The 115,343-nt window shown below is 72.0% G+C and carries 95 protein-coding genes and 1 pseudogene (1 of these 96 only partly in view); 59 read left to right on the top strand and 37 right to left on the bottom strand.

Going from position 1 to position 115,343, the window contains the following annotated elements:
* On the top strand, window positions 1-841 hold the 3' portion of the coding sequence (dacB, locus tag QSK21_RS17460) for a D-alanyl-D-alanine carboxypeptidase/D-alanyl-D-alanine endopeptidase (RefSeq protein ID WP_285697019.1). 734 nt of this gene lie to the left of the window's left edge; 841 of the gene's 1,575 nt are visible here — the last part of the coding sequence; the start codon falls outside the window, past its left edge; the stop codon is at window positions 839-841.
* A 33-nt stretch (window positions 842-874) separates the two neighbouring features.
* Here dacB and QSK21_RS17455 read toward each other — a convergent pair whose 3' ends face one another.
* The gene (locus tag QSK21_RS17455) at window positions 875-1,264 is read right to left on the bottom strand and encodes a hypothetical protein (RefSeq protein WP_285697018.1); all 390 of its coding nucleotides are present in this window, start codon (window positions 1,262-1,264) and stop codon (window positions 875-877) included.
* Window positions 1,261-1,488, bottom strand: a complete 228-nt coding sequence (locus tag QSK21_RS17450; protein ID WP_285697017.1) for a ribbon-helix-helix domain-containing protein — start codon at window positions 1,486-1,488, stop codon at window positions 1,261-1,263. Before QSK21_RS17450 ends, QSK21_RS17455 begins: the two co-directional genes overlap by 4 nt.
* 155 nt (window positions 1,489-1,643) lie before the next feature.
* Between QSK21_RS17450 and QSK21_RS17445 the strand changes: the two genes are divergently transcribed.
* From QSK21_RS17445 to QSK21_RS17435, 3 genes are all read left to right on the top strand, one after another.
* Window positions 1,644-2,591, top strand: a complete 948-nt coding sequence (locus QSK21_RS17445) for a serine hydrolase (RefSeq protein WP_285697016.1) — start codon at window positions 1,644-1,646, stop codon at window positions 2,589-2,591.
* 120 nt (window positions 2,592-2,711) lie between these two features.
* The gene (locus QSK21_RS17440; RefSeq protein ID WP_285697013.1) at window positions 2,712-3,614 is read left to right on the top strand and encodes a PaaX family transcriptional regulator; all 903 of its coding nucleotides are present in this window, start codon (window positions 2,712-2,714) and stop codon (window positions 3,612-3,614) included.
* Between the two features lie 87 nt (window positions 3,615-3,701).
* Window positions 3,702-3,932, top strand: coding sequence for a hypothetical protein (locus QSK21_RS17435; RefSeq protein ID WP_285697012.1), 231 nt, complete (start codon window positions 3,702-3,704; stop codon window positions 3,930-3,932).
* On the opposite strand, the gene QSK21_RS17430 is transcribed toward QSK21_RS17435, so the two are convergent.
* Window positions 3,914-5,227, bottom strand: a complete 1,314-nt coding sequence (locus QSK21_RS17430; RefSeq protein ID WP_285697010.1) for an MFS transporter — start codon at window positions 5,225-5,227, stop codon at window positions 3,914-3,916. The genes QSK21_RS17435 and QSK21_RS17430 overlap by 19 nt on opposite strands.
* Window positions 5,228-5,683: 456 nt before the next feature.
* Here QSK21_RS17430 and QSK21_RS17425 point away from each other — a divergent pair, with 456 nt between their 5' ends.
* The 9 genes from QSK21_RS17425 (at window position 5,684) to QSK21_RS17385 (ending at window position 16,195) form a co-directional block, all read left to right on the top strand.
* A complete protein-coding gene (locus QSK21_RS17425) occupies window positions 5,684-7,648 on the top strand; it encodes a CYTH domain-containing protein (protein WP_285697008.1) in 1,965 nt (654 codons plus the stop codon).
* A gap of 300 nt (window positions 7,649-7,948) precedes the next feature.
* Window positions 7,949-9,397, top strand: a complete 1,449-nt coding sequence (locus tag QSK21_RS17420; RefSeq protein WP_285697005.1) for a sugar transferase — start codon at window positions 7,949-7,951, stop codon at window positions 9,395-9,397.
* The gene (locus QSK21_RS17415; RefSeq protein ID WP_285697003.1) at window positions 9,394-10,677 is read left to right on the top strand and encodes an O-antigen ligase family protein; all 1,284 of its coding nucleotides are present in this window, start codon (window positions 9,394-9,396) and stop codon (window positions 10,675-10,677) included. The genes QSK21_RS17420 and QSK21_RS17415 overlap by 4 nt, the downstream gene beginning before the upstream one ends.
* Window positions 10,674-12,197 carry a lipid II flippase MurJ gene (locus QSK21_RS17410; RefSeq protein WP_285696999.1) on the top strand — a complete coding sequence of 508 codons (1,524 nt, stop codon included), beginning with the start codon at window positions 10,674-10,676 and terminating at the stop codon, window positions 12,195-12,197. The genes QSK21_RS17415 and QSK21_RS17410 overlap by 4 nt, the downstream gene beginning before the upstream one ends.
* Window positions 12,194-12,925 (top strand): polysaccharide deacetylase family protein, encoded by a 732-nt coding sequence (locus QSK21_RS17405; RefSeq protein ID WP_285696997.1) that lies wholly within the window; start codon window positions 12,194-12,196, stop codon window positions 12,923-12,925. The genes QSK21_RS17410 and QSK21_RS17405 overlap by 4 nt, the downstream gene beginning before the upstream one ends.
* Window positions 12,922-14,064: a glycosyltransferase gene (locus tag QSK21_RS17400; protein ID WP_285696996.1), complete on the top strand. Its 1,143-nt coding sequence runs from the start codon at window positions 12,922-12,924 to the stop codon at window positions 14,062-14,064. The genes QSK21_RS17405 and QSK21_RS17400 overlap by 4 nt, the downstream gene beginning before the upstream one ends.
* Window positions 14,065-14,116: 52 nt before the next feature.
* Entirely contained in the window at window positions 14,117-14,800 is a 684-nt protein-coding gene (locus QSK21_RS17395; RefSeq protein ID WP_285696995.1) for a Wzz/FepE/Etk N-terminal domain-containing protein, read from the top strand.
* Window positions 14,797-15,024, top strand: a complete 228-nt coding sequence (locus tag QSK21_RS17390; RefSeq protein ID WP_285696994.1) for a hypothetical protein — start codon at window positions 14,797-14,799, stop codon at window positions 15,022-15,024. Before QSK21_RS17395 ends, QSK21_RS17390 begins: the two co-directional genes overlap by 4 nt.
* A gap of 13 nt (window positions 15,025-15,037) precedes the next feature.
* On the top strand, window positions 15,038-16,195 hold the full coding sequence (locus QSK21_RS17385) for a glycosyltransferase (protein WP_285696992.1): 1,158 nt from the start codon (window positions 15,038-15,040) through the stop codon (window positions 16,193-16,195).
* Here QSK21_RS17385 and QSK21_RS17380 read toward each other — a convergent pair.
* Window positions 16,147-17,223 carry a glycoside hydrolase family 26 protein gene (locus QSK21_RS17380; protein WP_285696991.1) on the bottom strand — a complete coding sequence of 359 codons (1,077 nt, stop codon included), beginning with the start codon at window positions 17,221-17,223 and terminating at the stop codon, window positions 16,147-16,149. The genes QSK21_RS17385 and QSK21_RS17380 overlap by 49 nt on opposite strands.
* A gap of 141 nt (window positions 17,224-17,364) precedes the next feature.
* On the opposite strand from QSK21_RS17380, the gene QSK21_RS17375 reads away from it, so the two are divergent.
* The 5 genes from QSK21_RS17375 to QSK21_RS17355 all read left to right on the top strand — a co-directional run bounded on the left by QSK21_RS17375 (window position 17,365) and on the right by QSK21_RS17355 (window position 22,051).
* The gene (locus tag QSK21_RS17375; protein WP_285697090.1) at window positions 17,365-18,627 is read left to right on the top strand and encodes a carboxylate--amine ligase; all 1,263 of its coding nucleotides are present in this window, start codon (window positions 17,365-17,367) and stop codon (window positions 18,625-18,627) included.
* A 48-nt stretch (window positions 18,628-18,675) separates the two neighbouring features.
* The gene (locus QSK21_RS17370) at window positions 18,676-19,944 is read left to right on the top strand and encodes an FAD-dependent oxidoreductase (RefSeq protein ID WP_285696990.1); all 1,269 of its coding nucleotides are present in this window, start codon (window positions 18,676-18,678) and stop codon (window positions 19,942-19,944) included.
* 85 nt (window positions 19,945-20,029) lie between these two features.
* The gene (locus QSK21_RS17365; protein ID WP_285696989.1) at window positions 20,030-20,863 is read left to right on the top strand and encodes a hypothetical protein; all 834 of its coding nucleotides are present in this window, start codon (window positions 20,030-20,032) and stop codon (window positions 20,861-20,863) included.
* Window positions 20,864-21,053: 190 nt separating this feature from the next.
* Window positions 21,054-21,680 carry a hypothetical protein gene (locus tag QSK21_RS17360; protein WP_285696987.1) on the top strand — a complete coding sequence of 209 codons (627 nt, stop codon included), beginning with the start codon at window positions 21,054-21,056 and terminating at the stop codon, window positions 21,678-21,680.
* A 122-nt stretch (window positions 21,681-21,802) separates the two neighbouring features.
* Window positions 21,803-22,051, top strand: coding sequence for a hypothetical protein (locus QSK21_RS17355; protein WP_285696986.1), 249 nt, complete (start codon window positions 21,803-21,805; stop codon window positions 22,049-22,051).
* 47 nt (window positions 22,052-22,098) lie between these two features.
* Here QSK21_RS17355 and QSK21_RS17350 read toward each other — a convergent pair whose 3' ends face one another.
* The 3 genes from QSK21_RS17350 to QSK21_RS17340 form a co-directional block, all read right to left on the bottom strand.
* On the bottom strand, window positions 22,099-22,677 hold the full coding sequence (locus tag QSK21_RS17350) for a GTP-binding protein (protein ID WP_285697088.1): 579 nt from the start codon (window positions 22,675-22,677) through the stop codon (window positions 22,099-22,101).
* 64 nt (window positions 22,678-22,741) lie between these two features.
* Window positions 22,742-23,122: a DUF742 domain-containing protein gene (locus QSK21_RS17345; RefSeq protein WP_285696985.1), complete on the bottom strand. Its 381-nt coding sequence runs from the start codon at window positions 23,120-23,122 to the stop codon at window positions 22,742-22,744.
* Window positions 23,123-23,129: 7 nt separating this feature from the next.
* Complete coding sequence (locus QSK21_RS17340; protein WP_285696984.1) at window positions 23,130-25,826, bottom strand: sensor histidine kinase; 2,697 nt, start codon at window positions 25,824-25,826, stop codon at window positions 23,130-23,132.
* Between the two features lie 166 nt (window positions 25,827-25,992).
* Between QSK21_RS17340 and QSK21_RS17335 the strand changes: the two genes are divergently transcribed.
* A complete protein-coding gene (locus QSK21_RS17335) occupies window positions 25,993-27,216 on the top strand; it encodes an ABC transporter substrate-binding protein (protein ID WP_285696983.1) in 1,224 nt (407 codons plus the stop codon).
* Between the two features lie 97 nt (window positions 27,217-27,313).
* A complete protein-coding gene (locus QSK21_RS17330; protein WP_285696981.1) occupies window positions 27,314-28,363 on the top strand; it encodes an LLM class flavin-dependent oxidoreductase in 1,050 nt (349 codons plus the stop codon).
* A 94-nt stretch (window positions 28,364-28,457) separates the two neighbouring features.
* Here QSK21_RS17330 and qcrB read toward each other — a convergent pair whose 3' ends face one another.
* Together qcrB and QSK21_RS17320 are read right to left on the bottom strand one after the other, a co-directional pair.
* Entirely contained in the window at window positions 28,458-29,777 is a 1,320-nt protein-coding gene (gene qcrB, locus QSK21_RS17325) for a cytochrome bc1 complex cytochrome b subunit (RefSeq protein WP_285696980.1), read from the bottom strand.
* 185 nt (window positions 29,778-29,962) lie between these two features.
* The gene (locus QSK21_RS17320; RefSeq protein WP_285696979.1) at window positions 29,963-30,472 is read right to left on the bottom strand and encodes a GNAT family N-acetyltransferase; all 510 of its coding nucleotides are present in this window, start codon (window positions 30,470-30,472) and stop codon (window positions 29,963-29,965) included.
* A gap of 59 nt (window positions 30,473-30,531) precedes the next feature.
* Here QSK21_RS17320 and QSK21_RS17315 point away from each other — a divergent pair, with 59 nt between their 5' ends.
* Window positions 30,532-31,134: a TetR/AcrR family transcriptional regulator gene (locus tag QSK21_RS17315; RefSeq protein WP_285696977.1), complete on the top strand. Its 603-nt coding sequence runs from the start codon at window positions 30,532-30,534 to the stop codon at window positions 31,132-31,134.
* 317 nt (window positions 31,135-31,451) lie between these two features.
* Here QSK21_RS17315 and QSK21_RS17310 read toward each other — a convergent pair whose 3' ends face one another.
* Window positions 31,452-34,571: an AfsR/SARP family transcriptional regulator gene (locus QSK21_RS17310; protein WP_285696975.1), complete on the bottom strand. Its 3,120-nt coding sequence runs from the start codon at window positions 34,569-34,571 to the stop codon at window positions 31,452-31,454.
* 251 nt (window positions 34,572-34,822) lie between these two features.
* Between QSK21_RS17310 and QSK21_RS17305 the strand changes: the two genes are divergently transcribed.
* From QSK21_RS17305 to QSK21_RS17295, 3 genes are read left to right on the top strand one after another with little or no spacing between them, the layout of a single operon-like run.
* Window positions 34,823-36,046: a hypothetical protein gene (locus tag QSK21_RS17305; protein ID WP_285696973.1), complete on the top strand. Its 1,224-nt coding sequence runs from the start codon at window positions 34,823-34,825 to the stop codon at window positions 36,044-36,046.
* The gene (locus tag QSK21_RS17300) at window positions 36,043-36,663 is read left to right on the top strand and encodes a hypothetical protein (RefSeq protein WP_285696972.1); all 621 of its coding nucleotides are present in this window, start codon (window positions 36,043-36,045) and stop codon (window positions 36,661-36,663) included. The genes QSK21_RS17305 and QSK21_RS17300 overlap by 4 nt, the downstream gene beginning before the upstream one ends.
* The gene (locus QSK21_RS17295) at window positions 36,660-37,589 is read left to right on the top strand and encodes a carbohydrate kinase family protein (protein ID WP_285696970.1); all 930 of its coding nucleotides are present in this window, start codon (window positions 36,660-36,662) and stop codon (window positions 37,587-37,589) included. Before QSK21_RS17300 ends, QSK21_RS17295 begins: the two co-directional genes overlap by 4 nt.
* Before the next feature lie 17 nt (window positions 37,590-37,606).
* Here QSK21_RS17295 and QSK21_RS17290 read toward each other — a convergent pair whose 3' ends face one another.
* Together QSK21_RS17290 and QSK21_RS17285 are read right to left on the bottom strand one after the other, a co-directional pair.
* Window positions 37,607-39,724: an ATP-binding protein gene (locus tag QSK21_RS17290; RefSeq protein WP_285696968.1), complete on the bottom strand. Its 2,118-nt coding sequence runs from the start codon at window positions 39,722-39,724 to the stop codon at window positions 37,607-37,609.
* A 164-nt stretch (window positions 39,725-39,888) separates the two neighbouring features.
* Window positions 39,889-43,104: an AfsR/SARP family transcriptional regulator gene (locus QSK21_RS17285; RefSeq protein WP_285696967.1), complete on the bottom strand. Its 3,216-nt coding sequence runs from the start codon at window positions 43,102-43,104 to the stop codon at window positions 39,889-39,891.
* A gap of 333 nt (window positions 43,105-43,437) precedes the next feature.
* Here QSK21_RS17285 and QSK21_RS17280 point away from each other — a divergent pair, with 333 nt between their 5' ends.
* Genes QSK21_RS17280 through QSK21_RS17270 form a run of 3 tightly spaced genes read left to right on the top strand, consistent with a single transcriptional unit; the run spans window position 43,438 to window position 46,085 of the window.
* The gene (locus QSK21_RS17280; protein ID WP_285696965.1) at window positions 43,438-43,782 is read left to right on the top strand and encodes a YciI family protein; all 345 of its coding nucleotides are present in this window, start codon (window positions 43,438-43,440) and stop codon (window positions 43,780-43,782) included.
* A gap of 60 nt (window positions 43,783-43,842) precedes the next feature.
* The gene (locus QSK21_RS17275) at window positions 43,843-45,138 is read left to right on the top strand and encodes an RNA polymerase sigma factor (RefSeq protein ID WP_285697086.1); all 1,296 of its coding nucleotides are present in this window, start codon (window positions 43,843-43,845) and stop codon (window positions 45,136-45,138) included.
* Complete coding sequence (locus QSK21_RS17270; protein WP_285696963.1) at window positions 45,135-46,085, top strand: threonine/serine dehydratase; 951 nt, start codon at window positions 45,135-45,137, stop codon at window positions 46,083-46,085. The genes QSK21_RS17275 and QSK21_RS17270 overlap by 4 nt, the downstream gene beginning before the upstream one ends.
* Here QSK21_RS17270 and QSK21_RS17265 read toward each other — a convergent pair.
* On the bottom strand, window positions 46,082-47,422 hold the full coding sequence (locus QSK21_RS17265; RefSeq protein ID WP_285696961.1) for a serine hydrolase domain-containing protein: 1,341 nt from the start codon (window positions 47,420-47,422) through the stop codon (window positions 46,082-46,084). The genes QSK21_RS17270 and QSK21_RS17265 overlap by 4 nt on opposite strands.
* Window positions 47,423-47,600: 178 nt before the next feature.
* A complete protein-coding gene (locus QSK21_RS17260) occupies window positions 47,601-50,972 on the bottom strand; it encodes a pyruvate carboxylase (RefSeq protein ID WP_285696959.1) in 3,372 nt (1,123 codons plus the stop codon).
* A 240-nt stretch (window positions 50,973-51,212) separates the two neighbouring features.
* On the opposite strand from QSK21_RS17260, the gene QSK21_RS17255 reads away from it, so the two are divergent.
* Window positions 51,213-51,395: a hypothetical protein gene (locus QSK21_RS17255; protein WP_285696957.1), complete on the top strand. Its 183-nt coding sequence runs from the start codon at window positions 51,213-51,215 to the stop codon at window positions 51,393-51,395.
* Between the two features lie 190 nt (window positions 51,396-51,585).
* Window positions 51,586-53,253, top strand: coding sequence for a serine/threonine protein kinase (locus QSK21_RS17250; RefSeq protein WP_285696956.1), 1,668 nt, complete (start codon window positions 51,586-51,588; stop codon window positions 53,251-53,253).
* A gap of 138 nt (window positions 53,254-53,391) precedes the next feature.
* Here the strand turns inward: QSK21_RS17250 and QSK21_RS17245 are convergent, their stop codons facing one another.
* Both QSK21_RS17245 and QSK21_RS17240 read right to left on the bottom strand, forming a co-directional pair.
* On the bottom strand, window positions 53,392-53,685 hold the full coding sequence (locus QSK21_RS17245) for a DUF397 domain-containing protein (RefSeq protein ID WP_285697085.1): 294 nt from the start codon (window positions 53,683-53,685) through the stop codon (window positions 53,392-53,394).
* Window positions 53,685-54,551, bottom strand: a complete 867-nt coding sequence (locus tag QSK21_RS17240) for a Sco1979 family transcriptional regulator (protein WP_285696955.1) — start codon at window positions 54,549-54,551, stop codon at window positions 53,685-53,687. Before QSK21_RS17240 ends, QSK21_RS17245 begins: the two co-directional genes overlap by 1 nt.
* A gap of 224 nt (window positions 54,552-54,775) precedes the next feature.
* Between QSK21_RS17240 and QSK21_RS17235 the strand changes: the two genes are divergently transcribed.
* The 6 genes from QSK21_RS17235 (at window position 54,776) to QSK21_RS17210 (ending at window position 61,358) form a co-directional block, all read left to right on the top strand.
* The gene (locus QSK21_RS17235) at window positions 54,776-55,477 is read left to right on the top strand and encodes an ATP-binding protein (RefSeq protein WP_285696953.1); all 702 of its coding nucleotides are present in this window, start codon (window positions 54,776-54,778) and stop codon (window positions 55,475-55,477) included.
* 57 nt (window positions 55,478-55,534) lie between these two features.
* A complete protein-coding gene (locus tag QSK21_RS17230; protein ID WP_285696952.1) occupies window positions 55,535-55,891 on the top strand; it encodes an anti-sigma factor antagonist in 357 nt (118 codons plus the stop codon).
* A 296-nt stretch (window positions 55,892-56,187) separates the two neighbouring features.
* Complete coding sequence (locus QSK21_RS17225; protein ID WP_285696951.1) at window positions 56,188-57,447, top strand: M16 family metallopeptidase; 1,260 nt, start codon at window positions 56,188-56,190, stop codon at window positions 57,445-57,447.
* Window positions 57,444-58,835, top strand: coding sequence for a M16 family metallopeptidase (locus QSK21_RS17220; protein ID WP_285696950.1), 1,392 nt, complete (start codon window positions 57,444-57,446; stop codon window positions 58,833-58,835). Before QSK21_RS17225 ends, QSK21_RS17220 begins: the two co-directional genes overlap by 4 nt.
* 83 nt (window positions 58,836-58,918) lie before the next feature.
* Window positions 58,919-60,361, top strand: coding sequence for a sporulation protein (locus QSK21_RS17215; protein WP_285696948.1), 1,443 nt, complete (start codon window positions 58,919-58,921; stop codon window positions 60,359-60,361).
* A gap of 70 nt (window positions 60,362-60,431) precedes the next feature.
* Window positions 60,432-61,358, top strand: a complete 927-nt coding sequence (locus QSK21_RS17210; RefSeq protein WP_285696947.1) for a hypothetical protein — start codon at window positions 60,432-60,434, stop codon at window positions 61,356-61,358.
* A 6-nt stretch (window positions 61,359-61,364) separates the two neighbouring features.
* Here the strand turns inward: QSK21_RS17210 and QSK21_RS17205 are convergent, their stop codons facing one another.
* Together QSK21_RS17205 and QSK21_RS17200 are read right to left on the bottom strand one after the other, a co-directional pair.
* Entirely contained in the window at window positions 61,365-62,615 is a 1,251-nt protein-coding gene (locus QSK21_RS17205; protein ID WP_285696946.1) for a hypothetical protein, read from the bottom strand.
* A 64-nt stretch (window positions 62,616-62,679) separates the two neighbouring features.
* Entirely contained in the window at window positions 62,680-63,576 is an 897-nt protein-coding gene (locus QSK21_RS17200) for a serine/threonine-protein kinase (protein ID WP_285696945.1), read from the bottom strand.
* A gap of 306 nt (window positions 63,577-63,882) precedes the next feature.
* Between QSK21_RS17200 and QSK21_RS17195 the strand changes: the two genes are divergently transcribed.
* The 6 genes from QSK21_RS17195 to QSK21_RS17170 all read left to right on the top strand — a co-directional run bounded on the left by QSK21_RS17195 (window position 63,883) and on the right by QSK21_RS17170 (window position 72,005).
* Entirely contained in the window at window positions 63,883-67,044 is a 3,162-nt protein-coding gene (locus QSK21_RS17195) for a M14 family metallopeptidase (RefSeq protein WP_285696944.1), read from the top strand.
* 422 nt (window positions 67,045-67,466) lie between these two features.
* On the top strand, window positions 67,467-68,051 hold the full coding sequence (locus QSK21_RS17190; RefSeq protein ID WP_285696943.1) for a sigma-70 family RNA polymerase sigma factor: 585 nt from the start codon (window positions 67,467-67,469) through the stop codon (window positions 68,049-68,051).
* 86 nt (window positions 68,052-68,137) lie between these two features.
* Window positions 68,138-68,563 carry an SSI family serine proteinase inhibitor gene (locus QSK21_RS17185; protein ID WP_285696942.1) on the top strand — a complete coding sequence of 142 codons (426 nt, stop codon included), beginning with the start codon at window positions 68,138-68,140 and terminating at the stop codon, window positions 68,561-68,563.
* A gap of 140 nt (window positions 68,564-68,703) precedes the next feature.
* Complete coding sequence (locus tag QSK21_RS17180) at window positions 68,704-69,138, top strand: CBS domain-containing protein (protein WP_285696941.1); 435 nt, start codon at window positions 68,704-68,706, stop codon at window positions 69,136-69,138.
* A 50-nt stretch (window positions 69,139-69,188) separates the two neighbouring features.
* Window positions 69,189-69,932: an ANTAR domain-containing protein gene (locus QSK21_RS17175; protein WP_285696939.1), complete on the top strand. Its 744-nt coding sequence runs from the start codon at window positions 69,189-69,191 to the stop codon at window positions 69,930-69,932.
* Between the two features lie 87 nt (window positions 69,933-70,019).
* Complete coding sequence (locus QSK21_RS17170) at window positions 70,020-72,005, top strand: SpoIIE family protein phosphatase (RefSeq protein ID WP_285696938.1); 1,986 nt, start codon at window positions 70,020-70,022, stop codon at window positions 72,003-72,005.
* A gap of 550 nt (window positions 72,006-72,555) precedes the next feature.
* Here QSK21_RS17170 and QSK21_RS17165 read toward each other — a convergent pair.
* Both QSK21_RS17165 and proS read right to left on the bottom strand, forming a co-directional pair.
* Window positions 72,556-73,086 carry a DUF6328 family protein gene (locus QSK21_RS17165; RefSeq protein ID WP_285696937.1) on the bottom strand — a complete coding sequence of 177 codons (531 nt, stop codon included), beginning with the start codon at window positions 73,084-73,086 and terminating at the stop codon, window positions 72,556-72,558.
* 382 nt (window positions 73,087-73,468) lie between these two features.
* Window positions 73,469-74,917, bottom strand: a complete 1,449-nt coding sequence (gene proS / locus QSK21_RS17160) for a proline--tRNA ligase (RefSeq protein ID WP_285696936.1) — start codon at window positions 74,915-74,917, stop codon at window positions 73,469-73,471.
* 69 nt (window positions 74,918-74,986) lie between these two features.
* Between proS and QSK21_RS17155 the strand changes: the two genes are divergently transcribed.
* Window positions 74,987-76,684: a proline--tRNA ligase gene (locus QSK21_RS17155; RefSeq protein WP_285696935.1), complete on the top strand. Its 1,698-nt coding sequence runs from the start codon at window positions 74,987-74,989 to the stop codon at window positions 76,682-76,684.
* Complete coding sequence (locus QSK21_RS17150; protein ID WP_285696933.1) at window positions 76,656-77,843, top strand: glycosyltransferase; 1,188 nt, start codon at window positions 76,656-76,658, stop codon at window positions 77,841-77,843. Before QSK21_RS17155 ends, QSK21_RS17150 begins: the two co-directional genes overlap by 29 nt.
* Window positions 77,844-77,986: 143 nt before the next feature.
* Here the strand turns inward: QSK21_RS17150 and QSK21_RS17145 are convergent, their stop codons facing one another.
* The 4 genes from QSK21_RS17145 to QSK21_RS17130 all read right to left on the bottom strand — a co-directional run bounded on the left by QSK21_RS17145 (window position 77,987) and on the right by QSK21_RS17130 (window position 81,160).
* Window positions 77,987-78,223 (bottom strand): hypothetical protein, encoded by a 237-nt coding sequence (locus tag QSK21_RS17145; protein ID WP_285696932.1) that lies wholly within the window; start codon window positions 78,221-78,223, stop codon window positions 77,987-77,989.
* 450 nt (window positions 78,224-78,673) lie between these two features.
* Window positions 78,674-79,222 (bottom strand): YceI family protein, encoded by a 549-nt coding sequence (locus QSK21_RS17140; protein WP_285696931.1) that lies wholly within the window; start codon window positions 79,220-79,222, stop codon window positions 78,674-78,676.
* Window positions 79,223-79,256: 34 nt separating this feature from the next.
* A complete protein-coding gene (locus tag QSK21_RS17135) occupies window positions 79,257-79,490 on the bottom strand; it encodes a DUF6158 family protein (RefSeq protein WP_285696930.1) in 234 nt (77 codons plus the stop codon).
* 56 nt (window positions 79,491-79,546) lie between these two features.
* A complete protein-coding gene (locus tag QSK21_RS17130) occupies window positions 79,547-81,160 on the bottom strand; it encodes a bifunctional phosphatase PAP2/diacylglycerol kinase family protein (protein WP_285696929.1) in 1,614 nt (537 codons plus the stop codon).
* A 239-nt stretch (window positions 81,161-81,399) separates the two neighbouring features.
* Here QSK21_RS17130 and QSK21_RS17125 point away from each other — a divergent pair, with 239 nt between their 5' ends.
* The 7 genes from QSK21_RS17125 (at window position 81,400) to QSK21_RS17095 (ending at window position 88,349) form a co-directional block, all read left to right on the top strand.
* Window positions 81,400-82,371 (top strand): ABC transporter permease, encoded by a 972-nt coding sequence (locus QSK21_RS17125; RefSeq protein ID WP_285696928.1) that lies wholly within the window; start codon window positions 81,400-81,402, stop codon window positions 82,369-82,371.
* Window positions 82,364-83,194 (top strand): ABC transporter ATP-binding protein, encoded by an 831-nt coding sequence (locus QSK21_RS17120; RefSeq protein ID WP_502871570.1) that lies wholly within the window; start codon window positions 82,364-82,366, stop codon window positions 83,192-83,194. The genes QSK21_RS17125 and QSK21_RS17120 overlap by 8 nt, the downstream gene beginning before the upstream one ends.
* Before the next feature lie 181 nt (window positions 83,195-83,375).
* The gene (locus QSK21_RS17115) at window positions 83,376-84,776 is read left to right on the top strand and encodes an ABC transporter substrate-binding protein (RefSeq protein WP_285696926.1); all 1,401 of its coding nucleotides are present in this window, start codon (window positions 83,376-83,378) and stop codon (window positions 84,774-84,776) included.
* A gap of 64 nt (window positions 84,777-84,840) precedes the next feature.
* Window positions 84,841-85,923: an ABC transporter ATP-binding protein gene (locus QSK21_RS17110; RefSeq protein ID WP_285696924.1), complete on the top strand. Its 1,083-nt coding sequence runs from the start codon at window positions 84,841-84,843 to the stop codon at window positions 85,921-85,923.
* Complete coding sequence (locus QSK21_RS17105) at window positions 85,920-86,870, top strand: carbohydrate ABC transporter permease (RefSeq protein WP_285696922.1); 951 nt, start codon at window positions 85,920-85,922, stop codon at window positions 86,868-86,870. Before QSK21_RS17110 ends, QSK21_RS17105 begins: the two co-directional genes overlap by 4 nt.
* The gene (locus QSK21_RS17100; RefSeq protein WP_285696919.1) at window positions 86,867-87,772 is read left to right on the top strand and encodes a carbohydrate ABC transporter permease; all 906 of its coding nucleotides are present in this window, start codon (window positions 86,867-86,869) and stop codon (window positions 87,770-87,772) included. The genes QSK21_RS17105 and QSK21_RS17100 overlap by 4 nt, the downstream gene beginning before the upstream one ends.
* A 55-nt stretch (window positions 87,773-87,827) precedes the next feature.
* A complete protein-coding gene (locus QSK21_RS17095) occupies window positions 87,828-88,349 on the top strand; it encodes a YbhB/YbcL family Raf kinase inhibitor-like protein (RefSeq protein ID WP_285696917.1) in 522 nt (173 codons plus the stop codon).
* A 91-nt stretch (window positions 88,350-88,440) separates the two neighbouring features.
* Here the strand turns inward: QSK21_RS17095 and QSK21_RS17090 are convergent, their stop codons facing one another.
* Window positions 88,441-89,271, bottom strand: coding sequence for a phosphoribosylaminoimidazolesuccinocarboxamide synthase (locus QSK21_RS17090; RefSeq protein WP_285696915.1), 831 nt, complete (start codon window positions 89,269-89,271; stop codon window positions 88,441-88,443).
* Window positions 89,272-89,429: 158 nt separating this feature from the next.
* Here QSK21_RS17090 and QSK21_RS17085 point away from each other — a divergent pair, with 158 nt between their 5' ends.
* Window positions 89,430-90,545, top strand: coding sequence for a hypothetical protein (locus QSK21_RS17085; RefSeq protein WP_285696913.1), 1,116 nt, complete (start codon window positions 89,430-89,432; stop codon window positions 90,543-90,545).
* 132 nt (window positions 90,546-90,677) lie between these two features.
* On the opposite strand, the gene QSK21_RS17080 is transcribed toward QSK21_RS17085, so the two are convergent.
* The gene (locus tag QSK21_RS17080; protein ID WP_285696912.1) at window positions 90,678-91,022 is read right to left on the bottom strand and encodes a winged helix-turn-helix transcriptional regulator; all 345 of its coding nucleotides are present in this window, start codon (window positions 91,020-91,022) and stop codon (window positions 90,678-90,680) included.
* A gap of 40 nt (window positions 91,023-91,062) precedes the next feature.
* Between QSK21_RS17080 and QSK21_RS17075 the strand changes: the two genes are divergently transcribed.
* Window positions 91,063-91,938, top strand: coding sequence for an NAD(P)-dependent oxidoreductase (locus QSK21_RS17075; RefSeq protein ID WP_285696909.1), 876 nt, complete (start codon window positions 91,063-91,065; stop codon window positions 91,936-91,938).
* Here QSK21_RS17075 and QSK21_RS17070 read toward each other — a convergent pair.
* The 3 genes from QSK21_RS17070 to QSK21_RS17060 all read right to left on the bottom strand — a co-directional run bounded on the left by QSK21_RS17070 (window position 91,927) and on the right by QSK21_RS17060 (window position 96,984).
* Window positions 91,927-94,929: an AfsR/SARP family transcriptional regulator gene (locus tag QSK21_RS17070; RefSeq protein WP_285696907.1), complete on the bottom strand. Its 3,003-nt coding sequence runs from the start codon at window positions 94,927-94,929 to the stop codon at window positions 91,927-91,929. The genes QSK21_RS17075 and QSK21_RS17070 overlap by 12 nt on opposite strands.
* 20 nt (window positions 94,930-94,949) lie before the next feature.
* Complete coding sequence (locus tag QSK21_RS17065; protein WP_285696905.1) at window positions 94,950-95,543, bottom strand: YHS domain protein; 594 nt, start codon at window positions 95,541-95,543, stop codon at window positions 94,950-94,952.
* A gap of 127 nt (window positions 95,544-95,670) precedes the next feature.
* A complete protein-coding gene (locus QSK21_RS17060; protein WP_285696903.1) occupies window positions 95,671-96,984 on the bottom strand; it encodes a KamA family radical SAM protein in 1,314 nt (437 codons plus the stop codon).
* 355 nt (window positions 96,985-97,339) lie between these two features.
* On the opposite strand from QSK21_RS17060, the gene QSK21_RS17055 reads away from it, so the two are divergent.
* The 4 genes from QSK21_RS17055 to argS all read left to right on the top strand — a co-directional run bounded on the left by QSK21_RS17055 (window position 97,340) and on the right by argS (window position 101,834).
* Complete coding sequence (locus tag QSK21_RS17055) at window positions 97,340-98,206, top strand: alpha/beta fold hydrolase (RefSeq protein WP_285696902.1); 867 nt, start codon at window positions 97,340-97,342, stop codon at window positions 98,204-98,206.
* A gap of 114 nt (window positions 98,207-98,320) precedes the next feature.
* A complete protein-coding gene (locus tag QSK21_RS17050) occupies window positions 98,321-98,719 on the top strand; it encodes a hypothetical protein (protein ID WP_285696900.1) in 399 nt (132 codons plus the stop codon).
* Between the two features lie 131 nt (window positions 98,720-98,850).
* Window positions 98,851-100,032: a phosphate acyltransferase PlsX gene (gene plsX, locus QSK21_RS17045; RefSeq protein ID WP_285696898.1), complete on the top strand. Its 1,182-nt coding sequence runs from the start codon at window positions 98,851-98,853 to the stop codon at window positions 100,030-100,032.
* Window positions 100,033-100,088: 56 nt separating this feature from the next.
* Window positions 100,089-101,834 carry an arginine--tRNA ligase gene (argS, locus tag QSK21_RS17040; protein WP_285696897.1) on the top strand — a complete coding sequence of 582 codons (1,746 nt, stop codon included), beginning with the start codon at window positions 100,089-100,091 and terminating at the stop codon, window positions 101,832-101,834.
* 7 nt (window positions 101,835-101,841) lie between these two features.
* Here argS and QSK21_RS17035 read toward each other — a convergent pair whose 3' ends face one another.
* Together QSK21_RS17035 and QSK21_RS36130 are read right to left on the bottom strand one after the other, a co-directional pair.
* Window positions 101,842-101,985 (bottom strand): hypothetical protein, encoded by a 144-nt coding sequence (locus QSK21_RS17035; RefSeq protein WP_285696895.1) that lies wholly within the window; start codon window positions 101,983-101,985, stop codon window positions 101,842-101,844.
* Window positions 101,986-102,110: 125 nt separating this feature from the next.
* Window positions 102,111-102,740 (bottom strand): annotated as a pseudogene (locus tag QSK21_RS36130) (LLM class flavin-dependent oxidoreductase); the annotation flags it as partial.
* 254 nt (window positions 102,741-102,994) lie between these two features.
* Here QSK21_RS36130 and QSK21_RS17025 point away from each other — a divergent pair.
* Window positions 102,995-103,954, top strand: a complete 960-nt coding sequence (locus tag QSK21_RS17025) for a hypothetical protein (RefSeq protein WP_285696891.1) — start codon at window positions 102,995-102,997, stop codon at window positions 103,952-103,954.
* On the opposite strand, the gene QSK21_RS17020 is transcribed toward QSK21_RS17025, so the two are convergent.
* The 5 genes from QSK21_RS17020 to QSK21_RS17000 form a co-directional block, all read right to left on the bottom strand.
* A complete protein-coding gene (locus QSK21_RS17020) occupies window positions 103,923-104,825 on the bottom strand; it encodes an aldehyde dehydrogenase family protein (protein ID WP_285696890.1) in 903 nt (300 codons plus the stop codon). The genes QSK21_RS17025 and QSK21_RS17020 overlap by 32 nt on opposite strands.
* Window positions 104,818-106,248, bottom strand: coding sequence for an aldehyde dehydrogenase family protein (locus QSK21_RS17015; protein WP_285696889.1), 1,431 nt, complete (start codon window positions 106,246-106,248; stop codon window positions 104,818-104,820). Before QSK21_RS17015 ends, QSK21_RS17020 begins: the two co-directional genes overlap by 8 nt.
* 11 nt (window positions 106,249-106,259) lie before the next feature.
* Complete coding sequence (gene deoC / locus QSK21_RS17010) at window positions 106,260-107,198, bottom strand: deoxyribose-phosphate aldolase (protein WP_285696887.1); 939 nt, start codon at window positions 107,196-107,198, stop codon at window positions 106,260-106,262.
* A gap of 81 nt (window positions 107,199-107,279) precedes the next feature.
* Window positions 107,280-108,149, bottom strand: coding sequence for a haloalkane dehalogenase (locus QSK21_RS17005; RefSeq protein ID WP_285696886.1), 870 nt, complete (start codon window positions 108,147-108,149; stop codon window positions 107,280-107,282).
* A 74-nt stretch (window positions 108,150-108,223) separates the two neighbouring features.
* Window positions 108,224-109,966, bottom strand: a complete 1,743-nt coding sequence (locus QSK21_RS17000; RefSeq protein ID WP_285696884.1) for an LLM class flavin-dependent oxidoreductase — start codon at window positions 109,964-109,966, stop codon at window positions 108,224-108,226.
* A gap of 178 nt (window positions 109,967-110,144) precedes the next feature.
* Here QSK21_RS17000 and QSK21_RS16995 point away from each other — a divergent pair, with 178 nt between their 5' ends.
* Complete coding sequence (locus QSK21_RS16995) at window positions 110,145-111,197, top strand: CaiB/BaiF CoA transferase family protein (RefSeq protein WP_285696882.1); 1,053 nt, start codon at window positions 110,145-110,147, stop codon at window positions 111,195-111,197.
* A gap of 72 nt (window positions 111,198-111,269) precedes the next feature.
* A complete protein-coding gene (locus QSK21_RS16990) occupies window positions 111,270-114,167 on the top strand; it encodes a helix-turn-helix transcriptional regulator (protein WP_285696880.1) in 2,898 nt (965 codons plus the stop codon).
* A 3-nt stretch (window positions 114,168-114,170) separates the two neighbouring features.
* Here the strand turns inward: QSK21_RS16990 and QSK21_RS16985 are convergent, their stop codons facing one another.
* Entirely contained in the window at window positions 114,171-114,989 is an 819-nt protein-coding gene (locus tag QSK21_RS16985; protein WP_285696879.1) for a class I SAM-dependent methyltransferase, read from the bottom strand.
* Between the last annotated feature and the right edge of the window lie 354 nt (window positions 114,990-115,343).

The following is a 115,343-nucleotide window of genomic DNA, read 5'->3' as shown; positions in this document are numbered from 1 at the left end:
GTCCACCCTGCGGATCGACCGGCCCGCCGGGGCGAACACCCTCGTGATCACCGGCTCCCACCCGTCCGGCGGCGCGGCCGTCGAGGCGCTGCGCACGGTCGAGGAGCCCGCCCTGTACGCGGCGGACGTGTTCCGCAAGGCGCTGGAGGCGCGCGGCGTCCGGGTCGACGGGACGACCTCGCCCGGCCGCACGCCCCGCGGCGCGCAGCGGCTCGCGTCCCGCTCATCCATGCCGCTGTCCCGGCTCATGACGCCGTTCCTCAAGCTCAGCAACAACATGATGGCCGAGATCCTGGTGAAGGCGATCGGCCGCGAGAAGCGCGGCGAGGGAAGCTGGGACGCGGGGCTACCCGTGATCGAGAAGTACCTGGCGGCCCAGGGCGTGCCCGCCTCGCGGCTGGACATGACCGACGGCTCGGGCCTGGCCCGCTCCAACCGGACCACCCCGCTCGACCTGGCCACGGTGCTGAGGAAGGCGCAGTCCAAGAGCTGGTTCCCCGCCTGGTACCACGCGCTGCCGGTGGCGGGCGACCCCGACCCGATGGTCGGCGGGACGCTGGCGAGCCGGATGGCCGGGACGCCGGCGGCCGGTAACGTGCACGCCAAGACCGGCACGCTGACCGGCGCGACGGCGCTGTCCGGCTACGTGCGGGACCCCTCAGGACGGCGGTTGGTCTTCTCGGTGGTCTTCAACGGCTACCAGGGCGGGGCGCCCAAGGACATCGAGGACCGGATCGCGATCCGGCTGGCCGGCGGGCCCGCGTCCGACCGGACCGTCATCGCCCGGCGGGTGCCCGCCGGCGCGCAGAACCTCGAATGCTCCTGGACGATGAGCTGCTGACGACGATGAGCTGCTGACCCGTCCGTCCCCGGCCTACGGGATGGGCTCCACCTGGACGCCGGGGATGGACGAGTACGCCTCGGGTGTGGCGGTGAGCAGCGGCCAGCGGCGCCACCGCGCGGACCAGGCGGCCTGTGCCGCGTCCGCGGGCAGGTCGCTCGCGATGGCCGCGAGCAGCCCCGTCTGCTGGGCAATGACCTCGTCGAGGTCGTCCACATGGACGACCTGGAGGCGGGGAAGCCGTTCCAGGACCGAGCGGCCGTGGTCGGGGACGAGCTGCCACGCACGGGCCAGGGCGGCGGCGGGCAGCACGATCGTCGCGTGCTGGGCGATGGAGGCACGCAGCCGGGCACGCAGGTAGATGGTCTTGCCGGTGGCCAGATCGAGCAGGGCCGTCGCGTCGAAGACGTGCCCGGTGATCACGCCACGTCGCGGCCGCGGTCGACCAGCCGGTCGACCAGGGCCTGCTCGTCGGGACCCGGCGGGCCGAAGAGGTCGTCGACGGCGACCGCGTCCTCCAGGTAGGCCAGCTTCAGCCGGGCGCTCTCGGCCAGGAACCCCGACACCGAGGCGATCTTCTTCTCCTCGGCCAGGCCCTGGAGGCGGGCGGCGAGCTCGTCGGGCAACGTGATGTTCAGACGTGCCATGGGCGCAAGGATACACACTGAACCCGCTCCGAGTGTGTATGGTCCGGGGAACGGGCCCTTGACGCAGCGGTTCGGCAGGTCCTCGGCGCAGCGGTGTCCCCGACGGGCTCGGGTGTTAACACCGGGGTAACGGCGGCATGGCAAGGATGCCCGCCATGACCGGATCGCACAGATCGTCGCGGGTGACCGCCGCGCTCACGCTGCTGGGCTGCCTCCTGGTGGTGGTGGCGTCCTCGGTGGCCCCGCTGCCGGATAATCGTCTCGTCCTCGCTCCCGCCGATCCTCCGCTCGATCCGGTGCCGATGATGCCCTCGCACTCCCCCACGCCGTCCACGCCACCGCGGGCGTCCGTGCTGACGAAGGCGGACCGCGCGGAGCTGTCCCGAGCGCTGGAGCGCTACCTGAACGGGCGCCCCGGGCGGCTCTCGGTCGCGATCAAGGATCTGACCACCGGCCGGTCCTTCTCCTACGGCGGGCGGCACCGGCCCGCCACGGCCAGCGTCGTCAAGGTCGATGTCGTGGCCGCGCTGATGCTCCGGGCGCAGCGGGACGACCGCGCGCTCACGTCCACCGAGAAGGCGCTCGCCGCGCAGGCGATCAAGGTGAGCGACAACGACGCGACGGACGCGCTGTGGTCCCTGATCGGCGGGGCCGAGGGGCTGCGCGCGGCGAACAGGAGGCTCGGCCTGCGCGACACCGAACCCGGACCGGGCGGCGCCTGGGGCGTGACCACGACCAGCGCCGCCGACCAGGTCAGGCTGCTGGCGGCGCTCGCGAGCCCGCGCGGACCGCTCGGCGCGGCGTACCGCCGCCACCTTCTGGGCCTGATGGCGGACGTGGCGCCGGAGCAGGCGTGGGGGGTGAGCGCGTGCGCGGGGAAGGGCGCCGAGGTCGCGCTGAAGAACGGCTGGCTGCCCCGCAAGGCGGATGGCGGCGCCTGGACGGTCAACAGCGTCGGCCGGGTACGGGACGCCCGCCACGACTACCTGATCGCCGTCCTGTCCGACCGGCATCCGTCGATGGGCGCCGGGGTCGAGACCGTGGAGCGGGTCACCCGGATGGTCACCGGCGCCCTCGGCGGAGCGCCGGAGAGCGCCCCCTGACGGGCGAGGCGGCGCTCCCGATCGTCCCGCCGTTCCGCCGCACCGGCCGCGCCGGGATGGGCGGCAACGTGGTGACGAGTGTCAGGGGATTCGTTCCCCTTCGCTGATACGCTCCGCAGCGTGACGACGGGCATGGCCGCCAGGGCGCGCGGCCCGCAGCGGCTCCTGATGATGCTGCTCGGGGACTACTGGTTCGAGCGCGCCGAGGCGCTGCCGTCCGCCGCGCTGGTCGCGCTGCTCGGCGAGTTCGGCGTGACCGAGGTCGGCGCCCGCGCCGCGCTCAACCGGCAGGCACGGCGTGGCCTTCTGCGGGTGGAGAAGCGCGGTCGCCGCACGTACTACGCGCTGACCCCGCTGTCGGGCGCGCGCTTCGCCGAGGGCGGCCGGCGCCTCGCCGCGTTCGGCGCCGACCCGTCCGGCGAGGCCGGGTCCTGGGACGGACGCTGGGCGCTGGTGGCCTTCTCCGTCCCCGAGAACCGCCGCGCGGCACGGCACGCGCTGCGCGAGCAGTTGCGATGGCTGGGGTACGCGCCGCTGTACGACGGCCTGTGGGTGTCCCCGTACGCCCGCGACGAGGAGGTCAGGGAGGTCCTGGCCGAGCTGGGCGTCGAGTCGGCGACCCTGTTCTCCGGGACGCTCGGCGAGGCGAGCCCGGCGGGCGGCGACCCGATCCGCGCCTGGGATCTGGTCGCGCTGCGCAGTGCGTATGAGCGGTTCATCGCCGACTGGGAGGTGTGGCGGGAGCGCGCGGCCGGGGGCGCGGTGAGCCCGATCGACGCGCTGCGCGCCCGTACCGAGCTCATCCTGGACTGGCGCGAGCTGATGAACGGCGACCCCGGGCTGCCCGCCGAACTGCTGCCGGGCCGGTGGCCGCGGGCGTCCGCGCGGCGCGTGTTCGGCGCGGTGTACGACGCGCTCGGCCCGCTGGCGGAGTTCCGCGTACGGCAGATCATCGCGGCCGAGGACCCGGAGCCCGCGCGGCTGGCCATGCACCACACCCTCGCCGACCTGGCCCGGATCTGAGGGCAAAAATAACGGCAGAGCATCTTGCGGTCGTCAGGCTCGATGTTGCATGTTTGGAGGGACGACCGAGCGCTCTGGAGGCCACCGGTGCCCATCGAACTCGACGAAAGCCTGCGCGCCATCCGCACGACCCTGGAGGCGGACGGCTTCCACCTGCGGGCCGAGGAGTCCGGCGACCGGCTGCGGGTCGTCATCACCTCCGACCCGGGGAGCTGCGCCGACTGCATCGTCCCCGAGCCGGTGCTCCAGCGGATCCTGCGGGACGCCACCGGCGTCCCGGCCGAGAGGATCGACGTGACCTACCCGGCGGACGCGTAGGGCACCTTCCGCGGCGGCGCGTCCACGGGCGGCTCAGCAGGCTCCGCCGTGCCGGGGCCGCGGATGCCCATCGACATCCCGGCGGCGAACAGGCACAGCACCGCCGCGCCCCACCACGCCATCGTGTACGAGCCGAGCTCGGTGCGGAGGATCCCGGCGACCGCCGCCGCGATCGCGGCGCCGAGCTGGTGCGAGGCGAAGATCCAGCCGAAGACGACCGTGCCGCGCACGGGACCGAACACCTCGCGGGCCAGCGCGATGGTGGGCGGGACGGTGGCCACCCAGTCCAGCCCGTAGAAGATCACGAACACCAGCATGCTGGGCCGCACCGAGGCGCCGAACAGCGCGGGCAGCGCCAGCAGCGACAGCCCCCGCAGCCCGTAGTACCAGGCCAGCAGCTTGCGGGAGTCCACCCGGTCGGTCAGCCAGCCGGAGCCGACGGTGCCCACGATGTCGAAGATCCCGATCAGCGCGAGCAGGCCGGCCGCGGTGGTCTCCGGCATGTGGTGGTCGTGCGCCGCCGGGATGAAGTGGGCGTTGACCAGCCCGTTGGTGGACATGCCGCAGATGAGGAACCCGCCCGCCAGCAGCCAGAACGCCTTGCTGCGCAGGCTCTGGCGCAGCGCCGACAGCGCCAGCCGCGCCGCGTTGCCCGTCGGCTCCTGCCTCGTTTCGATCTCCGTGGCCCCGTACGGGGCCAGTCCCACGTCGGCGGGGCGGTCCCGCAGCACCAGCACGACCAGCGGCACCACGGCGAGCGCGGCCACCGTCATCGTCAGCGAGGCCGGGCGCCAGCCGTACCGGTCCGCCAGCCAGGCCATCAGCGGCAGGAAGACGAGCTGGCCCGTCGCGCCGGCCGCGGTGAGCACGCCCAGCACCAGGCCGCGGTGCCTGACGAACCAGCGGCCGGCCACCGTCGCGGCGAACACCATCGCCATCGACCCCGTGCCCACCCCGATGAGCACGCCCCAGCACAACACGAGCTGCCAGCTCGCGGTCATGAACACCGTGAGCCCGCTGCCCGCCGCCACCAGCACGAGCGCGCACGCGGTCACCCGGCGCAGCCCGAAACGCTCCATCAGCGCGGCGGCGAACGGCGCGATCAGCCCGTACAGGAGCAGGTTCACCGACACCGCGAACGACGTCGTGGCCGGCGACCAGCCGAACTCGTCCTGGAGCGGCACCATCATGACGCCGGGCGCGGCACGGAACCCGGCCGCGCCGATCAGCGCGACGAACGCGACGGCCGCGACGATCCAGGCACGGTGGATCCAGGCACGGCGACGATGGAACACCTGACCTCCAGGACGGGACGGGGGAGTGTCTCGGGGCGACGACCACTCTCCACCGGCCCGCCCGGCGGCAACAGTGGACAAAATGTCATTCTTCCGGAGGATCCGGCCAGTCCCGAACTCCGACCAGGGAAAGCCGTCACGCCGCCAAAGGCCCTTTACTGTCGCATTCCACCGCCGTAAACGGCCTTTACAGGACGGGTTACCAGGCGGCCGGAACCGGCCGACGGGCTCCCGGAACGGCGACCCGGCGGCCGTCCTGGGCAAGACTGGAAGCGCGGAACGAATCGGCGCCCGCGAGGGCGGCGTGAGTACCGGGCCCGGAGAACCCCGGCCCCTTTCCGCAGGTTTTCTGAAGGTCACCGTGGAGCGTCAGGGACGGGCCGCTCCCCGGCAAGGTCCTTCGCGCGGCGGCCACATCGGCCGCGCGGAGGCTCCTCGATCGATCGGGAGGAAACCATGTCGACACCCGCACCCGTGCCGGTGGACGGGACCAACCCGCCGCTCCCCGAAGGCACCGAGGTGTGGACCCCCGCGGCGGGCGACACCGTGATCACGGGATCGGAGGTCAAGCCGAACGGCTACGTCTACTACCGCTGCGCGGGCGTTCCCGACCCCATCAGCGGGATGACGGTGTACCGGCGGCGCGCGGTCGTCCCGGAACCGCCCACCGACCCGGCGCCGCCGTCGATGACCGCCGGCCCCGTCGCCCCGGGACGCGAGCCCGGCCACGCCGTCCACCCGGACGCCGCCGCGCCCGACCCCGTCCAGCAGGAGGCCAAGCGCACGCCCGCCTACCTGCGCCGGATGCGCGAGCGCGCGCGGGAGCGGGTCTTCGGGACCGACCTGTCCAACCGTCCCACCGTGACCCCGCCGCTGTACTCGCGGGACCACCGCTTCACGGACCTGGCCCGGCTGATCGTCAACGGCTACAGCGTCAACGAGGACGGGCTGAGCTTCCAGGTCACGGTGCTGTCGAACCTGAAGCACGTCGCGGTGCCGCACGACCTGATCCCGGTGACGCTGGAGGCGCCGGACGGCCGCGACCTGGACACCGTGATCGTGCTGACCCCGCCGCCCGACCAGAACGTGTGCACCTTCTCCGCGTCCTACACCTGGAACCAACTGGCCAGGCTGCTCGACCTGCGGCGCCCCACGGGGTCGCCGGTGCGGGACGCCGTCCTGCGGGCCCTGCCGCAGGCGGGCATCCGCGCCGAATGGTGGGACAACAAGAACGGGCCCAACGCGCCCGCGTACTACAGCGGCGGGACCGAGCAAAAGAACGGCTCGGGCCGCATCGACCTGCGGCCGATCACCATCGACGACCTCAAGGAGTCGGAGTCGGTCCGCAAGTCCGCGTGGAGCACGGGCGAGCCCCTCCGCGAGTCCCGTCCGGTCTACCGCGCCTTCAAGGACCTGCTCCAGCCGGGCATGGAGATGACCACCTCGCTGGAGGCCGAGTCGGAGTTCCTCATCACCGGCGAGCACCACGTCTCCGTCGTCGCCAAGCTGCGCGCGCTCTACGCCCGGCCCGACGACCTCAAGGCGCTGGGCATCCGCCTGATGTCGGCCGAGGACGTCCGCAGGTGCACCGACATCTACTACGACGTTCCCGGGCTCACCCTGCTGCGGAACGCGATCGTGCTGCGGCGCCGCCGACTGGGCAACGACGAGCCCGGCGCGTTCCTGTTCACCGTGAAGGGCCGCAGCGTGAGCAAGCCCGGGGCGCCCGGGGAGCGGATCAGGCTGGCCGCGCATGTGCACCTGATCGAGCACGCCCACCCCTCCCGGCTGCGCGCCTTCCTCGCCGACGACACCATCGACAACGCGTTCGCCCGCATCCTGGCCGACGGCCTCGGCCGTAGGCCCGGCGCCGACCCGAAGGACTGGGAGGACGTGGCGCCGCGGCTGTTCATCACCGCGCAGCGGGTGCGCTACTCCTTCGAGCTGGACCACTCCACGACGATCGACCTCAGCGTCGACAGCGCCACGGGCACGGACCCGGTGACGGGACGCTCCCGCACCATCCACACGGTCGCGTTCGGCATCGCCCACCCGGGGCTGTTCCGCGGCGGCGCCTCGTCGTCCGGCCCGCTCACCGGGGGCGCCGGCCTCGCGGCCCTGGGCGCCACAGCGGCCACGCGGGAGAGAGCCCCTGACCAGAACAACGGGTCCGGCCAGAGCAACGGGGCCGGCCTGAGCAACGGGGCCGGTGCGGCGTCGCGGCGGCGTGTCCTGGTGACCAGGCCGTACCACGTCCCGGCCGACCTGGACGACCCCGCCCTGTTCGAGAAGCCCGACTACACGCAGTTCCAGGAGCTGCGCGACCGGATGATGCACCACCTGTTCGGCTACGCGGCCAAGGATCTGGCGATCGGCGGTTCCAAGGCGCACACCCTGGCCGTCCTGCTGAACATGATCTGACCGCGGCGGGGGCGCGGCCGCGCCCGCGAATTCCCGCGAAGGCGCCTCATTCCACGCGACGGCGGCTCAATTTTCGTCCATTTGATGCCCAAGAGGCCGTCCGCGAACGGGCGCTGTTCATGATCATCGCATTCCGGCGGCATCGCCGGTCATTGGCGTTGCGCCGCCATTTCCAAGCGCGCGTCCTCCTTTCTTAAATCCCCTGCTGATGAGCTGTGGAGTCTCCTGGCGGACGGGTGACCGCGGGTCAGACTTCTTGATCAGAAAGGCGTTGCCGGCCCTCTGAGAAAGGACGACCGGATGGGCTCTCAGGGGCTTAGCACTCCCGTCATCGGCCTGCCGCAGACCGTTCCGGCACCCCGTGCCCGACGGCCTCGCACCGGACGGCTCGCCCGTCCCCGGGTTCTCCCGGCGCTGTTCGCGCCCGTTCTCGCCATGGCCGACGCGTCGGCCATGGCGGTCGCGGTGACGCTCGTGGCGTGGCCCTCCCCCGGGGCGGTCGCGGCGGTCGCGGCCGTGGTGTTCGTGGCGTTCAACGCCGCCGGTGGCCTGTACCGGTTCCGCCGCGCGGCCTCCCTCCTGGACGACCTTCCCGCGCTGCTCCTCCGTTCCGCGCTCGTCGCCGCGCTGGCGCTGGGCGGCATCCCGCACGCGGCGGTGCGCCCGGCCGTCCTGCTGTGGCTGTGGACGACCTTCCTGGGGTGCGCGTTCTCCGGGTCGGGACGGGTGCTCGTCTACGCGGCGCTGCGCACCCATCGGCGCCGCCGCCGGGTGCCGCGTCCCGCCATCGTCGTCGGCACCGGCACCACCGCGGCCGAGGTCGCGGGCCTCCTGCTGCGGCGCCGCGACGTCGGGCTCGCGCCGGCCGGCCAGATCCTCACCGGCGACCCGGACGACCCGCCCGTACCCGAACTCCCGGTGCTCGGCCGCCCGCAGGACCTGCCGGAGGCGGTGCGCTCCCTCAGCCCCCACCCCGGCGGCGTCACCATCGTGGTCTGCGCGGAGGACGTACAGCGCCCGCTCCTGGAGCCCGTGGTCCGCGCGTCCCTGGCACTGCCCGCCGAGACCCTGCTCGTCCTGTCCACGACGGACGTCCTGGTCTCGGGCGGGAGGATCGAGCACCTGGCCGGGCTGCCCCTCCTCCGCCTCGGACCGCGGCGGGGCGAACGCGCGGCCCACGCCGCCAAACGGCTCTTCGACGTGGTCGCCGCCGGCGCCGCGCTGCTGGTCTCCCTGCCGGTCCTGCTGGCCTGCGCGCTCGCGGTACGGATCGAAGGCGGTCCCGGCGTGCTGTTCCGGCAGCGCAGGATCGGACGCGGCGGGCGGCAGTTCGTCCTGCTGAAGTTCCGCTCGCTGCGTCCCGCCGACGACCACGAGGCCGACACCCGCTGGTCGGTGGACGGGGACGCGCGGATCGGCCCGGTGGGCCGGTTCCTGCGCACGACCTCGCTGGACGAGCTGCCGCAGTTGTGGAACGTCATCCGCGGCGACATGAGCCTGGTCGGCCCGCGCCCCGAACGGCCGCACTTCGTCCGGCTGTTCTCCGAGAGCTGCCCGGAGTACGGGCTGCGGCACCGGATGCCCGCGGGCATCACCGGATGGTCCCAGGTGAACGGGCTGCGCGGCGACACCTCCATCGAGCTGCGGGCCAGGTACGACAACCGCTACATCGACACCTGGTCGTTCGGCCGCGACCTGAAGATCCTGCTGCTGACCGTCCGCGCCGTGCTGGCGAAGGACCCCCGGTGACGGGGGCGTCGCCCCTGCGGCCGGGCCTGCTGGTGGCCGCCGCCGTCCTCACGGTGTGCGTCCCGGAAGGACCCCTGGCCGAGACGGGCGCGCGGGTAGGCGTCCAGGTGCATCCCTCCGACGTCGCCGGCCTGCTGCTGGTGTTCGCCGCGACGGTGGCCGTCCTCAGCGGGGTGTCCGCGCCGCCGCGCCGCGCGCTGTGGGCGTTCGGGCCGCTCGTCGTCGCGGCGGGGCTCGCCACGCTCTGCTCGCCCGACATCACGGCGAGCCTGCCGGGCTTCATCCGGGTCGTGCAGTTGTTCGTGCTGGTGCCGCTGGCGGTGCTGATCCTGGTCAGGGACCGGCGGGACGCCCTGATCGCCGCGGGCGGCGTGGTGGCGGCCGGGCTGATCGAGGGGTGCTACGGCATCTGGCAGGCGCGCACCGGCAACGGCGCCTCCTACGCCGGGGAGAACGTGCGGGCGGTCGGCACGTTCGGCGGGACCGACGTGATGGCCCTGTCGGTCGTCGCCGGGCTCGCACTGGTCATCACGCTGTCGTTCCTGCTGGCCGGGCCGTGGCGGCTGCGTCTCCTCGCGCCCGCGGCGCTGCTCGTGCTGGCCGCGGCGCTGGCGCTGGGGCTCAGCCGGGGAGCCTGGATCGCCATCGGCGCGGCGGCGGTGCTGGTCCTGTTCGCCTACAGCGTGCGGCTGGCCCTGTGGACGGCGGTGACCGCCGTGTCGCTGCTGATCGTCCTGGCCGGCGGCCTGGGTGTCGGGCCCGGTTTCGACATGCTGGCCGACAGGACCCGGTCGCTGGCCGACATCACCGACGCGCCCGACCAGTCCGTCGTGGACCGCTACAGCCTGTGGACGGCCGCGTCCGGGATGTGGCAGGACCATCCCATCACCGGCGTCGGCGTGAAGAACTTCCCCGCCTACCGCGACACCTACGCCCCGATCGAGCTGTCGTCGGCGGGCGAGGTCGCCGACGACAGCGGCTACCGCCGCCAGCCGCTGCTGTCGCCGCACAACCAGTACATGCTGTTCCTGTCCGAGCAGGGCGTGCTGGGGCTGGCCGGGCTGCTGACCCTGTTCGGGACGCTGCTGTACGGCGTGTGCGCGCACCGGTCACCGCGCGACCCGCTGTGGCTGGCCTCGGCCGGCCTCCTCACCGCGCTACTGATCGACTTCCTGTACTCGGACCTGGGCGGCGCGGGCAGCGTCCTGGTCTCCATCGTGATCGGGCTGATCGCGGCCGGTCCCACGGTGTGGCGGCGTCCGGGGAGCGCACAGGCATGACGGCCACCGCCGGGACGCGACCCGCGCGCGACGACACCTCGATCCGCCGCGCGACCCTGCTGACCGCGGTGCTCGTCGGCGGCGGCACGGCCCTGGGGTTCCTGCGCGACCTGGTCATGGCGCACCGGTTCGGGGCCGGAAGCGGCACCGACGCCTTCCTGGTCGCCTGGACGATCCCGGAGACGGTGTCACCGCTGCTGATCGAGGACGCCATGGCGCTGGTGATGGTGCCGGTCGTGACCCGGATGCTGCGGGAGCCCGACGGGGTGCGGCCGCTGGTGCTGTCCCTCCTGCCCCGGCTGGCCGCCGCGCTGGCGGCCGTCACGGTGGCGATCGCGCTGGCGGCGCCGCACCTGGTGGGCCTGCTCGCCCCCGGACTCGACGAGCCGGGCCCGGCGGCGCGCTGTGTGCGGCTGACCGCGCTGACCGTGCTCGCCTTCGGTGTCGCGGGGTTCATGAGCGCGACGCTGCGGGCGCACCACCGCTTCGGCCCGCCCGCCGCGATCTACCTGGCCTACAACGCGGGCATCCTGACAATGATCGCCGCGTTCGCGGCGCCGCTGGGGATCACCAGCGCGGCGCTGGGCGTGGCCTGCGGCGGCCTGCTGATGATCGTCGTCCAGGCGCCGGCGTTCCTGCGCTGCCTGCGCGGCTCGCGGCCCGCGGCCCGTCCCTCGGTCGGGGACGGGGTGCTGGGCGCGGCGGTGGCCGTCGTGCTCTACACGCTCACCAGGCAGTCGCAGGTGCTGGTCGAGCGGTTCCTCGGCTCCGGGCTCGCCGCCGGGTCGATCTCGCATCTCAACTACGCGCAGAAGGTCGGCCAGGTGCCGATGGTGGCCTCGCTGCTGCTGGTGACGGTGACCTTCCCCCGGCTGGCGCGCGCGTCCGCCGGGGGCGACCGGGACCAGGTGCGCCGCCGCGTCGAGTCCGACCTGGTCGTCGTCAGCGGCGTCGTGCTGTACGCGACCGCCGCGCTGGTGGCGCTCGCGCCGCAGGTCATCGAGCTGCTGTTCCAGCACGGCCGGTTCACCGCGGACGACGCGGACCGCACGGCGCTGGTGCTGCGCGTCTACATGCTGGGCGTCTGGGGCCAGGCCATGATGGGCCTCTCCGCGAGGGCGTTCTTCGCGGCGAGCCGTCCCGTCTGGCACCCGATGCTGGCGATGGCCGGGGGCCTGGCCGTCACCGCCGTGCTCGGCGCCGCCCTCGCCGGCACGGTGGGCACTCCCGCGCTGGCCGCCGCGAACGCCACGGGGATCACCGTCGCCGCGCTGACGCTGCTGGTGGTGCTGCGCAAGCGGGTGGCGCCGATCTCGTTCCGCGCCGTCGGCCGTGACGTCGGGACGCTGTTCGCCGCCGCGTGCGCCGCCTGCCTGGCCGGTCTGGCGGTCACCCGCGGTCCCGCCATCGCCTCCGCCCCTCCGCTCGTCCAGCTCGTCGCGGGAGGCGCCGCCGTGACGGCCGTCTACGCCGCGGCGCTCGTCCTCGGCAGGCGTCGTCCCAAGAGGGAGACATCGTGAACGATCCTGAAACCTTTGGCCATCCCATCACGACCATGCCGATGGTCCTGATGTACCACTCGGTCGACCACTATGAGCAGGACCCGCATCTGGTGACGGTGACACCGGAGCGTTTCGAGCAGCAGTTGCGCTGGTTGCACACCCGCGGGCTGCGCGGCGTCAGCGTCAGGGAGCTCCTGGACGCGCACGCCAAGGGCGGGACGCGCGGGCTGGTGGGGCTCACCTTCGACGACGGCTACGCGGACTTCGCCACCCGCGCGGTGCCGGCGCTGATGCGGTTCGGCTTCACCGCCACGGTCTTCGTGGTCGCCGGGAACGTGGGGACGTTCAACAGCTGGGACACCGGCCCAGCCAAGTCCCTGATGACCGAGGACCAGCTCAAGGCGGTCGCCGACTACGGCATGGAGGTGGCCTCGCACGGGGTGCGCCACGTGTCGCTTCCCGATGCGTCCACAGAGGCGGTACGGGACGAGTTGCGCAACAGCCGGCTCATCCTTGAGGACATCGTGCAGCGGCCTGTGACGGGCTTCGCCTACCCGTATGGGGACGTCAGTCCGCGCGACGCAGAGGAGGTCAAGCGCGCCAGGTACGACTACGCGTGCGCGATCCGTCCCAGTGAGCCGGGCCGTTACGCGCTCGCCCGTACCTATATCGGTGAACGCGACCGGAGACTTCGGCTGCGCGCCAAGGTCGTACGGCACGAGTTGCAGTGGCTGGTGCGCGTATGACACGGGTTCTGCACATCATCACCGGCCTGGGGCATGGCGGTGCGGAACGGCAACTGGCGCTGCTCCTACGGCACATGCCCCCGCATCGCGTCGAGTCAGAAGTCGCGGTGCTCACCTGCACGGGTCCCATCGGTGAGGACGTGAAGGCTGAGGGCGTTCCCGTCCACGAGGTCGGCATGCGGAGCAACCGTGACCTCGGGGCGCTGCCAAGGCTCGTACAGCTCATCCGGCGCGGACGGTACGACGTCGTGCACACCCACTTGTACCGGGCCTGTGTCTTTGGACGGATCGCGGCTCACCTTGCCGGAGCACCCCTCATCGTCGCCACCGAACACTCCCTTGGGGACGGCCACATCGAAGGACGCCGCACGACACGCGGCGTGCGCATGCTCTACATGGCGACGGAACGCCTCGGCGCCGCCACGGTCGCGGTCTCCCCGACCGTGGCCCGGCGGCTTCTCGCGTGGGGCGTACGGCCCGAACGCCTGGTCTCCATTCCTAACTGCGTGGACGTGTCCGCGTTCGCCTTCGACCGGACGCGCCGCGTGGCGGCGCGCCAGGCGCTCGGCGTCGAACCGGACGAGTTCGTCATCGGCACGGCCGGCCGCCTGGTGCCGACCAAGCGCATCGACCTGCTGCTCCAAGCGTTCGCCGGCATGGACGGATGGGCCCGGACCTGGCTGCTCATCGTCGGGGACGGCCCGGAACGGCCGGCGCTGGAAAACCTGGCCTGGCGGCTCGGCGTCGCGGGGCGCGTGGTGTTCGCGGGCGAGACGACCGGGGTCGCCGGGATGCTCGCCGCCATGGACGCCTACGCGGCCCCGTCCACCCAGGAGACGTTCGGGGTGGGGGTCCTGGAGGCGCTGGTCTCCGGGTTGCCCGTCCTCTACACGACCTGCCCCGCCCTGGACGACCTGCCTTCGCGGCTGTCGCCGGGCGCGCGGAGACTGCCCACCGAGGCCGCGGCATGGAGCTGGGCGCTCGGTGACCTGGAGCGTCACGGGCATTTCCGGCTTCCCCTTCCGCCGGTCGCGCGCCACTACTCCGCCGAGTCGCACGCGGCCAGGCTCGTCGACCTCTACCGGGACGGACCCGCGGCCGTCCGTCCCGCGACCGGCGGAGTGCTCGCCACGACGTGACGCGCCCGCCGCCTCACCGCACCCACCTTCACTCCAACGAAAGGCCCTGACCATGTCGAAGTTCCGCCCTTCCGTTCCCGCCCCGCTCGCCAGATCCGCCCGCCGGTTCGCGGCGATCCTGGCGATCGTCCTCGTCGGCTTCCTCGGCGGGCTCGGTTACGGGCTCTTCAAGCCCCCCTCGTACACGGCCACGGCGTTCGTGCTCGTCATCGGCCAGCCGGACGCGGGCATAGCCGCGGTGCAGTTCGCGCAGGCGTACACGCGGCTGGCTCCCCTGCCGGAGACGCTGGCCTGGTCGTCCAAGGGCCTGCCGCCCTCGGAACGGGAACGCGCCCGCAGGAACCTCCAGGCGTCCTCCTCGCCCGACGCTCCGCTCGTGCGGCTCACCGGTACGGCGGACACGCCGGTGCGTGCGGCCGAGTACGCCAACGCTGCCGCCGACGCGCTCGTCCGATACGGCACCGCACACCAGCAGGAGACAGGGGTACGCGTCGCACTCATGACGCAAGCCGAGGCGCCCATCGCGCCTAGCGCTCCCAACCTGACGATGAGCGTGGCGGTGGGCACCGCCACGGGCCTGCTGCTCGCCGGACTGGTGGCCGCCACGGGCCTGACCTCGCACATCCGCGCGTGGCGCGAGTACATGCAGGCACAGCAGCCGACGCAGGCGCCGAAGACCGCGCAGGTCCCTCCCCCTGCTTCTTCGCAGGAGGACTACGCGGAGGCCAAGAAGTGACGCGTATCGAGCTCAACCCCGGCGACGCCCATGCCGGCGTCCATGTCGATGCCAATACCGGCGTCCATGTCGGCCACTCGGGCTGGCAGGTGGACGTGTACCGCGACGCCGCGCTGGCGGGCGTCCCGGTCTTAACCAGGCCCGCCGCAGCCGACCGCTGCCACGCAAGGCTGAGTGCCACCCGTAAACACCACCTCGGCCACGCGGGACCGAACCATGGCTGAGCCAATCTTGCCTGTGCGTGTGCTTCATGTCAGTCAGCCCGTGGCGGGCGGCGTGGCGGTGTGCGTGGCCAACATAGCCGCCGACCAGATGCGGCGTGGCTGGGAGGTCGCGGTGGCGTGTCCTCCTCAGGGCGACCTTGCTGCGAGTGTGAAAGCCTCCGGTGTATTGCAGTTGCCCTGGCATGCCGGGCGTTCGCCTGGCCTGTCCACGTTACGGGAAGCCCGCGACCTCTGGTCGATCGTGCGGCGACTGGCACCCGATGTGCTGCACCTGCATTCGTCCAAGGCTGGCCTTGCCGGGCGCCTCCCCCACTATGCGGACGGGACGCCGACCATCTTCCAGCCGCACGGGTGGTCCTGGCTCGCCGCCACAGGTCCGCGGGCGAAGGCCGTCCTGCTGTGGGAGCGGTACGCGGCGCGTCGGCGCACGGACGCGCTCATCTGTGTAGGCGCAGGAGAACTGCACCAGGGCCAAGCCGCCGGGGTTCATGGCCCCTACCGGCTCATACGCAACGGAGTGGACCTCAGCAGGTTCACTCCGGCGGATGACGACGACCGCCGTGCGGCCCGTGCCGCACTCGGGGTGCCGCAGGACGTGCCGCTGGCGGTGTGCGTTGGACGTGTCACGCGGCAGAAGGGCCAGGACATCCTCCTTGAGGCTTGGGCGACGGTCAGGGAGCAGTGCCCGCACGCGCTGCTGGCCCTTGTCGGTGACGGCGATGGGATGTTGCGGCTTCAGGTGCGTGATGGGGACGGCGTGTTGCTCGTTCCCGCGGTTCCGGACACGAGGGACTGGCTGGCCGCCGCTCACGTGGTGGTCGTGCCCTCTCGCTGGGAGGGCCTTCCCTTAGTCGCGCTGGAGGCGCTGGCCCGTGGCCGTTCCCTGGTGTGCAGCGACATCCCGGGACTCGCGGAGGTCGTCCAAGACGGAGTGGGGGCGGCCGTACCGCCGTGTGACGCCGGGGCGCTGGCCGCCGCGATCGTTCACAGGCTGTCGCGTCCCGCCGAGACCGACGCGGAGGGGCGGGCGGCGGCGGGGACGGCGGCACGGTACGACCTGTCGCTCACGCTGGCGCGGCTGGCCGCCCTCACCGCCGGGGTCGCCACCGGCGAGAACCAGTTTCAGGAACCCGCCGAACGGGCCGGATTCGCGCCGAACAACTCCCGGTAGGCGGCGGCCGAACGGGGATTCGCGCCGCACCGCCAGATGCCGTGCGGGCAGTAATCCGTGATCGTCTGGTAGAGCACATTGTGCGCGGATATCCATTTATGCATTCCCCGGATATAATCGGGATTGTCGGAGTTGCGAAACAATCCCCATTCCGGGAAGGACATGGGCTTGCCGTGCCGCGTCGCGAATTCCGCGTGCTCCTGGAGGCCGAACGGCTCCCGCACATGCTGCTCGAACGTCGCGCCCTTCGGCTGGTCGTAACTGTCGGACCCGATGATGTCGACGACGTCGTCACCCGGGTAGCAATGGGCCCACGGCACCGCGTCGCGCCCGCGCGTGAAGGTGAAGTCGAACCGGAAGCGCGCCCCCTGCACACCCCGCATCGCGGCCACGATCCGCCGCCAGTACGCCTTCCACGCCTCCGGGTCGGGGCCGCACCGGCCGCTGTAGAAGGCGCCGTTCATCTCCCACCCCAGCACCAGGATCGCGTCTTGGGCGCCCTCCGCGACCAGCCGTTCCGCCAGCACACGGTAGTGCCGGTCGTAGGAGCCGGAGGCGCCGCCGCGCAGGAACGAGGCCACCATCGCGTCCGGCATGCCCGCCTCGTTCGGCGCGGCCATCGGCACGTTGATCACCAGCATCCTGGCCGGGTCGGCGCGCCGCCACCGCGCCCACGGCCGTATCAGCCCCTCCGGCCCCTCGATGCCCGACCAGGTGTCGCCCGGCAGGTAGGTGTGCCCGACGGTGACGGGGCGGCCCAGCCACCGGCCGAAGGAGTCGACTCTTACCAGAGCATCGGGCCCAGAGCCGACGAAGATCCCCAGCGCGGCGCCTTGATGCCATTCCCCGTACCGATGCCATTCCCCGTACGAACGGGACCCGTCGGCCCATGCGCCGACCACCACCGCCACCGCCAGCGCAACGGCAACGGAAAGGGCCGTCATCGGACGGCTGAAAAATCGGATGCGAGATCTGCGGCGCGCATATCCGAATGGCCGCCGGGAACAATGGCCTGCACCGGTTTCCATGCGTACAGTATTCGTGCCGAACACACCCGGTAACGGACGATCACACGCGACCGGCGCCAGAATTTACCTCGTCCTGAGGAGCCTTTCGATCATGCCTGCCCGCACGCCGTTCCACCCGGTCGACAAGGGGCCGTGAGGGCGATGCCGTCCCGTCCCGACCGCGACCCGCCGGCGCTCGACCGGAGCCTGCCGGTCGTGCTGCTGCGCACCGACCGCAACCCGTTCCACCACGGCACGCTGGGCGCGATCCGGTCTCTCGGCCGGGCGGGCGTACCCGTCCACGCCCTGCTCGAAGACCGTCTCGTCCCGGCGGCGCACTCCCGTCACCTGCGCGGGCGCCATCCCTGGGGCCCGTCGCCCCGGCGCGATCCCGGCGCGCTGACCGAGCATCTCCACCGCGTCGCCGCCCGGGCGGCCACGCGTCCGGGGGTCCGCCCGCTGCTGGTGCCGCTGGACGACGCGGGCGCGATCTTCATTGCGGAGCAGGCGCACGACCTGTCCCCCGCCTTCGACTTCCCCGAACAGGAGCCCGGCGCCCCGGCCCGGGTCGCCGACAAGTCCGTGCTGCTCGCGCAGTGCGACAGGTACGGCATCGACTGCCCCGAAAGCGTCCTGCCCGGCTCGCGCGCCGAGCTGGACGAGGCCGTCGCGCACCTGGGCCTGCCGCTGGTCGCCAAGTGGTCACGGCCGTGGCTGCTGCCGCGCGGCCATCGCAGCACCGTGGTGCTCGACCGCGCCGCCGCCGTCCACCGGCTCTTCGACCTGGCCGGGACGGAGCCCTGCGCGGACGCGGGGCCGCTCATCCTGCAGCGCCGCATCCCGCCGGACGGCGGCGACTGGTTCTTCCACGGCCACTTCGACCGCGACCAGAACTGCGTGTTCGGCGGCACGGGACGCAAGCACCTCGCGCATCCGCCGGAGGCGGGCCACACCGTCGCCGGGGAGTGGGTGCTCAACCCCGTGCTGGAGGGCCTGGCCCACAAGATCGTCACGATGCTCGGCGTCCGCGGCATCGTCGACCTGGACTTCCGGTTCGACACCGTCACCGGCACCTACCGCCTGCTCGACTTCAACCCCAGGCTCGGCGCCCAATTCCGGCTGTTCCACGACGCCGGCGGCCTCGACCTGGTCCGCGCCCTCCACCTGGAGCGCTCCGGCCGCGACGTGCCCACGGCGCGGCCCCGGTACGGGCGCACGCTTCTGGTCGAGCACCAGTTCCTGCACCACACCCTCACCCGCCCTGGCCCGCGGGCCGCGTCCTGCCGCAAGGTCTACCGCGCGTTGCGCACGACGGCCGAGCCGGCTTGGTTCGCCGCCGACGACCCCCTGCCGTTCCTGTCCCTGGGGATGCGTGTCATGGCCCTGGGGATGCGGAGCGTCGTCACCGGCCGCGGGAAGGGCTGACCGCCGCCCGTACAGCACGGGCACCACATCGCAACGGGGGTACGCGACATGAACGACTCGATCGCCGACGCGCTCGTCGTCGGGGCAGGGCCCTACGGCCTCTCGACGGCGGCGCACCTTCGGCACCACGGCCTGGACGTCCGCGTCATCGGGACGCCGATGGAGTTCTGGGACGCCTGCGTCCCGCCCGGCATGTTCCTCAAGTCCGAACCGTTCGCCTCCAGCCTCGGCGCCCCCATCGCGGGCGCCCGGTTCACCGATCTGCACCCTGGCTGGCGTACCGGACGCCCCATCCCGGTCTCGACGTTCGTCGAGTACGGGCGCTGGTTCGCCGAGCACCTCGTCCCGTACACGGAGCACGCCGAGGTGCTGCGCATCGAGCGGGCGCGGGGCCGGTACGCGGTCACCCTCTCCACCGGGGAGGTCGCGCAGGCGCGCACCGTCGTCGTTGCCGTCGGCGTGCGGCCGTTCGCCTACACGCCCTCCACGCTGGCGACGCTGCCCGCCGAACTGGGCACCCACACCGTCGCCCACCGCGACCTCGACGACTTCAAGGGCAAGGAGGTCGCCGTGGTGGGCGCGGGCCAGTCCGCGCTGGAGACGGCCGTGCTGCTCGCCGACGCGGGCGCGCATCCGCAGGTCATCGCGCGCACCCCGCGGCTGGCCTGGAACTCGGTGCCCGCCTCGTCGCCGTCGATCGTCAACCGGCTGCTGCGCGGGCCGCACTCGGGGCTGGGCCGCGGCTACCGCACCTGGCTGTGGTCGGAGCATCCGTGGGCGACCCGCCTGCTGCCCGACGCGACCCGCCGCCACCTGGTGCGCACCACCCTCGGCCCGGCCGGGGCATGGTGGCTGAAGGAGCGGCTCGACCATCGGATCGAGGTGTTGACCGGACGGGTCGTCATCTCGGCGGACGAGGAGGGCGGACGGGCCGTCCTCACCACGGCGGGGGACGAGGGGTACCGCTGGGAGCACCGCGTCGACCACGTCATCGCCGCCACCGGGTACGTCCCCGACCTCGACCGCGTCACGATCCTCGCGCCCGAGCTGAGCTCGGGGGTGCGCGTCAAGCTGCGCACCCCGGTGCTGGGCCGGAACTTCCAGAGCTCCGTCCCGGGCCTCTACTTCACCGGGCTCGCGGCGGCGGCGAGCTTCGGCCCCGTCATGCGGTTCGTGCACGGCGCCGACTTCGCCGCCCGCCGCATCGCCGCGCACATCGCGACCCGTCTCGGCGCGCGGGTGAACGGGGGCAGCGACGCGGGGCACACCGCCGCGGGTTCACAAGCGGCGCCGAAGGTTCCGGTAAAGCCTTCGTAGATCCCGCATCGCGACCCGGGTCACCACGCAGGGTGTTGCTAGTGTCGCGGAGCGTTATCGACTTCTGGTCTCGGGGAGATCCGCGATGCAGCCGGCACCGATCCACGACGGGGGTCACCTGCCCCCGGATCGCACGCCGCCTGCCCGCCTGCCCGCCTTCCGCGGGCGGGCGGGTCTCTCGCGGCCGGCCGGGGCGCTGCTGCGAACGGCGCTCAGAACGGTGCTCATCGGCGGGCTCGCCCTGGCGGGATGGCTCGTGCTGTCCGCTCTGGCGGGCCAGCAGGCGTCCGCCGACGCTCACGGAGGGCTCGGTGACACGGTGCGGCGACTCGACGGACCGGTGCGCGACCTCGGCGGCATCGCCGGGCGCGCGCTCGGTCCCGCCGACCCCGCGCCGCGTCCCGCGCTCACCGGCGTCACCGGACGCACCGGGCCGACCGAACGCACCGGGCTGACCGAACGCACGGGGTCGCTCGGAAAGGACACGGCGCCGGTGACGGCTTCGGCGGACCGGCTGCTCTCCGCGCTCACGTCGCAAGAGAAGCGGCTCCTGTCGGCAGCCGGCGTCCCGGCGTCACCCACTGCGGACGTCGCCGGCACCGGTGTCCCGGCGCCCGATGACCGCGACACCGGGCGCGGCACGCCCGATCCCCGCCTTCTCCGTCCCGGGACGGCCACGACCGGCAGGTGCGACATGTGCGCCGGGCACGGCACGCCCGTCCCCCGACCCGACCTTCCGACCAGCCAGGACGACCTCAGCGGCGTGGCACCGCAAGCCGGGCAGGCACCCGGTCCCGTGGCGGGCCCGCCGCCGTCCCTTGTCCACGCCGCACCGGCCGTCATGGGCGTGCGGACCCCGCCGGCCACGGTGCTGAAGGACGGTTCCTCGCCCGAGCGGCCCACGGTCGTCCCCGATTAGAACCGGCCGCGGCCGGCCCCGCGCCCGGCCCGCGCCCCGCCCTCGCCGGGAGGGCACGGACACCGCGGCGCACGGCGCTCCAGCGCCCACAACATCTCGTTCCCGATCCGGCCGCGGGCGGCAGTGCCCGCCGACCGGCGCACAGGACGCCCTCGCGCGTCAACCGCACACCCGAACAAGGAGAAGAAGGATGCGCAACTGGACCAGGCACGTCGGCCGCACCATCGTGGTGGCCGCGGGCGTCGCGGCCATCGGGGCCGGCCTCGGCTCCGCCAACGCCGAGACACGGAGCGTTCCCGCCAATCCCGACCCGGTCGGCGGCCTGCTCGGCTCGCTGGGCTCCGGCGGCTCGGGCCTGCCCGTCCTGGACGGCGCCCAGAACGGCCTCGGCACCCCGAGGGGGCTGAACCAGCAGGGCGGCATGCTCCAGCAGCCGCCGTCCGAGATCAACTACAACGACGACGGCGCCCGTACCGCGCCGGGCAGCCCGGGGCCGATCGGTGGGCTCGACCAGGCCCTGGCCAGCGCCATCACCGGCCAGCTCCTCCAGGCGCTCCAGTACCAGACCCAGGGACAGCAGCAGCAGTACACCGAGGAGCAGTACTCGAACTCGGACTCGGACTCGGACGACCAGTATGCGGCTCCCCAACAGCAGCCGGGGGCGCCCCAGCAGCACACCACGCCCCAGCAGCAGGGGCAGCAGCCCGGCCAGCCCGGCCAGCAGGGCCAGCAGGGGCAGCAGGGTCAGCTCGGCCTGAAGCAGCCGGACACCGGGCTTCCGCTGAACGTCGGCAAGAACACTCCGCTGTTCCCCTGACGGTCGTTCCCGACCGAGGACGGGGGTGGCGCGCCGCTACGGGCGTGCCGCCCCCGTCCCCCATCCAGCGAAGGACCGCACGACATGCGACGAGTGCGAAGAGCGCGACAAGCGGGTGCGCGATGAGGGGGTCGCCGCCGAAGCACGCCCCGTTCCCTCCCGGCTGGATCTCCAAGCCGCTGCGCGCCATGGTCCCGGACGAGCTGGAGGACCTGCGCGCGGCGCTGTGCCGGGAGTCGCCGCCCGATGGCGCCCTGCTGCGCGCCATCGACGGGCAGCTCGCCCGGCACGCCGCATACGCGGCGAGAACGGCCTACGCGGCGGCCTGCCCCGATCCCGACGAGTCCGACGACTGGGCCTGGGCCCACTGAGCCCGGTGACACTGAGCCCGGTGACACTGAGCCCGGCGCCCCCCGGGTCAGCCGTACCGGCCCGCGGTCTGCGCCGCCCGCTCCTCGTCGTTCACCGAGATCAGATACTTGACCAGGGACGTCAGCACGGCCTTCGCGGACTCGCGGCGGCGCGCGTCGCACAGCACCACCGGGGTCGCCGGGTTCAGGTCCAGCGCCTCCCGGATCTCCGTCGCGGTGTACTCGTAGCCGTCCTCGAAGCAGTTCACGCCGATGATGAACGGCAGCCCGCGGTTCTCGAAGTAGTCCACGGCGGGGAAGCAGTCGGCCAGCCTGCGGGTGTCGGCCAGGACGATCGCCCCGAGCGCGCCATGCGACAGCTCGTCCCACATGAACCAGAACCGGTCCTGGCCGGGCGTGCCGAACAGGTAGAGGATCAGCCCCTCCCTGATCGTGATGCGGCCGAAGTCCATGGCGACGGTCGTGGTCGTTTTGCGGTCCACCCCGGAGATGTCGTCCACCCCGACGCTCTGTTCGGTCAGCACCTCCTCGGTCTGCAACGGGCGGATCTCGCTGACCGCGCCGACGAAGGTGGTCTTGCCGACCCCGAAGCCCCCGGCGACCAGGATCTTGACCGCGAGCGGCATGGCCGCCGCGCCGCCACCGGCTGATGGACCGCCCGCCCCCTCGGACGCGTGGTCGGAGGGGGCGTCAGAGCGCCTCGAGTCCATGGAGCACTTCCCTGAGCAGATGTTCGGTCACAGTGGGGCTTTCCTGTTGCGGGCGCCGTACCGCGATCAGCCGGTGGGCGAGCAGGTCGCCCAGCAGCACCCGCACCACCACCAGCGGCAGCCCCAGCCGGGCGGACACCTCCGCCACGGAGTGGGGCCGCATGCACAGATCGATGATCGACAGGTGCTCGGGCCCGATGTCGGGAGAGGCGCCGGCCGGGGTGGCCACCGTGGCGATGATCGCGATCATCTCGAAACCCTCGCCGTCGGTCCTGGGCCTGGCCCGGCCGCGGGTCAGCGCGTACGAGCGGACGAGGGGCCCGGCCTCCTCGTCGAGCCATTCGTTTCCTGGGCCGCTCATCGCCCCGTCACGACCCCTCGTCGAACTCGATCGTCGACTCGGTGCGACCGCGCCGCGTGCCGCGCTGGATGGAGGACATCATCGAGCGCAGCTCCTCCGGAGAGCGCTCGGCGCGCGGCGGCGGCTGCTCGGCGACGGGCTCGCCGGACGGCTCCTCGCGCAACTGCGGGGCGAGGTTGGCCTGCCGCACCCGCCTGGGCAGGTCGGGCCGCCCTCCGCGGCCGCGCCCGGCGCCTCCCGGCGGCCGCCGCAGCGGCCCGGTGCCGCCGCCTCCCGGTCTGCGTTCACGTTCCGGGCGCAGTTCCTGCACGGGACGGGACGGCGCCGCCTCCGGCACGGGTTCCGGCCCGTACGCACCCGGCCTCGGCGTGCCTTGCGTGGGCGTCCCGGTGGGCGGTGTGGAGGAACGCGGGCTCATCGGCAGAGGCGATGACGGCGGCGCGTTGGTGTCGTGCTGGACGGGCGGGAGCGGCCCCGTCGTGTGGGCGGGGAGGGGGCCGGTGCTGTCGGTGGGACTGCCGGGAGCGTACGGATCGGGCATGGGTGGCGGCGCTTCCCCCTGCTTCCTGCGGTGCCGGGCACCGCGAGGAGGTTCCGGTTCGTTGGAGTGCAGGCGCAGCACCGACCCGCCGGAGTCGGCGGGCAGCGCGTTCCTGTCCGCGCCACCGTAGCCACCCTGGCCGCCGCGGACCACCCCGACCGGAACCAACGCGTCCTCGCTGCGCCGGGTGAGCGCCAGCCGCGCCTCGGCCCCGTCCAGCTCGTAGCCCTCGCCGTCGCCGTGCACGACGATGTCGTCGGGGATCAGCACCACGGCGCTCATCCCGCCGAACGGCGAGGTGCGCAGCGTCACCCGGATCCCGTGCCGCCGCGCCAGCCGTCCCACCACGAACAGGCCGAGCTGGGCGCTGTCGGACAGGTCGAACTCCGGCGGGTTGGCCAGCCGCTCGTTCGCCGCGGCCAGGCTCGCCTCGTCCATGCTCAGCCCGCGGTCCTCGATCTCCAGGGTGAAGCCGCGCGCGACGGCCTGCCCGGTCACCTGCACGGTGGTGTGCGGCGGCGAGAACGAGCACGCGTTCTCGATCAGCTCGGCCAGCAGGTGGATGACGTCGGCGACGGCGACGCCCGCGATGGCCGCCTGCGACATGGGCGCGACCGTGACCCTGGTGTAGTCCTCCACCTCGGAGGCGGCGGCGCGGGCCACGTCGATGACCGCGACCGGGTTGCGCCAGCCGCGTCCCGGCGCCTGGCCCGAGAGGATGATGAGGCCCTCCGCGTGGCGGCGCATGCGGGTGGCCAGGTGGTCGATGCGGAACAGGTCCTCCAGGTCGTCCGGCTCGGTGATCCGGCGCTCCATGGCGTCCAGCAGCTTGAGCTGCCGGTGCAGCAGCGTCTGGCTGCGGCGGGCCAGGTTGACGAACACGTCGCTGATGCCGCGGCGCAGCCCCGCCTCGTCGACCGCTCCGGCGATCGCGGTGCGGCGCGCGGCGTTGAACGCCTGGCCGACCTGGTCGATCTCCTCGGTGGCGAACGACAGCGGCGGCGCCTCGGCGGCGACGTCCACATCCTCTCCCCGGCGCAGCCGCTGGATGACGTTCGGCAGCCGGGAGCTGGCCAGGTCGAGCGCCTCCCGCTTCAGCGCGTTCAGGTCGCGGATGACCGAGCGCGCGGCCCAGGTCGCCAGCGTCACCGACAGCACGACCGCGAACAGGCCCAGCACGCCGGCCGCGGCGACCCGCAGGATGATGGCGTCGGAGATGGGGCGGGCGCGCGACTCGGAGGCGGCCGCCAGCGACAGCTCCAGGCCGCGCAGCCGGGTGAGGTTGGACTCCAGCGTCGTCTTCCACAGCACCGGGGTGTCGTCCCCGGCCCTGGGGAGCGCCGGGGCGTTGACGAACTGGTTCTCCAGCGTGCGGAGCCGGTTGTACTCCTCGGTCGTGGTCACCCGGCGGTAGTACGCCTGGTCACCCGGGCGCAGCTCCGGCGCGGCGATGTTGTAGAGCGACCGCTGCGTGCCGACCAGCTTGACGAACTCGGCGTGCTCGGCCCGGGTGAAGCGGCCGGACGCCAGGACGCCCGCGAGCAGCGCGTCCTCCTGCGACAGCGCCTCACGGGCACGGGCCAGCGCGACCAGCGTCCGGGAGTCCTTGGCGACCTCGGCGTTGCTCAGCGTGGACAGCGTCCCCTGGAGGGTTCCGATGTTGCCGATCAGCCCGCTGTAGTCGGTGAACGCCTGTGTGCGGGACGTGCGCCCGCCGTCGATGGCCGTCCGCTTGGCACCCAGCCCGTTCAGCCCGCTGATGATGGTGCCGGCGAGCTGGCGGGTCTGGGCGGGCGCGTCGTCCAGCGCGTCCTTGTCGCTGGCCAGCCGCCGGAACAGATCGGCCTGCCGGTCGGTGACCAGCCGCGCCGCCTCCATCACCGCCAGGTCCCCGGGCGTTCTGCTGCCCAGGTAGACCATGGTCGCGCGGCGTTCGGCCTGAAGGGAGCTGCCGAGGGCGCCCGACGGGTACTCGAAATGGTCCTGGACCGTCTCGACGTTCCGCAGGTTGAGGCCCTCTCCCAAGGTCACGCTGGCCGCGAACGCCCACAGCACCGACAGCGACACCAGGGACACCAGGACCAGCGCCGTGACCTTGAAACGTACCGTCCTGAACCGCCCGGTTCCCGGTCGAGGACGCCGATGACTGATGCGTGAACCCATTCGACGGTCCTTAGATCGCACTGAGGCCGCTCTCCGTTAGCCGACGGTCACTGATCGCAGAGAGGGTACAGCTCCAACTGATCATTTGGGCGGGTTGTGGAGAGAGATCTGAATCATTCGGATTCGCTGGGCATGAGCGGTATCCACGGGCCTACAATCCGCGAGCGTGATCTTCAACAGGCAGAGAGTGACCATGGACGGACCTCCCGGCGGGCGCCGGCGGCTGCCGGTGGTGGCCGCGGCGGCCGCGGTCACCGCGGCCCTGGCCGCCGGATGCAGCGACTCCTCCAACGCCGCCCGCACCTCGCTGCCGCAGATCCCGGCGCAGCAGGTCATCGGCGCCACCGAGGGGCGGCTGAACCTGGTCGCCTGGACGGGGTACGCCGAGGACGGCAGCACCGACCCGAAGGTCGACTGGGTGACCCCGTTCGAGCGGGCCACCGGCTGCAAGGTGACGACCAAGGTGGCCGACACCTCCGACTCGATGGTGGCGCTGATGAAGACGGGCCGCTACGACGGCGTGTCGGCGTCCGGCGACGCCAGCGTCCGCCTCATCTACGGCGGTGACGTGGCGCCGGTGAACACCTCCCTGCTCAGCAACTATCCCGACATCGCCGACTTCCTGAAGGAGCAGCCGTACAACTCCGTCGGCGGTCAGATGTACGGCGTCCCGCACGGTTACGGCGCCAACTACCTGATGTACCGCAAGGACAAGCTGCCGCGCCCGCCGACGTCGTGGGACGTCGTGTTCGAGCGGAACTCCCCCGCGGCGGGGAACATCACGGCCTACGACTCGCCGATCTACATCGCCGACGCCGCGCTGTACCTCAGGACGCACCGCCCCGATCTCAAGATCACCGACCCGTACGAGCTGACCGAGGAGCAGTTCGACGCGGCCGTCGACCTGCTGCGCCAGATGCGCACCAACATCGGGCAGTACTGGCACAGCTACGCCGACTCGGTGCAGTCCTTCAAGATCGGGGACAGCCATGCCGGCACCACCTGGCAGGTGATCGCCTCGCTGGCCAAGGCCGAGGGCGCGCCCGTCGAGACGGTGCTGCCCGCCGAGGGCGCCACCGGCTGGTCCGACACGTGGATGATCTCGTCCCGGGCACGCCATCCGAACTGCATGTACCGGTGGATGAACTGGATCACCACGCCGAGGGTGCAGGCCCAGGTCGCCCAGTGGTTCGGCCAGGCCGCCGCGAACCCCAAGGCGTGCCGGTACACCGAGAAGGGGTTCTGCGCTGAGTACAAGGTGGGCGACGCCGCCTTCTACAAGAAGATCGCCTTCTGGAAGACGCCCGTGACCGCATGTGGCGATTCCCGTGGCGACAACTGCGTGGACTACTCACGCTGGACTCAGGCCTGGGCTGAAATCAAGGGATAAAGCAGGAAGGGGCCGCCCAGCCAGACCGCAGCACATCCGATCTCCCACATCCCCCAACCGTGTGCGAAGGCGCACACACCACAAGGAGACGTTTCTCGTGAAGTTCAGCTATGCCATGCTTCCCGACTACCCCGTCGCGGACTCGCTGGCCTCCATCAAGCTCGCCGACGAGCTCGGGTTCTACGCGGTGTACGCGGCCGACGAGCCGTGGCACAAGGACCTGTGGCTGCTGTTCGCGGCGGCCGCCGCGAACACCTCCCAGATCCGTCTCGGCCCGTCGGTGTCGGCGGTCACCCTGCGCGAGCCCTCACTGATCGCGCAGGCCGCCGCCACGCTGGACGAGCTCACCGGCGGCCGCGCCGAGGTGGTCCTGGGCTCCGGCAACTTCGGGGTGCTGGCCCAGTACAAGATCGACTGGGCGAAGACCAAGCCGCTCACCCGGGTGAAGGAGGCCACCGCGGTCGTCCGCACCCTGCTGGACGAGGGCGCCATCACCCGCGACGGCGAGTTCTACTCCTACGAGGGCCTGTTCACCTTCGCCCGTCCCGTCCAGGAGCACCTGCCCGTCAAGATCGGCGCGATGCGCGGGCCGAAGTCGTTCGAGGCGGCCGGTGAGCTGTCGGACGGCGTCCACCACGCGCTCAGCTACTCGCGCAACGCGTACGAGTACGCGGTCGAGCACTTCAAGGCCGGCGCCGAGCGCGCGGGAAAGGACTGGCGGTCGCTCGACATCGGCGCCTGGGTGGTCTTCGCCGTCGGACCGGACTCGGCCGCGGCCAAGGAGGCGGCCCGGAGCATGGTCGGCCTGTACGCCTCGGCGATGCCGGCCGAGCAGCTTGAGCGCAACGGCGTGAACCCGGCGGACATGACCCCGATCATCGAGGCCATCGGCGCCGGCGACCTGGCCAAGGCCATCGAGCTGACCACCCCGGAGATCACCGAGAAGCTCTCCCTCGCGGGCACCCCCGAGGAGGTCCGCGCCAAGATCGAGAGCGATATCGCGCCCACCGGCGTCAACCACATGATCTGCGCCATCACGGACGCGGGCCTGGTCAAGCAGTTCACCGGCCGCGACCTCAGCGGCGTCCCGGACGTCGACGGCCAGCTCCGCCTGATCCACGACGAGCTGATGCCCGCCTTCAAGTAAGGCGTCCAACCCCGCTGACGGCGTAAGGGCCGGGCACACCCTCGGGTGCCCGGCCCTTCTGCTTCCTCCAATGTTCCTCCGGTGCGCGGCCTCGTCAGTTGCGCGCGAGCTCACGCGGGGCCTCGACCGGGGCGTGAATCTCGCCGTACGCGCCGTCCGCGCTCATCACGATCCGGCCGGTCTCGTAGCCGTGCCGGCTCTCCTCCCACTCGCGGGCGGTGAGCGCGAGGCAGATCCAGCGGGTGAGCACGAACGCCAGCACCGGCCCGGCGAGGACCGCGACACGGAAGAACCAGGTCACGGCGAACAGCGACAGGTGGAAGGTGTGGGCGATCTGGTCGTTGGCCGCGGCGGCCCACAGCAGCCCGTAGAAGGCGATCCCCGCGGCGCCCAGCCCGGTGCGGACGGCGTGGTCGCGCGGCCGGTCCAGCAGGTGGTGCAACCGATGGTCGCCGGTGAACCGCCGTTCGATCCACGGGTAGGCGGCCAGGACGGTGAAGAACGCGCCGGGGACGATGAGAGCGGGCACCAGCACCGCGAAGGTGACGGGATGTCCCGCGACGGTGACCTCCCAGCCCGGCATGATCCGTATCGCCCCGTCGAGGAACCCCATGTACCAGCCGGGGACCGCCCCCGAGGTGATCGCCCCGGGCTCGAAGGGCCCGTACAGCCAGATCGGGTTGATCTGGGCGACGGTGCCCAGCAGCGCCAGCACCCCGCACACGTACAGCAGGATCGCCGCCGAACGAAGACGCCCGAGGCGCCGGCCGGCGGGGCGTGAGTCCTGGAAGCGGGTGTGCCCGAAGCGCCCGACCAGCCTGCGGCGCAGCAGGCACAGCCCCGCGATGGCCACGGGGATCGGCAGGAGGTGCGCCCAGTACATGCGCGGGATGATGTCGTCCCCGGGAATGTCGGAGCCGAACAACAGGTACGCCACGCCCGTGCCGATGACCGGGATGGACTGGGTGACGCCCTGGATGAGGCCGAGGCTGCCGCCCGACAGCATGTCGTCGGGCAGGACGGTCCCGGTCACGCCCGCGGCCAGCGCCAGGATCAGCAGGCCGACCCACACCAGCCAGTTCAGGTGGCGCGGGCGGCGGAACGCCCCGGTGAAGAACATCCGCAGAAGCTGGCAGCAGATGGCCGCCGGGAAGATCAGCGCGGCCCAGTGGTGGATCTGCCGCATGAGCATCCCGCCGCGCACCTCGAAGCCGATCTCCAGGGTGGAGTCGTAGGCCCTGCTGACCTCCACCCCGCGCAGCGAGCCGTACGGGCCGTCATAGGTGGTCCGCGACAGGTCGGGTTCGTAGAAGAACGTCAGGAACGCCCCGGTGACCAGCAGCACGATGAACGAATGGACGGCGATCTGCGCGAACAGAAAGCTCCAATGATCGCTTTCGGTGCGCCGGATCACGCGACCGAGCGGGCCGCCGCTCTCGGTCCCCGGTCTCTTTCCCGTCCTCATGTCACGCCCCCCTTCGGACTGCCCCTCTCACACATCAAGACCGGGCAGAACGGGGCGTTGTGACACTGCGGCCACGTGACAAGCGCCACTGCGGCGCGCGGAGATCGCTAAGGGCTCCCCGTCAGAGCGCCCCGTCAGAGGGGACGGGACCAGTTCTGGCCCACCAGGTCCTTGCCGAAGCTGTGGTGGGGCTCCTCGTCCACGAGCTGGAAGCCGTGCGCCTGGTAGATGCGGCGGGCCGAGACCAGGACGTCATTCGTCCACAGGGTGATGTCCCGGTAGCCGGCCTCCTTGGCGTAGTTCAGGCACTCTTCGACCAGGCGCGAGCCGATGCCGTTGCCGCGGGCGGACGGGTCGACCAGCAGGAGGCGGAGCTTGGCCGTCTTCCCGTCCTCCTCGCCGGCGGGCACGCAGAAGACACACCCCACCCGGCGGCCGTCGAGTTCGGCGATCCAGGCGGCCCGCCGCTCGTCGCCCCCTTCGCCGGCGTAGTCGGCGACGATCCGCCCCACCAGGGCCTCGAAGTCGGTGTTCCATCCGTACTCGGTGGCGTAGAGCTCACCGTGGGCCATGACCACCCAGCCGAGGTCCCCCGGCTCGCCCAGCCGCCGCAGCGTGGCCTGTGTCCTCTCGGTCGTCCGCATCGCGCATCCTCCTCCGCCACTGAAACACTCGTTTCAGTACGGCTGTTAGGGTAACACCCATGTCCAGCGATGAGCCCGTCCCTTCGGCACGCCAGACCGAGCTGCTCGAACGCGCCTACCGCTACGCGTTGGAGCACGGCCTGTCGGAGCTGTCCCTGCGGCCCCTGGCCACGGCGATCGGTTCCAGCCCGCGCGTGCTGCTCTATCTGTTCGGCAGCAAGGACGGCCTCGTCCGTGCCCTCCTGGCACGCGCCCGCAGGGACGAGCTGGCCCTGCTCGACCGCCTCCGCGACCTGACCGGAGAGGAGGCGATCGGGCTGGCGATGGCCGCCGAGGAGGTGTGGTCCTGGCTGGCGGCCCCCGAGCACCGGTCGTTGCTCGCCCTGTGGGTCGAGGGCTACAGCCGCTCGCTCCTGGACGCGCACGGCCCCTGGGGCGGGTTCGCCTCCGAGACGGTGAACGACTGGCTGGCGGTCCTGGCGCGAACCCAGCGGCCCGAGGAGCGCGACACCGACACCGCCCTGCACCACCGCACGCTCGTCCTGGCCGTGCTCCGCGGAGCGATGCTCGACCTCCTGGCCACCGGCGACACGGAACGCACCACCGCCGCCGTCCGCGCCCAGCTCGCCGCCCTCCCCCGCGACCCCAGCCGCCAGGTCTGAACTTCGCGCGCACGAAAAGAGGGCCGGGCGACTCGTCCACCCGGCCCTGAGATCTCTGCCACCGGAGACCCTTATGGCAGGAGGTTCATGCCTGGACAGCTTCCATCACGCTGGCGGCGGCCAGCATGAACATTCCGGTGATCAGAGCGATATGAAGCAATTTATCTTTCACGGGACTCCTTCTCAAGAGAAGTTGAACAAATCGCCCATTACCGAAATGGCGGGGCGAACACCAAAGACGCTATCAGGCGATCATGGTGCCGCGCCGGGATCTTGGCGAAGAGGTGCGAAGTTCGTGAGGCGAATCGGATTCGCGTTCACGATCCCGCCGCGTCCGGCGGGTCGGCGAGGCGTTGACGTAGCGCCTCCGCCTCGGGGACGCCGAGTGATTCGTACAGCTCAAGGGCCTGTCCGAAGGCCGCCTCGGCCTCGGCGGGGCCGTGGAGGCGGGCGATGGCCTCACCCATGCTTTCCAGTACGCGCGCCTCTTGGAACGTGTCACCTATTGACCGTGCAATTACCAGCGCCTCGTCGAAAAGGCTCAGCGCCTGACCGTGCCGTCCGGCCCGATGATGGACCTCACCGATGCCCCGCAGCGCCCAGCTCTGCTCGTACTTCTCGGAGATCTCCCGGGCGAGCCGCAAGGCTTTCTGATGGTGGATGAACGCCTCGCCGTCCCGTCCCATCTGGGCATAGCAGGCGCCGATCCCGTTGAGCGAGTCGGTTTCACCCCGCCTGTCGCCAATTTCGGTATAAATAGCGATCGCTCGGCGATACTGGGTGATGGCCTCGGCCGGGCGTTGCGTCCTGCTGTAGATGGTCGCGATGTTGTTGCACCAGACGGCCTGGTGCTGGCGGCTGAGCTCGCCGATCTCCGCGACCTGCTCGTAGTGCCGGAGCGCCACGTCGTACAGCCCGAGCCTGTACTCGATCTCCGCGGCGTTGTTGAGGGCCATCTGACGGCCGCGGACGTCGCCCGCCTCCTCGGTCAGCGTCAGGGACAGGGCCATGCGCTCCATCGCCTCGGGATAGCGGCCGAGATGGTAGAGCACGATGCCCAGGTGGCTGAGGAGATGGGCCTCGCCCGAACGGTCGCCCGCCTCCCGCCGGAGGACGAGCGCCTGCTCGTAGTACCCGACGGCGACGTCGAACTCCGAGCGGGTGTAGTGAATCCTGCCGTGCAGGTCCAGGGACTCGGCGGCCAGGGCGTCGTCGCCGACCGCGCGGGAGGTGTGCAGGGCCTCCGTCGCCGCCGCCAGGGCGTCCTCGTAACGGCCCGTCCTCCAGCGGACGTGGCCCAGGTCCAGCAGGGCGCGGGCCAGGGATCTCCGATCGCCGACCCGCCGCCATGCCTCCACCGCGGTGGTGTGCAGCCGCACGGCGTCCGACCAGCGCCCGGTGTCCTCCAGGAAGCGCTCCAGTGCCCTGGCCAGCAGGCCCGCACGCCGGGGGCGGCCCTCGTCGGCGGCGAAGCGCGCCACGCCGATCAGGTTCTCCAGTTCGGCCTCGAACCAGGACCGCGCGTCCTCCTCGCTGTCCAGGGAGAATCCGTCCATGCCGGGTGAACGGACCTCGACCGGAGGGCGCGAGGACCACGGGAACAGGATCCGGTCGGCACGGTCGGCGGTGGCCAGGCAGTGGTCGATCAACCGGTCCAAAGCCACGTCCCGGTCGAGGGACGGTTCCCGTCCGGCGAGGTCCCGCGCGTACTCGCGCAGAAGGTCGTGGAACCGGTAGCGGCCGGGGCTCGGCTCGATGATCAGACTGTGGTCGTGCAGGAGCTCCAGGCACGCCTCGGCCCCGGATCGTTCGCCGCCCAACATCACGGCCAGGGCGTCCGCCGTCACCTCGGCGCCGGGATACAGCCCCAGCAGCAGGAACGCCTGCCGCGCGGCGGCGTCCAGTCCCTCGACCGACAGCCGGAACGCCGCCGCGACCTCACGGTTCTCGGCCCGCAGCCGCTCCAGCCTGCGCCCTTCGCCGAGCGACTCCGCCAGGTCCACGGCGGTCCAGCTCTCGCGGTGCCTCAGGCGAAGGCCGACCATCTGCAACGCGAGCGGCAGGTGACCGCACAGCCTGGTGACCGTGTCGACGCCGGGGGCGCCCGGTGTCACCCTCGGCCCGGCGACCCTGGCCAGGAGAAGCGCGGAGTCCTCAGGGGGCAGCGGGTGCAGCGTGAGCGGCCGGACGGCGTCCAGGCCGACCAGCCGGCGTCGGCCGGTGACCACGACCAGGCATCCGGGCGCGCCGGGCAGCAGCGGCCTGACCTGGTCGGTGTCCAGCGCGTCGTCCAGCACCAGCAGCAGCCGGCGCCGCGAGGTCTCGGTGCGCCACAGCGCGGACCTGCCGTCGAGATCGTTCGGTATCAGGTGTTGCGGCACGCGCAGGGAACGCAGCAGCCGGTCGAGCGCGGCGATGGGCTCCATCGGCTCCTGGCCGGGATCGTGCGCGCGCAGATGGAGGAAGATCTGGCCGTCCGGGTGCTCGGGGGCGAGGCGCCGGGCCAGCCGGACGGCCAGCGTCGTCTTCCCCACGCCCGGCATGCCGGAGATGGCCACGACGGTGACGGCGTCCGACCTCTCCGCGGCGAGGCGCATCAGCTCGCCGAACTCGGCCTCGCGTCCGGTGAAGGTGTGGGTGTCGGGCGGCAGGTCGCTGGGCGGTGACCGCCGTTCGGGCGGGCGCGGCGGCGCCATGAGCGCGGGGTCGTCGTTGAGGATCCGCCGGTGCAGCTCCCGTAGCTCCTGTCCCGGCATGGTGCCGATGGACTCGTCCAGCAGCCGGCGGAACCGGTCGTAGGCCCGCAGCGCCTCGGCGGACCGGCCCGTCCGGTGCAGGGCGAGCATCAGCAGCTCGGCGAGCTTCTCGTCGTGCGGGAACTGGACGAGCAGGTCGTTCAGCTCGGTGGTGAGGTCGGGACGGTTCTCCAGCTCCAGTTCGAGCTCCAGGCGTTCCCGGGTGGCGGCGAGCAGCTCGTCCCGGATGCTCTGGCGGCGCTGCTCGGCCCAGGTCCCGTCCACCCCGTCGAGCGGTTCGCCACGCCACAGGGCGGTGGCGTCGCGCAGCAGCCGCAGCGCGTACTCCCGGTCGCCGGTCTCTGCCATGGAGCGGGCCTGGCTCCGCAGGTCGCGGAAGAGGTGGTAGTCGATCCGCGACCGGTCGACCTCCAGGACGTAGCCGCCGGAACGGCTCTCCAGCCGCACGTCGCCCAGGTCGGCCAAGCGGCCCCGGAGGCGGGTCATGTGCGGGTAGAGCCGGTCCCTGGCGCGGTCGGGCGGGTCTCCGTCCCAGACCCGCTGGATCAGCGCCTCCGTCGCGACCGGCTTGCCGGGTGACATCAGGAGGATCGCCAGGAGCCGCCGTTCCCGCGCGTACCCCAGGGGCCGGCGGCGCTCGCCCGCCCACATCTCCAGCGGGCCGAGGATGCGGAACTCCATCCACTCCCCCTGGTGACGGGAGGGGCCCTTGACACGCAGATCATCTCAGCGTCAAAGGGTGATTTCCAGAGCATGCCCGGCGTTATCGCCCCAAATTCGGAGAATTTCCCGGGGCCACGTTCACCACCTGCGCCGACACCGCAAGGAGGACCGCAAGGGATGCCGCAAGGTCGGTCGCCGATGCTCCTGACGGGGTCGCGTTTCGGACAGTCAACTCCTGCAAGGCCAAAGGGGGCACGAAAGGGATGTCCGTGAGCGAATGGCGCCGGGGGCCGATCGGCCCGGAGGCCGATCGATGGGCCACCCGGCGGACATGCAAGAGCGTGCTGGTGGTCGTGCACACCGTGACCTCGGGGCAGCGGCTGCTGGACGCCGTCGGCGTACTGGAGAACGATCTCCGGATCCAGGTGTACTTCACCCAGGCGCCCGACGAGTTCGGTTCGGGGGTGCCGGAGTTCCTCAGCGGGCTCGGGGCGGCGCGGATGCCCTGGGACCAGGCCACAAGCACCACCTTCGACCTCGCGATCGCGGCGAGCCACGGCGGGGTGCACCGGGTGCGCGCGCCCCTGATCGTGATGCCGCACGGCGCGGGGCACGGCAAGCTGGTGAGCCGCCGTGCCGGGCGCGCCGCCGGTGCGCGTCTGGTGTACGGGCTGGACGCGCAGCGCCTCGTCCACGACGGCGCGCTCGTCCCGGCGGCGCTGGTGCTGGCGCACCGGGACGACCGCCGGGAGCTGGCCCGGTCGTGCCCGGAGGCGCTCGCGGTGGCGTCGGTCGTGGGCGACCCGTGCCACGACCGGCTGCGCGCCAGCCTCGACCGGCGCCCCCTCTACAAGATGGCGCTCGGGGTGGGCGACGGGCGCAAGCTCGTGGTGGTCGCCTCGACCTGGGGGCCGCGGTCGCTGCTGGGCAGCCGCCCGGACCTGTGGCCGCGGCTGCTCTCCGAACTCCCCGAAGAGGAGTTCCAGGTGGTGACGCTCCTGCACCCGAACGCCTGGCACGGCCACGGCGAGTTCCAGGTGCGGTCGTGGCTGGCCGACTGCCTGCGGCGGGGCCTGAGCCTGGTGCCGCCCGAGGCGGACTGGCGGGCCGTGCTGGCGGCGGCCGACTGGGTCATCGGAGACCACGGGTCAGTAACTACTTATGCGGCGGTGACCGGGGCGCCCGTGCTGTTAGGCGGGTTCCCGGGCTCGGAGGTCAACCCCGACTCGGCGCAGGCGCTGCTGGGCGCGGTGGCGCCGCGCGTCTCCGGCCGTGGCTCGCTGCGGCGGCAACTGCTCCGGGCCGCGGACGGGTTCACGCCGGAGCGGTACCGGGCCGTGGTGGAGCGGATCACCTCCGAGCCCGGCCGGTTCGACCGCAACCTGCAACGGCTGATCTACCGGCTGCTGCGGCTGCGGCGTCCCGCGGCGGTGCCGGGCCCGCGTCCCGTCCCGCCGCCCTTCCTGGTGAGCCGGGCGGGTGGTGGACGATGACCGGCGCGCTGGTGTCCACGCGGCTGTTCCGGATCGACCGGTCGCTCGCGCTCACCAGGGAGGGGACGCGGCACCCCGACGGACGGCCGGCCGCCGTCCTGGTGATCCCGCGCGGCGGGCCGCTGCGCGAACCGCGGCTGATGGTGCTCGGCGACGGGCCGGTCCGCGGCGGCGCGCCGGGGCCGCTGGACTTCGCGGACGTCCATGTGACCGCCGTCCACAGGACGCACGCGGCGGAGGTCGCGGACGTGCTGGTGGACGGGCTCCCCGGGCCGCCGGGACGGCTCGCCGCGCTGCTGGAGCGCTATCCCGGCTGCCATGTCGCGGCGGGCGCGGCTCCGTGCGGCCACACGGCCGCGGTGCGGGACGCGGGCGCGTCCGGGACCGGGTTCCGCCTGTTCACCCTGTCCTGCGGGGAGGGGGTCCGTGGTCCGTGGGCGGCGATCGCGGGCTCGTTCCTGTACGGCTGGGCGGCGGCGGGCCTCGCGACGGGCGAGCTGTGCCGTTCGGTGCTCATCATCGGCGGGCTGGGCGTGCCGGAACGCGGCGGAACGGGGAAGCTGCTCGTCTCCGGCGGCGTCCAGGTGCGAGCGGCGAACCAGGAGGCCGCGTCATGAGCCCCACGGTGCTGGTCGCGGGCGTGGTCAGCCTCTACATCTCCGTCAACGTGCGCGGCTTCCCCGTCACCTACGAGCCCTCGGCCAAGCCGGGATGGGCGCGCAGCGGGACGGCCGGGGTGGCGTCGCACATCGCCCGCGTCCACCGCGCCCTCGGCAACGACGTGCGCCTGTGCACGCTGGTCGGGCGGGACACCGCGGGCGAGGCGATCCGGGCGGAGCTCAGGCGGGACGGGCTGAGCGGTCCGGGCGTCGTCGAGTCGCCGTCGTCCTCGCTCGGCGTGGTGCTGGTGGATCCGTCCGGGCGGCGGATGGGGATGCCGCATCTCACGGCGCTGGACCGGGTGGAGTATCCCTTCGAGGTGCTGCGCGAGCAGGCCCGTGGAGCGGACCTGCTGGTGCTGACCAACGCCAAGTTCGTCCGGCCGCTGCTGCCCCGGGCGGACACGCTGGGGATCCCGATCGCGGTGGACGTCCACCTGATCGACGATCCCGCCGGCGAGTACAACCGTCCCTGGCTGGAACGGGCGCGGATCGTGTTCTGCAGCCACGAGCGGCTGGGCGATCCACGTGCCTGGGTGGCGGACCTGCTGCGCCGCTACCCGCGGTGCGAGGTGGCGGGCGTCGGCATGGGCGCGCGGGGCGCGCTGGCCGGGCTCCGCGACGGCCGGCTCGTCGAGGTGCCGGCGGTCGCGCCCGCCGGGGTCGTCAACACCTCGGGGGCGGGCGACGCGCTGTTCGCGACGTTCCTGGACGGCTGGTGCCGGCACGGCGACGCGGGCGCGGCGCTGCGGGACGGCGTGCTCCACGCGGGCTGGAAGGTCGGCCACCGGCTGCCGGCCTCGGTGTCGCTGACCCGTGCCGAGCTGGCCGCGCTGCGCGCCGCCGCGGCCCCGCCCGTCACCTGGGGACGCTGGGACGGCTGATCCGGTCGCGTCTCCGGTCACGGGCCGCCGAGGTCGGCGAGCCGCCGGTCGAGGATCCTGGTCGGCGCGCCCGCGCCGGCCAGGATCGACCGGGCCTGCTCGTAACGCTCGCGGGCCTCGGCGACCCGGTCCCGCTGGAGCGCGAGATCGCCGAGGACGTGCAGCGCGTCCGCCTCGCCGATGGCCGATCCGATCGCCCGCATCCCCTCCAGCCCGCGGACGACCAGGTCCTCGGCGGTGGCCGGGTCCGCGCGTGAGGCGTGTGCCTGGCCGAGGAGCACGAGCACGCGGGCCTGGTTGTAGGCGTCGTCCCCGGTTCCCGACAGCAACCGCTCGGCCTCGCCCAGGTCCCGGACGGCCGCGTCCGCACGGCCGTCCCTGATGAGCGCGGCGCCCAGGTCGCACAGGGTGAGGGCCACATGCCGGTCGTCCCCGGCGGCCCGGTACTCCTCCAGGGCGGCGCCGAACTCGGCGACCGCCCCGGCCATGTCACCGCGGTCGAACGCGAGCAGGCCGAGGCGGCGCCGCGTACCGGCGGCACGGGACCGCTCGCCCAGCCGCCGCCATAAGGCGAGCGCCTCCCGGAGATCGTCGGCCGCCGCGTCCGGGCGGCCCAGCGCGCGCAGGGCCAGGCCGGTCCGGTTGAGCATCTTGGCCTCGGCGTACCGATCCCCCAGCGCGCGGGCCGCGGCCAGGCCGACCCGGTCGAAGTCGAGCCTTTCGGCGTGCTGGCCCCGGTGCAGGAACAGCGGCCAGGCCGCGTCCACCAGCAGGTACGCCGCACGGTCGAGGCCGGATTCACGGGCGCGCCTGGCCACCGCCCTGACCGTGGGGAACTCCTGCTCAAGCCAGTCCAGCGCCCCGGCGGCGTCGGCGAACTCGGGCGGCCCCGGCGGCGCGTCCGGAGGGCCGGGAAGCCTCCGGTACGGGGCGGCGGCGTCATTGGCCGCGAGCACGGCCGCGAGCGTCCACTCGACCAGCCGGCGGACCGCGTCGGCGCGCGCGTCCGGCGGGTCGTGCTCGCGTACGGTGTCCATGGCGTGCAGCCGGGCGAGAGCGTGCAGCCGGTAGCGGTCGCCCGGTAGGTGTTCGAGCAGGTTGGCGGCGTCGAGGACGCCGAGGAGGTCACGCGCGTCCGGCAGCGGTTCCCCGGACAGGGCCGCCGCCATGCGGGCGTCGAACGCCGTGCCGGGGAAGAGCCCGAGCGACCGGTAGAGCCGCCCCGCCCTGTCCGGCAGGCCGCGGTAGGACAGCTCCAGGGCCGCTCTGATCGTCATCTCGTCCCCCGCGTCCGGGACCGCCAGCGCCGAGAGCCGCCGCCGCTCGTCGGCGAGGTCGCGCACCAGGTCGTCCAGGGACCAGCCGGGACGGGCGGCCAGCCGGGCCGCCGCCACGCTCAGCGCCAGCGGCGACCGGGCGCACAGCTCCACCAGCTCGCCCGCCTTCTCACGGTGGCGCCCGACGCGTTCGCTGCCCAGCGCGGTTCCCAGCAGGTCGAGCGCCGCGCCCTCGCCCAGCGGGCCGAGCCGCACCACGCCCGCGCCGCGCATCATCAGCCCGGCCAGCCGCCACCGGCTCGTCACCACGGCGGCGGCCCCCGGCCCGCCGGGCAGCAGCGGCACGACCTGTGCCGCCGAGTACGCGTCGTCCAGGACGACCAGCAGCCGCCTCCCCGCCACCAGCGACCGGAACAGCGCGGCGCGCTCCCCCAGGCCCGCGGGCACGTGCTCGCCGGGGATGCCGAGCGAACGGATGAAACGCCCCAGCACCTCGGCCGGGGGCGCGGGTTCCGTGCCCGCATGGCCGTGCAGGTCGGCATAGAGCTGGCCGTCGGGAAAGTCTTCGAGACGGCCGCGCGCCCAGTGCAGGACGAGGGCGGTCTTCCCGATCCCGGCCTGTCCGGTCACGACCACCAGCCCATGCCCGGACACCATCCGGTCCAGCGCCGCCAGCGCCTCTTGGCGATTTACCAGAATGCCGGGACGGGGCAGTTGCCGTGGAATCGGCAGGGGAATCCCACCGCCATGGACATGGACATCGCCGCGCACGTCCCGGGCCTGGAAAACCGGCCCTGCGGTCGTGCCGCCCATCTCGTTGACATGCCCGCGGGCGCCGCCGCCCGGATTCCAGCTCATCCACACCCTTGCTCGCCGCCCCTACGAGGCCAACATCCTGGCGGATCGGGGCGGCGATTTCCGCATGTTTCCCAGGATCTTTACCCGGCCTGAAACCCGTCGTCAAGAGAGAATCCCGGACAATGCAGCAAGCGCATTCACAGCGCGCATTTACCGGAATACGGTCAGAGGGCGATGGTGCCGGCCTCGTTCAGGCAGGTCTCCGGGGCGAGGGTGGCACCCGCGTTCAGAGTGGTCTCCATGGCGGCGGCGGCCATGGCCTCCCGGAGCCGCGACTCGGTACGGGCGATGTCGGACCGTTCGGCCGGGCCCGGTGTCAGGCCGGACGTGCGGCGGACGGCCATGGCGGCACCCAGGAAGCGGGCGGAGCACTCAGGATGCCCGGCGATGCTCAGCACGCTGGCCAAACCCTCAAGGGAGAACGCCATGTCGCGGGGTGCCTCCAGTTGGAGGGCGACGGACAGGGCACGGCGGTGCAGATCGACGGAGCGCTCCAGGTCGCCGCGCAGCTCGGCCGCGTGCCCAAGCCCCACGTAGAGCAGCGGAAGGAAGAGGGGCGGCTGGGCGCCGTCCTCCTCCCGCACGGTCTCCAGCAGAGCCTTCAGCCGGGACTCCGCCTCATCCGGGTCGCCCTCGTAACGGGCGACGAAGCCCTGGACGATCTCGGTGAAGACCTGGGCCGGCGAGTGGGGCGCGCTCTGCACCTGCTCGCAGTAGGTGCGGGCCTCGGCGAACCGGCCCCGCTGCAAGGCGATCCAGCCCAGCCATGCCTGCCGCATCGCGACGTCCGGCCACAGGTGCAGTTCCTCGGCCATGCGAAGGCCGTCCCGCTGCAGCGCGTCGGCACGTTCGTAGTCACCGGTCAGCTCGGCGTAGGCGGCGAGCCACTCGGCCGCCTGGAGCTGGCCCCAGCGGTCACCGAGCTTGCCGAACAGCCGCGCGGCGCGCTCGCCCTCGCGTTCCAGGGCGGCGGGCTCGCCGCGCGCGTGCGCGTGCCGCGCCCTCAGGATCAGCGTGGCGGCCTCGCCCCACAGGTCGCCGTGCTCGTGGAACGTCTCCAGCGCCACGTCGGCGAGCCGCTCGCCGGCGTTGAGGTCCTCCAGGTCCCCGCCGACGAACGCCAGGAACCACTGGGCGCGGGCCCGGTGGAACGGGGCGGTCTGGTCCAGGACGGCCAGCGCCTCGGCGCGCCGCGCGTGCCAGTCGGCGTCTCCCAGGAGGATCCCGAACCCGGCCCGCCACGCCTTCGCGCGGGCGAGCGCGGCCGGGACGCCGCCGATGGTCATGGCCGCGTCCAGGGACCGTACGGCCTCCGACAGGCGTCGCCTCAGGAACCAGTACCAGGTGAGCGCATTGGCGAGGCGCAGACCGTCCGGGCCGTCCAGCGCGACGCGGAAGTTGGCGGCCTCGCTGTCCAGCAGCCGGAGGTAGTAATCCTGGTCGCGGCCGAACAGGTACGGCTCGGCGCGCTCGGCCAGCTCGACGTAGTACCGGTGGTGGCGCTCCAGCGTCTCCTCGCGCTCGCCCGCCTCCGCCAGCCGGTCGGCGCAGTAGGCGGCGACCGGCTCCGGCATCCGGTAGCGCGGCCCCCCGGGCTCGTCGGTCATCACCACCAGGGACCTGTCGACCAGCTTCACCAGCAGGTCGAGCACGTCGAAGACGGGGATGTCGTCGCCCGCGCACACCGCCTCGGCGGCCTCCAGCGTGCAGCCGCCGGCATGCGCGGACAGGCGGCGCAGCACGGCGCGCTCCGGCTCGGACAGCAGCTCCCAGCTCCACTCGATCACCGCGGTGAGGGTGCGCTGCCACCGCGGGGCGCCGCGATGCCCGGTGGCCGGCAGCCTGAACCGGTCGTCCAGCCGCGACACCAGCCCGTGCACCCCCAGCGACCGGACGCGGGTGGCGGCCAGCTCCAGGGCGAGCGGAATCCCGTCAAGGCGGCGGCAGAGCGCGGCGACCGCGGCGGCGGAATCGTCGTCCAGCCGGAAGTCCCGCGCCGCCGCCGCGGCCCTCGCCACGAACAGCCGGACCGCGCTTGAACGTTCCAGCCCGGCCGGATCGGGACCGGGCCGCCCCGACCCCTCGGACGGGACGGGGTCCGGGACGTCCAGCGGCGGCACGTTCCACACCACCTCGCCCGCCAGCCCCAGCGGCTCCCGGCTCGTCGCCAGCACGCGCAGGCCGGGGACGTCGTCGAGCAGCCGCCGCACCAGCCCGGCGACCTGATCGACGACATGCTCGCAGTTGTCCAGGACGAGCAGGAACGGCCGTCCGCCGACCGCCTCGGCGACCCGCCGGTGCGGCGGGTCCTGCGTCCTTTGGTCGCGTATGTCCAGGACCCTCAGGACGCCGTCGACGAGCTCGTCGGCCGTGGCGGACCGGTCGAAGGCGGCCAGCTCCACCATCCACACGTCCGCCGCGTCCGGGACGTCCGACGCCGCCTCGACCGCGAGCCGGGTCTTGCCGACGCCCCCCGGACCGGTGAGCGTGACCAGCCGGTCCGAGCCCAGGCGCGCGCGGACCTCGGCGACGGCGTCGTCCCGGCCGATCAGCTCGGATGCCGGCTTGGGCAGGTTCGTGCGGGGACGGTCGGCGGGCGCGGCGACGGCGACGTGCGCGGGCGCTGGCACGTCCAGCTCCGGGGCCTGGACGAGGATCGACTGGTGCAGCGCGACCAGTTCGGCGCCCGGGTCCAGACCCAGCTCGTCCGACAGCAGCGTGCGCAGCCGCTCGTAGCTCTCCAGCGCCTCGCTCCGCCGTCCCGAACGGTAGAGGGCGCGCATGTGCGTGGCGCGCAGCCGTTCCCGGAGCGGGTGGTCGGCGAGCAGCGCGCCCAGCTCTGCGGCCAGGGCGCCATGCTCGCCCAGTTCCAGCCGCAGCTCCGCGTGATCTTCCAGGGTGGTGAGGCGCAGCTCCTCAAGGCGGGCGATCGCGGCACGGGTGAACGGCTCGTCGGCGAGGTCGGCCAGCGCCGCGCCCCGCCACATCTCCAGCGCCTCGGCGAGCAGCTCCGCGCGGGCGAGCTGGTCCATCGCCGTACGGGCCTGCGCGGTGACGGCCTGGAAGCGATGCGCGTCCACACGCTCGGGGTCGACGTCCAGCGCGTAGCCGGCGGGACCGGTGGCGACCAGCGAGCGGGCGCCGGGCTCGGCGTCCTCCAGCACGCGGCGTAGCTGCGACACCTTCGCCGACAGCGCGGCGGGCGGGTCGCCGGGCGGCTCGTCCCCCCACAGGTCGTCGATCAGCCGGTCGGCGGGCACCGGCCGCCCCTCGTTGAGCAGCAGGTCGGCCAGGAGGGCACGCACCTTCAGCCCGGGCACCGCCACGGGCTCGCCAGCGTCGGTCCACACCGCCAGCGGACCCAGCACCCCGAAGAGCATCCACGCACGATAGCCGCCCGCCACCGCAACGGGAAAGCGAATCGGGACCGCCCGGGAAACAGCGGCGAATACACCGGAAGGTCCCCGTAAAGAATCCGCAAGCGCCGGGACGCTCGCCGACCCTCGACGAGGGGACCGGTTCCCCCCTCCGGGACGTCCGGGGGCAAGCACTCCTTACACCACCTAGGGAAACCCCTCGTAGACCCCTCCCCAGGAAGCTCGTCTGGAAAAATTCGGGAAAATCACCTCGGGGGTTGTCGATCGGGCCGTCCCGCGTTCGACGCGTGGGTGAACGGGAGGCCGGAAGGGCCCCTCGACGGCAGAGGAGAGACGATGCGGTTCATGATGATGACGACCGACACCGCGGGCGGCGAGCCGGACGCCGTGCAGGCCGAGGAGATGGGCCGGTTCATCGAGGAGATGAGCAAGTCCGGGGTGCTGCTGGCCACCGGCGGGCTGGACCCGCGGGCCACCACCATCAGGTCCTCCGGCGGCAAGATCACCGTCACCGATGGCCCCTACACCGAGGCCAAGGAGGTCGTGGTGGGCTTCGCGCTGATCGAGGTGCGCAGCAAGGAGGAGGCCATCGAGCTGTCCAAGCGGTTCTGGTCCATCGTCGGCGACGGCGAGGGCGTGATCCAGCAGGTCTTCGGCCCCGAGGACACTCCCGGGCAGTGATCCACGGGCATCCCACGGCCCCGGCGCGCGGTTTGCGCCGGGGCCGTGGTGTTTGCTCTCATCGTCGGCGTGAGCATCACCGATCCCGGCCGTCCCGACGTCCACCGGACCGTCGACGCGGTGTGGCGGCTGGAGTCCGCCCGGATCATCGGCGGGGTCGCCCGGATGGTGCGCGATGTCGGGCTCGCCGAGGAACTGGCGCAGGACGCGCTGGTCACGGCGCTGGAGCAGTGGCCGCGGACCGGCGTCCCGGACAATCCGGGGGCCTGGCTGATGACCATCGCCAAGCGCCGTGCCGTGGACCGGATCCGCCGGGACCGGACGCTCGAACGCAAGCTGGAGGAGATCGGCCACCGCCAGGAGACCGGCGGGGCCGTGGGTCCCGGCGCGGACGTCGACGCCGTCCTGGACGAGGACCGCATCGAGGACGACGTGCTCCGGCTGATCTTCACCGCCTGCCATCCGGTGCTGCCCGCCGCGGCGCGGATCGCGCTGACGCTGCGGATGCTGGGCGGGCTGGCCACCGACGAGATCGCGCGGGCGTTCCTCGTTCCCGAGCCGACCGTCGCGCAGCGGATCGTGCGGGCCAAGCGCACCCTGTCGGAGGCGGGCGTCCCGTTCGAGGTGCCGGAGGGCGAGGACCGCGCGGAACGGCTGTCGTCGGTGCTGGAAGTCATCTACCTGATCTTCAACGAGGGGTACGCGGCGACCGCGGGCGACGACCTCATCCGGACCGACCTGTGCCAGGAGGCGCTGCGCCTCGGCCGGCTGCTGGCCGGGCTCGCGCCGGAGGAGGCCGAGGTCCACGGGCTGGTCGCGCTGATGGAGATCCAGGCGTCCCGGTCGCGGGCCCGCACCGGTCCGGACGGCGCGCCCGTCCCGATCCTGGAGCAGAACCGCGGGCTGTGGGATCGGCTGCTGATCAGCCGGGGGTACGCGGCGCTGCTGCGCGCCGAGAAGCTCGGCGGCCCGCCCGGCCGATACGTGCTCCAGGCCGCGATCGCCGCGTGCCACGCGCAGGCGTCCACCGCCGAGGAGACCGACTGGGCGCGGATCGCGGCGCTGTACGGGATCCTCGCGCGGGTCGCCCCGTCCCCCATCGTGGAGCTGAACCGCGCCGTCGCGATCGGCATGGCGGAGGGCCCGGAGAAGGGCCTGCAAGCCGTGGACGCGCTGGCGGACGAGCCCGCGCTCAAGAAGTACCATCTGCTGCCGAGCGTGCGCGGTGACCTGCTGTCCAGGTTGGGCCGGTACGCGGAGGCGCAGGCCGAGTTCGCCCGCGCGGCGTCCCTGACCCGCAACGCCGCCGAACGGGCCGTCCTTGAGAAGAGGGCGGCGAGTGAGAGGTTGACATGATCGACGTTTCGGACGTCCGGGATGCGGCGCGGCGGATCGCGGGCCATGTCCGGAGGACGCCCGTGATGCGGCTCGACCTGGCGGCGTTCGTGCCCCGGAATCTGGCAGGCACGATGTGGTGGAAGCTGGAGCACACCCAGCACACGGGCTCCTTCAAGGCAAGGGGGGCGTTCAACCGCATCCTGGCCGCGCTTGAGGCGGACGAGCTCCCGGAGGCGGGGATCGTCGCGGCGTCCGGCGGGAACGCGGGCCTGGCCTTCGCGTACGCCGCCTCACAGGTGGGCGCCAAGGCCGAGGTGTACGTGCCGGAGACCGCGCCTGCCGTGAAGGTGGCGAGGCTGCGCGCTCTCGGTGCGACTGTGGTTCAGGTCGGGGTGAAGTACGCCGACGCCTACGAGGCCGCCATCAAGCGCCAGAAGGACACGGGGGCTCTCTTCTGCCACCCCTACGACCAGCCCGAGATGTGCGCGGGTGCGGGCACCATCGCCTTGGAGCTGATGGAGCAGACCAAGGGTGAGATCGACACCGTCCTGGTCGCGGTCGGAGGCGGCGGGCTGATCGCCGGGGTCGCCACCGCCCTGGACGGAAGGGCCGACGTCGTGAGCGTGGAGCCCCATACCGCCCCCACACTGAACGCGGCACTACAGGCCGGGAAACCCGTGCACGTGGAGGTGTCGGGGGTGGCGGCGGATGCGCTCGGGGCCAGCCGTCTCGGGGAGATCCCCTACGCCGCCGTGACGCGGGCGGGCGTCCGTTCCGTGCTGGTCACCGATGAGGCGATCAGCGCGACCCGCCGCCGCCTCTGGGAGGAGTACCGCCTGGTGGTGGAGCCCAGCGGCGCCGCCGCTGCCGCCGCGCTCGCCAGCGGCGCGTACCGCCCGGCCGAAGGCGAACGTGTCGCGGTCCTGCTGTGCGGCGCCAACACCAGTCCCGACGACCTGGCCTAGCGCGAAGCCAGGAACTCCAGGGGCAGCGGCGGGATCGGGGGACGGTCGGGCACGGCGAACGTACCGCGGCCTCCGCAGAGGGCTTGTGCGATGTGCGCGCCCAATGCGTTGTCGATGGCGTGCGGCACCGGCATGCCCTGCCCGTTCAGCTTCTGGTACTTGGTGCGGTTGAAGCCGATCGCCACCTGTCGGCGGCCATCAGGGCTGGACAGTGCCTGCGTGCCCGCCCCGAAGACAACCCCGTCATGGCCCCAGAACCTGCCGCAAGGAAGATCGAGCGCGTACAGGCCGAGCCCGTAGTTCAGCACGGTGGTGCCGCTGGGGTCCCGCACAGGGACGGTCCGCAGCATCTCGGTCAGGGCGCCCGTCCCGATCAGCCTGCCCGTGAGCAGAGCACGGTAGAAGCGGTTGAGGTCATCCATGGTGGACACCAGCGCACCCGCCGTACCGGCCCAGGACATGTTGTAGACGCTGTACTCACGGGGCGGGTCGGCGTAGCCGTACAGCGACTCGTACTGCCGGGAGTGCGCCCGCTCCACATAGGGCGTCCGAGGGAAATAGGTGTGCTTCAGCCCCGCCGGCTTGATGACGTTCCGGTCGATGAAGGTCTCGGCCTTGACCCCGGTCACCTTCTCCAGCAGCAGCCCGAGAATGACGTAGTTGGTGTTGGAGTACGACCAGGACGCCCCTGGAGAGTTGGTGGGCGGCCCTGCCAGACCCCAGGCGGCGAGCTGCGCCGGACGCAGGGTGTCGAGGCGCCCCCCATCCAGGCTCCTGGGCGACAGACTCCGCAGGGACGGGAACACGTACACGATGTAGTCGGCGATCCCGCTGGTGTGGTTGAGCAGCATCCGCACGGTGATCTGCCGCCCGCGCGCACCGGGCACCGTCTCCGGCAGGTAGTCCCCGATGGGAGCATCAAGCTGGACACGCCCTTGCTCGACCAGCTTGAGCACGGCCGTAGCGATGAACGTCTTGGTGACGCTCCCCACCCGGTGTTCCATGCCCGCCCGTACGGGGCGTTCGGTACGCACATCCGCGACCCCGGCCGCACCGCTCCAGGAGTCCGCGTCATGGCGCACGGCCGAGTACAGGCCGTACATGCCCGCCGCATGGGTCGCGTCCAGGGTGACGCGCAGCTTCTCCTTGTCATACGAGCCGACCTGTGGGTCGACATAGGGCTGCCGGTACGAGGCGACAACGGCCTGCTTGACCTGGCCCTCCACGCTCGGGCTCACGGCCGCGCCCGCGCTCGACCCGAAGACCAGCGCCGCCACGACCGCGGTGAACCGGACCCGATCCCGAGCGCCCCCCGCACCCCGCCTGACCGCCGCCATCCCATCACTTTCTCGTGCACACCAAGTACCCGAAATCAGTCTTCTCGGGCACCACCCATGGTGTCATCAGACCCGCGAAGGAGATCGGCAACCCGCAAAGATGTAGCCGCCAAGGCAACAACCCAACCCCCGAACCGCAACAAGAGACCCGAAGCCCCCAACGGCGGACATGGGGCCGTCAGGAGATCACTACCAGCAGGTCCCCTGCCTGGGCCTGGGTCGCCTCGGGTACGGCCAGCCTGGTGACGGTTCCGGCGATGGGGGCGGTGATCGAGGCTTCCATCTTCATCGCTTCGATGGTGGCGACCACGTCGCCCGCCTCGACCTGATCGCCCTTGGCCACGCGCAACGTGACGGACCCGTCGAACGGCGCGGGCACGTGGCCCGGTTCGGACGGGTCGGCGCGTTCGACGGGCGGGGCGTCCGACACGACGGAGCGGTCGCGTACGGCCAGGGTGCGGAGCTGCCCGTTGACGGTGCAGATGACCTGCCGGACGCCGGCCTCGTCGATCTCGCCGACGGCTTCGAGCCCGGCCAGCACCCTGACGCCCGGTTCCAGGTCGAAGGAGATCTCGTGGCCTGGGCGCAGCCCGTACAGGAACGCCCCGGTGGGCAGCACCGAGAGGTCGCCGTAGGCGGCGCGGGATTCGCGGTAGTCCTTGGCGGGCCCGGGGAACAGGAGCCGGTCGAGGGTGTCGCGGACGTCGGGGCCGGCGAGTGCCTTCTCCTCGTCGCCGGTGAGTTCGGCGCGGGCGGGGGTGTGGCGGCGTCCTGTCAGGGCCCGTGTCCGGAACGGCTCGGGCCAGCCTCCGGGCGGGTCGCCCAGTTCGCCGTTGAGGAAGCCGATCACGCTGTCCGGGACGTCGTACCGGCCGGGGTTGGCGGCGAAGTCCTCGGGGTCGGCGCCGGCGGCGACGAGATGGAGGGCGAGGTCGCCGACGACCTTGCTGGACGGGGTGACCTTGACCAGCCGGCCGAGGATCCGGTCGGCGGCCTCGTAGAGCCGTTCGACCTCCTCGAACCGGTCGCCGAGGCCGAGCGCGACGGCCTGCTGGCGGAGGTTGGAAAGCTGGCCGCCGGGGATCTCGTGCCGGTACACCCGTCCGGTGGGTGAGGGCAGGCCCATCTCGAACGGCGCGTACATCTTGCGCACCGCTTCCCAGTACGGCTCCATGGCGGTGAGCGCGTCCAGGTCGATCCCTGTGGAGCGTTCGGTGAAGTCGGTGTGCGCCACGATGGCCTGGAGCGGTGGCTGGCTTGTGGTGCCCGCGAGTGGGGACGCGGCCCCGTCCACGGCGTCGACGCCCGCGTCGATGGCGGCGAGGTATGTCGCGAGCTGCCCTCCCGCGGTGTCGTGCGTGTGGAGGTGGACGGGCTGGTCGAACCGTTCGCGCAACGCCGTGACGAGAGTGCGGGCGGCCGGGGCCCTGAGCAGCCCGGCCATGTCCTTGATGCACAGTACGTGGACGCCCGCTTCGACGAGTTCTTCCGCCAGCCGCAGGTAGTAGTCCAGCGTGTAGACCTTCTCCCCGGGGGATGACAGGTCGCCGGTGTAGCAGAGGGTGCCTTCGACGACGGCGTGCGTTTGCAGGACCGCCTCGATCGCGGGACGCATGCGTTCCACGTCGTTCAGGGCGTCGAACACGCGGAAGATGTCGACGCCCGTCTTGGCCGCCTCGGTGACGAAGGCGCGTGCAACCGAGTCGGGGTACGGGGTGTAACCCACGGTGTTGCGCCCGCGCAGCAGCATCTGAAGGCACAGGTTGGGCGCGGCTTCGCGGATGGCCGCCAACCTGTCCCAGGGCGACTCGCCCAGGAAACGCAGCGCCACGTCATAGGTGGCCCCGCCCCACGCCTCCAGCGAGAGCAGTTGCGGGGTCATCCTCGCCAGGTACGGTGCAGCGGACACGAGGTCGTACGTCCGCACCCGGGTGGCCAGGAGCGACTGGTGGGCGTCCCGGAACGTGGTGTCGGTGACGGCGAGCGCGGTCTGGGCTCTCAGCCGTTCCGCGAACGCCTTGGCGCCGAGGGCGAGCAGCCGGTCCCTTGAGCCGTCGGGCGGCGGGCCGGTCAGGTCGAGCGGCGGCAGTTTGCTCTGCGGGTCCAGCTCGGTCGGCGCCTCGCCGTTCGGCTTGTTCACGGTGACGTCGGCGAGGTACCGGACGAGCCGGGTCGCGCGGTCGCCGCTCGACCGCGCGGTCAGCAGCTCGGGATGCTCGGCGATGTAGGCCGTGGTCACCCCGCCCGCGCGGAAGTCCGGCTCGTCCAGCAGGGCGCGGAGGAACGGGATGTTGGTCGCGACGCCCCTGATGCGGAACTCCGCGACGGCCCGCCGCGCGCGCCGTACCGCGTCCTCGAACGTCCGTCCCCGGCAGGTCAGCTTGACCAGCATCGAGTCGAAGTGGGGCGTGACGACGGCGCCCGCGTGGGTGGTGCCGGTGTCCAGCCGCACCCCGGCGCCGCCCGGCGACCGGTACGCCGAGATCTTGCCGGTGTCGGGGCGGAAGCCGTTGGCCGGGTCCTCGGTGGTGATCCGGCACTGCACCGCGTACCCGGAGACCTGCACGTCGTCCTGGGAGATCGACAGGTCGGCCAGGGTCTCGCCGCCCGCGATGCGCAGTTGGCTCTGCACCAGGTCCACGCCGGTGACCTCCTCGGTCACGGTGTGCTCGACCTGAATCCGCGGGTTCATCTCGATGAACACGTGCCGGCCCTGCGGGTCCACGAGGAACTCCACGGTGCCGGCGTTCACGTAGCCGATCTCGCGGGCGAACCGCACCGCGTCCTGGCACAGCCGCTCGGCCACCGCCGGGTCCAGCCGTGGCGCGGGCGCGATCTCCACGACCTTCTGGTGGCGGCGCTGCACCGAGCAGTCCCGTTCGCGCAGGTGGACGACGTGCCCGGCGCCGTCGGCGAGCACCTGCACCTCGATGTGCCGGGGACGGTCCACGGCCTGTTCGAGGAACACCGTGGGGTCGCCGAAGGCGCTCTCCGCCTCGCGGCGTGCCGCGTCCACGGCGGGCGCCAGGTCCTCGCGGCGATCCACGCGGCGCAGCCCGCGCCCGCCTCCGCCGGCCGCCGCCTTGACGAACAGCGGGAAGCCGACCTCGTCGGCCGCGGCCTCCTCCGACCCGGGGACGGGCGTCGCGGACCGCAGCACCGGGAGGCCGGCCCGCCGTGCCGCGGCGACCGCCTCGATCTTGTTCCCGGCCAGTTTCAGCACCGAGGCGGGCGGTCCCACGAACGTCAGCCCGTTGCGCTCGCATGCCTCGGCCAGCTCGGGGCTCTCGGACAGGAAGCCGTAGCCGGGGTAGACGGCGTCCGCGCCCACCCTGAGGGCGGTCGCGACGATGCCGTCCACGTCGAGGTACGCGCGCACGGGATGGCCGTGCTCCCCGATCTCGTACGCCTCGTCGGCCTTCTGCCGGTGCAGCGACAGGCGGTCTTCGTAGGCGTAGACGGCGACGCTGGAGATGCCCAGCTCGTAGGCGGCGCGGAAGGCGCGCACGGCGATCTCGCCACGGTTGGCGACGAGCACCTTCTGGATCACGGCGTAACTCCCAGGAGACGGTCAGGCGGCGGCCGCCGTGGTCATGACGCGGGGCTCGACGTCGAGCGTCCCCAACCTAACGTGCGCCCGTTTCGCCCTGACTCTTACCCCCGCCCCTGGGCCCTCCACACCGCCCGCCCGAGAAAGTGAACCCGGATTCGGAATACGGATAGCGATCTTGGTTGTTGACGTGGGTGAACCACATCGATCCGCGATGCGCGAGATCCCGGAGGTATTCCCGTGCCCAGCAGCATCCTCAGGCTCCGACCCCATCCCCGGCGCAAGCAGGTGAGGTCCACCTCGCTGCGCGCCCTCGCCGTCGCCGCCCGACTGGAACGCGGCCATGGAGTGGAGGGTCCGCCGGGCCATGACGGCGGCCGGGCGGAGCACCGCCCGTCGCGGCGGACGCCCGACCCGGCCTGACCGACGACCGGCCCGAACCGACGATCGAAGGACCCCGCGCGGAACACGCGCGGGGTCCTTCGCGCTGTCCGGCCCGTTCATCCCCTACGGTCCGCTTCGACCGCAGGAACCTCGCGGGGCGAATAGTCTGGGCCCGCACACGTGCAAGTGCGGGAAGTGACGAAGCGAGAGCGGTGTGACGGACAGGACGATGCCCGACGCCCATCCTCTGCAGCCGGGAGACCCGGTCGGGCTCGGAGGGTACGAGATCCTGGGCAGGCTGGGCGAGGGCGGCCAGGGCACGGTGTTCCTCGGGCGACGAGCCGGGGACGAGCAGGCCGAACCTGTCGCGATCAAGCTGCTCCACGCGGGGCTGCGCGCCGACGATCCGGCACGGGCGCGGTTCGTCAGGGAACTGGACGTGGCCAAGCGGGTGGCCAGGTTCTGCACGGCGCAGGTCCTGGACGCCGACCTGGCGGGCGACCAGCCGTACATCGTCAGCGAGTACGTCCCGGGACAATCGCTGCACCGGCTGGTCCAGGCCGAGGGACCGCGCACCGGCGGGGCGCTGGAACGGCTCGCGATGAGCACGCTGACCGCCCTGTACGCGATCCACCAGGCCGGGATCGTGCACCGCGACTTCAAGCCGCAGAACGTGATGATGGGCCCGGACGGCCCGCGCGTGATCGACTTCGGGGTGGCCAGGGCGCTGGGCGCGGCCGGTGAGACGCAGAACGTCGGGACGCCCGCGTACATGGCGCCCGAGCACTTCACCGGCGGCGCGATCGGTCCCGCCGCCGACATGTTCGCCTGGGGCACCACGATGGTGTACGCGGCGACCGGAAGGCCCGCCTTCGGCAACGACGAGATGGCGGCGGTGATGCACCGCATCATCACCTTCGACCCGGACCTGGGCGACCTGCCCAGCCCGCTGCGCGAGGTGGTGGCCGCCAGCCTGGACAAGGAACCCGGGCGCCGTCCGACAGCGCGCGAGGCGCAGGAGAGGCTCGTCGGCGCCTCGGGTGAGGCCCTGCCCGACCCGGCCGCCTTCGCGCCGTCCCCTGCCCCTGCCGCCTTCGCGCCGCCTCCGGGTCCCGTCCAGAACGCGTCCCCCTCCCCGCCGCCCTTCGCGCCTGCTCCGACGGGTCCGGGGCCCGGTGGCCGCGGGACGACGGCGCCGCAGCCGCACGGCCCCCTCGGACCGGAGCGGCGGAGACCGGGACGGATGGTGATCCCGATCATCGCGGCGGCGGCCACGGCGGCGCTCCTGGCCGGCGGGTCGGTGTGGGCGGCGACGCGGTCCGGCGGCGACGGGCCGGAACGGGCCGAGGCGGGCGGTCAGGACGCCACCGCGCCGCAGGGGAGCGCGGCGGGCGGCGACGCCGGCGACCTCCCGGTCGATTTGAGGACCTCGCGCGCCCCCGGCGAGAAACCCAAGGGCACCACCACGCCGCAGCGGCCGGGAGGCGGGCAGACCGGCACCCCCGGCGGCGGTGGCGGCGGAACCGGCGGCGGAGACAACGGCGGCGGTGGCTCCGGTGGCGGAGGCGACCCCGCCCCGGAACCCGCACAGAAGTACACCGCCACGCAGGTCTGCGGCAGTGGCTACTACGTGCAGCGCTCGATGGCCGTGGCGGGCGGCCGGGTCTACCAGCTCTACAGCAACGGCACGAAGAAGAACTGCGCCGTGATGCTCAAGTCCAAGAACGTGGGACGCCCGTCCTCGGTGTCGGTGTGGATCCAGGCCCAGGGCGGCAGCAGGGTCACCGACAGCGGGTCGTTCTCCTGGTACGCGGGGCCGGTGTACGTCTACGCCCCCGGGAGGTGCGTCCGGGTCGGCTCGGGCTCGTACACCTCGTCGTACGCCAACTGCGGCTGATACGAGGGTTCGTCCCGGGGGGGGACGAGGCGGCGGGGAGCTCAGGCCGGGCGCGTTAGCGGGGTGCGCCCGGCGATGGCATTCGGACAATCGAAGGTGCGAGGGAATCGAAGGGTCAGAGGTAGCGGGGGATGTCGGTCAGTTGGTCGACGACGCGATCAGATGGTCGAAGTCGCCGTCCTTGGCCCCGAGGATCAGGGCCTCCATCTCGGGCCTGGTGTAGATGAGCGCGGGACCCTCGGGGTGGCGGGAGTTGCGCATGGCGACCCGCCCGCCGGGCAGTTCCGCGATCTCGACGCAGTTCCCCTGGGAGTTGCTGCGGCGGCTCTTGAGCCAGCGGGCGCCCCGCAGGCCGGTCGCCGGCATCCCGTTGTCGTAGAACCCCTCGTAGGGGTCCTCGTGAGAGTTCTGGCCCTCGTCGGTCTTGAGCATCATGTCTCTCTGAGATATTGGCCGAGAAGCTCGACGGTGCGCTCGGGTGTGGCGCTGTCGACGCACAGGCGTTCCATCGCCTGCAGATAGGTGTCGACGTCGTCGCGCTTGTCCAGGTACATGGCGCCGGTGAGGATCTCGACGTACACGACGTCCGGCAGGTCCTGGTCGGGGAAGCGCAGGATGGAGAAGGCACCGCCCTCGGCCGCGTGCCCGCCGAACCTGAACGGCATCACCTGGACGGTGACGTTGGGCAGCCTGGACATCTCGATCAGATGCTTGAACTGTTCCCGCATCACCTCGGGGCCGCCGATCGGACGCCTGAGCGCGCCCTCGTCCAGCACGGCCCACAGCCTCGGGGCGTCGGGGCCCGTCAGCCGTTCCTGCCGCTGCATGCGCAGCTCGACCCGCTGCTCGATCTCGTGATCCGCCGCACCGGCGTTGCCCAGCCTGATCACCGCACGCGCGTAGCCCTCGCACTGCAGCAGACCCGGTACGAACTGAAGCTCGTAGGTCCGGATCAGCGCGGCCGACTCCTCCAGCCCGACGTAGGTCTGGAAGTAGCCGGGAAGGACATCGTTGTATCGGTGCCACCAGCCTGGGGTGTTGGCGTCCCGCGCAAGCTGTAGCAGCGCCTCGCGTTGTTCCTTGTCTTCGACGCCGTACAGCGTGAGCAGGTCGTCCACGTCACGTTCTTTGAAGCTGACCCGCCCGAGCTCCAGTCGGCTGATCTTGGACTCGGAGGCGCGGATGGTGTACCCGGCCTCCTGGCGGCTGACGCCCTTGTCCTCGCGCAACCTGCGTAGCTGGGAGCCGAGCATGATGCGGCGAACCGTCGACCCGGCTCCCGGCGAATCTGGAGTCACGCCCAACCTCCCGGCTCATCGGCGGACAGCGAACTTAGTGTGCCACTGCGGTGCCTGTCCTGCGATTACCTCCGATCATCCGCGCCCAACCCGGACAGGGAACCTGATGCCCGTTCGGATGCACGTGCATTGGGCCTTGCATTCGCACGCTACGATGCGCAGGATAACGCACGAGACTTCCGAGCCACGGCTGCACAACGAGATCACTCTGCGGGGTCCGGGGAATGACGTCACGTCAAGCGCAGAACGGCACGCGATGGGAGGTGGCCTCCGTCGCGGAGCCGTCGGGGCCGCTGGACCGTGCCGCCGAACCGGGGACCGCGGAGCCGGAACCGGTCCCCGAGGCGTGCGACCTCCCGCCCAGGCTGAAGGACGCCCTGTGGGCGCTGGTCAACCTGTCCGCCCCCACCGTCTCGTTCAGCGTCCTCCCTGAGCCGGAGTCGGTCACCGAGGCCCGGCACTTCGCGATCTCCCGGCTGAAGGGCTGGGGCGCTTGCGCGCTGACGAGCGACGTCGGCCTGGTGGTGTCCGAACTGGTCACCAACGCCCTGCGGCACAGCACGGCCCCCACCGTCTGGGACGCCCCGGCCTACGCGACCAGGCACGCACCAGGTCTCGGGCATGGCACGGGGTTCGCCGGGGGCTGCTTCGCGACCGGCGGCCTCGCGACGCGCTTCGGTACGGAACTGGAGGCCGGGCCGGCGGGTCCCATGCCCGGCGGCATCCGGTTGCGGATGCTGTACCACGCCCCCTGGCTGCTCTGCGGGATCATGGACTCCAGCCCGGAGGCGCCGCGGCGCCGCGAGCCCGACCACATCGCCGAGACCGGGCGCGGGCTGCATCTGGTCGAGTCGTTCAGCACCCGCTGGGGCTGGTGCGGACTGCCCCAGGGCAAGGTCGTCTGGGCGCTGTTCCGTTCTCCCTAGCCGTATCCGGGTATACGCCAACCGATCACCAAATCATCGGTGGACGCGGGAGGAGCCGTGGAATTCGCGGTCGAGCAGCGGACCGAGAAGGACGTCACGGTCGTCACGATCAGGGGAGAGATCGACGTCTTCACCAGCCCCAAGCTCCGCGAGAAGCTGCTCGACATCATCGACGGCGACGGCGCCCGGCACCTTGTGGTGGACCTCGGCGAGGTGACGTTCCTGGACTCCACCGGCCTCGGCGTGCTGGTGGGCATCTACCACCGGCTGCGCGCGCGGGACGGGACGATGGCGTTCGTGGGGGCGAACGACCGGGTGCGCCGCGTCTTCCACGTCACCCAGCTCACCAAGATCTTTGTCCTGCACCGCTCACTGGAGGACGCCATCGCCGCCCACGAGTCCTCCTCCACCTGACTCCTCCGCCAGTCCACCAGACTCCGCACCTTCTTCCTTGTCTCCTTATTCTCTTCTCCTCCCGTCCATCGCCTCCCATCGCTACCGATTCCCCCGCCGCGACCATCTCCCCCGTCTTCGCCCTCCTTCGCATGTCGCGGCACCGCCCGTCCCGGCGACGCTCGCGCACTCGCTGCCTCCCCTGCCGTGACCCGGTACCGTGAGGGCAGAGATCAGGCCCGCCGCGGGGGCGCTCTCCCCGCCGAACGCGCGCGGTGCTGTCGGTCAACCGATCCATCGACCGGACGGGAGCCTTCGTGGCAGAACAGCCGCTGCATGAGCACAAGCTCGGCAATGGCCTGCGCGTGGTGGTCTGCGAAGACCATGTCGTACCGCTGGCCGCCGTCAACATCTGGTACGGCGTGGGCTCGCGGCACGAGCGGGCAGGCCGCACCGGGCTGGCGCACCTCTTCGAGCACCTGATGTTCCAGGGCTCGGCCAACGTCGCCGAAGGCGAGCACGCCGCGCTGCTGGAGAGCGCCGGCGCCACCTTCAACGCCAGCACGTCCTTCGAGCGCACCAACTATTACGAGACGGTTCCCGTCAGCCACCTGGAGTTGGCGCTGTGGCTGGAGGCCGACCGGATGGGCACGCTGCCCGCCGCGCTGACCCAGGCCAACCTCGACAACCAGCGCGACGTGGTGAAGAACGAGCGGCGCCAGCGCTACGACAACCAGCCGTACGGGACGGCGTTCGAGCGGCTGTGCGCGCTGACCTTCCCCGGCGGCCACCCGTACCACCACACGCCGATCGGCTCCATGGAGGACCTGGACGCCACCGAGCTGGAGGACTGCGCCGACTTCTTCGGCACCTGGTACGCGCCGGGCAACGCGGTGCTGTCGATCGTGGGCGACGTCGACCCCGAGGAGACGCTCGCCGCGGTCGAGCGGTACTTCGGCGGCATCCCCACCGGACCTGAGGCGCCCCCGGCCCGCCCCGGCGACCTGGAGCCGCTCCGCGAGGTGCGCGAGGAGGCGGTGGACGAGGAGGTGCCCTCGCCCGCCTACTTCGCGATGTTCCCGCTGCCCACCGACGGCGGCACCGACATCGAGGCGGCCGAGCTGGCCGTGGAGATCCTCGGCGGCGGCTCGGGCTCGCGGCTCTACGACCGGATGGTGCGCCGCGACGAGATCGCCACCGAGGTGTGGGCGGGGGTGACCCGGCTGGTCGGCGGCCCGTCCCTGGCCATCGTGGACGCCATCGGCCCGGACCCGCGGAAGATCGCCGAGGTGCTCGACGAGGAGCTGGAGAGGTTCGCCACCGACGGCCCGGACGCCGACGAGGCGGCGCGCGCCACCGCGCAGGCCGAGCGCGGCTTCCTGGAGCAGACCGAGACGGTCACCGGGCTGGCCAACGCGCTGTCGCAGAACGCCACCCAGTTCGGCGACCCGGCCCGCGTGTTCACCGCGCCGGGACGAGCGGCGGCGGTCACCGCGGCCCAGATCAAGGACATGGCGGCCCAGTGGCTCAAGCCGGGTGGACGCTCCGTGCTGACCTATGGAGGTACGGCCTCGTGACGAACGAACTGGCCCTGGCGCCCCGTCCGGTCCCCGGTCCCGTTCCCGCGTGGGCGTTCCCCGTAGGAACCGAGGGCACGGTGCCCGGGGACGGCCCCGCCACGCTCCGCTGTGACCTGCCCGGCCGGCGCCTCGCGGCGGTGCGGCTCGTCCTGAACGCCGGTGCCGGGCGCGAGCCCGAGGGCGGGGACGGCGTCGCCACGCTCGCGGCGCGGGCGCTGCTGGAAGGCACCGAACCCGGTGGCGGCACCGCGCTGACCGCCGCGTTCGAGCGGCTGGGCGCCAGCCTGTACGCGTCGGCCGACCTGACCGCGCTCCGGATCGCGCTGGACGTGCCGGTGACCCGGCTCGGCCCGGCGCTGGAACTGCTGTCGTCGGTGGTGCGCCGGCCCGCGCTGGCCGACTCCGACGTGCGCCGCCTCGTCAGGGAGCGCCTGGAGGAGATCGCGCAGGACGACGCCGACCCCGGCTCGCGCGCCATGCGGGAGCTGCGCGCCGCGATGTTCCCCGCCGAGGCCCGCGCCTCCCGCCCGACCGGCGGCGGCCCCGAGTCGGTGGAGGCCATCCGGGGCGAGCAGGTCCGCGCGTTCTACACCTCGATCGTCCCGGCTGAGGCCACCGCCGTCGTCGCGGGCGACCTGTCCGGAGTGGGCGTGGACACCGCGCTCGCCGGCGCCCTCGAAGGCTGGGCGGCCTCGGGCGCGCCCCTGCGCCGCCCCGACGCGATCATGCCGACGGCGGGGCCGCGGATCGTCGTGGTGGACCGTCCCGGATCGGTGCAGACGTACTTGGGCATCGGCCATGGCGTGCCGAAGCGCTCGCACCCCGACTGGCCGCTGCTCGCGGTCGCGGCGCACGTGCTGGGCGGCGGGCTCACCTCGCGGCTCAACGCCGTCCTCCGCGAGGAGAAGGGGTACACCTACGGCGTGCGAGCCGGGCTGCTGAGGCTGCGGCACTGCGGCCTGTTCATCGCGCAGGGCGCGGTGCACACCGAGGTCACCGCGGACGCCCTCGCCGACGCGCTGGAGGGGATGCGCGGGGTGATCTCTCGGGGCGTCTCCGAGGAGGAGACGGGGTCGTCCGTCCGCGCGCTGGCCGACCGCGCCCCCGCCGAGTACGAGACGGCCCGCGCGGTCGCCGCCGAGCTCGCCGACGCCGCCGCCAACGACCTCGGCGCCGACTACCCGCGCCGGTACCTCGACGCGGTGCGCGCCGCGACGCCCGACGAGGTGACCCGCGCGTACACCGAGCACGTCGACCCGGAGGCGCTGACCGTCATCGCGGTCGGGGACGCCGCCCAGATCAAGGAGCCCCTGGAGAGCCTGGGCTACGCCACCGTCACCGTCTCGGCCACCGAGCCCGCTCCGGGCGAGCCGCCCGCGGAGTAGTGACCGGACCGAACCGGTGGCATCGTGGTAACCGTCTGACCGATGCGGGATCAACCCGTGGCGTCGCGAGAAGGGAACGGCCTGTGTCCTATGGCCAGACGGCCGGCGTCTCCGTCGAAACCATCCTGTCCGAGCCGAACTGCCGTCCCGGCGGCGTCGTGGCCGGCAAGGTGCATCTCGCCGGGGGCGCGCGGCCGGCCGACATCCGGAATGTGACGATCGCGCTGATGCCGCGTATGGAGAACGGGTACGGCGGCGAGACGGCGGGCCCGGAGGTCTACCGCGGCGCGCTCACCCGCGCGTTCCGGCTGGAGCCCGGGCAGCGGCGCGACCTGTCGTTCTCCATCCCGCTGCCGTACGAGCTGCCGTTCACCACGGTGCTGGGGCGCGAGCTGCCCGGCTTCACCATCGGGTTGTGCACGGAGGTCGCCGTGCAGGGGGCGCCCGATCCCGGCGACGTCGATCCGATCTCGGTGGAGCCGCTGAAGTCCCAGCAGTGGGTGCTGGCGGCCATCGCCCGGCTCGGCTTCAGGATCCGCAACGTCGCGTTCGAGCGGTCCAAGCTGGCCGGCGTCCCGCAGCAGCTACCGTTCTACCAGGAGATCCGGCTGGCGCCGCCGTCCCAGTACGAGGGGCGCGTCGGCGAGGTGGGGCTGAGCTTCGTCGCCAGCCCGCGCTCCATGATGTTCGTCCTGGTGGCCGACCGCCGCTCGGGCGGCTCCGACGACACGGCGGCACGGTTCTCGGCCGAGCATCCCGAGTCCGCGGAGACCGACTGGTTCACCATGATCCGCGAATGGCTGGACACCGTCGCGTCCCGCCCGCGCCCCCATGCACAAGGGCAAGGACAGGGGCAGGCCGGTCCGCCGCCGCTGGGCTCGCCGGACATGGGTGCGCCGAGCCCGGGCTCGTTCCAGTCGCCGCCACTGCCTCCCCCTGGCGGCGGCCCGTCGACCTTCCCGGCGCCACCGGGGCCTCCCGGACAGCACGGCGTGCCCGCCCCCGCGGCGGCCTCGTACGGCGAACCGGGCGCCTATGGGCAGCCCGCCCAGGGACCCTTCCCTCCCCCGGCGCCCGGCCCCGCTCAGGGCGGCCCCACACCGCCGCCCCCGCCCGCGCACGGCACGCCGTACCCTCCGGCTCCGCCCGGTCCCCAGTACCCACCGCCGCCCGCACCGCAGGGACCGCCGCCGCCCCCGCCCGCCGTCCATCACCACCACGGCCCGCCTCCGTACCGGGGCGGTCATCACCACGGGCACGGGTTGCGCGCCGCCGGCGCGGTCGGCGGCGTCGCCGCGGCGGGCATCGCGGGCGGGCTGGCCGCGGGCGCCGCGGTCGACGCGTACGGCAACGTGATCGGCGGCGCGGTCAACGTCCCCGCCGCCCAGTTCGGCGACGCCGTGGCCGGGTACGCGGGCGGGCTCGCCGCCGAAGCGGGCAAGGCCGCGGTGAACGAGGTCGCGGGCGAGGCCGCGGGCGCGGTCGGAGAGATCCTGGGTGGCCTCCTCGGCGGCCTGTTCGGCTGAGGGAGCGGCTCCAGCCGTCGGCTCAGGGTGAACGAGACCAACCGTTGCGATCGCGTCCGGAGGCGGCCCGATGACCACGCTGATCCTGGTCCTGCTGTGCTTGGCGATCGCCGGGCGCGAGCTCTACCTCGCCTCCGACAAACGGCTGCCTCGCGCGCAGGCGGAGCTGCGGGAGCTGCGCGCCCAGCTCGGCGAGCTGACCCGGCGCCATGACGCCCTCCAAGCCGAGGTGGCGCAGGTGGCCGAGCATCCGGGGATCGTGATCCCGCCGCGGCCGGAGCCGCCGCAGCCGCCGCCCGGGGCGTTGCGCGCGGCGGAGACGACGATGCCGGAAGTGGTCAGCCGTATCGACAGGCTGGGCGCGCGGCTCGCCCGCGTCGAGCAGGAGCTGGGGGCTCTGTCGGCCGATCTGGCCGGGATGGGCCTCGACCGTGAGGCGCGGCAGGCGCTGGCCCGGTCCCTGGACGCCACCGAGCAGGTCGTGGCCGAGCTGCGGCAGGAGATGCTGGAACGCCTGGACCGCGACGAGGGCGTGGTGTCGGGCCTGCTGCTCAGCGAGGAGGGCGAGTCCGAGGCGCTGCTCGCCGAGGCGTACGAGCGGTGCGCCGCCGAGTACGGGCTACGTGTCCGTACGCGGGAGGAGCGTTCCGACCGCTCCGCCGGTGGCGGCTACCTGGGAACGGCCTACCAGATGTCCGGCCGCCGCTCCGACGAGCTGGCCGAGGAGCTTTTCCGCCAAGTCCGTGCCATGTACGACCCGCGGGACCCGTCCGCGCTGACCGCGCTGCTGGTGGAGCTGGCGCACCTGCACGGCGGCGGCATCGCCAGGATCGGCGCGTTCACCGTCGTCCGCACGGCGGGCACGATGCTGTGCGGGCTGCTGCCCGAGCAGGACCAGGAGGGCATCGAGCCCTGGGAGCCCGCGGCCCGTATCCGGGAGCTGCCCGCCGACCGGCAGGCGGACCTGACCTGGCTCGGCACTCCCGAGACGGCCTGAACCGCTCTAGAGGGAGACGAAGCGCGGACCCCGGGCGTCGTCCCGGTCGACATGGAAGGCGAGCAGGCTGCGCGGTGTCCGGGCGACGTCGATCTGGAGGCAGATCCCAAGGCCCAGGTCCGGGTCGATGAAGACGATCCGCCGCAGAGCGCGCAACGCGCGGCGCGTCTGGACGCGGGTCTCGGGGCGCCGCGGATCGTGCAGGGTGGCGGTCACGACGCGCCCCGCGTACCGCCACAGCGCCGTCGAGTCGAGCACGCGCGGCCCGGCGGAGGTCAGCCGGGCGACGATCACGACGCCGGAGTCCTCCTCCTCGCCCGGAGGCGGCGTCGGGACCCGCGGTGCCCGCCCACCGGCCGCGCCGCCCGGCGTTCCGGGACGGTCGCGCGGCGCCATCGGCCCGGCCACCGCGCGGTGGTACCGCAGCGGGTCGATGGTGTCGATCACGAACGCGCCCGCGTACGGCCAGGAGGCCCGCGGCCTGGCGTCCCGCTCGCCCCGCACGCGCGATCCGACCACCCGGTGTCCGGCGGGCACGCGGGCGCTGAGGTCGAACGCCATCCCGTTCCCGTCCCGCCAGACGGGGACGCCGAGCCCGGCCTGCCCCGCCTCGTCCAGGCCGTCGATCGTCCGCCACAGCTCGTCGGCGCGGCGTGCCAGCGTCGCCGCCATCCCCAGCCCGGGGAAGGCGCCTTCCAGCACGGCCAGGGTGGCACGCCAGGTCGCGCTGGCGACGAACTCGGCGACGAACGAGTCCACGAGCGTCTTGCGGCGCTCGGGGCCGCTCATCGGCCCGGGATCGGTACCGCGTCCTGGATCGGTACCGCGGCCGGGATCGTCCCGCGGCGGCGGGACGCGCGGCGGCTCGGGCGCCGGCTCCGGTTCGGCGCCGATACCCAAAGCCTGCTGGACGAGCGACACGTCCGGCTGTGTCGTCTCCGCGGACGCGGCGGCGGGCTCCGGGGGCGGCGGCTCCCAGGCGGGCGGCTCGGGCAGCGGGCCGCTCCGCTCGGCGCCCTTGGCCGGCTGCCATTCGGGCGAGGGCGTCCCGCCCTGCGGCTGCTCCGGGCTCGCCGCGCCCTGGACGTGTACCCAGTCCGCCTCATTCTTCGCCAGGACGTCCGGGGCCGTCGTCCCGGCCACGCGGATGTCGCCGGGATGGGGCACGGGACGCTGAGGCGCGGTGCGCGGCTCGCCGGACGTGTCGTCGCGTTCGGGTCCGGTGTCCCCGTCGCGGTCAATCGGGCCGGATCTCACCTTCCGATACTCGGCCCTCCGCCGCGTCCACGGCAACCGGCCCGGCCGATGCGCGGGCGCACGGTCAGGCCGACCTGGAGGTGCCGAAGAGGGCGGCGCACAGGGCCGCGAGCCCGCCGGGGCCGTCCCCGGCGGGAAGGACGGTCAGCAGGGGTGCGCCTTCCTCGTCGGCGTCCAGCCTGAGCCCGACTCGCACCTCCCGGCTGCCCTCCTCCCGGACGCCGTGGGCGGCGGCGACGTCCTGGAGCCCGACGGAGACGACCTCGGGCAGCTCGACGAGGGCCGGCCTCTCCGCGGCGCCGAGCTCGTCCAGCCAGAGGCCCAGCACGCGGGACGCCAGGCCGTTGAGCAGCCGCCCCCAGCGCTCCACGAGCTGGGGCGGAACGTTCTCGGTCTGGAGTTCGGGCAGCCCGAACCTGGCCATGCCCTTGGTGGTGAACCAGAAGCCGCCGGGGCCCGGGGTGTGCGGGAGCAGGATCCAGTCGGTCAGCCGTACCGTCCCGTCGGGGCCGGGCAGTGAGCGTTCGATCCGTTCGGCGTCCAGCACCTGCGGGGTGAACACGTCGATGACCGGGACGGGCCGGTCGGTGCCGAGCGCGCCCGTCGCTCCGGCGATGGCGCGGGTGGCCCACTCGTGCGCGGGCGGCCAGCCGGGACGGTACGCGGCGCGCACCGCGAGCAGGTGCGAGGCCGTGGCGATCGCGGCCAGGTCGGCCGGGCCGGCGCCGAACGCGGCCAGCAGGTCGGCGGGCAGCGGCGGGAACTCGGCGGCGGGACGCAGGTCGAGGGTGAGCAGCGGGCTGTCCAGCATCCGCAGCACCAGGTCGCGCAGCGGCGCGGCGATCAGGCGGGACACCCGTTCGCGGGCGAGAGCGCGCGGGTCGGGGGGCGGCGCGGGAAAGACGACCGCGTAGGTCGCCTGAAGGGTGTCCGGCACCGGCAGCGTCAGACTCCGCCCCAACTCGCTCCCCCCGGCCATGAACCGATGGACGGCGGATCAGCCGACCCGCCCCGCTCCTTCGATCAGAGCAATCCGGACGTTGGAAAATATCTGTCGCAGCAGCCATAAAACACTGACAGATTAGGACGGACTACACCCCTCCTCGCACCCCGAGGGCGGCCGCCGAGACGTTCTGGAAACCCTCGCGGGGCTGAACCGTTACAAACTGGCCGAAAGCGGCAATCTGCGTGGATGCCACATTGACACCCATCCCCGCGCGGCAGACGATCACGCAGCCCCACGTTGCGATCCACGCAGGGAGGCGCGATGACGCGCAGGTATTTCCGGCAACGGTCGGCATTACTTCCCATCACCGCGGCGGCCACGCTCCTGATCGGGCTGCTCGCCGCCACCCCGGCCCAAGCCTCGCCGCACCCCTCGGCGGGCCCCCGGGGAGTGGAGGTCTACGCCGGCGATCTGACCGCGGAACAGCTGAAACGCCTGAACACGGCGGGGCTCGACCGGGAGGAGATCACCTACACGAGGTCCGCGCAGGCCGGCAGGACCCGCGTCGAGGTCGTGATGAGCGGCGTGCAGGCGGCCAAGCTGCAACGCCAGGGCGTCCGGCTCAGCATCAAGAAGGTGGACGGCAAGGACACCACGCAGCGGGCCAAGGCGGCGCTCGCCCAGCAGGAGGTGTTCCGTCCCTACAGCGGCGCCGGCAACATCCGCGAGGAGCTGCTCAAGGTCGCCGCCGACCACCCGCGGATCGCCGAGGCGGTCGACATCGGCAGGTCATTGCAGGGCAAGCCGATCACCGCCGTACGGGTGAGCAAGGACGTGGCCAAGCTGAAGGACGGCAAGCGTCCCGCCGTCATCTACCAGGGCACGCAGCACGCCCGTGAATGGATCACCCCGGAGATGGTGCGCAGGCTGCTGCACCACTACGTGAACGGGTACGGGAAGAACGCCGAGCTGACCAAGCTGGTCGACACCACCGACCTGTGGTTCCTGCCCGTGGTGAACGTGGACGGGTACGACCTCACGTTCCAGGAGGGCTTCCGGCTCTGGCGCAAGAACGTCCGCGACAACAACGGGGACGGCCAGATCACCGGCGCGGACGGCGTGGACCTCAACCGGAACTTCGACTACAAGTGGGGCTACGACAACGAGGGCTCGTCCCCCGACCCCAGCAGCGAGGTCTACCGCGGCGCGGCACCGGCCTCCGAGCCCGAGACCAGGGCGCAGGCGGGGCTCTTCAAACGGGTGAAGCCCAAGTACATCGTCAACTACCACTCGGCCGCCGAGCTGCTGCTGCACGGCGTCGGCTGGCAGACGCTGACCCACAGCCCGGACGACGTGATCCACCGTGCGCTGCTCGGCGACACCGACAACCCGGCCGTGCCCGGGTACGTGCCGCAGCTCGGCGCCCAGCTCTACACCACCAACGGCGAAACCGACGGCTACGCCGACAACGTGCACGGCGCACTCTCGATCACCCCGGAGATGGCGACCTGCGAGACCGCCGCCAACGCCGACCCCGACGACGAGTGGGAGCCGGAGAACTGCGGCAGCGGCTTCGAGTTCCCCGACGACGAGGCGCTGATCCAGGCCGAGTTCCAAAAGAACCTGCCGCTGGCGCTGTCGGTCGGCAAGTCCGCCCGTACCCCCGACCACCCGGTCTCGCCGGTCGGGCGCACCACGGCCGACATCGAGATCGACAAGTTCGGCGTGTCGCTCGGCTCCACCCAGGAGGTGCGCGCCTACATCCGCCGGTCGCTGTCCAACAAGGACCTGCGCTACCGGATCAACGGCGGCAAGGTGCACTCGGACGGCGCCCGCGAGTGGCGCGGAGGTGAACGCTACGGCGACGAGAACGACCACTACTACGGCGAGTACCGCGGCAAGGTCGAGAGGCAGCGCCCCGGTGACAGGGTCGAGGTCTGGTTCGAGGGGACCAAGAACGGCAGGCGCGTCGTCAGCGAGAAGTTCACCTACACGGTCCGGGACCGCGACCGCGCGGACGTGGTGGTCATCGCGGACGAGGACTACACGGGCATCAACCCGGCCTACCCGGCCGACACCAACGCCCCGCGGTACGCGCGGCAGTACGCCGACCTGGTCAAGTCCGCCAAGCACAAGCCGCTGGTGTGGGACATCGACAAGGACGGGGCGCCGCACGACCTCGGCGTCATGAGCCACTTCCGCGGCGCGGTCTGGTATCTGGGCGACAACCGGCTCACCCAGGACCCGGCCGACGAGCCGGTGCGCACCGCCGGCGGCGGCGCGTTCCCCGACTCGCAGGTGGCCGACCGCGCCAAGGACACGCTGCTGGCGGTGCGGTCGTTCCTCAACGAGGGCGGCAAGCTGCTCTACACCGGGGAGACCACCGGCTACTTCGGCCCGCTGGCCCAGGCCAACGGCGGCGGGATCTACTACGGCCTCAAGGGGCACCCCGAGCGGCCGTGCGTGCTCACCCGGAGCTTCCGGGACGACTGCGAGCTGCTGTCGAACGACTTTCTGCAGTACTGGCTCGGCGGCTTCGACCGGCAGCGGGTGGGCACACCGACCCGGTTCGTCGGGACGGACCGCCCGTTCGGCGGGAGCGACGCCGGGCTCGCCGGGACGCCGACCAACCAGCTCAACGAGGCGGGCGGCTTCCAGGTGACCTCCACGGCGCTGCCGCCCTCGCAGTTCCCGCAGTTCCGTAGCTGGAAGGCGGGCGACTACCTCGGAGCGGCGGCGCCGACCGAGCCGTTCGCCGGCCAGTGGTACGTGGCGGGCCCGCACTCCGACGGCACCTGGCGGCGGCTGACCCGCACGATCGACCTGACGTCGGTCACCGCGGCGCAGGCGCCGACCCTGGAGGCGATGCTGTCCTACAGCACCGAGACAGGGTTCGACCACGTCATCCTGGAGGCCAGGACGGCCGGCGGGGACGACTGGACGACGTTGCCGGACAAGAACGGCCGGACCAGCGACCGGGTGCCGGAGGAGTGCTCGCAGGGCTACTTCATGGCCATGCATCCGTTCCTCGGCCGCTACCTGACCGGCGGGAACCCGTGCCAGAACACGGGGACCACCGGCAGATGGAACTCCTTCACGGGTAACTCCAACGGCTGGGTGCCCGTCGCGTTCGACCTGTCGGCCTACGCCGGAAAGCAGGTCGAGGTGTCGATCTCCTACGTGAGCGACCCGTTCACGGGCGGCACCGGCCTGTTCGTGGACGAGACGAAGGTCACCACGTCCGGCGGCCAGCTCGACGCGGAGGGCTTCGAGTCCGGACTGGGCCCGTGGACGATCGCGGGCGCGCCGGCGGGCAGCCCCGGCAACCCCAGCGAGTTCGCCCGCACCGAGGCCCTGGTCGACTCCGTCTCGGCGGTGGCGACCCGGGACACCGTGCTGCTCGGGTTCGGCCTTGAGCAGGTCCAGTCGGCCTCCGACCGGCAGGCGATCATGAGGAGGGCGCTGGACCACCTGCTCGGATGATCCGTTCTCTCCCCACCGAGGGCCCCGGCCGCCTCCACCGGCCGGGGCCCTCGCCCTTTCCTGTGATGGACACCACCCCAGGTAGCGCAACCTTCCGGCAACCCTTGAGCGTCTTCTCTATGGGGACGCGAACGGCGCCCGCCCGGCGCCCTTGATCGCCCAAGGCCCGCGACATCCCGCCGACCTTCCGTCCAGCGGTGCCGCCCGACGCAGCGATCAACCCACCGCACCTCGGCCGATCCTCCCAGTGAGCATGGCCGGCATCCGGCAGGACCCGGCAGAGACCCAGTCCGAACCAGCCGGAAACGGTGGAGCGTACCCATGCATGGGGGGCGGCCCGATCCGCCCGGCATGCGCGTACCAACCCTGCGCGCGTGCGCGACCGGCCCTACCCGGGTCCTGATCCATTGGGGGAAGCGACGATGACCGCTGTGCCGCAGCCCGCTCGCGAGACCGATCCCGCCACCGAGCGCTACGAGCGGGACGTCCTGCCGCTCGCCGACCCGCTGTACGCCAGCGCCGTCCGGATGACCCGCAACACCGCCGACGCCGAGGACCTGGTGCAGGAGACCCTGGCCAAGGCGTACGTGAACTTCCACCAGTTCGAGGAAGGCACCAACCTCAAGGCGTGGCTGCACCGGATCCTCACCAACAACTTCATCAACACCTACCGCAAGCGCCAGCGCGAGCCGCAACGCGCCGGGTCGGAGGAGCTGGAGGAGTGGCAGCTCGCCCACACCGAGGCGCACACCGCGGGCTTCAGGTCCGCCGAGTCCGAGGCGCTCGACCGCATCCCCGACAGCCGCGTCGTCTCCGCCCTGCGTGCCCTGCCCAAGGACTTCCGGGACGCGGTGTACCTCGCCGACGTCGAGGGATACCACTACAGGGAGATCGCCGAAATGATGGGCACGCCCATCGGCACCGTGATGTCCCGCCTGCACCGCGGCCGCAAGCAACTGCGCGAGGCGCTGGCCGACCACCGCGAGGCGCACACGCTGGCCGCCTGACCCGGCCCCAGATCGTGTTCCCGCGGTTGCCCCGTGACCGCGGGAACACCCTTCTCTCCGCCACTCTTTGGCGTCGCACCGCTACATTGAGCGATGACGTCGTCATCCCCAGTGACATCGGAGTAGCGATGCGCACCACCCTCACCGCACTCGCCACAACGGCCCTCGTCCTGCTTCCAACCCTCCCCGCGAACGCCACGGCCCCGCGCGCATCCCTCGTCCTCACCCTCAGCCACCCGGAGGACCGCGGCCCCGGCACGCACAGCGTCAACCTGCGGTGCGGCCCGACCGGCGGGAGCCATCCGCGAGCGGCCGCCGCCTGCGCGGACCTGGAGCGCACCGGGGGTGCCATCGACCGCGCCCCCGCCCCCGGCTCCGCCTGCACGATGATCTACGCGCCGGTGATCGCCGAGGCCACCGGGCGCTGGCACGGACGCCGCATCCGGTTTCATCGCCGGTACGGCAACCCGTGCGAGCTCGCCGCGCGCACCGGGTCGATCTTCCGCTTCTGAATAGGCCCGTTCACGGTGGGTACAGCGCGACCGAGTGCGAACCGGCCACCGTGCGTGCGAGCGTGACACGTCGCGTGCGCGTCCCCCCGGAGACACACGCGCCACACAGACGGACCAGCCGCGACAACTGGAGGGCCTTCGTGTCCCGGAGAATCGGCGACGTCATGACGGCCGGGCCGCGCGTCCTGCCGCTCGACGCCACCCTGTACGAGGCCGCGCGGATCATGCGGGACCAGGGCATCGGTGACGTCCTCGTCACCTTCTCCGGCCGGCTGTGCGGTGTCGTCACCGACCGCGACATCGTCATCCGGGGCGTGGCCGAGAACCGGGACGCCGCGCACACCCCGCTCAGCGACGTGTGCACCGCCCAGCCGGTCACCCTCGGGCCGGACGACGACACCGACACGGCGCTGCGCCTCATGCGGGAGGAGGCGATCCGCCGGCTGCCCGTCGTGGACCGGCAGCAGCGTCCCGTGGGGATCGTCACCATGGGCGACCTCGCGCTCGCGGACGGCGCCATGCAGGACGGCGCTGCCGCCCTCCGCGACATCAGCGTGGCCGCGCCGGACATGTGACCGACGGTCAAGGGGTACGAACGAGCGGTCCGGCAGGATACCGTCAAGGGGTGCCGCCCACCGAATCCGTGCTCACCGACGAGCTGGCACTGGAGATCGCCCGGCTCGGCATCGTCGGTGAGTCCTCCGACATCGGCACCCTGAGGCGGGTGTCGGAACTGGCGCCGCAGGCGGTCCCCGGATGCGCCGGCGCCACCAGCATCCGCTGGGCGATCCCGGCCGACCCGGACGAAGGCCCCGAACCCCTCGCCTCCGCCGCCAGCCATCCCGACCTCGCCGAGATCACCGACCGCCAGCTCGCCCGCCGGCACGGCCCGGTGTTCGAGGTGGTCCGCACCCGCACGGCCGTGAGCTCCGACGACATCCTGGCCGAGGCGCGCTGGCCGGAGGCCACCACCGACATGCTCGCCCTGGGCCTGCGCACGTTCTCCACGACGCCGCACGTCAAGGAGCCCGTCCTGGTCACCCTCACCCTTTTCGGGGTGTCGCCGCGGGCGCTCGCCCGCGGCCAGCACGCGCTCGCCTCCCTGCTGGTGGCGCAGAGCAGCAACGCGGTGTCCAACACGCTCCAATATGGCAGTGTCCACCGCACCGCCGTCCAACTCCAAGAAGCAGTGGAGGCACGCGCAGTCGTGGACCAGGCCAAGGGCATCCTGATGCACGCCCTGGGCTGCGACGCCGACGAGGCGTTCGCCGAGCTGCGGCGCATCTCCCAGACCCGTCACGTCAAACTGACGGCGCTCGCGCAACGCATCGTGAGCGACCAAGGACTCATCGATCACACCGCCGACTGACCCACACCAGGAAAGGGCATAGGCTGCGCTCGGCGACCGAGGGACCGGTCTCAGCTTGGCACCCAAGGACCGTAGGAGACCCCCGCAATGCCCGACTGTCTCGAACCCGAGACCATGATGCGGGAGATCGTCGATCTCGAGGGCCGCATCGGCGAGCTCAGACAGGCCGCCGGAATGCCCGAGATCGACCTTCGGGCCACCCTCGACGCGGCGCTGGTGGAGCTGGAACTGGCGCTCACCGCGCTGCGCTCCGTGGGCACCGAGCACACCAACGAGGCCGGGCGCACCGCGTCCGCCGAAACCGAACGGCGGGTGCTGCGCACCGTCTTCCAGGACGCCCCGGTCCCGCTGTTCCTGCTGGACCGCGACACCAGCGTCCGGCGGGTCAACCGCCAGGCTGCGGCCCTGCTGGGCACCTCCCCCGGCTACGTGTCGGGCAAGCAGTTCACCGCGTTCTGCGACCTGGCGACCCGGGCCGCGCTGCGCTCCCAGCTCGCCGGGGTCGTCCGCACCGGCCGGCGCCGCCGCGTACCGGTCCGCTTCCTGGGACGCGACCAGCCGGTGGACGCCACGGTGACGTTGGCCCGGGTGTGGATCCGCGGCGAGCCCGACCCGATGGTCGTGGCCGTCGCGACCGCCGGCCAGGAGACGGCCGTCGACGAGGCCGCCGCCGCCAAGGCCGCGAAGGCCAAGGCCGCCGCCGCGGAGCTGCGGCAGGCCGACGAGGACGTGGCCATCGCCACGATCGTGCACCGGCTCGACGTGCTCGGCAGCGCCACCGAACTCCTGCTGCGCGAACCGGTGTTCAACGAGACCGTGGCGGTGCGCCGCTGCGCCCGGGTGCTGGCCACCGAACTCGCCGAATGGGTGATCATCGACCTGGTCGGCTCGAACGGTATCGGCCACCCGTCGCAGACGCCCTGGCAGCCGGGCGGGCGGCTCGACCCGGTCGAGGCCGCCATCGCCAGCGGGACGCTGACCCGGCAGGTCGTGATGGGCCCCGAGGACGAGCGCTCGATCGAGGCCGCCCAGTCCGTCGAGGCGCTCGTGCCCGGCCGCGACACGCTGCCGCACATGGTCTTCACCACCCGCCAGAGCGCCCTGCGCCCCCACGTGGAGGACCTGGCCGTCCTCGGCACCGCCCCGGACGGGCAGCCGGTCTGCGCCAGCATCGGCGCCACCTCCGTCCTGTGCGTCCCCGTCCAGGACGGCGACCGCTGCATCGGCACGATCACCCTCGCGTCCAGCGGCGAGAACGGCCAGTTCGGCCTGATGGACCTGACCGTCGTCGAACGCCTGGGCCGCTACCTCGGCCTGGTGATCCGCGCCGCCCGCCTCTACCGCCGCCGCGCCGAAGTCGCCGAGACCCTGCAGAAAAGCCTGCTCCCCCGCCGCCTCCCCGAGATCCCCGGAGTGGCCCTGGCCGCCCGCTACACCGCCGCCACGCACGGCGCCGAGGTCGGCGGCGACTTCTACGACGTGTTCCGCACCAAGGACGGCTGGGGCCTGGTACTCGGCGACGTATGCGGCAAAGGCGAGGACGCCGCCGCCGTCACCGCCACGGCCCGCCACGGCGTCCGCCTCATGTCCCGCCAGTACGGCACCCCCCGCGACGTCATGGCGGCCGTCAACGACGCGCTCCTCGAAGAGGACCGCTTCGTCACCGCCGTCATGACCACCCTGGAACTCCGACGCGACCGCGTCCTCGTCTCCCTGGGCATCGCCGGCCACCCCCCGGCCATCGTGATCCGCTCCGACGGCGTCATCCGCACCTCGTCCCGCGGCGGCGTCCCACTCGGCCTCTTCGAGGACTTCGAAGCCGGAACCGACGTCCTCGACCTGGGCGTCGGCGACACCCTCTTCCTCCACTCCGACGGAATCCTGGAAGCCTGCGACCAAAACCGCGAGGAATTCGGCCAGGAACGCCTCCTGGAAACCCTGGCCGCGACCGCAACAGAACCCGTCCAAAGCATGCTGGACGCCGTCCAATCCGCCCTACTAGAATTCTGCACCGGCGACCTAAGAGACGACGTCTCCATGCTAGCCCTGAGAGTCTTACCAGAGCGTTTCTAATTGCAACCGCAAGCTGCGCTCCTCGCCTGGCGGCTCGTCGCTTGTTGCGGTTGCGGCGATCGCTGCATCGCTCCGACTCGCCCAGAGGCTCGCTACGCGATCAGATTCTCGCTGACGCTCGAATCTGCCTTCGGACGCGATCGCAACGCCTGGACGACCGTTCGGGGCTGGGGCAACGGGCTGAGGTCAGCGGTCACGGTTAAATGAGCCGCCGAGGCTAACCATCGTTGGCGACCTCCCGCTGGCGATCGGCGGCACCAGGGCGAAAACTGCCAGTGGCCGCGCGACGAGACAGCAGAGGCTGGACAAACCAGATCCAAGCGCACAGCTCTTATGGCAAGCACGAGCTGCGCTCGTCGCTGGCGCTCCTCGCTTGTCGCGCCTGCGGCGATCGCTGCATCGCTCCGACTCGCCCAGAGGCTCGCTACGCGATCAGATTCTCGCTGACGCTCGAATCTGCCTTCGGACGCGATCGCAACGCCTGGACGACCGTTCGGGGCTGGGGCAACGGGCTGAGGTCAGCGGTCACGGTCGAACTGAGGCACCGAGGCTAACCATCGTTGGCGACCTCCCGCTGGCGATCGGCGGCACCAGGGCGAAAACTGCCAGTGGCCGCGCGACGAGACAGCAGAGGCTGGACAAACCAGATCCAGGCGCACAACAGGACCACCACGGTGGCGGTGACGGCGGCCGCCCCGTCCGACACCAGGGTTTTGATGATCAGGGTGGTGGAGGCACTGATCGCCACCGCCAGCGCCAGCGCACCGCCGATCCCGTATCGGTTGGCGCGCCGGATCAGTAGGGGCTTCTGGTTCAGCCGGAACAGGATGCGGTGCTGAATCACCGGGGCGATGAAGAACATCGAGGCCAGCGCCGCGCCGAACAGCGCCACATAGAACAGGATCCGCCCGCCGTCGTCCACTCGGTCGAAGCCCGGCGCGAACGGAACCGTCAGCAGGAACGCGAACAGCACCTGCACGCCCGTCACCGCGACTCGGAAGCCCTGGAGAAGCTCCATGAGCTGCCGGTCGAGACGCTCATGCTCAGTCTCGTTACGGGTGTTCTCCCGGATCGTCCGCATGAACCCGGGATACCCGCAGAAAACCGATTTAGACGATTCTTGACGCGCGAGAGACCTTGACCGCCGGCCTCAGCCACGAACGGCCGCCCAAGCGCTGCGAGTCGAAGCGATGCAGCGATCACCGCAGTCGCGACAAGCGACGAGCCGCCAGGCGAGGAGCGCAGCTCGTGCTTGCCAATGAACACAGTCGCACTCTCCTCAGCCCGTTACCCCAGCCCCGAACGGCGCCCAAGCGTTGCGATCGCGACCGAAGGCAGGGGCGAGCGCCAGCGAGACCCTGATCGCGAAGCGAGCCCCTAGGCGAGTCGGAGCGATGCAGCGATCGCCGCAACCGCAACAAGCGACGAGCCGCCAGGCGAGGAGCGCAGCTTGCGGTTGCAAATCAATAAGCCTTGCCGAAAATGACGCGTTTGTTGTAGGAGGAGGGGCGGTTGCATTTGATGCAGGTGCCGGTCTCTTCTGGGGCGTCGGTTGGGATGACTCGGGGGGTGGCGGCGGTGTCGGCTTTGATGTCGTCTTCGCATTCGGAGCGGCCGCAGTGGAAGACTCGGGCCCAGCCGCCGTTGACCTGGGTGGCGAAGTCCGCGTAGTCGTCGATCACGGCGGTGTGGGTGTCGCGGAACTGTTCGGCGCGGGCGAGGAGGAAGGACTGGAAGTCGCCGAGGATGCGCGGGAGCAGTTCGGGCACCTTGTCGAGGGGGATCTGTTCTTTGCCTTGGCCTTCTTCGGTGGGGAGGCGGCGGGCGAGGGTGGCGACGCCGTTGTCGAGGTCGCGCATGCCGAGTTCGATGCGGACGGGGACGCCGCGCATCTCCCATTCGTTGAACTTGAAGCCGGGTGAGAGTTGAGGGCGGTTGTCGTCGACGTGGACGCGGATGCCCATGGACTTGATCGCGGCGCCGAGTTTGCGGGCTTCGGCGGCGGTGCGTTCGCCTTGTTCCTTGCGCCCGATGGGGACGATCACCACCTGGTAGGGGGCGAGCCGGGGCGGCAGGACGAGGCCCTTGTCGTCCCCATGGGTCATGATCACGCCGCCGATCATGCGGGTGCTCAGTCCCCAGGATGTGGTGTGGGCGAGCTGGAGCCGGCCTTCCTCGTCCTGGTACTGGATCTCGAACGCCTTGGCGAAGTTGGTGCCGAGGTAGTGCGAGGTGCCGGATTGGAGGGCGCGTCCGTCCCGCATCATGCCTTCGATGGTGTAGGTGCGGACGGCGCCGGCGAAGCGTTCGCCGGGGGTCTTCTCCCCTGCCACCACGGGGATCGCGGCCAGGTCGCGGGCCACGGCGGCGTAGGCGTCCAGGGCCCACATGGTCTCGCGCATGGCGTCGGCCTCGTCGGCGTGGGCGGTGTGCCCTTCCTGCCACAGGAACTCGGTGGTGCGCAGGAACATGCGCGGCCGCATCTCCCAGCGGACCACGTTGGCCCACTGGTTCAGCAGGAGCGGCAGGTCGCGGTGCGAGTCGATCCACTTGGCCATGTACTCGCCGATGACCGTCTCGGAGGTGGGCCGCACGATCAGCGGCTCCTCCAGTTCCTTGCCGCCGGCGACGGTGACCACCGCGAGCTCGGGCGAGAAGCCTTCCACATGCTCGGCCTCGCGCTTGAGGTAGGACTCGGGGATGAACAGCGGGAACACGGCGTTGTCGTGCCCGGCGTCCTTGATCCGCCGGTCCAGGTCGGCCTGGAGCAGTTCCCAGATCCGGTACCCGTAGGGGCGGATCACCATCGTGCCGCGCACCGGCCCCCGGTCGACGAGCTGCGCCTTGATGACCAGTTCGTTGTACCAGGCGGAGAAATCCTCGCTCTGCGGCGTCACACCTTCTCGACTCACGCCCCCGAGGGTACTAAGTGCCCGCGCCCAACCAGGACGCATTTGCGCCGCCCAGTACAATCCCCGCCCATGCGCTGGTCCCAGGCTCACATTCCGACGTTGCGCGAGGACCCGGCCGAGGCCGAGGCGGTGAGCCACCGGCTGCTGGTGCGGGCGGGGTACGTCCGGCCGCTGACGGCGGGCCATTACTCGCTGCTGCCGCTGGCCGTCCGGGTCCGCGCCAAGATCATCGAGGTGGTGCGGTCGGAGATGGACGCGGTCGGCGGGCAGGAGATGCTGCTGCCCGCCCTGCATCCGGCGGAGCCGTGGCGGCGTTCGGGACGCTGGGACCTGATGGGCCAGGAGATGTTCCGGCTCCGGGACCGGCGGGGCGCCGAGCTGGCGCTGGGCATGACCCATGAGGAGATCTTCGCGACGGTCGCGCGGGAGCTGGGCTCCTACCGGTCGCTGCCGCAGCGCTGGTACCAGTTCCAGACGAAGTTCAGGGACGAGCCGCGTCCCAAGGGCGGTCTGATGCGGACGCGCGAGTTCACGATGAAGGACGCCTACAGCTTCGACATCGACCGTGCGGGGCTGGACGCGTCCTTCGCCGCCTTCCACGGCGCGTACACGCGGATCTTCGAGCGGCTGGGGCTGCCCGTGCTGGCGGTGGAGGCGTCGAGCGGGACGATGGGCGGGTCGGACTCCGTCGAGTTCATGTGTCCCGCCGAGGCCGGTGAGGATCGGGTCGTGCACAGTCCCGCCTGCGGGTACGCGGCCAACATCGAGCGCGCCACGTCCGGGCTTCCGGAGGTCACGGATGCTCCCGGCCCGGCGGTGCCAGAGCCGTTCGACACCCCGGGCGTGCGGACGATCGACGATCTGGCGACCGGTCATGGCGCCCCGGCGGACCGCCAGATCAAGACCCTGGTGTACGTGCTGGACGAGCGGCCCACCCTCGTCCTGCTTCGGGGTGATCATTTGCTCAACGAGCAGAAGTTGGTGGACGCGACGGGCGCGGCCGCCGTCCGCGCCGCGGCCGCGGAGGAGATCCGCGAGTGGCTGGGCGCGCTGCCGGGCAGCCTCGGCGCGGTCGGGGTGACCGATCTCCCGGTGATCGCGGACGAGGCGCTGCGCGGGCGCCGCGACATGTTCACCGGTGCCAACCGCGACGACGTCCACCTGCGAGGTGTGGACGTGGAGCGCGACATCCGCGTCGGCACCTGGGCGGATCTTCGTGAGGTCGCCGAGGGCGAGCCCTGCCCGCGGTGCGGGGAGCCGCTGCGGATTTTCCGGGCGATCGAGGTGGGGCACATCTTCAAGCTGGGCGACCGCTACGCCCGCGCCTTGGGCGCCGAGGTCCCCGACGCGGACGGCCGCCAGGTCCCGCTGGTCATGGGCAGCTACGGCATCGGGGTGGAACGCGCGATGGCCGCGATCGTCGAGATCCACCACGATGACCGCGGCGTCGTCTGGCCGCCCGCGGTCGCCCCTTACCAGGTGGTGGTCGTGGTGGCCCAGACCAACGACGAGGCCACCGCGCAGGCCGGGGAGGCCCTCTACCGGGACCTGCTCGCCGCCGGGGTCGAGACCATCATCGACGACCGTCCCGAACGCGCCGGTGTGAAGTTCCGCGACGCGGAGCTCACCGGCATCCCGTACCGGGTCACCGTGGGCAGGCGCGGCCTGGCCGAGGGGACGGCCGATGTGACGCGACGGTCCACGGGGGAGAGCGAGAAGGTGGCGCTGGACGAGGTCGTTGGCCATATCCGGCGCCTACTCGGGTGATGAACGGGCCGGTGGAGTTCCTGCGTGCGGGTGGAAATCGGAGCATCGGGCGGCCTATGTCGCGTTCGGCCGATTCCCTGCGGCAAAGGGCTCGGCGGTCCACATCGCCGAGATGACCGACGAGCTTTTCACCCGGTACGACGGTGGGCTGCTGGCGGTGCTCGGCGGCCCGGATCTGCCGCGCTACCAGCGGGAACCGGGCGGGCGGGAGATCGCCAGGTTCGCCGAGCCGATCCCGAACCTCCTCGACCGGGCGGAGGCGTTCTCGTCGTGGGTCGCCGCGCATCTGGCTCCTCACCTGGGGACGCTTGAGGTCTGCCACGTCCGGGACCCGTGGGGCGCGCTGCCCGCGGTGACCGCTCCGGGACGGCGGCACCGGGTGGTGTTCGAGGTCAACGGGCTGCCGTCGATCGAGATGACGCACACCTGGCCGCTGGCCTCGCCGGGCACGCCGGGGAAGGTGCGCGAGCCGGAGCGGTTTTGCCTGGAGCGCAGCGACGCCGTGGTGGTGCCCTCGTCCGTGATCGCCGAGGCCGTGGGCCGTCTCGGGGTGGAGGACCGCAGGATCCATCTGGTGCCCAATGGGGCGGATCCGGTGCGTTCGCCGCGTCCCGGACGTCCGGCGGGCGCGCCGGGCCGGTACGTGATCTATGTCAAGGCGGTGCAGCCCTGGCAGGGCGTGGACGTGCTGCTGCGGGCCTTCGCCCGGCTGGCGGACCTGCCGGACCTGCGCCTGGTGGTCTGCTCGTCGGTGCCGGAGCGGCGGTGCAAGCCGCTGCGGCGCCTGGCCGAACGGCTCGGCGTGGACGAGCGGGTCGACTGGATGTACACGCTGCCGCACGCGGAGGTCGCGGCCTGGCTGGCGCACGCGGGGCTGCCGTCCTTCTATGACGGGATGCCGAACGTCGCGCTGGAGGCCGCCGCGCTGGGCGTCCCGCTGCTGGCCTCGGACGCGGGCGGGCTGGCCGACGTGGCGGACGAGGAGATCGGCTTCGTGTTCCCGGCCGGGGACGCCCACGCCTGCCGCGCCGCCCGCGCGAGCGCCGAGGAGCTGGCCAAGCGCGGAGCGGCGGGCGAGGAGCGGATCCGCCGCGACTTCACCCCGGCCGCCGAGACCGCGGGTTACCTGCGCGTTCTGGCGGAGTCCGGTGCGGCGTGATCGCCTGCTGGGCGGAGGGCGGCGGGCTCGGCCATCTGACCCGGCTGCGGGCGTACCTGCGGATGGCCGGTCTTGAGGGACGCGCCGTCACCGTGTTCACCGGCTCGCCGTTCGCCGGCGATCCCCGCGTGCGGACGGCCTTCTCACGGGTGCTGCGGCCGGACGCCGGTGTCCTGGCTGGCCTCGATGTCGAGGAGCTGATCGTCGGCGCGTTCCCGGCGGGGCTGCGGGGCGACCTCACGGCCGCGTCCGTCCCGCCCGGCGCGCGGGTGATCCACCTGGCGCGGCTGCTGCGCTGGGACGCCTACCGCCGCGTCCTTCCGGACGACACTCCCCGGTTCGACCGTACGTACGTGCTGGAGGACCTGGACCCCGGGCACCTGGCGTACCTGCGGGCGCGGTCCGCCGAGGTGGCGCCGCTGACCTTGGCGGACCCTCCGAGCATCGGCCCCGCGGACGTCCCGGCGGACGCGTGGGTGATCGTGCACAGCGGGCCGCGGGAGGAAATCGCCGAGCTGGCAGGGTATGCAGCGGACGTGGCGGCCCTCGAAGGCGCCGATCCCGACTTCGTGCTGGTCTGCCCGGTTGCGTACCGTCCCGATCCCCTGCCGGCCGGGCTCACCCACCTGGACCGCTACCCGGTGCGCTTGCCGCCACCCGAGGCGTTCACCGGCATGGTTTTCACGGCGGCGGGGTTCAACGCCGTGCGCGGCCTCGCGCCCTGGCGGGCCATGGGGCGACACCGGATGCTGCCCTTCCCGCGTACGTTCGACGACCAGTTCACACGGGCCGCGCGGGCGCGCGCGCCACCCGGTCACCCGGTCGGCCGGTCACAGCCGGAGGTCGAACTCCACGGCGACGTCGTCGGCCAGCTTGAGCGCGCCGAAGAACGCCGAGTAGGGCTTGATCCCCCACCGGGTCTGCTTGACCGTCGCCGAGCCGACGACCCTGCCGTCCTCGGCCCGCGCCCGCAGCGCCAGCGGCTCGGTACGGCCCGCGACCGTCAGCCGTCCCTCGACGGTGAACTCGGCGGGCGTGCCGTGGACGCCGGTCGACTCGAAGGTGATCTCCGGATGCTCCGCGGCGCCCAGCACCGTGCGCAGGTTCCCGAGGATCTCGGTACGGTCCTGGTCGGACAGCGGCAGCACGCCACCGGCGCCCTCGCGGACGTCCAGCGCGTCCACCGGCACCCGCACCTCGACGGACGAGCCTTCGGCCGTGGCGTCGGCCACGCTCGTGGCGTCCCCCGGAAGGGTCAGCGCCCCGGACCAGCGGGTGGCCTCGATCGTGAGATCGTGCCCGGCGCGGCGGCCGAGACCGGTCCGGCCGGTCTTGATCAGCAGCCGCCCGCGTTCCGGGCCCAGCTCGATCGTTCCCATGGCGTCACCCTAGGCGAACCCCGTCCCGCCCGTCTCAGCGCGCGCGGGCGCCCGCGCGCAGCCGCTCGGGGTCCACCTCCCGCTCGGGATAGCGGGTCAGGTACTCGGCCTCAAGCTGGTTCGTCCGGCGGCTGTGCTCCGCGAGCGCCTGGTCGGCCGCGTGCCGCAGCGCGTCGGTCCTGGTCTCGTGGAGGTGCCTCAGCTCGCGTAGGAGATCTTCATCGCTGAGCGCGCGCGGGTCGACTCCGTTCGACGTGGCGTCCGGCATCGTCTCCCCTTCTCGATCTCGCCGTGATCTCTCCGGTTCTAGCGCGTCGTACCCGGTCAGGACCGGGCGAACCCGCCGCCTCCCCTGGACGGGAGGCAGAACACCGCCAGCGCCCCGGGCCGCTTGGTGATGTGGACGGCGGACGGCAGCGTGGTCAGCTCGCCGTCCCTGGCCAGGGTCAGCTCCCCGTCCAGGGACGCCAGCTCCAGCGTGCCCGCGTGCCAGGACAGGTATCCGGGGGTGAGGTGCAGGTGCCCCGCCAGGACGGCCGCGAGCGCGCGCAGCCGTGGCACCCGCCGTCCGGTGGTGACCAGGCGGATGTCGAGCCTTCCGTCGTCCAGATGAGCGCGCCAGGTGGGGGCGGGGCCGCGCGACCCGTACATGCAGTTGCCGACGAACCCCAGCCAGACCAGCCTCCGCCGCCCGTTGACCAGCAGCGGCACCGGCTCGGAGCGCCGGAACGTGCGCGCCGCCGCGACCACCAGCGCGGGCCACCTGCCCAGCCGCCCGGCCAGCCGCTCCCGCCGCTCCACCAGTTCGGTGTACGCGCCGAGCCCGGCCGTGTTCAGGAAGATCAGCTCACCCGTGGAGTCGTCGTCGCCGGTGGAGCGGGTGGAGCCGTCGTGCGGCGGGGCGACGATCAGCCCGACGTCGACATGCCCGAGCCGCCCGCCCCGGTACGCCGCGACGGCGTCCTCGGCCGTCTCCAGGCCCAGCGCCCTGGCGAAGTGGTCGAACGTCCCGCCCGGAATCGGCAGCATCGGGACGTCGTGCCGCAGAGCGGCGCGCGCCCCGGCGTTCACCGTGCCGTCACCGCCGATCACGCCGAGGATCTCCCCCTGGGCGGCGGCGACCTCCAGCGCCTTGTCCACGTCCTCGTCCGGGTCCAGCCAGACGATCCGCGCGGCCGGCAGTTCCCGCTCCAGCAGGGAGACGGCGGCCTCGGTCGCGTTGCGCAGGATCGGTACGGACGGCATGCCGGTGTCGGCACCGCCCGCGGTGTCGTTGACGACCACGACCAGGCCCCGCCCGTCCCCGGTGACGGTGACCCGCTCGGTGGAGGTCCTGGTGATGTGCGCGACCGGTGGGCGCGCCGGCCAGACCAGGCGGGTGCCGATCGCGGCCAGGGCGCCGATCCCGACACCGGCCAGCACGTCCCCCGGGTAGTGCGCGCCGGTGTAGATCCGGGCGAACGCCACCGCCCCGGCCGTGATCGCCACCGGGACGGCCACGGCGCGCGGCGCCTCCATCGCCACCCCCGTCGCGAACGCCGCGGCCGAGGCCGAGTGCCCGGACGGGAACGCGTGCGAGGTCGGGAGCTCCCACCGGATCCGGATCGGCGGCACCAGGTTCACGACCGGCCGGGCCCGCCGGAACGCGTGCTTGCCGAGCACGTTCACCACCGGGCCGGCCACCGCGATCCCGATCGCGCCGCGCAGCGCGGCGCGCCGCAGCCTGGCCCGCCGGGTCAGCGCCATCGTCCCGGCCACCGTGAACCACAGCACCCCGTGGTCGGCGGCGCGGGACAGCCGGGGCAGCACGTTCTCCAGGCCGGGCAGGTGCGCGGCGGCCACCCGGTCGAACGCCCAGCGGTCGAGCCGCCCGAGCCTGCGCAGCGGCCCCTTCCGGTAGAGGAAGGGCTTGCGCCGCTCCTCCGTGGCGAGGCTCACAGCGGACTCCGCCGAACCACCGCCACGCCCGCACGCACGCCCCTCCAGAACCCTGCCGACCAGCGAATATCGGGGGGGCGGCACTACTCTGGATGCCCAGGAACGCCGTTCAAGGTGATCCGCTCGCATGTCGGGGGTATCCCCGGGAGGTCCGACATGATTCACCGAAGATCTCAATTCGGAGATCACATACCGGCGAACGTCTCTCACAGATGGTGGACTGCAATAGGCTTCCGCGCATGAGTCACCCGGAACGGCTCAGCACCTCGGGTGGCGATCCGGCCGGCGACATCGCACAGCCTTCCCTGAACGGAGTGGGCGGCGAGTCGCTGGCCGAATTCGCCGCGCGACACGGTCTGACCCAGAGTGCGGCGCGCCCCTCGCCCGGCAGGTACATCCGCGCGCTGTGGCAGCGACGCACGTTCATCTGGAACTTCGCCTCCGCCAAGACCGCTTCCACCTACAGCAGCTCCAGGCTGGGACAGCTCTGGCAGGTGCTCACCCCGCTGCTCAACGCCGGGGTCTACTTCCTGATCTTCGGTGTGCTGCTCAACACCGACCGGGGGATCAGCAACTTCACCGCCTACCTGATCACCGGCGTGTTCGTCTTCACGTTCACGCAGCGTTCGCTGACCGCGGGCGCCAAGTCGATCGGCAACAACCTTTCGCTGATCAGGGCCCTGCACTTCCCGCGCGCCTCGCTGCCGTTCGCGCACGTGCTGATGGAGCTCCAGCAGTTGCTGATCTCCATGGCCGTGCTGCTGATCATCGTGCTGGCCACCGGCGAGCCGCCCACCCTGCGCTGGCTGCTGGTCGTGCCGGTGCTGCTGCTCCAGTTGGTGTTCAACATCGGCATCAGCCTGGCCATCGCCAGGCTGGGCGCCTTCGTCCGCGACATCCAGCAGTTGCTCCCGTTCATCACGCGAACCTGGCTGTACTTCTCCGGCGTGTTCTTCTTCATCCCCGCCATGGCCCAGCGGTTCGCCGACCAGGGCCACTCGTGGGTGGGGCAGGTCCTGGAGGCCAACCCCGGGGCGGTGTTCATCACGCTGATGCGCTACGCCCTGATCGACAGCTTCCACTCGGACGTGGCGCCGTACAACATGAACTTCACCCAGATGTGGGTGCTCGGCGTGATCTGGTCGCTGATCGCCTTCCTCGGGGGTTTCTGGTACTTCTACCGTGCGGAGGAGAGGTACGGCCGTGGCTAAGGCGCTCAGGGAGCTGAAAGAGCAGGCACGCGTGAACGGCACGCAGCAGCCCGAGGTCGTGATCGACCCCACCCGCGAGCCGATCGTGGTGGTGGACGGCCTGCACATCATCTACCGCGTCTACAGCAGCGGCGGCGGCAAGGGCACGGCGGCCAGCGCGCTGCTGCGCATCCTCCGCCGCCAGCAGCGGCCCTCGATGACCGAGGTGCACGCGGTCCGCGGCGTCTCGTTCATCGCGTACCGGGGCGACGCGATCGGCGTGATCGGCACCAACGGGTCCGGCAAGTCCACCCTGCTGAAGGCCATCGCCGGGCTGCTGCCGCCCGCGCGCGGCGCCGTCTACACCGACGGGCAGCCCTCCCTGCTGGGCGTGAACGCCGCGCTGATGCGCGACCTGTCCGGCTCCCGCAACATCGTCCTGGGCTGCCTGGCCATGGGCCTCAGCCAGGAGGAGACCAAGGCGAAGTACGAGGAGATCGTGAAGTTCGCCGATCTCAAGAAGGGCTTCATCGACTACCCGATGTCGACCTACTCCTCCGGGATGGGCGCCCGCCTGCGGTTCGCGATCGCCGCAGCACGCACGCACGACGTGATGCTCATCGACGAGGCGCTGGCCACCGGCGACGCCAAGTTCAAGCGGCGCAGCAAGGCCAAGATCGACGAGCTGCGCAAGGACGCCGGCGCGGTGTTCCTGGTCGCGCACAACCTCGATGTGATCGAGGAGACCTGCAACCGGGTGATCTGGCTGGACGAGGGCCAGATCAAGATGGACGGGCCGCCCGCCGAGGTGCTTCAGGCGTACACCGAGGCCACCGGCAAGTAACGGGCACGCGAGGTCTGTCGCGCTCGTGCCGGGGCGTGGCACGCGATTTTCCGGCGTTTTGTCGTGTTTGTTATTGCTGTGACGTAAGTCATCGCTGTTGCATGGAGTTACCAATTCGTCGCTGGATGAGAGGGCCGTGTCGATCTAACTTCGGAGGGAGACTTCAGCGAGGAGAGCTCCCATGGCTGATCGGCTCAGCAGACGCGGCTTCCTGACGTCCACCGCCCTCGCGGCCGGCGCGTACGGCCTCACCGCCGGGTGCGCCAGCGAGACCAGCGGCCCCGCCGCCAGGAACACCGGCGGCGCCCCCAAGGAGGTCTTCTCCTCCCCCGGGAGAAAACTCAGCGGCTCCCTCAGCGTCCTGATGTGGAGCCACTTCGTCCCCCGCCACGACAAGTGGTTCGACAAGTTCGCCGCCGACTGGGGCAAGAAGGTCGGCGTCGACGTCCGCATCGACCACATCAACACCGTGGACGTGCCGCGCCGCGCCGCCTCCGAGATCCAGGCCGGGCGGGGCCACGACCTGATCCAGCACATCGCCCCGTTCTCCCAGTACGAGCCGTCCGTCCTCGACATGACCGATGTCGTCCAGGAGGCCAACCGGCGGTGGGGGCAGCAGCTTGAGCTGTGCCGCAAGTCCAGCTTCAACCCCAACACCGAGCGGTTCTACTGCTACTGCCCCGGCTGGTCCCCCGACCCGGGCAACTACCGCAAGTCGATGTGGCAGAAGGTCGGCATGCCCAACGGCCCCGGTAGCTGGGACGAACTGCTGCGCGGCGCCAGCGAGATCAAACGCACCACCGGCGTCCCGTGCGGCCTGGGCCTGTCCCCCGAGACCGACTCCAACATGGTCGCGCGGGCGCTGCTGTGGTCCTTCGGCGCCTCCGAGCAGGACGCCAACGAGCGCGTCACCCTCAACTCCGACGAGGCCGTGGCCGCGGTCGACTTCATGACCCGGCTGTGGAAGGGCGCCGAGACCGAGGAGGTGTTCTCCTGGGTCCCCGCGTCCAACAACCAGCAGATGATCGCGGGCAAGTCGTCGTACATCGTCAACTCGATCTCCGCCTGGCGCACCGCGGCCGGCACCAACCCCACCATCGCCGACGACATCTTCTTCGTCCCCGCGCTGCGCGGCCCGCGCGCCGCCCTGGCCGCCCAGCACGTCATCCAGCAGTGGATCGTCCCCAAGCACGCCGGGAACCCGGACGCGGCCAAGGAGTTCCTGCTGCACTACACCGCCAACTTCCCCTCGGTGACCTACCACTCCGAGCTGTACGACCTGCCCGCCTGGCCGTCCCTCGTCCCGCAGGCCAACGACTGGCTGGACAAGGACCCCTACGGCGCCAACCCGCCCAACAAGCTCAGCCTGCTGAAGACCGCCACGTCCTGGAGCGCCAACATCGGCTACCCCGGCCCGTCCAACCCGGCCATCGGCGAGATCTTCAGCACCAACGTGCTGCCCACCATGTTCGGCCGCGCCGCCCGCGGCCAGGTCAGCGCGAAGCAGGCGGTGGAGGAGGCGGAGGGCCAGATCAACCGCATCTTCCGCAACTGGCGCAACCGCCGCCTGGTCGGGGGCTGACCGTGCCCGTGGCCTCGCTTCGCCCGGCGCCGTACGGCGCCCTGACTCGCCGACGGGTGGCCCTATGAAGACCGTTGAGGTTCGGGAACTGGTGAAGGTCTACGACGGGCATGTGCGGGCCCGGCGGAGACGGACGGGCACCGCACGGGACGCGGACACGCGTGCCCTGGACGGCGTGGACCTCGCCGCCGAAGCCGGGGAGTACCTCGTGCTGCTCGGGCCGTCCGGGTGCGGGAAGACGACGCTGCTGCGCACCATCGCGGGGCTGGAGCAGCCCACCGGCGGCGAGGTGCTCATCGACGGGCAGGTGGTGAACGGGCTTCCGCCGCGCGTCCGGCAGGTCGCGATGGTGTTCCAGTCGTACGCGCTGTACCCGCACAAGAGCGTCCTGGACAACATCGTCTTCCCGCTCAAGGCCGAGAAGGTCGACCGCGCCGAGCGGGAGAAGAAGGCGCGGTGGGCGGCGGGCCTGCTGGGCATCGAACCGCTGCTGGGACGGCGTCCCCGGCAGTTGTCGGGCGGCGAGCGGCAGCGGGTCGCGCTCGCGCGGGCGCTGGTCCGCGACCCGGCGGTGTTCCTGCTGGACGAGCCGCTGTCCAACCTGGACGCCAAGCTGCGCGCCACCGCCAGGGACGAGCTGCGCCGCTTCCAGGAGCGGGTCGGCACCACCACCATCTACGTGACGCACGACCAGGCCGAGGCGATGGGGCTCGGCGACCGCATCGCCGTTCTGGAACGCGGCAAGGTGCGTCAGGTCGGCACTCCCGTCGAGGTGTACGACGACCCCGCCGACACGTTCGTGGCGACCTTCATCGGCTCGCCTCCCATGAACCTGGTGCCCCGGTCCGACCGGCTGGTCGGGTTCCGTCCCGAGCACCTGCTGCCCGCCGAGGTCGTCCAGGTGGACGAGCGGGTCACGATGCCGCTGCGGATCGAGCGGATGGAGTACCTGTCGGGCGACCGGCACGTGTACGGGACGGTCACCGGCATCGGCGAGGAGACCCGGGTGATCGCCCGGCTGCCGGCCACGGTGACGCTCCCGCTGAGCGCCGGGGAGACCCACGAGTTCGCCGTGGAGGCGACGCGGCTGCGGTTCTTCGACGCCGAGTCGGGTGTACGGGCCGAACCGGTGAGGCTTTCCGCATGACCGGCGAGCACATGACGACGCTGAAGGAGGCGCCGCCCGTCGATCGGACCGCCCCGGTGCGGAAGGCCGGGCTCGCCGACCGGGAGGGATTCCTGGCGTGGGCGATGCTGCTGCCCTCCGTCGTCTACATCGTCGCGCTGGTCGGGGTGCCGTTCGTCCTGGCGATCGCGTTCGCGTTCTCGGACGTGACCACCGGCGACCCCTCCTTCGACTGGGTCGGGTTCGCCAACTTCGACGCGATCTTCGACGACGGGGTGTTCTGGCGGGCGCTGACCAACACCCTCGTCTTCACGCTGGTGTCGATGCTGCTGATCGTGGTGTTCGGCAAGATCCTGGCGAACATCCTGGTCGCCGACTTCCGCGGCAAGTGGGTGGTGCGGTTCCTGGTGCTGCTGCCCTGGACCACCCCGGTCGCGCTGTCCACGATCTCCTGGCTGTGGTTCCTGGACTCGATCTACTCCCCGGTCGACTGGGTGCTGCGCCATCTCGGGCTGATCGACGACAACGTGGTCTGGCTCGGCGGCCCCGGCACCGCGATGGCCTCGGTGATCGCCGTCCATGTCTGGCGGCTCACCCCGCTGGCCGCGGTGATCGTGATGGCGGGCCTGGTGGCGATCCCCCGCGACATCGACGAGGCGGCGCGGATCGACGGCGCCGGTTTCTGGCGGCGGATGTTCGAGGTCACCATCCCGATGACGATGCCGGTGATCGCTGTGTCCGCGCTGTTCGGCGCCATCCTGACCTTCACCGACATGACGGTCTCCTACGTGCTGACCCGCGGCGGTCCCACGCACGCCACCGACGTGCTGGCGTCCTGGGCATACTTCCGCGGCATCGAGGGCGGCGACGTCGGCCAGGGCGCCGCGATCGCCCTGTTCCTGTTCCCGCTCCTCCTCGCCGCCGCCATCGCGATTCTGAGGGCTGTACGCCGTCTGGGGGCGTCGTGAGTGCTGTCGCTGATTCGGCGGACGTGGCCTCGGTCGAGGCGGCGCGGCTGCGGAGGAAGTACGCGCGGCGGCACGTCGCCTCGCGCGTCGGCGTGTACGGGTCGGCGGTGCTGGCGGCCCTGGTGTGCGCGCTGCCGTTCCTGTGGAGCCTGGTCAGCGCGTTCAAGCAGAACCGCGACCTGTACAACCCCAACAGCAACCCGTTCCTGTTCAACGAGCCCGCAACGCCCGACCACGTCCGGTACCTGCTGTTCGACACCCCGTTCCCGACGTTCGTGTGGAACACGGTCGTGGTGGGGCTGGCGGTGGTCCTGCTCACGCTCGCGCTGTCGTTGCCCGCCGCCTACAGCCTGGCCCGGCTGAACCGGCCGTGGGGCACCCCGATGGGCATCGCGATCTTCCTGGTGTACCTGGTGCCGCCGTCCCTGTTGTTCCTGTCCCTCACCCGGGTGGTGGTCGCGCTCGGGCTGGAGGACTCGATCTGGTCGATGGTCGTCGTCTACCCGACCATCACCGTGCCGGTCTCGGTGTGGCTGCTGATCGGGTTCCTCAAGGCCGTCCCGAAGGACGTGGAGGAGCAGGCGATGGTGGACGGCCACAGCCGACTGGGGGCGTTCGCCCGCACCGTGCTGCCCCTGATCTTCCCCGGCATCGTCGCGGTGGTGGTGTTCGCGTTCACGCTGACGGCCAGCGAGTTCGTGTACGCGCTGGCGTTCGTGTCCGCGAGCCCGAAGATGGTGGTGAGCACGGGCGTCCCGACCCAGTTGATCCGGGGGGACGTGTTCTTCTGGCAGTCCCTCCAGGCCGCCACGGTGATCATGGCGGTGCCGATCGCGTTGCTGTTCAACCTGTTCCTGGATCGGTTCGTCACGGGTTTCACGATGGGAGCCGTGAAGACCTGAGCGCCGCGCTGATAGGTATGGGGGAACCGATCGAAACGACATCGAGGAGGCCGCCATGCCCGGCAAGCCGCCGCTGCCCCACGAGTACCTGCCCGAGGTTCCCTCGTTCACCGTCACCAGCACCGATGTGACGGAGGGCGAGCAGCTCGACAACAAGCACGTCTTCAACGACTGGGGGTTCAGCGGCCAGAACCTGTCGCCGCAGCTGAGCTGGTCCGGTTTCCCCGAGGAGACCAAGAGCTTCGCGGTGACCTGCTACGACCCGGACGCGCCCACCGGCAGCGGGTTCTGGCACTGGTCGCTGTTCGACATCCCCGTGGACGTCACCGAGCTGCCCACCGGCGCCGGCACCGAGGACAGCAAGATCGGCGTGCATGCCCGCAACGACTACGGCGTCAAGGCGTTCGGTGGTGCGGCCCCGCCGCCCGGCGACCCGCACCGCTACGTCTTCACCGTGCACGCCCTTGACGTGGAGTCCCTGGGCCTCGACTCGGACGCGTCCCCTGCCGTGGTCGGCTTCAACATCACCGCCCACACCTTGGCGCGGGCGAGCATCGTCCCGGTCTACGCGAGCTGACGGGCGCCGTGGAGGCGCGCGGCCCTGTGGTCAGCCGCGCGCCTCACGCTCCGCGGCATCGCGTCATCGGCGATCGTGAAGGGCACGGCCGTCATTCCCAGCGGGTGCCGGTGAGGCGTTCGTACACCTCGACGTAGCGGGCTCGGGTGGCGTCGACGATCTCCTGGGGGATGGCGGGGCCCGGCGGGGTGCGGTCCCAGTCGAGGGTGCTGCTCCAGTCGCGGACGTACTGCTTGTCGAGGGAGTGCTGTGGACGTCCGGGCCGCCACTCGTCCGCGGGCCAGAACCGCGAGGAGTCGGGGGTCAGGACCTCGTCCGCCAGCATGAGCGTGCCGTCGGCGGCGCGGCCGAACTCCAGCTTGGTGTCGGCGATGACGATCCCGCGTTCGGCGGCGAGCTCCGCGCCCCGGCGGTAGATCTCAAGGGTGACCTCCTTGAGACGCGCGGCGGTGTCGGCGCCGATCTCGGCCGCCACCTCCTCGTGGGTGATGAACTCGTCGTGGCCCTCGGCCGCCTTGGTGGTCGGGGTGAAGATCGGCTCGGGCAGCCGGTCCGCCTCCACCAGCCCCGGTGGCAGCGGGACGCCGGACACGGTTCCGTTCTTCTGGTACTCCTTGAGCCCGAGGCCCGTCAGGTAGCCGCGGGCGATCCACTCCACCGGCAGCATCGACAGCCGCCGGCATCTGATCGCCCGCCCGGCCCACTCGTCCGGCACGTCGGTCGCGGACACGACGTGGTTGGGGATCACGTCCTTGAGCCGCTCGAACCACCACAGGGACAGCCGGGTGAGAATCTTCCCCTTGTCGGGGATCAGCGTGGGCAGCACCACGTCGTACACGCTCACCCGGTCCGAGGCGACGAGGATCAGATCGTCCCCGTCCGCGTACACGTCCCTGACCTTGCCCGAATGGACCAGTTCCATGAATGTCCCCAGCCGAGTACCGTCCGCTTACGCAGGAACGATATCCGCGCCCGGTGACGGCCCGGGACGGCGGGCCACCGCGATCACGCCTCCTTCCCGCCAGGGACGGACAGTGCGGAACTAGGCTTCCGGTTGCCGAACGATCAAGGATGCGCGCGATGCCCGAACGACCTCTGCGCGCCGACGTCCTGACCCTCCTGGGCCGGGCGGACCACCTGCGTGCGCTGTCGTCGGTCACCGCCGGCGACCTGCTGACCGGACACCCGCTGGACGACCCGTCCCACATCCTCCTACGCGAGCTGGCGTGGACCGAGGGCATGGAGGCCGTCCGCAGCTATCTGTCGCACCCGTCCGAACGCGAGGCCGCTCTGGCGCGGGTCCTCCAACGGCTGAGGGCCATCGACCTCGAACCACTGCAAACCCACGACCCCCGCGCACTCCTCCCCATCACAACCGGCCTCGTGGCCTGGGCCGACGAACGTTCCTTCGCCGTCTTCCGCCCCGGCGCCCGAGAACACCGTCACGGGCACTCGTTCACAGCCGCCCATGAACTGGCTGCCTCAGCGTCCGCAAGGCGCTACTACGCCTTCAGCGTCCCCGACCACCCGGGCTTCTATTACCAACCGACCTCCATCGCCGTGGTAGCCGCAGGCTGGGACTGGCTGGCGGAACACGGCGACAACGCACCGGGGCTGACCCCCGCCCAACGCTACGCAGCCGCCCTCCTACGGCAGCTCCCAGGCAACCGAGAAGACCAAGCCCGGGACCTTTTCCTTGTGCACGAAGCCGCTCACACCCTGGAACTCAACGCCGCGTCGCCTGCCCTGCAAGCCCTGGAACGTACGGGCCACGACCCCGCCGACGCCTTCAGCCACGGCCTGCCCACCCGGCACCACCTGGGCGCCTGGGACCGCCTGGCCAAGGGCGAAGGGGATCCGAGCCGGCGAACGTTCGACATCACCTTCGTCCTGTCCGACGTCCTGGCGACCTGGACCCAATCGATCGCATACCCGGGCCACCCTCTCAATCGCCTCCAGGCCGCCTACCTATGGCAGGTCGTCACGTCCCCCAGCCCGCAGAGCCTCCGCCGCGGCACCATCACCAGCCTGAGAGCGGCCGAACTCCTCGACCTCCCGGCACTCGCCCGCGACCTGGAGGAGGTCCTCAGTGCCGCCCTCACGGCCCCGCACACCGTTCCGGTCCTGCTCAAGGAGCTGGAGGACCGCAGCCGGCGCCTCCTACAAGAGCGCTTCCACCGATCCGTCCTCGAATGACGCGGTGAATCGAACAGCGGGTTCTCCGTGTCCCGCGATACCCACCTTTTTGTGGGTACTTGGCTAGGCACGGTCATCGGGCGAGGCTGGTGGTGGCGGTCAGGGGACCGCCGGAACGGAGGTGACGCGCGTTCAGGAAACCCGCTGGGCCAGTTTTTCGAGGCGGCGGTGGCCCCAGTCGGAAAGGGGTGTCAGCGCCTCGGCGAGGTCGCGGCCGAAATCGGTGAGGGAGTACACCGTCTTGAGCGGTAGCCCCTCGTGTACCTCGCGGTGGACCAGGCCGTCGTCCTCCATTTCGCGGAGCGCCTGAGTCAGCACCTTCTCGCTGATGCCCGGGATCCGCCGGCGTAGCTCGCCGGGGCGGTACGGACGGCCCTCCAGGAGCCAGAGCAGGGTGGTCTTCCACTTGCCATCGATCACGGCGATCGCGGCGGTCACCCCGCAGACGTTGGTGTTCTGAGCGAGTTTGCGCGTCATCACCGTCCCCGTGTTCATCGAGTCTGTTGGGGGTCAAGCTATGTCTGAACAGTCTGCCGTCACCGTCATCGGTCTTGGACCCATGGGACGTGCGTTGGCGGGCGCGTTCGTGGACGCCGGTCTGCGGACCACCGTCTGGAACCGGACTCCGGGCCGGGACGGGGAGCTCATAGAGCGAGGCGCGATCCGCGCCGGTTCGGCCGAGGAGGCGGTCGCGGCGAGCGACCTGACCGTGGTCTGCGTGGTGAACTACGACGCGTCGGATTCGATACTGCGGCGGGACGCGGTGGCCGGGGCACTCAAGGGGCGCACGTTGGTGAACCTGACGGCCGACACGCCCGAACGGGCCCGTGACACCGCCGCATGGGCGTCCGGCCACGGCATCCGTTACCTGGACGGCGCGATCATGACGCCGGTCGTCACCATCGGGACGCCCGACGCGGTGTTCATCCACAGCGGCCCGAAGGAGCTCTACCAGAGGCACCTGCCGGTGCTGGAGGCGCTGGGCGGCACCCACACCCATCTGGGCGAGGACATCGGCCGGGCCGCCGCGTACGACCTCGCGCTGCTGGACGTCTTCTGGACGGCGATGGCGGGCTACGCGCACGCCCTCGCGCTGGCGAAGGCGGAGGGGGTCACCGCACGCGAGCTGGTCCCGTTCGCCAAGGGCATCGGCGCCATCCTGCCGCCGATCTTCGAGGAGCTGGCGGCGGGCGTGGACGGCGGGGACTACTCCGACGCGAGCAACCCGATCACCTCGGCGGCGTCGTCGATGGCCCACGTCATCCACGCGTCCGAGTCCCACGGGATCGACGCGAGCGTCATGCGGGCCGCCGAGGGCCTGGCCCGCCGCGTCATCGGGATGGGCCACGGCACGGACGGCTTCATCCGCATCACCGAACTCCTACGACCTTGACCGGGCGGTCGGCCCCGACTCCGGCGAGAGCCGCAGGCCGGTGACCAGGTCGAGCGGGGCCGGATGGGAACGGCCCTTGTCGTAGGCGGCCTCGAAACCCGGTCCCAAGGTGCCGCGCAGGGCGTCTGTGAGGCTTCGGACGTCCGGGTGGCGGGTGTCGGGGCCGCCTCGGAGGGCGTGGGCGGCGCCGAGGAGTTCGGCGGCGGGGGTCGCGGCGCCTTGGCGGTGGAGCAGATGGGCCAGGCCGACCGTCAGTACGGCGACCATGGGCATGTCGGGCATGGTGGCGGCCAGGGAGAGGGCTTGGGTCAGGTGGTCTTCGGCTGCGTCCAGGTCTCCCCTGGCGACGTCCAGGTGGCCTTGGGACGAGAGGAAGAGAACCTGGGACGGGACGTCTGTCGGGTTGGCCAGGCTCAGGTGGTGGGCTGCTTCGTCCAGTTCACCCCTGTGACGGGCCAGGTCGGCCAGGACGAGGCGGGCGAGGGTCGTGTGGTCGGCCGAGGTCGCGTCGGCCATCACGGCGCGCAGCTCGCTCTCGGCCTTCTCCAGATCGCCCGTGTGGACGCGGATCATGGCCAGCCAGATGCGCTGCTGGTTGTCGGGGCCCAGCTCGGCGGCGACCCGGGTGGATTCCTCCAGTGCGGTCGCGGCGGCGTCGAAGTCGCCGGTCGCCGACGCGGCGAAGGCCGCCGAGGCCAGGGAGACCGACAGGCCCCAGCGGTCGCCTGAGCGGCGGAAGGCGGTGACGGCCTCGGACAGGTCACGGCGGGCCTGAACGGAGGAGCCGACGGGTGAGCCGACGGCGGAGCCGTTCGACGCGCCGTTCAGGAACGAGCGGATGAGCCAGGTCATCGCGCGGGTCCAGGCGTCGGGGTGCACGAGGTACGGTTCCAGGGCTCGCAGGCCCGCGGGCATGTCATCGGTTCCGAGGCGGCTCAGCGCCTGGACGTGCGCGGCGAGGGGGCCTTCGGCGGGAGGCCCGCCGGCGGGGATCTCGGAGAGCTCTCCCGCGAAGGTGGCGTTGAGGAGGAGGCCGAAGAGGGCCTTCGGGCGGGCCGGGGCCTCGCCGGGCATGGACAGGACGGTACGCAGGCGGTGCGTCGCCTCCGTGTGGTCGCCCTGGATCGTCCAGTACGGGCTGAGCGCGGCGGCGAGGCGGACGGCGGAGCCGGTGTCGCCCGAGTCGCAGGCGTGACGCAGGGCCGCCACGAGGTTGTCGCGTTCGGCGTTCAGGCGGGAGAGCCAGCGCAGTTGGCCGGGGCCGCGCAGGTGGGGTTCGGCCTGCTCGGCCAGGTCCAGGAAGCGGGCGAGAAAAGCGTGTCGGGCCGGTTCCAGGCGGCCGGTCTCGGTCAGGCGTTCGAGGCCGTACTCGCGGATGGTGTCGAGCATCCGGTAGCGGGTGCCGTCCAACTGGAGCAGGGACTTCTCGACCAAGGCGTCCAGGATCTCCAGCGGTGTCCCGGCGTGTTCGGCCGCGAAGGTGGCGGGGAAGACGGCCAGGCGTTCGGCCGCGTCGCGTTCGGTGTCGTTGAGGAGGTCCCAGCTCCAGGCGACCACACCGCGAAGGGTCTGGTGGCGGGGCAGGGCCGTGCGGCTCCCGTTCGTCAGGACGCGGAAGCGGTCGTCCAGGCGGGCGGCCAGGTGGTCCAGGGGCATGGAGCGAAGGCGCGCGGCGGCCAGTTCGATGGCCAGGGGCAGGCCGTCCAGGCGGCTGCAGATGGCGGCCACCCGTGGGTCCGGGCGAAAGCCGGGTTGGGCCGCGCGTGCCCTGTCCAGGAAGAGGCGGACGGCCGAGTCCTCGCCCAGGGGCGGTACGGGAAGCAGGGCCTCACCCGTGATGGCCAGGGGTTCGCGGCTGGTCGCGAGGATCGTCAGGGACGGGCAGCGGCCCAGCAGGTCGTCGGCCAGCCGCGCGGCGGCGCCGATCACGTGCTCGCAGTTGTCCAGGATGAGCAGGGTGCGGGAGGAGCCGAGGGCTTCGGTCAGGCGGTCGATGAGGGTGCCGGGACGGTGTGATTCGTGGAGCTCCAGGGCTGCGGCGACCGCCCGGGGAACCTCCTCGGGGTCGCTCACGGGGGCGAGGTCGACGAACCAGCCCTCGGTGACCGTCGATGTGGCGAGGCGGGTCTTGCCCACGCCGCCGGGGCCGACGAGGGTGACGAGGCGGTTCTCGGCCAGGAGCCCGCGTAGCCGCGCCTGCTCGCGCTCGCGGCCGATGAAGCTGGTCAAGGGTGCGCGCAGGTTGCCTCGCGGCGATCTCGTCCCTCGCAGGACGGCCAGGTGGAGGTCTTGGAGGTCGGGACCCGGGTCGGTGCCCAGCTCGTCGGCCAGGAAGCGCCTGTAGTGCTCATAGGCGGTGAAGGCTTCGGGCTGCCTGCCGTCGAGGTGCAGGGCGTTGATGAGCAGGCCGCGCAGCCGTTCACGGAACGGGTGCGCGGCCGTCAGCTCGTCGAGCTCGGCCGCCAGGGAGGCGGGGTCGGCCCCAAGCTTGAGGTCTGCGTCGATGCGGTCTTCCAGGACGTTCAGGCGCAGCTCTTCAAGCCGTACGGCGGTGTTGGCGGCGTACGGAAAACGGGAGGACAGATCGGCCAGGGCCGGGCCTCGCCACAGCCCCAGGGCTTCACGCAGGTGGACGGACGCCTCGCGCAAGCGGCCGTCACGGAACGCCTGGCGGCCCTGCCCTGCGAGCTGCTCAAAGCACGCCGCGTCCACGGCGGCAGACGGCACGTCCAGGCAGTACCCCTCTGAGCGCAGCACCAGGGAGCCCTCGGGCAGGGCGCGGCGCAGGCGTGTGACGAGCGAGTGCAGCGCGTGGGACGGGTTCTCCGGGGCCTCCTCGGGCCAGAGCGCCTGGCACAAGGACTCCTGCGGGACCGGCCGCCCCGCGTCCAAGGCGAGGCGGGCCAGTAGCGCGCGCAGGCGCAGGCCGCCGATGCGCACGATGGCACCATCGGCCTCCACCTGGAGAGGACCGAGGATGCGAACGCGCATACCGCCACTTTGCCACCCGTTCAGGCGCTAGCGGCACGGGCGGCCTTCTTCTCCTGCCTCTTGACGAACTCCGTACGGCAGTCCTCGCAGCAGAACCCGTACAGCGTGCCCTCCCACTCCAGGGTCGGGGCCTTGTCCAGCATGACGATCATGTCGCAGATCGGGTCGACGACCGCCCGGCCCTCGGCCAGGTCCTGGCGCAGGGGGTCGTTCATCATCTCCACGAGCCCGGTGGAGGTCTTGACCTCGCCGCGCACGCCCATGCTCCCGTCGGCGACGCCCAGGACGTGCACCTGGACGGCCGCTCCGGGGTCCTCCTCGACGATCAGCCGGGTGAACGTCGTGATGACGTACTCGCTGGTGTCCTTGCGCCAAGGCCCGGGGACGTGGACGCGGACCAGGTACGGAGGCGGGTCGCCGGCGAGGTCCGAGCCCACGACCCAGGTCTCGGGCTCGTGCAGCACCACGTGGAACTGGGACGCGAAGACGGCGGCCTGCCGCTCGTCCATCTCTTCTCCGGCCCCTGTCATGCAGCCCATGAACCCCTGGGCGAGCCTGCGGCGGCGGTCGGCGGTGAGGCGGCCTTTGGGGACGAACACTTCGGTGAACATCATGCCGCCAGGCTGCCGGGCCGTTCTGCCAGATCGCTCGCAGGCGTCTGTCAGGGCAGGCGCCCGCCGGGCAGCGGACCCGGGTGGGGAGGAGCGCCCCCACCCGGGACGTCGCCGTTGCCAGGGGACGCTATTGCCAGGGGAAGCGGTCGGCGAAGGCGGGTTTGAGATCGTCCAGCCACACGGCGGTGGGGTCGTACTCGGCGAAGAAGGGCCTGCCGACCAGCTCGGGATCGCGGCACTGGATGAAGTGCAGCGCGAACACCTTCTGCCCGGCCACCTCCACCACCCCGTCCACGCACACCTTGCCGGGGGTGGCGGACATGGACGGGCCGCGGACGGTGCGGGACAGGCCGGAGATGCCCGCGAAGGCGTCCCGGAAGATCTCGTACGCGCGGGCCAGCGGGACGGCGAAATAGTCCTGGGGGCCGGTGTCGCGCTCCACGAACATGTAGTACGGGACCAAGCCCATCCTGGTCTGCGCGCGCCACATGGTGTTCCACACCGCGGGGTCGTCGTTGATGGTGCGGATCAGCGGCGCCTGGGTGCGGATGACCGCGCCGGTGCCGCGGATGCGCCGCACCGCCTCGGTGACCGCCAGCGGCTCCAGCTCGCGCGGATGGGTGAAGTGGGCTTGGAAGGCCAGGTTCTTGCCGGACTCCACGACCTGCTCGAACAGGCGCAGCATGGCCTCGGCGTCGGGGTCGGTGACGAACTTGGCCGGCCAGTAGGCCAGCGCCTTGGTGCCGATCCTGATCGACTCGAGCTGCTCCAGTTCCAGCAGCGGCTCGATGTAGCGCCGCAGCACCGGCTCACCCATGATCATGGCGTCGCCACCGGTGAACAGGACGCTGGTCACCTGGGGATGGGCCAGCAGGTAGTCCCGCAGCCGGCCGGAGTCGTCCCCGGCCATCTTCAGATCGGGCTCGCCGACGAACTGCGCCCAGCGGAAGCAGTAGGTGCAGTAGGCGTGGCAGGTCTGGCCCTGCTTGGGGAAGTACAGCACGGTCTCGTCGTACTTGTGCTGGAGCCCGGGGACCTTGCCGTCGCCGAAGCTGGGGATGTTCAGCTCCATCTGCCCGGCCGGGTGGGGGTTGAGCCGCATCCGCACCTGGTGCGCGGCGGCCTCGATCTCTGCCTTGGGCGCCTCGCGGCGCAGCAGGTCGCAGAGCCGGGCGACATCGGCCTCCGGGAGCATGTCCGCACTGGGGAACACCAGCCGGTAGATCGGGTCGTCGGGAGCGGCCGACCAGTCGATCAGCTCCTCGACGACGTAGGCGTTGGTCCGGAACGGCAGCACCGTCGCGACCGCCCGGATCTCCAACCGTTCCCGCGCGCTCAGACCCGCGCGGGCGGTCAGCTCGTCGAGGTGCTTCGCCGTGAAGGCGCGGAAATTACGACCGGAGGATCGCAGGGCGGGAGCCGCGTCGTTCACCAGTGTCACGTGTTGGGTCTCCTTGACGTCAGCGGGGAGTCGCGCCCGGAGGGGCCGGGCGCGTGGACATAACGGATAGTGATGGCTGTGGCCCGGCACACCCCCCTTGAAGCGGTTCAAACATCCCTATAACGAATATCTACCCGCATGCCACAACAAAGATGCTGGTCACCAGCAGATCTGACAAATCGGACGAACGGCGGTGCGGGTCCCCGTCCCAGGTCCTGGCGGTTACGGGATGTGAGGCGTTCTCCGCGTCCCAGTGTGCCTATGCTGGGGCCCGCCGTACAGGGTCCGCCCTGGTCGCGGCGAACGGCGGCGGCACTACGGGTACGGCACTCCGGGTACGGCGAGGAGCGGCACGATGACCGGGACCGGATACACCTCGACGCTCGCCGAGGCGGCGGGCGAGCGGGTCGACCTGATCGACACCGGCCGCCGCGACGGCCCCCCGCTGCTGATCACCTCGGGGCTCGGCGGCGCGTGGTTCGACTGGGACCCGTCGGTGGCGCTCCTGCGGGACGCGCACCGCGTGCTGATCTACGACCGGCCCGGACTGGGGCTGAGCCCCGCCGGGCAGGCGCCGCCGAGCCTGCGCCGCGATGTACGGATCATGGCCGGGCTGGCGGAGGACGCCGGCCCGCCGGTCACCGTGCTGGCCCATTCCATGGGGGCGTTCGCCGCCGAGGCGCTGGCCAGGGCGCATCCCAAGCTGGTGAACGCGATGGTGCTCGTCGATCCGAGCTACGAGCACGCCCCGCGCGGACGGCCCCGGGTGGCGGCCGTGCTGCACCCGCTGACCAGGGCACTCGCGGCCGTCCTCGACCTGACGCGGCTCGCCCGCCTGGCGGGTCCCGCCGGACGGCGCGTCGTCCTCGGCTTCACCAGCGACCGGGACGACACCGTACCGAAGGGCCTGGTCCGGGACGTGTACGGACGCGGCACCGTGCTCGGCACCATCGTGGCCGAGGAGTTCGCCTACCGGGAGATGGCGGCCGACCTGGCCGCGCTGCGCGAGCGGCGGCCGTTCCCCCCGATCCCGCTGATCGTGCTGACGGCGCTCGGCGACGTCCAGGACACCGGCCGGGGACGGGAGTGGTCACGGGGGCACCGCCTGCTGGCCGCGATGAGCCCGCGCGGACGGCAGGTCGAGCTGCCGGGGGCCAGGCACATGCTCCAGCTCGACCGGCCGGACGCGATCGCCGACGCCGTCGCCGGGGTGCTGGGATGAGCCCGCGGCCGGACCGCCCCCGGCGCCCGCCTCCGGGCAAGGACTTGCCCGGAGGAACGGAAAACCTGGGCACGTCCCGCATACCGCCCCGTCTCCGTGGCGACGAAACGGCTTGTGAAGATCACCCGCACACGCGTGGTGGCGGCGGGCGCGACCGGCCTGGCCGGGGCGATAGCCGCCACCGCCTTCTTCCTGCTGACCGACTCCAAGGAACTGCGCTACCCGACCCAGACGGCGCTGCGCAACGCGCTGGCCGCCAACGCCACCGAGGAGCTGCGCGGCCGCGGCGTCTCCCTGGCCTCGGCGTTGCAGTGCACCGACATCGAGGGCTGGACCAAGCTGAGGCTGCGCGCCGGCTGCAAGGGCACGACCACCGACCGGCGCGACGTCCAGGTCATCGGCACCGGCGAGGACAGGACCAAGACGCACCACTTCACGATCCTGATCGACGGCCGGCCGGTGGTGGAGAACGCCCGCTGCCTCGGCGCCGACTGCCGCCGCGAGACGGGCTGACCGCGCCCGGAACGCCGTCGCCCGCCCGCCCGAGCACAACCCGCCGGTCGGGGCGGGTGAAGGGACCGCCTAGCATGCGATGAACCGCCGTCATCCGGCACATCGCGTCCTTTCACCCACCTGGAGTCGCCATGACCGGCACGGGCGGGCGCCCGCGCCCGGCGCCGCACCGTACCGAGCAGGCCGTGCCCGCCACGGCCGCCGGACGGCTCGCGCCCGTGGCGGTGGACACCATGGGCGGCGACCACGCCCCCGGGGAGGTCATCGCCGGGGCGGTGGCGGCCGTCCGCGAGCACGGCGCCCGGCTGGTGCTGGTCGGGCGCGCCCCGCGGATCCGCGCCGAGCTGGAGCGCCACGGGGCGGCCGGCGAGATCCCGATCGCGCACGCCGACGAGGCGCTGGACATGGGCGAGGGCGCCCTGGCGGGCTGGCGCAAGCCGCGCTCGTCCATCGCCATCGCCTGCCGCCTGATCAGGCAGGGGCGGGCGTCGGCGCTGGTCTCGGCCGGGACGACGGCGGGCGTGGTGGCGACCGCGCGGCTGCGGCTCAAGGGGCAGCAGGGTGTGATGCGTCCCGCGATCGCGGTGACCCTGCCCACGCGGCCCCGCCCGACCGTGCTGCTGGACTCCGGCGCCACCGTGGACGTGAAGCCCGAGACGCTGGTGCAGTTCGCCGCCGTGGGCACCGCGTACGCGCAGATCCTGCTGGGACTGCCCAGGCCGCGGGTGGGCCTGCTGAACATCGGCGCCGAGGCGGGCAAGGGCAACAAGGCCACCAGGCGGGCGTACGAGCTGCTGTCCGGCGGGCAGCAGGGCATCGAGTTCGCCGGGAACGTCGAGGGCCACGACCTGCTGAGCGGCGCGGTGGACGTGGTGGTCGCCGACGGCTTCACCGGCAACGTGGCGCTGAAGACCATGGAGGGCGCCGCCCGCGCGGCCCTGGAGGAGCTGCGGCGAACCATGTCCGGCAGCCGGGCCGCCAGGTTCGGGACGCTGTTCCAGCGCCGCCGGCTGCTGGAGCTGAGGGAGCGGCTGGACGCCGAGACCTACGGCGGCGGGGTGCTGCTCGGCCTGAACGGGACGGTGGTCATCGCGCACGGGGCGTCCAGGGCCCGCGCGATCACCTCCGCCTGCCTGCTCGCCGAGGAACTGGTGGCGGGGCGGATCGTGGACCGGATCCGCGAGCAGGTCGGCGCCCTGCGCACCCCGTCCAGGCTCGGCCGCCTGACGGGCCGCGACAAGGAGGAGCGGGAGCGCGGCTCCGATCCCGACACGGCGCCGGAGGCGGCCGAGGACGAGCCCCGGGAGCGCTGATCACCTCCCTGGCGAATGTGTCCGGTCCGCTGCCGCGGCGCCGATAACCTTGGCACATGCCCGATCCGCAACTCGTACTCGCCGCCCGGGTCCAGGCCGCGCTGGCCGCCGCCTTCGGACCGTCGTACGCGGACACCGACCCGGTCATCCGGCCGTCGCAGTTCGCCGACCTCCAGGCCAACGTGGCGCTGCCGCTGGCCAAGAGGCTGGGCCGCGCGCCGCGCGAGGTGGCGAACGAGATCGTGGCCAGGCTGGACGTCGCCGACGTGGCCTCCGGTGTCGAGGTCAGCGGGCCCGGCTTCATCAACCTGACCCTCAAGGACGAGTGGATCGCGGAGCAGGCCCGGCGGGTCCTGGAGGAGGAGCGGCTGGACGTGCCCCCCACCGAGGCCCCCCAGAGGGTCGTGGTGGAGTACTCCTCGCCCAACGTCGCCAAGGAGATGCACGTCGGGCATCTGCGGACGACGATCGTGGGCGACGCGATCGCCCGGATCCTGGAGTTCCTGGGCCACGAGGTGATCAGGGACAACCACATCGGCGACTGGGGCACCCCGTTCGGCATGCTCATCGAGCACCTGCTCGACCTCGGCGAGGAGGCCGCCGCGCGGGACGACTCGTCCGTCAGCGACCTGACCGCGTTCTACCAGGCCGCCCGCCGGAAGTTCGACTCCGACGAGGAGTTCGCCGACCGGTCGAGGCGGCGGGTGGTAGCACTTCAGTCCGGCGACCCCGAGACGCTGCGGCTCTGGAACCTGCTGGTGGACGTCTCCAAGCGGTACTTCAACTCCGTCTACCGGCGGCTGCGGATCACCCTCACCGACGCCGACATCAAGGGCGAGAGCTTTTACAACGACATGCTCGGCCCGATCACCGAGGAGCTGGAGTCCCGCGGCATCGCGGTGATCAGCGACGGCGCGCTGTGCGTGTTCCCGCCCGGGTTCAAGGGCCGCGACGGGGAGCCGCTCCCGGTGATCCTGCGCAAGAGCGACGGCGGCTACAACTACTCCACCACCGATCTGGCCACCGTGAAGTACCGGGTCGAGACCGAGCGGGTCAACCGGATGGTCTACGTGGTGGGCGCGCCGCAGTCGCTGCACTTCCAGATGGTGTTCGCGGTGGCGCGGATGGCCGGCTGGCTGCCCGACGAGGTGTCGGCCGAGCACGCCGAGATCGGCAACGTGCTGGGCACCGACCGCAAGATCCTGCGCACCCGGGCCGGCGGCACGGTCAAGCTGAGCGAGCTGCTGGACGAGGCCGTCGAGCGGGCCGGGGTGGAGTACGACAAGATCGAACGCGAGGAGTCGCTCGGCGAGGAGGAGCGGGCCGCGATCGTGGAGGCGGTCGGGATCGGCGCGGTCAAGTACGCCGACCTGTCGACGGCCCGCGACAGCGAGTACGTCTTCGACTTCGACCGGATGATCGCCTTCCGCGGGAACACCGGCCCGTACCTCCAGTACGCCGTCGCCCGGATCCGGTCGATCTTCCGCAGGGGCGGGCTGCGGCCCGAGGAGGCGCACGGCCCGATCGTGCTCGGGCACGAGGCCGAGCGGGCGCTGGCCCTGCACCTGCTGGGCTTCGGCGCGGTGCTGGAGCAGGCGGGCGCGACCGCCGAACCGCACCGGCTCGCGGGCTACATCTTCGATCTGGCCTCGGCGTACACGGCGTTCTACGAGAACTGCCCGGTGCTGAAGGCCCCGGACGAGGAGACGAGGGCGTCCCGGCTGGCGCTGGCCGCGGCGACGCTGCGCACGCTGGAGACCGGCCTCGGCCTGCTGGGCGTGCCCACGCCCGAGCGCATGTGAGCGCGGCTCACAACCTCGCGCGCTCGCGCCCGACGGTCTCCCGCACCTCCGGGACGATCTCCAGGGCGAACACCTCCAGGCCGGCGGGGTCGCCCCCGTACAGGAACGAGTCCACGCCGTACCCGACGGCCAGTTCGGCGATCTCGTCCACCCAGCGGGCGGGTCGCCGTTCAGCAGGCCGCGCGGCGCCGACCGCCGTGCCGCGCCGCGGTCGATGGAGCCGTTCAGCACGTAGACGCGGCGGATCTCCGCCGGGTCGCGTCCCGCCTCGAGGGCGGCCTCGTCGATCCGGCGCTGCGCGTCCGGCAGCCGCGCGGGCGGGACCCGCGACGACATCGCGATCCAGCCGTCGGCGATCCGCCCGGCCAGGGCCAGCGAGCGCGGCCCGGTCACCCCGAGCCACACGCCGATCGGGTGCGCCGGTGCGGGACCCGGCCTCGCCCCGTCCACCCGGTAGTGCTCGCCCCTGAAATGGATGCCGTTGCCGCCGTCCCACATCGACCGGACGACCAGCACCGCCTCCTCCAGCGCGGCGCGCGCGCCGGCGGCGGGCAGGGGCCGTCCACCGAACGACCGGACGCCGTCCGGAGCCGTGCCGCAGCCGAGGCCGAGCTCGACCCGGCCGCCGCTCAGCACGTCCAGCGACGCGATCGTCTTGGCGAGCACAACGGGCGGGCGCAGCGGCAGGCAGGCCACGGCCGGGAACACGCGGATCCGCCTGGCGGCGGCCAGCACGGTCGCCATCAGGGCGGGCGCGTCCAGGCACCGGCCGTCGTACGGACGGTCGGCGATCCCGAGCAGGTCCAGGCCCAGCCGGTCCGCGCGCTGAGCGGTGGTCACCGGCTCCGTCCCGGCGTCCGGATCGAGATAGTGGCCGAACCGGAGTCGCCGCCCGTAGTCCCCCATGCCGCCCCGCGGGTGTTCCTACCGGAGGTGGCCTTCGGCCTCGCCGTGCGGCCGTGCCTCCGCGCCGATCAAGGGCATGTCCGGCGAAGCCCCGCCCCCGTCCACGGTTGTGGACGGGCTTCGCCGCCGGTTCCCGCGCTCAGGACTCGTCGCGCCTGCTGGTGAGAGACGAGAGGAAACCGGCGCCGCCCGAGGGCCGCATCGCCTCCATGTTCGTCCTGGGGTCCGTCCTGGGGTCCGTCTTGGGCTCGACCATGGGCGCCGGCATCTCGGACGACGGCGCCGCGGACTCGGCGCGTGCGGTGGTCCTCCGGGGCGGACTGGATCTCGCCGTGATGCTTCGAGAGCCAGGACTTCTCGCCCCGGAGCCGCCTGTGCCAGACGTGCTGCGCGTCCCCGAACTGCGCGTGCCGCTGCGCGAACTCGTGCTGCGTGACGCCGTGCTCCGTGTGCCCGTGCTCCGTGTGCCCGTGCTGCGAGCGCGCGTGCCGGTACTGCGAGCGCGTGAGGTCGTGCCGCGCGATGTCGTGCCGCGCGTCCCGGTGCTTCTGGACGTGCCCCGCGTCCCACCTGAACGGGACGTGGTGCTCCTTGTGCTCCGCCCGGTGGCGGGAGCGGACGTGGTGATGGCCTTGGCCGCGGCGTTCATCGCCCGTGACGCGTCGGTCATCGCCTTGGTGGCGGTGGTCATGGCCTTCGTCATGGCCGTCATGGCCTTGGCCGAGGAGGTCGCCTTGGTCGCCACCGACCTCATCTTGGTGGCGGCCGACTTGGCCTCGCTGGCCGCTTTGGTGACCTTGGTGGCCGCCGCCTTGGAGCTACGGCTCTGCGCCGCGGACGTCCGGCTCGTCCCGGAGCGGCTCGTGCCGGTCCTGGACCTGCTCGTGCTGGACCGGCTCGTGCCGGACCGGCTGGACGTGCTCGCGCGCCTGGTCGTGCCCGTGGATTTGGACGAGGTGCCGGTGCTCCGGCGGACGGTGGTCCGCGGCGCCGTCGCCGTCTGCGCGGCACTCGTGGTCTTCCTGGCCTTCTTGGTGCCCGTCGTACGCGCCGCCGTTCCTCGGCCCGACGCCGTACGCGATGTCCTCTGTGTCGGCACTGATCTTCCCCCCCGTGATGATCAGTTACGGGGAGACTATTCCACAGATCGTGACGGTCTACACACTTTCCGCCGATCGAGGATCAGACGCCCACCGGATGCCAGACCGTCTTGACCTCCAGGAACGCGGTCATCCGCGCCGTTCCGGGATCGCCCGTCCAGTCGTCGCGCGCGCCCGCAGCCCCTGCCACGCCGCCGTTTCCGGCGGCCGCGCCGGGACGCAGTACGCGCTTGAGGTTCTCCGCGGCGGCCTCCTCCAGCTCGCGCACCCGGTCTTCGGGGACGCCCGCGAGATCCAGCGCGTTGACGTCCATGTGCGAGGCAAGCCAGGGCAGGAGTTCGTCACGTCGCCCGGTGAGCAGGTTCACCACCCCGCCCGGAAGGTCGGAGGTCGCCAGCACCTCCGCGAGCGTGATCGCGGGCAGCGGCGCCGGCTCGGAGGCCACCACCACGCAGGTGTTGCCGGACACGATCACCGGCGCCACCACCGACACCAGGCCGAGCAGCGGCGAGTCGGGCGCCGCGATCCCGACGACCCCGGTGGGCTCGGGCGTGGAGAAGTCGAAGAACGGGCCCGCGACCGGGTTGGCCGCGCCCGTGACCGCGGCGAGCTTGTCGGCCCAGCCCGCGTACCAGACCCAGCGGTCGATGGCCTCGTCGACCTCCGCGACCGCCGCGTTCTTCTGGAGGCCCGCGGCGCGCAGCTCGTCGACGAACTGCGCGTGCCGTCCCTCCAGCATCTCGGCGACGCGGTAGAGGATCTGGCCGCGGTTGTAGGGGGTGCGCCGCGACCAGCCGCCGAACGCCTTGCGCGCGGCCGTGACGGCGTCCCGCAGGTCCTTGCGGGACGCCTGGGACGCGTTCGCCAGGAACCGTCCCTTGGCGTCGTTCACCACGTACGACCTGCCGGACTCGGACCGGGGGAACGCGCCCCCGATGAACAGCTTGTAGGTCTTGCGCACGGCCAGCCGGTTCCGCTCAGACATTCAGGTACGCCTCCAGACCGTGCCGGCCGCCCTCGCGGCCGAACCCCGACTCCTTGTAGCCGCCGAACGGCGACGCGGGGTCGAACTTGTTGAACGTGTTGGCCCAGACCACGCCCGCGCGCAGCCGCTCGGCCATCCACAGGATGCGGGAGCCCTTCTCCGTCCAGACCCCGGCCGACAGCCCGTAGGGGGTGTTGTTGGCCTTCTCCACCGCCTCGGCGGGCGTGCGGAACGTCAGCACCGACAGCACCGGCCCGAAGATCTCCTCGCGTGCGATCCGGTGCGACTGCGCGACCCCGGTGAACACGGTGGGCACGAACCAGAACCCGCGTTGCGGCAGCTCGCACGGCGGCGACCAGCGCGTGGCGCCCTCCCGCTCGCCGATCTCCGACAGCGCGCGGATCTTCGCGAGCTGCTCGGCCGAGTTGATCGCGCCCACATCGGTGTTCTTGTCGAGGGGGTCGCCGACGCGCAGCGTGGTCATGCGCCGCTTGAGCCGGTCGAGGAGCTCGTCGGCCACCGACTCCTGGACGAGCAGCCGCGAGCCCGCGCAGCACACATGTCCCTGGTTGAAGAAGATCCCGTTGACCACGCCCTCGACCGCCTGGTCCAGCGCCGCGTCCTCGAAGATCACGTTGGCGGCCTTGCCGCCCAGCTCCAGCGTCAGCTTCTTGCGCGTGCCCGCCACCGCCCGCGCGATCTGCCGTCCCACCTCGGTGGACCCGGTGAACGCGACCTTGTCGACGCCGTCGTGCTCCACCAGCGCCCGGCCGGTGTCGCCCGCGCCGGTGACGATGTTGACCACGCCCGGGGGCAGGTCCGCCTGCCGGCAGATCTCGGCGAACGCCAGCGCGGTCAGCGGCGTCGTCTCGGCCGGCTTGAGCACCACCGTGTTGCCGCACGCCAGCGCCGGGGCGATCTTCCAGGCCAGCATCAGCAGGGGGAAGTTCCACGGGATGACCTGACCGGCCACGCCCAGGGGCCGCGGGTCCGGTCCGAACCCCGCGTGGCCGAGCTTGTCGGCCCAGCCCGCGTAGTAGAAGAAATGGGCGGCCACCAGCGGCAGGTCCACGTCCCGCGACTCGCGGATCGGCTTGCCGTTGTCGATCGACTCCAGGACGGCCAGCTCGCGCGAGCGCTCCTGGACGATCCGGGCGATCCGGTAGAGGTACTTGGCCCGCTCGCGGCCCGGCATCGTCCCCCAGACGCCGTCGTAGGCGGCACGGGCGGCGGCCACCGCGCGGTCGACGTCGGCCGCGTCCGCGCAGGCGATCTCGGCCAGCGGCTCCTCGTTGGACGGGTCGATGCTCTTGAACGGCTCGCCGTGGCCATCGACGAACTCGCCGCCGATGAACAGCCCGTACGAGGGCCGGATGTCGACGACGGCACGTGACTCGGGGGCCGGTGCGTACTGGAAGTCCATGGGTCCCCCGGTCAGTCGAGCGTGAAGTAGTCGGGGCCGGAGTAGGCGCCGGTGGCCAGCTTGCGGCGCTGCATCAGCAGGTCGTTCAGGAGGCTGGACGCGCCGAGCCTGAAGTGCTCGGGGGTCAGCCAGTCCGGGCCCGCGGTCTCGTTGACCAGCACCAGGTACTTGATCGCGTCCTTGGTGGTGCGGATCCCGCCGGCGGGCTTGACGCCCACCTGGCGTCCCGTCTGGTCGCGGAAGTCGCGCACCGCCTCCAGCATGACCAGGGTCACCGGCAGGGTCGCGGCCGGCGCCACCTTCCCCGTCGAGGTCTTGATGAAGTCCGCCCCGGCCCGCATCGCCAGCCAGGACGCCCGCCGCACGTTGTCGTAGGTGACCAGCTCGCCGGTCTCGAAGATCACCTTGAGGTGGGCGTCGCCGCACGCCTCCTTGACCGCGACGATCTCCTCGTACACCTTCAGGTAGTCGCCGGCCAGGAACGCGCCCCGGTCGATCACCATGTCGATCTCGGTCGCCCCCGCCCGGACGGCCGCGCGGGTGTCGGCCAGCTTGGCCTCCAGCGGCGCCCGCCCGGACGGGAACGAGGTGGCGACGGCCGCGACGCCGATCCCCGTGCCCTTGAGCGCCTCGGCGGCGACCCCGGCGAGATCGGGGTACACGCAGATCGCCGCCACCTTCGGCACATCGGGGTCGCCGGGGTCGGGGTTGACGCCCTTGGCGCACAGCGCCCGCACCTTCCCCGGCGTGTCCGCGCCCTCCAGGGTGGTCAGGTCCACCATCGAGATGGCCAGGTCGATCGCCTGCGCCTTGGCCGAGGTCTTGATGGACCGGGTCGCCAGCCGGGCCGCCCGCTCGTCGGCGCCGACCTGGTCCACGCCGGGCAGTCCGTGCAGGAAGGCGCGCAGCTCGGCCGCTCCGCCCACCGCGCTCAAAGTCTCCGTTGACACGCCCCAAGCATCACCTACGCGCCCCCATGACACCAAACGGCGCGGACGTCCCCGATGACCGGGCTCACGCCGTGCCGGCGGTCACCCGCCCAGCAGCCCGTGCCTCCGGGCCCAGCCGGTGATCGCCGTGGCGATGGCCTCCGGCCGGTCCTCCGCGGCGTGGTGCCCGGCCGGGCCGCAGTGCTCGATCTCCAGCGCGGCGATGTTGGCCGCGCACCACTCCACCAGCTCTCCTCCCTGCTGGAACAGCAAGGTGGGCGAGGAGTCGAAGGTGAGCAGCAGCTTGGGAACGTTGTCACTGCCGGCCAGCCACTTGCCGTAATGGCGGATCCGTTCGGCCACGTCGGCGGGGTCCCCGTCCAGCGGCAGCGAACGCGCCCACTCCAGGATCGGGCGGCGGCTCTCGCGGGTCGGGAACGGCGCGCGGTAGGGCTCCAGCTCCTCGTCGCTCAGCGGGTTGAGCACGCCGCCGGTGAACGCGGACTCCAGGAGATAGTTCTGGTCGAGCGCCAGCTTCTCGCCCTCCGGCCCCCGGATGGCCTCCGCCCGTGCGCGCGGCGCCTCCCCCAGATCGTTCCAGGACATCTCCTTGACGATCGTCTCGAAGAAGGCCACCCCGCGGACGCGCCCGGGGTTCCGCGACGCCCAGTCGAAGCCCAGAGCGCCGCCCCAGTCATGGCCGACGAGCACGACCTCGTCCAGCTCCAGCCGGTCGAACCAGGCGTCCAGGTACCGCGCGTGGTCGCCGAAGCGGTACGGCACGTCCGGCTTGCCGGAACGGCCCATGCCGATCAGGTCCGGCGCCAGCAGCCGGGCGGGCCCGCCGAACGCGGGCAGCACCTTGCGCCATATGCGGGACGACGCCGGGTTGCCGTGCAGGAAGACGAACGGAGCCCCGGCGCCGGACTCCTCGTAGTACATCGTCGAGTCGAGAACGTCGATCGTGGGCATGGCCCCTCCTCTTTACGTTGGTGTGACCAACAATAAATCGTTGGGAAGACCAACGCAAGATGGGATCGGCTCGATCAGTAGGGCGAGGGTCCGCCGAACATCTCGCTCACCCGCGGGGCCAGCTCGGTGTCGCCCGTCAGCGTGAGACGGCCGTCCATGAACAGCGTGGCCGGGTTGGTGTGACCGGAGAGGACGCGCAGGAAGTCGGCCGTGCCGGTGCGGATCCTGAGGGCGGGCTTCGAGGCCGGCCCCGGACGGGACCGGGCCCGGCCGTCGTGGACCTCGATCGTCCAGGCCAGGGTGGCGCCGTCGGTGCGGGACAGCCGGAATTCCAGCTCGCCCTGGAAGCCGCGCTTGACCGAAGGGTCGTAGGCGCGGGCCATCCCGGCGAAGAAGAGACGCTGGGCGCCGGGACCGAAACGTCGTTCCAGTTGGGCGTCGGTACGGTTGCCGACGAAACGGTAGATGGCCTTGAAGGCGTTTCGCCGCACGCTTTCCCGTAGCTCGTTCCGCGTATTGGCGAGGGCGGGGCGGACACCCGACGGGCGGCGCGCACGGCGGGCACGGGCCACTTCCGCGGACTCGTCGATGCGGTAGCCCGCCGGGACCTTACGTGCGGGTTCGCGGCGGGCGAGCGCGGCCTCGATCGCGGGGGCCAGGCGCTCCGCCTTCGCGGCCTCGCGCTCCTCCCGCCCTTCGGCGAAGCGCGGCAGGACCGCCGATCCGAACAGTTCGAGGGACTCGCAGATGTGCTCGTGCCGGTTCGGCCCCGCTTGCAGGACGAACGAGATGTGGTCGACGCCCACCGACGCGTACCGGCTGATGAGCTCCGCCACCTGGTCGGGCGTGCCGACCGCGCCGCGCAGCGAGCCGATGTTGACGTTCAGCGACCGGGCGTTGGCGATGATCTGGTCGCGGGAGAAGCCCCGGGCGGCCCTGCGCTCCTGGAAATGCTTCCAGACGTCCGTGCGGCCGGGGTCGTGCGGCGTGTTGCCGTAATAGTGCGCGAGCGCGAAACCGAAGAAATGGGCGCCGTCGATACCGCGGTCGATCGCGGTGGCCTCGTCCCGGTGCAGCATCATCGGCAGGACGACGGCGACATTGGGATTGACCGCGAAACCGGCCGGGACGCACTCCTCGGATTCGATCAGCCGGTAGTACTCGTCCACCCACACACCGGCGTCCTCGGGCTCGACGAACGAGAACGACAGCGCGCCGATGCCGTTGCGGGCGGCGAAATGGATGGTCTCGCGCCGCGAGCAGGCCACCCACAGCGGCGGATGCGGCCGCTGGACGGGCTTGGGGATCACGTTGCGCGGCGGCATCGTCATGAACGGCGAGTCCCACCCGGCGAAGGGCTCCTCGACGAACATCCGCGTGATGGCGTCGATGGCGTCCTGCCACTGGGCGCGCTTGTCGGCGCGCTTGACGCCGAAGCCCCCCAGCTCGGCGCCCGAGCTGGCCTCACCGGTGCCGAAGTCGACCCGTCCGCCGGACACCAGGTCGAGCGTGGCGATGCGCTCGGCCACCCGCGCCGGGTGGTTGACCTGGTGCGGGAGCTGGACGATCCCATGGCCGAGCCTGATCCGCTCGGTCCGCTGGGACGCGGCGGCGAGGAAGACCTCCGGCGCGGAGGAATGGCTGTACTCCTCCAGGAAGTGGTGCTCGACCTCCCACACGTAGTCGAACCCGACCCGGTCGGCGATCTCGATCTGTTCGAGCGCGTCCTGGTAGAGCCGTTGCTCCCGGCCGTCGTCCCAAGGCCGGGGAAGCTGGTGTTCGTAGAAAAGGGAGAATCGGATTCCGACCACCTCCACCGGCTCTGACCTCGCAGAATCCCGTTCTACCCCGGTCAGCGTCCCCCGGATTGGACGGCACGTCAACAGAGCTCCAAGGAACGGCAAGGGCGTCGTCATTCCGGTGCCCGGAGCGCCTTGACGAGGCGGGGCGCGGGGGGTGAGCGTGGTCACGATCAGCGGGGAGCGGAGTGGGACCATGGCGCTGCTGGACGGGCTGCGGGTGCTGGACCTGACGATGTGGCGGCCCGGGCCGTACGCCACCCAGTTGCTCGCCCAGCTCGGCGCCGACGTGATCAAGGTGGAGCCGCCGGGCGGCGAGCCGATGCGCGCCTTCCCGAGCCATTTCGACCTGCTCAACCAGCACAAGCGCGGCATCGTCCTGGACCTCAAGGACCCGTCCGACCGGGCCCGCTGCCTGGAGCTCGCCGCCGGGGCCGAGGTCTTCGTGGAGGGGTACCGTCCCGGCGTCGCCGACCGGCTCGGCGTCGGGCACGAGGCGGTGCTGGCCCTCAATCCCGGGCTGGTCTACTGCTCGCTGTCGGGATACGGATCGCACGGATCGCTGTCGGCGCTGCCGGGGCACGACGTCAACTACCGCGCCTATACGGGGGCGATGCCGCCCGAGGCCGGATCGCCGGACGTGGACGAGCTGCCCGTCGCCGACATGGCGGCGGCGACGATGGCCGCGTTCGCGATCACGGCGGCCTGCCTGAAGGCGCGGACGACGGGGCTCGGCGACCACATCGACCTGGGCATGGCGGACGTCCTGGCGCACTGGGTCGGCACCGTCCCCGAGCCGCGTGAGCGCCGGCGGGAGCCCGGCCCCCCGGTCCCCGGGTACGGGGTCTACACCACCAAGGACGGCGGCAAGATCACCCTGGGGGTGGTGTCGGAGCAGCGGCTGTGGGCCGCGACCTGCCGTGCGCTCGGCCTGGTGGAGCACGCCGACCTCCCGTTCTCCGAGCGGCTGGCGCGGGTGCGGGAGCTGGACGCCGCGGTGGCCGCCGCGATCTCCCGGCTCACCAGGGACGAGGCCATCGATCTGCTCTACCCGGCGGGCGCGCCGGTGGCGCCGGTGCTGACCAGGGCCGAGATGATGGCGCACGGGCACTTCCAGGCCCGCGGCGTCATCGCGGACGGCACGGTCGGCGTGCCCGTCCGCACCACCGTGCACCCGCCGCTGCCGCCCGGCCCGGTGCCCGGACTGGACGAGCACCGGGGCCAGACCTGGCGGATGAATCCGGGCTGACCATCAGTTTCACGGCGTAACCGGTAAAAAATCGTGACAGGAATGTCCGACGGGTTTGGCATGCTTGAGGGCGTGAGCATACGCGCGATGCCGTCCCTCATGGTCGGCCGGACGGCCGAGCTGGGCGACTTGGAGGAGTCGCTTTCGCGCGCGCCGGGAGCGGTGCTGATCGGAGGCGAGGCCGGGGTCGGCAAGACCCGGCTGATCCGGGAGTTCGCGGCCCGCCTCGGGGAGAAGGGCGCCCGGCTCCTGGCGGGCGGATGCCTTGAGCTGGGATCGGACGGGTTGCCGTTCATCCCGTTCACCACCGTGCTGCGCGGGCTGGTCCGCGACATCGGCATCGAAGGGGTGGCGGGTCTCCTGCCGCGGGCCGACACCTCCGGGCTGGCCCGGCTGCTGCCGGAGTTCGGCGAGCCGGAGTCCGACGAGGCGTCCGCGGAGGAGCGGGCCCGGCTGTTCGAGCTGGTGCTGACCCTGCTGGAGCGGCTGGCCGAGCGCGGCCCCGTGGTGCTGGTGATCGAGGACGCGCACTGGGCCGACCAGTCCACCCGCGAGCTGCTGGCGTTCCTGATCCGCAACGCCGGCGGCTCACCGCTGCTGATCGTGGTCACCTACCGCACCAACGAGCTGCACCGCGCCCACCCTCTGCGGCCCCTGCTGGCCGAACTGGCACGGCTCGAGCGGGTACGGCGGCTCGAACTGACCCGGCTGTCCAAGGCCGACGTCGCGCGGCTGGTGGCCGGGGCGATGGACGCCGAGCCCCCGCCGCCGCTGGTGGACCGGATCTACGCCCGCAGCGAGGGCATCCCGCTGTTCGTCGAGTTCCTGCTGGAAAGCGAGGACGGCAGCGAGGACGGCAAGCATGCCGAGCTGCCCGAGTCGCTGCGCGACCTGCTCCTCGCGGGCGTCCAGAGGCTCCCGGAGGAGACGCAGGAGGTGCTGCGCGACGCCAGCGCGGGCGGCACCCGCATCGAGCACGCGCTGCTGGCCGCCGTGTCGGGGCTGGACGAACCCCGCCTCACCCGGCTGCTGCGACCGGCCATCGCCGCGAACGTGCTGGTCGTGGACGGCGACGGGTACGCGTTCCGGCACGCCCTGATCCGCGAGGCGATCCACGAGGATCTGCTCCCCGGCGAGCACACCCGCCTGCACACCCGCTACGCCGAGGCCCTGGAGAACGATCCGGGTCTGGTGCCGGCGCGGCGCCTGTGGGTGGAGCTGAGCCACCACTGGTACTCGGCGCACGACGCCACCTGGGCGCTGGTCAGCTCATGGCGGGCCGCCGCGGAGGCGCACAAGACGCTGGCGTACGCCGAGAAGCTCGCGATGCTCCTGCGCGTCCTGGAGCTGTGGGAGCGCGTACCGGACGCCGAGGAGCGCATCGGCGCCGGGCATGTCGACGTGCTGGAGGAGGCCGCGGCGGCCGCCGATCTGGCCGGGGAGTTCGACCGCGGGATCAAGCTGGCCAGCGCCGCGCTGCGCGCCGTGGGCACCGGTGAGGACCAGGCGTCGCGCCGCGCCGCGCTGCTGGAGCTGCGCGGCCGGATGTACTACGAGACGGCCCGGTCCCGTTGCATCGACGATCTGCGGGAGGCCGTGGCCTGCCTGCCGGCCGAGCCGCCCACCGAGCTGCGCGCCCGCGTGCTGGCCGCGATGGCCACGTACGTGCGGCTGTCCACCGACATCCGGACGGCCCGCGCGGCGGCGGAGGAGTCGCTGCGGATCGCCCGCCAGATCGGATCGATGACCGCCGAGGTGAGCGCCCGCATCACGCTGTTCTGCGTCGACATGGACTACGACCGTGACGGCGCGGCGCTGCGCGAGGTGGAGAAGATCGCCGACCAGGCGGGGAGTTTCCAGGCGCAGCTACGTGTTGCCGTCATCAAGTCGCACTTCCTGGAGGGCGTCGGGCGGCACGAGGACGCCGCCGAGGTCGCCCGTCTCGGCATGGATGTGGCGCGGGAGCACGGCATGGCCCGCACCCAGGGCACGTACGTGTCCATCAACAGGGCCGAGCCGCTGGTGTCGCTGGGCCGGTGGGACGAGGCCCGCACGATCCTGCGGCAGTCGTTGGAGCAGGACCCCGGGCTCACCATCCGCACCTCGCTGCTCGTCCTGGACGGGGAGATCGCGCTGTACCGGGGCGACCTCGACACCGCCAGGGAGCGGCTGGCGGAGGCCCGCGAGATCACGCATCGGAAGATGCCGTGGAAGAAGGCCCAGGACTTCTTCTCCACCGTGCGGCTGGAGGCGCGGCTGCGGATGACCGAGGGACGGCCCGACGCGGCGCTGGAGGCGGTGCGGGACGTGATCGCCCATCCGGGGCTGCCGGACGACGCCCGCTACGCCTGGCCGGTGCTGGTGACCGGCGCCGCCGCCTGCGCGGAGCTCGGCGACGCCGCCACCATCGACGGTCGGCCCGCGTTCCCGCAGATCGAGTCGCGCGCGGCCGGGCTCAGCACCACCGGCCCCGCCCAGAACGCGTACCGGCTGGCGTTCGAGGCCCAGGCGGCCCGTGTGCGCGGCGAGCGCGCCCTGGCCGCGTGGGACGCCTCCGCGACCGCGTGGGAGGAGCTGAAGCGTCCGTACCCGATGGCGGAGGCTCTCCTGGGCGCGGGCGAAGCGGCGCTGGCCTCGGGCGACCACGAGGGGGCGGCGCGACGCCTGGAACGGGCCGCCAAGGCGGCCCGCGACCTGAGTGCCGCGCCGCTGTGCGAGCGGATCGAGGCGGTGACGCGCCGCGTCCGCCGCCGCGACGACACCGCCCCGCTCGGCCTGACTCCGCGCGAGTTCGAGGTGCTGCGGCTTCTCACGGAGGGCCACAGCAACCGCGACATCGCCGAGGCGCTGGTCATCTCCACGAAGACCGCCAGCGTGCACGTCTCCAACATCCTGGCCAAGCTGAAGGTGACCAGCCGCGGCGAGGCCGCCGCGGTCGCCCACCGCCTGGCCCTCTTCGCCTCCGACTGAACCTCAGCCCGGGACGCGCGCCACGCAGAACACTGTCTGGCCGAACGGTGGCCGCACGACCCGCTCGATGGTCCGGGTCAGCGGCACGACCGTACGGTCGTAGATCTTGACCAGGCGCGGGTCGGGATACCCGGCGCCGCCCCGGCGTACGGCCACCCACCAGGCGATCCCGCCCAGGAAGTTGATCGGCTTGAGCACCTCGGCGTGCAGCCCCGCCTCCCGGACGGTCGCGCCGAGCGTCGCCGGCGTGTAGCGGGTGACATGCCCGACCTTGCGGTCGAAGTCCCCGTACAACTGCATGTAGCCGGGAACCCAGATGACGATGCGGCCACCCGGCTTGGTGACGGCGGCCAGGTCGCGCAGGGCCTGCACGTCGTCCTTGATGTGCTCCAGCACGTTCATCATGACGACGGTGTCCACCTTCTGCCGGATCCCGACCTCGGCGGGCAGCTCCAGGTGGAGCACCTCGACGTCGTCGTCGCCCTCGTACCGCTTGCGCAGCTCGCCCACGCAGTACGGGTCGTTGTCGCTGACCGCGAGGTAGTCCAGCCGCCCGGCGAACTGCTCGGAGAAGTGCCCGAGACCGGACCCGATCTCCAGCAGCGAACGCCCCACATGCGGGGCGACCATGTCGTACTCGTACTTGCGGTAGTTGCGCGCCTCGTCCCCACCGAGGTGGTTCTCCAAGGCGCCCTCACCGGCCGCCGGCTGGACGATCTCACCGTCACCCGACGCGGGCGCGGCGGGCGCGCCCTTCTTGCCGCTGCCGAGCAGGTTGAGGAGCGTGCCGGTGATGGACTTCTTCTGAGCTGGTGACTGCATACTTCCCGCTCGCTGGATGCGTTCCGCCGTTGACCGGCGTCCGGCCGGCCAGTGAATCACAAAACAGGACGGCCGGCCCTCGGGCAAAAGGTCGCGTCAGTCTATCCACAGCACCACCCCCAAGGCCCACCCCCCAAGAATTTTCCCCCCACGCAGCCAACCGCCCCACCCCGACAGACAAATCGCGAGCGAAGCGAGCAACACTCCCAACCACCCCAGCCAACAACCCCAGCCCCGAACGGCGCCCAAGCGCTGCGATCGCGACCGAAGGCAGGTTCCGAGCTAGCGAGGAACCTGATCGCGAAGCGAGCCCCCAGGGCGAGTCGAAGCGATGCCAGCGATCGCCGCAAGCAC

The organism is Actinomadura sp. NBRC 104412, from assembly GCF_030269515.1.
Classification (GTDB): Bacteria; Actinomycetota; Actinomycetes; order Streptosporangiales; family Streptosporangiaceae; genus Spirillospora.
The sequence above is the reverse complement of the archived record's forward strand: the minus strand, read 5'-3'. Positions and strand labels throughout refer to the sequence as shown.

Coding starts and splice junctions, on each gene's coding strand:
- QSK21_RS17105 (WP_285696922.1), top strand. CDS start 85,920: ATGACCGGCGAGCACATGACGACGCTGAAGGAGGCGCCGCCCGTCGAT.
- QSK21_RS17300 (WP_285696972.1), top strand. CDS start 36,043: ATGACCGGCGCGCTGGTGTCCACGCGGCTGTTCCGGATCGACCGGTCG.
- QSK21_RS17400 (WP_285696996.1), top strand. CDS start 12,922: ATGACACGGGTTCTGCACATCATCACCGGCCTGGGGCATGGCGGTGCG.
- QSK21_RS17295 (WP_285696970.1), top strand. CDS start 36,660: ATGAGCCCCACGGTGCTGGTCGCGGGCGTGGTCAGCCTCTACATCTCC.
- QSK21_RS17135 (WP_285696930.1), bottom strand. CDS start 79,490: ATGCCGGACGCCACGTCGAACGGAGTCGACCCGCGCGCGCTCAGCGAT.
- QSK21_RS17170 (WP_285696938.1), top strand. CDS start 70,020: ATGCCCGACTGTCTCGAACCCGAGACCATGATGCGGGAGATCGTCGAT.
- QSK21_RS17320 (WP_285696979.1), bottom strand. CDS start 30,472: ATGCGGACGACCGAGAGGACACAGGCCACGCTGCGGCGGCTGGGCGAG.
- QSK21_RS17365 (WP_285696989.1), top strand. CDS start 20,030: ATGCAGCCGGCACCGATCCACGACGGGGGTCACCTGCCCCCGGATCGC.
- QSK21_RS17085 (WP_285696913.1), top strand. CDS start 89,430: ATGCCCGAACGACCTCTGCGCGCCGACGTCCTGACCCTCCTGGGCCGG.
- QSK21_RS17195 (WP_285696944.1), top strand. CDS start 63,883: ATGACGCGCAGGTATTTCCGGCAACGGTCGGCATTACTTCCCATCACC.
- QSK21_RS17115 (WP_285696926.1), top strand. CDS start 83,376: ATGGCTGATCGGCTCAGCAGACGCGGCTTCCTGACGTCCACCGCCCTC.
- QSK21_RS17315 (WP_285696977.1), top strand. CDS start 30,532: ATGTCCAGCGATGAGCCCGTCCCTTCGGCACGCCAGACCGAGCTGCTC.
- QSK21_RS17420 (WP_285697005.1), top strand. CDS start 7,949: ATGGGCTCTCAGGGGCTTAGCACTCCCGTCATCGGCCTGCCGCAGACC.
- QSK21_RS17425 (WP_285697008.1), top strand. CDS start 5,684: ATGTCGACACCCGCACCCGTGCCGGTGGACGGGACCAACCCGCCGCTC.
- QSK21_RS17110 (WP_285696924.1), top strand. CDS start 84,841: ATGAAGACCGTTGAGGTTCGGGAACTGGTGAAGGTCTACGACGGGCAT.
- QSK21_RS16985 (WP_285696879.1), bottom strand. CDS start 114,989: ATGCAGTCACCAGCTCAGAAGAAGTCCATCACCGGCACGCTCCTCAAC.
- QSK21_RS17360 (WP_285696987.1), top strand. CDS start 21,054: ATGCGCAACTGGACCAGGCACGTCGGCCGCACCATCGTGGTGGCCGCG.
- QSK21_RS17285 (WP_285696967.1), bottom strand. CDS start 43,104: ATGCTCTTCGGGGTGCTGGGTCCGCTGGCGGTGTGGACCGACGCTGGC.
- QSK21_RS17250 (WP_285696956.1), top strand. CDS start 51,586: ATGCCCGACGCCCATCCTCTGCAGCCGGGAGACCCGGTCGGGCTCGGA.
- QSK21_RS17290 (WP_285696968.1), bottom strand. CDS start 39,724: ATGAGCTGGAATCCGGGCGGCGGCGCCCGCGGGCATGTCAACGAGATG.
- QSK21_RS17350 (WP_285697088.1), bottom strand. CDS start 22,677: ATGCCGCTCGCGGTCAAGATCCTGGTCGCCGGGGGCTTCGGGGTCGGC.
- QSK21_RS17245 (WP_285697085.1), bottom strand. CDS start 53,685: ATGCTCAAGACCGACGAGGGCCAGAACTCTCACGAGGACCCCTACGAG.
- QSK21_RS17265 (WP_285696961.1), bottom strand. CDS start 47,422: ATGGCGGCGGTCAGGCGGGGTGCGGGGGGCGCTCGGGATCGGGTCCGG.
- QSK21_RS17280 (WP_285696965.1), top strand. CDS start 43,438: ATGCGGTTCATGATGATGACGACCGACACCGCGGGCGGCGAGCCGGAC.
- QSK21_RS17395 (WP_285696995.1), top strand. CDS start 14,117: ATGTCGAAGTTCCGCCCTTCCGTTCCCGCCCCGCTCGCCAGATCCGCC.
- QSK21_RS17025 (WP_285696891.1), top strand. CDS start 102,995: ATGGGCGCCGGCATCTCGGACGACGGCGCCGCGGACTCGGCGCGTGCG.
- QSK21_RS17210 (WP_285696947.1), top strand. CDS start 60,432: ATGACCACGCTGATCCTGGTCCTGCTGTGCTTGGCGATCGCCGGGCGC.
- plsX (WP_285696898.1), top strand. CDS start 98,851: ATGACCGGCACGGGCGGGCGCCCGCGCCCGGCGCCGCACCGTACCGAG.
- QSK21_RS17080 (WP_285696912.1), bottom strand. CDS start 91,022: ATGACGCGCAAACTCGCTCAGAACACCAACGTCTGCGGGGTGACCGCC.
- QSK21_RS16995 (WP_285696882.1), top strand. CDS start 110,145: ATGGCGCTGCTGGACGGGCTGCGGGTGCTGGACCTGACGATGTGGCGG.
- argS (WP_285696897.1), top strand. CDS start 100,089: ATGCCCGATCCGCAACTCGTACTCGCCGCCCGGGTCCAGGCCGCGCTG.
- QSK21_RS17070 (WP_285696907.1), bottom strand. CDS start 94,929: ATGCGCGTTCGCATCCTCGGTCCTCTCCAGGTGGAGGCCGATGGTGCC.
- QSK21_RS17155 (WP_285696935.1), top strand. CDS start 74,987: ATGCGCTGGTCCCAGGCTCACATTCCGACGTTGCGCGAGGACCCGGCC.
- QSK21_RS17355 (WP_285696986.1), top strand. CDS start 21,803: ATGAGGGGGTCGCCGCCGAAGCACGCCCCGTTCCCTCCCGGCTGGATC.
- QSK21_RS17165 (WP_285696937.1), bottom strand. CDS start 73,086: ATGCGGACGATCCGGGAGAACACCCGTAACGAGACTGAGCATGAGCGT.
- QSK21_RS17310 (WP_285696975.1), bottom strand. CDS start 34,571: ATGGAGTTCCGCATCCTCGGCCCGCTGGAGATGTGGGCGGGCGAGCGC.
- QSK21_RS17095 (WP_285696917.1), top strand. CDS start 87,828: ATGCCCGGCAAGCCGCCGCTGCCCCACGAGTACCTGCCCGAGGTTCCC.
- QSK21_RS17270 (WP_285696963.1), top strand. CDS start 45,135: ATGATCGACGTTTCGGACGTCCGGGATGCGGCGCGGCGGATCGCGGGC.
- QSK21_RS17370 (WP_285696990.1), top strand. CDS start 18,676: ATGAACGACTCGATCGCCGACGCGCTCGTCGTCGGGGCAGGGCCCTAC.
- QSK21_RS17450 (WP_285697017.1), bottom strand. CDS start 1,488: ATGGCACGTCTGAACATCACGTTGCCCGACGAGCTCGCCGCCCGCCTC.
- QSK21_RS17140 (WP_285696931.1), bottom strand. CDS start 79,222: ATGGGAACGATCGAGCTGGGCCCGGAACGCGGGCGGCTGCTGATCAAG.
- QSK21_RS17090 (WP_285696915.1), bottom strand. CDS start 89,271: ATGGAACTGGTCCATTCGGGCAAGGTCAGGGACGTGTACGCGGACGGG.
- QSK21_RS17410 (WP_285696999.1), top strand. CDS start 10,674: ATGACGGCCACCGCCGGGACGCGACCCGCGCGCGACGACACCTCGATC.
- QSK21_RS17345 (WP_285696985.1), bottom strand. CDS start 23,122: ATGAGCGGCCCAGGAAACGAATGGCTCGACGAGGAGGCCGGGCCCCTC.
- QSK21_RS17445 (WP_285697016.1), top strand. CDS start 1,644: ATGACCGGATCGCACAGATCGTCGCGGGTGACCGCCGCGCTCACGCTG.
- QSK21_RS17005 (WP_285696886.1), bottom strand. CDS start 108,149: ATGCCCACGATCGACGTTCTCGACTCGACGATGTACTACGAGGAGTCC.
- QSK21_RS17380 (WP_285696991.1), bottom strand. CDS start 17,223: ATGGAAACCGGTGCAGGCCATTGTTCCCGGCGGCCATTCGGATATGCG.
- QSK21_RS17015 (WP_285696889.1), bottom strand. CDS start 106,248: ATGGACTTCCAGTACGCACCGGCCCCCGAGTCACGTGCCGTCGTCGAC.
- QSK21_RS17055 (WP_285696902.1), top strand. CDS start 97,340: ATGACCGGGACCGGATACACCTCGACGCTCGCCGAGGCGGCGGGCGAG.
- QSK21_RS17020 (WP_285696890.1), bottom strand. CDS start 104,825: ATGTCTGAGCGGAACCGGCTGGCCGTGCGCAAGACCTACAAGCTGTTC.
- QSK21_RS17190 (WP_285696943.1), top strand. CDS start 67,467: ATGACCGCTGTGCCGCAGCCCGCTCGCGAGACCGATCCCGCCACCGAG.
- QSK21_RS17375 (WP_285697090.1), top strand. CDS start 17,365: ATGCCGTCCCGTCCCGACCGCGACCCGCCGGCGCTCGACCGGAGCCTG.
- QSK21_RS17235 (WP_285696953.1), top strand. CDS start 54,776: ATGACGTCACGTCAAGCGCAGAACGGCACGCGATGGGAGGTGGCCTCC.
- QSK21_RS17065 (WP_285696905.1), bottom strand. CDS start 95,543: ATGATGTTCACCGAAGTGTTCGTCCCCAAAGGCCGCCTCACCGCCGAC.
- QSK21_RS17075 (WP_285696909.1), top strand. CDS start 91,063: ATGTCTGAACAGTCTGCCGTCACCGTCATCGGTCTTGGACCCATGGGA.
- QSK21_RS17340 (WP_285696984.1), bottom strand. CDS start 25,826: ATGGGTTCACGCATCAGTCATCGGCGTCCTCGACCGGGAACCGGGCGG.
- QSK21_RS17125 (WP_285696928.1), top strand. CDS start 81,400: ATGAGTCACCCGGAACGGCTCAGCACCTCGGGTGGCGATCCGGCCGGC.